Annotated in this window: 99 protein-coding genes, 1 other RNA gene and 4 pseudogenes (1 of these 104 only partly in view); 64 read left to right on the top strand and 40 right to left on the bottom strand. The window is 65.4% G+C overall.

The genetic code is table 11. The annotated features are described in order from the left end of the window. Positions 1–336 precede the first annotated feature (336 nt). Positions 337–717 carry a hydroxyisourate hydrolase gene (gene uraH / locus ACTJJX_RS20375; RefSeq protein WP_016851820.1) on the top strand — a complete coding sequence of 127 codons (381 nt, stop codon included), beginning with the start codon at positions 337–339 and terminating at the stop codon, positions 715–717. 240 nt (positions 718–957) lie between these two features. Here uraH and ACTJJX_RS20370 read toward each other — a convergent pair whose 3' ends face one another. Beyond that, a complete protein-coding gene (locus ACTJJX_RS20370; RefSeq protein WP_003087209.1) occupies positions 958–2,307 on the bottom strand; it encodes an NCS2 family permease in 1,350 nt (449 codons plus the stop codon). A 374-nt stretch (positions 2,308–2,681) separates the two neighbouring features. On the opposite strand from ACTJJX_RS20370, the gene ACTJJX_RS20365 reads away from it, so the two are divergent. Beyond that, positions 2,682–3,461: a GntR family transcriptional regulator gene (locus ACTJJX_RS20365; protein ID WP_003083340.1), complete on the top strand. Its 780-nt coding sequence runs from the start codon at positions 2,682–2,684 to the stop codon at positions 3,459–3,461. 147 nt (positions 3,462–3,608) lie between these two features. Here the strand turns inward: ACTJJX_RS20365 and ACTJJX_RS20360 are convergent, their stop codons facing one another. Beyond that, entirely contained in the window at positions 3,609–4,670 is a 1,062-nt protein-coding gene (locus ACTJJX_RS20360) for an SMP-30/gluconolactonase/LRE family protein (RefSeq protein WP_003082649.1), read from the bottom strand. A gap of 140 nt (positions 4,671–4,810) precedes the next feature. On the opposite strand from ACTJJX_RS20360, the gene rnd reads away from it, so the two are divergent. From rnd to ACTJJX_RS20345, 3 genes are all read left to right on the top strand, one after another. Beyond that, positions 4,811–5,935: a ribonuclease D gene (gene rnd, locus ACTJJX_RS20355; protein ID WP_003145300.1), complete on the top strand. Its 1,125-nt coding sequence runs from the start codon at positions 4,811–4,813 to the stop codon at positions 5,933–5,935. Continuing rightward, positions 5,932–6,225, top strand: coding sequence for a YcgL domain-containing protein (locus ACTJJX_RS20350; protein WP_003082651.1), 294 nt, complete (start codon positions 5,932–5,934; stop codon positions 6,223–6,225). Before rnd ends, ACTJJX_RS20350 begins: the two co-directional genes overlap by 4 nt. Before the next feature lie 254 nt (positions 6,226–6,479). Then, positions 6,480–7,412, top strand: a complete 933-nt coding sequence (locus tag ACTJJX_RS20345) for a D-2-hydroxyacid dehydrogenase (protein WP_003082652.1) — start codon at positions 6,480–6,482, stop codon at positions 7,410–7,412. Between the two features lie 11 nt (positions 7,413–7,423). Here ACTJJX_RS20345 and aitP read toward each other — a convergent pair whose 3' ends face one another. Beyond that, positions 7,424–8,380 (bottom strand): CDF family iron/cobalt efflux transporter AitP, encoded by a 957-nt coding sequence (aitP, locus tag ACTJJX_RS20340; protein ID WP_016851819.1) that lies wholly within the window; start codon positions 8,378–8,380, stop codon positions 7,424–7,426. A gap of 67 nt (positions 8,381–8,447) precedes the next feature. Between aitP and ACTJJX_RS20335 the strand changes: the two genes are divergently transcribed. The 5 genes from ACTJJX_RS20335 (at position 8,448) to hxuC (ending at position 13,589) form a co-directional block, all read left to right on the top strand. Further along, positions 8,448–8,723, top strand: a complete 276-nt coding sequence (locus ACTJJX_RS20335; protein WP_003082658.1) for a metal/formaldehyde-sensitive transcriptional repressor — start codon at positions 8,448–8,450, stop codon at positions 8,721–8,723. Between the two features lie 76 nt (positions 8,724–8,799). Then, on the top strand, positions 8,800–9,249 hold the full coding sequence (locus tag ACTJJX_RS20330) for a YcgN family cysteine cluster protein (protein WP_023082584.1): 450 nt from the start codon (positions 8,800–8,802) through the stop codon (positions 9,247–9,249). A gap of 148 nt (positions 9,250–9,397) precedes the next feature. Further along, positions 9,398–9,925, top strand: coding sequence for an RNA polymerase sigma factor (locus ACTJJX_RS20325; protein WP_003082669.1), 528 nt, complete (start codon positions 9,398–9,400; stop codon positions 9,923–9,925). Further along, complete coding sequence (locus ACTJJX_RS20320) at positions 9,922–10,905, top strand: FecR family protein (RefSeq protein WP_016851818.1); 984 nt, start codon at positions 9,922–9,924, stop codon at positions 10,903–10,905. The genes ACTJJX_RS20325 and ACTJJX_RS20320 overlap by 4 nt, the downstream gene beginning before the upstream one ends. A 128-nt stretch (positions 10,906–11,033) precedes the next feature. After that, a complete protein-coding gene (gene hxuC, locus ACTJJX_RS20315) occupies positions 11,034–13,589 on the top strand; it encodes a heme receptor HxuC (protein WP_003112363.1) in 2,556 nt (851 codons plus the stop codon). A 6-nt stretch (positions 13,590–13,595) separates the two neighbouring features. On the opposite strand, the gene lepB is transcribed toward hxuC, so the two are convergent. Both lepB and ACTJJX_RS20305 read right to left on the bottom strand, forming a co-directional pair. Next, positions 13,596–14,135 (bottom strand): signal peptidase I, encoded by a 540-nt coding sequence (gene lepB / locus ACTJJX_RS20310; RefSeq protein ID WP_003082673.1) that lies wholly within the window; start codon positions 14,133–14,135, stop codon positions 13,596–13,598. 76 nt (positions 14,136–14,211) lie between these two features. After that, on the bottom strand, positions 14,212–16,263 hold the full coding sequence (locus tag ACTJJX_RS20305; RefSeq protein WP_003112365.1) for a S9 family peptidase: 2,052 nt from the start codon (positions 16,261–16,263) through the stop codon (positions 14,212–14,214). A gap of 148 nt (positions 16,264–16,411) precedes the next feature. Here ACTJJX_RS20305 and ACTJJX_RS20300 point away from each other — a divergent pair, with 148 nt between their 5' ends. From ACTJJX_RS20300 to ACTJJX_RS20285, 4 genes are all read left to right on the top strand, one after another. After that, positions 16,412–16,885: a hypothetical protein gene (locus tag ACTJJX_RS20300; RefSeq protein ID WP_003086834.1), complete on the top strand. Its 474-nt coding sequence runs from the start codon at positions 16,412–16,414 to the stop codon at positions 16,883–16,885. A gap of 63 nt (positions 16,886–16,948) precedes the next feature. After that, entirely contained in the window at positions 16,949–17,410 is a 462-nt protein-coding gene (locus ACTJJX_RS20295; protein WP_003163458.1) for an HIT family protein, read from the top strand. A 3-nt stretch (positions 17,411–17,413) separates the two neighbouring features. Continuing rightward, entirely contained in the window at positions 17,414–18,187 is a 774-nt protein-coding gene (locus tag ACTJJX_RS20290; RefSeq protein WP_003082680.1) for a class II glutamine amidotransferase, read from the top strand. A gap of 26 nt (positions 18,188–18,213) precedes the next feature. Continuing rightward, entirely contained in the window at positions 18,214–18,738 is a 525-nt protein-coding gene (locus ACTJJX_RS20285; RefSeq protein WP_003082681.1) for a DUF2937 family protein, read from the top strand. A gap of 8 nt (positions 18,739–18,746) precedes the next feature. Here the strand turns inward: ACTJJX_RS20285 and ACTJJX_RS20280 are convergent, their stop codons facing one another. After that, positions 18,747–19,607: a LysR substrate-binding domain-containing protein gene (locus ACTJJX_RS20280; RefSeq protein ID WP_016561695.1), complete on the bottom strand. Its 861-nt coding sequence runs from the start codon at positions 19,605–19,607 to the stop codon at positions 18,747–18,749. 167 nt (positions 19,608–19,774) lie between these two features. On the opposite strand from ACTJJX_RS20280, the gene phnW reads away from it, so the two are divergent. Both phnW and phnX read left to right on the top strand, forming a co-directional pair. Further along, positions 19,775–20,890 carry a 2-aminoethylphosphonate--pyruvate transaminase gene (phnW, locus tag ACTJJX_RS20275; RefSeq protein ID WP_003086851.1) on the top strand — a complete coding sequence of 372 codons (1,116 nt, stop codon included), beginning with the start codon at positions 19,775–19,777 and terminating at the stop codon, positions 20,888–20,890. A 35-nt stretch (positions 20,891–20,925) separates the two neighbouring features. Then, positions 20,926–21,753: a phosphonoacetaldehyde hydrolase gene (phnX, locus tag ACTJJX_RS20270; RefSeq protein WP_003100114.1), complete on the top strand. Its 828-nt coding sequence runs from the start codon at positions 20,926–20,928 to the stop codon at positions 21,751–21,753. A 50-nt stretch (positions 21,754–21,803) separates the two neighbouring features. On the opposite strand, the gene ACTJJX_RS20265 is transcribed toward phnX, so the two are convergent. Beyond that, the gene (locus ACTJJX_RS20265; protein ID WP_016851817.1) at positions 21,804–22,715 is read right to left on the bottom strand and encodes a LysR family transcriptional regulator; all 912 of its coding nucleotides are present in this window, start codon (positions 22,713–22,715) and stop codon (positions 21,804–21,806) included. 107 nt (positions 22,716–22,822) lie between these two features. On the opposite strand from ACTJJX_RS20265, the gene ACTJJX_RS20260 reads away from it, so the two are divergent. Both ACTJJX_RS20260 and ACTJJX_RS20255 read left to right on the top strand, forming a co-directional pair. After that, positions 22,823–24,181: an MDR family MFS transporter gene (locus tag ACTJJX_RS20260; RefSeq protein WP_003082692.1), complete on the top strand. Its 1,359-nt coding sequence runs from the start codon at positions 22,823–22,825 to the stop codon at positions 24,179–24,181. 13 nt (positions 24,182–24,194) lie between these two features. Further along, complete coding sequence (locus ACTJJX_RS20255) at positions 24,195–24,581, top strand: DUF4440 domain-containing protein (RefSeq protein ID WP_016851816.1); 387 nt, start codon at positions 24,195–24,197, stop codon at positions 24,579–24,581. A gap of 7 nt (positions 24,582–24,588) precedes the next feature. Here the strand turns inward: ACTJJX_RS20255 and ACTJJX_RS20250 are convergent, their stop codons facing one another. Further along, positions 24,589–25,203: a TetR/AcrR family transcriptional regulator gene (locus ACTJJX_RS20250; protein ID WP_003082696.1), complete on the bottom strand. Its 615-nt coding sequence runs from the start codon at positions 25,201–25,203 to the stop codon at positions 24,589–24,591. A 157-nt stretch (positions 25,204–25,360) separates the two neighbouring features. Here ACTJJX_RS20250 and ACTJJX_RS20245 point away from each other — a divergent pair, with 157 nt between their 5' ends. From ACTJJX_RS20245 to ACTJJX_RS20190, 12 genes are all read left to right on the top strand, one after another. Further along, complete coding sequence (locus ACTJJX_RS20245; RefSeq protein ID WP_016851815.1) at positions 25,361–26,902, top strand: MFS transporter; 1,542 nt, start codon at positions 25,361–25,363, stop codon at positions 26,900–26,902. 626 nt (positions 26,903–27,528) lie between these two features. Then, positions 27,529–28,524, top strand: coding sequence for a ubiquinol oxidase subunit II (gene cyoA / locus ACTJJX_RS20240; protein ID WP_003086856.1), 996 nt, complete (start codon positions 27,529–27,531; stop codon positions 28,522–28,524). Between the two features lie 6 nt (positions 28,525–28,530). Then, the gene (cyoB, locus tag ACTJJX_RS20235) at positions 28,531–30,507 is read left to right on the top strand and encodes a cytochrome o ubiquinol oxidase subunit I (protein ID WP_003082705.1); all 1,977 of its coding nucleotides are present in this window, start codon (positions 28,531–28,533) and stop codon (positions 30,505–30,507) included. Positions 30,508–30,510: 3 nt separating this feature from the next. Further along, positions 30,511–31,140 carry a cytochrome o ubiquinol oxidase subunit III gene (gene cyoC, locus ACTJJX_RS20230; protein WP_003086858.1) on the top strand — a complete coding sequence of 210 codons (630 nt, stop codon included), beginning with the start codon at positions 30,511–30,513 and terminating at the stop codon, positions 31,138–31,140. Further along, positions 31,140–31,475: a cytochrome o ubiquinol oxidase subunit IV gene (cyoD, locus tag ACTJJX_RS20225; RefSeq protein WP_003109258.1), complete on the top strand. Its 336-nt coding sequence runs from the start codon at positions 31,140–31,142 to the stop codon at positions 31,473–31,475. The genes cyoC and cyoD overlap by 1 nt, the downstream gene beginning before the upstream one ends. A gap of 10 nt (positions 31,476–31,485) precedes the next feature. Continuing rightward, complete coding sequence (gene cyoE / locus ACTJJX_RS20220; RefSeq protein WP_016263743.1) at positions 31,486–32,376, top strand: heme o synthase; 891 nt, start codon at positions 31,486–31,488, stop codon at positions 32,374–32,376. A gap of 238 nt (positions 32,377–32,614) precedes the next feature. Further along, positions 32,615–34,813, top strand: coding sequence for a TonB-dependent receptor (locus tag ACTJJX_RS20215; RefSeq protein WP_016851814.1), 2,199 nt, complete (start codon positions 32,615–32,617; stop codon positions 34,811–34,813). Between the two features lie 128 nt (positions 34,814–34,941). After that, complete coding sequence (locus ACTJJX_RS20210) at positions 34,942–35,274, top strand: DUF883 family protein (protein WP_003082731.1); 333 nt, start codon at positions 34,942–34,944, stop codon at positions 35,272–35,274. 59 nt (positions 35,275–35,333) lie between these two features. After that, the gene (locus ACTJJX_RS20205; RefSeq protein ID WP_003123080.1) at positions 35,334–35,846 is read left to right on the top strand and encodes a hypothetical protein; all 513 of its coding nucleotides are present in this window, start codon (positions 35,334–35,336) and stop codon (positions 35,844–35,846) included. Between the two features lie 265 nt (positions 35,847–36,111). Continuing rightward, on the top strand, positions 36,112–36,519 hold the full coding sequence (locus ACTJJX_RS20200) for a YybH family protein (protein ID WP_003082737.1): 408 nt from the start codon (positions 36,112–36,114) through the stop codon (positions 36,517–36,519). Then, on the top strand, positions 36,516–38,063 hold the full coding sequence (gene ilvA, locus ACTJJX_RS20195; RefSeq protein WP_016851813.1) for a threonine ammonia-lyase, biosynthetic: 1,548 nt from the start codon (positions 36,516–36,518) through the stop codon (positions 38,061–38,063). The genes ACTJJX_RS20200 and ilvA overlap by 4 nt, the downstream gene beginning before the upstream one ends. Before the next feature lie 1,196 nt (positions 38,064–39,259). Further along, positions 39,260–40,060, top strand: a complete 801-nt coding sequence (locus ACTJJX_RS20190) for a DNA/RNA non-specific endonuclease (protein ID WP_316249854.1) — start codon at positions 39,260–39,262, stop codon at positions 40,058–40,060. Positions 40,061–40,063: 3 nt separating this feature from the next. On the opposite strand, the gene ACTJJX_RS20185 is transcribed toward ACTJJX_RS20190, so the two are convergent. Next, positions 40,064–40,972 carry a LysR family transcriptional regulator gene (locus tag ACTJJX_RS20185; RefSeq protein WP_016851812.1) on the bottom strand — a complete coding sequence of 303 codons (909 nt, stop codon included), beginning with the start codon at positions 40,970–40,972 and terminating at the stop codon, positions 40,064–40,066. 84 nt (positions 40,973–41,056) lie between these two features. On the opposite strand from ACTJJX_RS20185, the gene ACTJJX_RS20180 reads away from it, so the two are divergent. Both ACTJJX_RS20180 and ACTJJX_RS20175 read left to right on the top strand, forming a co-directional pair. Beyond that, entirely contained in the window at positions 41,057–41,488 is a 432-nt protein-coding gene (locus tag ACTJJX_RS20180) for a GlcG/HbpS family heme-binding protein (RefSeq protein ID WP_004348825.1), read from the top strand. Between the two features lie 5 nt (positions 41,489–41,493). Then, the gene (locus ACTJJX_RS20175) at positions 41,494–42,273 is read left to right on the top strand and encodes an SDR family oxidoreductase (RefSeq protein WP_003109252.1); all 780 of its coding nucleotides are present in this window, start codon (positions 41,494–41,496) and stop codon (positions 42,271–42,273) included. A gap of 55 nt (positions 42,274–42,328) precedes the next feature. Here ACTJJX_RS20175 and ACTJJX_RS20170 read toward each other — a convergent pair whose 3' ends face one another. After that, positions 42,329–43,876: a TerC family protein gene (locus ACTJJX_RS20170; RefSeq protein WP_003082751.1), complete on the bottom strand. Its 1,548-nt coding sequence runs from the start codon at positions 43,874–43,876 to the stop codon at positions 42,329–42,331. Between the two features lie 325 nt (positions 43,877–44,201). Between ACTJJX_RS20170 and ACTJJX_RS20165 the strand changes: the two genes are divergently transcribed. Continuing rightward, on the top strand, positions 44,202–44,825 hold the full coding sequence (locus ACTJJX_RS20165) for a class I SAM-dependent DNA methyltransferase (protein ID WP_015648442.1): 624 nt from the start codon (positions 44,202–44,204) through the stop codon (positions 44,823–44,825). A 5-nt stretch (positions 44,826–44,830) separates the two neighbouring features. Here the strand turns inward: ACTJJX_RS20165 and ACTJJX_RS20160 are convergent, their stop codons facing one another. From ACTJJX_RS20160 to ACTJJX_RS20115, 10 genes are all read right to left on the bottom strand, one after another. Then, a complete protein-coding gene (locus ACTJJX_RS20160) occupies positions 44,831–45,037 on the bottom strand; it encodes a hypothetical protein (RefSeq protein ID WP_003082754.1) in 207 nt (68 codons plus the stop codon). 194 nt (positions 45,038–45,231) lie between these two features. After that, positions 45,232–46,344 (bottom strand): alkene reductase, encoded by a 1,113-nt coding sequence (locus tag ACTJJX_RS20155; protein ID WP_014603102.1) that lies wholly within the window; start codon positions 46,342–46,344, stop codon positions 45,232–45,234. 307 nt (positions 46,345–46,651) lie between these two features. Next, a complete protein-coding gene (locus ACTJJX_RS20150) occupies positions 46,652–47,977 on the bottom strand; it encodes a sigma-54-dependent transcriptional regulator (protein ID WP_003086877.1) in 1,326 nt (441 codons plus the stop codon). After that, positions 47,974–49,875 carry a sensor histidine kinase gene (locus tag ACTJJX_RS20145; RefSeq protein WP_003115580.1) on the bottom strand — a complete coding sequence of 634 codons (1,902 nt, stop codon included), beginning with the start codon at positions 49,873–49,875 and terminating at the stop codon, positions 47,974–47,976. Before ACTJJX_RS20145 ends, ACTJJX_RS20150 begins: the two co-directional genes overlap by 4 nt. A 95-nt stretch (positions 49,876–49,970) precedes the next feature. Next, positions 49,971–51,059, bottom strand: a complete 1,089-nt coding sequence (locus ACTJJX_RS20140) for an asparaginase (protein WP_003104093.1) — start codon at positions 51,057–51,059, stop codon at positions 49,971–49,973. A gap of 85 nt (positions 51,060–51,144) precedes the next feature. Beyond that, positions 51,145–52,818, bottom strand: a complete 1,674-nt coding sequence (gene ggt / locus ACTJJX_RS20135; RefSeq protein ID WP_003086881.1) for a gamma-glutamyltransferase — start codon at positions 52,816–52,818, stop codon at positions 51,145–51,147. 77 nt (positions 52,819–52,895) lie between these two features. Beyond that, entirely contained in the window at positions 52,896–53,630 is a 735-nt protein-coding gene (locus tag ACTJJX_RS20130) for an amino acid ABC transporter ATP-binding protein (RefSeq protein WP_003082761.1), read from the bottom strand. Continuing rightward, on the bottom strand, positions 53,627–54,295 hold the full coding sequence (locus tag ACTJJX_RS20125; protein WP_003082765.1) for an amino acid ABC transporter permease: 669 nt from the start codon (positions 54,293–54,295) through the stop codon (positions 53,627–53,629). The genes ACTJJX_RS20130 and ACTJJX_RS20125 overlap by 4 nt, the downstream gene beginning before the upstream one ends. Continuing rightward, positions 54,292–55,038 carry an amino acid ABC transporter permease gene (locus ACTJJX_RS20120; protein ID WP_003082767.1) on the bottom strand — a complete coding sequence of 249 codons (747 nt, stop codon included), beginning with the start codon at positions 55,036–55,038 and terminating at the stop codon, positions 54,292–54,294. The genes ACTJJX_RS20125 and ACTJJX_RS20120 overlap by 4 nt, the downstream gene beginning before the upstream one ends. A gap of 202 nt (positions 55,039–55,240) precedes the next feature. Beyond that, a complete protein-coding gene (locus tag ACTJJX_RS20115; RefSeq protein WP_003082770.1) occupies positions 55,241–56,149 on the bottom strand; it encodes a glutamate/aspartate ABC transporter substrate-binding protein in 909 nt (302 codons plus the stop codon). Positions 56,150–56,600: 451 nt separating this feature from the next. Between ACTJJX_RS20115 and pagP the strand changes: the two genes are divergently transcribed. From pagP to ACTJJX_RS20100, 3 genes are all read left to right on the top strand, one after another. After that, positions 56,601–57,059, top strand: a complete 459-nt coding sequence (pagP, locus tag ACTJJX_RS20110; protein WP_003082771.1) for a palmitoyltransferase PagP — start codon at positions 56,601–56,603, stop codon at positions 57,057–57,059. 95 nt (positions 57,060–57,154) lie between these two features. Then, positions 57,155–57,949 (top strand): SDR family NAD(P)-dependent oxidoreductase, encoded by a 795-nt coding sequence (locus ACTJJX_RS20105; RefSeq protein ID WP_003082773.1) that lies wholly within the window; start codon positions 57,155–57,157, stop codon positions 57,947–57,949. Between the two features lie 183 nt (positions 57,950–58,132). Beyond that, positions 58,133–59,722 carry a RimK family alpha-L-glutamate ligase gene (locus ACTJJX_RS20100; RefSeq protein ID WP_016253675.1) on the top strand — a complete coding sequence of 530 codons (1,590 nt, stop codon included), beginning with the start codon at positions 58,133–58,135 and terminating at the stop codon, positions 59,720–59,722. Positions 59,723–59,732: 10 nt separating this feature from the next. On the opposite strand, the gene ACTJJX_RS20095 is transcribed toward ACTJJX_RS20100, so the two are convergent. Next, positions 59,733–61,298 (bottom strand): Orn/Lys/Arg decarboxylase N-terminal domain-containing protein, encoded by a 1,566-nt coding sequence (locus ACTJJX_RS20095; RefSeq protein ID WP_016851810.1) that lies wholly within the window; start codon positions 61,296–61,298, stop codon positions 59,733–59,735. Positions 61,299–61,363: 65 nt separating this feature from the next. Further along, complete coding sequence (locus tag ACTJJX_RS20090) at positions 61,364–62,056, bottom strand: helix-turn-helix transcriptional regulator (RefSeq protein ID WP_003082787.1); 693 nt, start codon at positions 62,054–62,056, stop codon at positions 61,364–61,366. Positions 62,057–62,490: 434 nt separating this feature from the next. Between ACTJJX_RS20090 and ACTJJX_RS20085 the strand changes: the two genes are divergently transcribed. From ACTJJX_RS20085 to ACTJJX_RS20070, 4 genes and pseudogenes are all read left to right on the top strand, one after another. Continuing rightward, entirely contained in the window at positions 62,491–62,829 is a 339-nt protein-coding gene (locus ACTJJX_RS20085) for a hypothetical protein (RefSeq protein WP_003112384.1), read from the top strand. Positions 62,830–63,011: 182 nt separating this feature from the next. Continuing rightward, positions 63,012–63,362: a YciI family protein gene (locus ACTJJX_RS20080; protein ID WP_003082795.1), complete on the top strand. Its 351-nt coding sequence runs from the start codon at positions 63,012–63,014 to the stop codon at positions 63,360–63,362. Positions 63,363–63,536: 174 nt separating this feature from the next. Beyond that, complete coding sequence (locus ACTJJX_RS20075) at positions 63,537–64,286, top strand: DUF899 domain-containing protein (protein WP_003107663.1); 750 nt, start codon at positions 63,537–63,539, stop codon at positions 64,284–64,286. A 17-nt stretch (positions 64,287–64,303) separates the two neighbouring features. After that, positions 64,304–65,565 (top strand): annotated as a pseudogene (locus ACTJJX_RS20070) (RNA polymerase sigma factor). Positions 65,566–65,572: 7 nt separating this feature from the next. Here ACTJJX_RS20070 and ACTJJX_RS20065 read toward each other — a convergent pair. The 3 genes from ACTJJX_RS20065 to ACTJJX_RS20055 form a co-directional block, all read right to left on the bottom strand. Then, complete coding sequence (locus tag ACTJJX_RS20065) at positions 65,573–66,784, bottom strand: MFS transporter (protein WP_003145238.1); 1,212 nt, start codon at positions 66,782–66,784, stop codon at positions 65,573–65,575. 169 nt (positions 66,785–66,953) lie between these two features. Further along, a complete protein-coding gene (locus ACTJJX_RS20060) occupies positions 66,954–67,367 on the bottom strand; it encodes a VOC family protein (RefSeq protein ID WP_016851809.1) in 414 nt (137 codons plus the stop codon). Positions 67,368–67,403: 36 nt separating this feature from the next. Next, positions 67,404–67,829: a YciI family protein gene (locus ACTJJX_RS20055; protein WP_003086910.1), complete on the bottom strand. Its 426-nt coding sequence runs from the start codon at positions 67,827–67,829 to the stop codon at positions 67,404–67,406. 257 nt (positions 67,830–68,086) lie between these two features. Here ACTJJX_RS20055 and ACTJJX_RS20050 point away from each other — a divergent pair, with 257 nt between their 5' ends. From ACTJJX_RS20050 to ACTJJX_RS20040, 3 genes are all read left to right on the top strand, one after another. After that, complete coding sequence (locus tag ACTJJX_RS20050) at positions 68,087–68,356, top strand: MoaD/ThiS family protein (protein WP_003086912.1); 270 nt, start codon at positions 68,087–68,089, stop codon at positions 68,354–68,356. 22 nt (positions 68,357–68,378) lie between these two features. Further along, positions 68,379–69,485 carry a WD40/YVTN/BNR-like repeat-containing protein gene (locus ACTJJX_RS20045; RefSeq protein WP_440782017.1) on the top strand — a complete coding sequence of 369 codons (1,107 nt, stop codon included), beginning with the start codon at positions 68,379–68,381 and terminating at the stop codon, positions 69,483–69,485. Between the two features lie 68 nt (positions 69,486–69,553). Then, positions 69,554–70,030: a YbaK/EbsC family protein gene (locus ACTJJX_RS20040; protein WP_003086914.1), complete on the top strand. Its 477-nt coding sequence runs from the start codon at positions 69,554–69,556 to the stop codon at positions 70,028–70,030. A 15-nt stretch (positions 70,031–70,045) separates the two neighbouring features. Here the strand turns inward: ACTJJX_RS20040 and ACTJJX_RS20035 are convergent, their stop codons facing one another. Then, complete coding sequence (locus ACTJJX_RS20035; protein ID WP_016851806.1) at positions 70,046–70,444, bottom strand: VOC family protein; 399 nt, start codon at positions 70,442–70,444, stop codon at positions 70,046–70,048. 37 nt (positions 70,445–70,481) lie between these two features. After that, entirely contained in the window at positions 70,482–71,132 is a 651-nt protein-coding gene (locus ACTJJX_RS20030) for a helix-turn-helix domain-containing protein (protein WP_003133347.1), read from the bottom strand. Here ACTJJX_RS20030 and rhtA point away from each other — a divergent pair. Next, on the top strand, positions 71,131–72,024 hold the full coding sequence (rhtA, locus tag ACTJJX_RS20025; protein WP_003086919.1) for a threonine/homoserine exporter RhtA: 894 nt from the start codon (positions 71,131–71,133) through the stop codon (positions 72,022–72,024). The genes ACTJJX_RS20030 and rhtA overlap by 2 nt on opposite strands. Here the strand turns inward: rhtA and pmpM are convergent. Beyond that, a complete protein-coding gene (pmpM, locus tag ACTJJX_RS20020; RefSeq protein ID WP_003123004.1) occupies positions 72,007–73,440 on the bottom strand; it encodes a proton-coupled multidrug efflux MATE transporter PmpM in 1,434 nt (477 codons plus the stop codon). The two genes, rhtA and pmpM, sit on opposite strands and share 18 nt — an antisense overlap. 413 nt (positions 73,441–73,853) lie before the next feature. On the opposite strand from pmpM, the gene ACTJJX_RS20015 reads away from it, so the two are divergent. The 4 genes from ACTJJX_RS20015 (at position 73,854) to ACTJJX_RS20000 (ending at position 78,288) form a co-directional block, all read left to right on the top strand. Beyond that, on the top strand, positions 73,854–74,177 hold the full coding sequence (locus tag ACTJJX_RS20015; protein WP_012614325.1) for a hypothetical protein: 324 nt from the start codon (positions 73,854–73,856) through the stop codon (positions 74,175–74,177). Positions 74,178–74,405: 228 nt separating this feature from the next. Then, positions 74,406–74,930, top strand: coding sequence for an RNA polymerase sigma factor (locus tag ACTJJX_RS20010; protein WP_003086922.1), 525 nt, complete (start codon positions 74,406–74,408; stop codon positions 74,928–74,930). Continuing rightward, positions 74,927–75,769: a FecR family protein gene (locus tag ACTJJX_RS20005; RefSeq protein ID WP_003118651.1), complete on the top strand. Its 843-nt coding sequence runs from the start codon at positions 74,927–74,929 to the stop codon at positions 75,767–75,769. The genes ACTJJX_RS20010 and ACTJJX_RS20005 overlap by 4 nt, the downstream gene beginning before the upstream one ends. Positions 75,770–75,846: 77 nt before the next feature. After that, positions 75,847–78,288, top strand: a complete 2,442-nt coding sequence (locus tag ACTJJX_RS20000; RefSeq protein ID WP_016851805.1) for a TonB-dependent siderophore receptor — start codon at positions 75,847–75,849, stop codon at positions 78,286–78,288. A gap of 160 nt (positions 78,289–78,448) precedes the next feature. On the opposite strand, the gene ACTJJX_RS19995 is transcribed toward ACTJJX_RS20000, so the two are convergent. The 3 genes from ACTJJX_RS19995 to fabF form a co-directional block, all read right to left on the bottom strand. After that, positions 78,449–79,285: a PhzF family phenazine biosynthesis protein gene (locus ACTJJX_RS19995; protein WP_003140336.1), complete on the bottom strand. Its 837-nt coding sequence runs from the start codon at positions 79,283–79,285 to the stop codon at positions 78,449–78,451. Between the two features lie 183 nt (positions 79,286–79,468). Beyond that, entirely contained in the window at positions 79,469–80,758 is a 1,290-nt protein-coding gene (gene drt2, locus ACTJJX_RS19990; protein ID WP_016851804.1) for an antiviral reverse transcriptase Drt2, read from the bottom strand. A 555-nt stretch (positions 80,759–81,313) separates the two neighbouring features. Continuing rightward, on the bottom strand, positions 81,314–82,582 hold the full coding sequence (gene fabF / locus ACTJJX_RS19985; RefSeq protein WP_016851802.1) for a beta-ketoacyl-ACP synthase II: 1,269 nt from the start codon (positions 82,580–82,582) through the stop codon (positions 81,314–81,316). A 108-nt stretch (positions 82,583–82,690) separates the two neighbouring features. Here fabF and ACTJJX_RS19980 point away from each other — a divergent pair, with 108 nt between their 5' ends. The 8 genes and pseudogenes from ACTJJX_RS19980 to ACTJJX_RS19945 all read left to right on the top strand — a co-directional run bounded on the left by ACTJJX_RS19980 (position 82,691) and on the right by ACTJJX_RS19945 (position 88,887). Further along, a complete protein-coding gene (locus ACTJJX_RS19980) occupies positions 82,691–83,197 on the top strand; it encodes a winged helix-turn-helix transcriptional regulator (protein ID WP_003086962.1) in 507 nt (168 codons plus the stop codon). A 214-nt stretch (positions 83,198–83,411) separates the two neighbouring features. Then, complete coding sequence (gene pdxB / locus ACTJJX_RS19975) at positions 83,412–84,554, top strand: 4-phosphoerythronate dehydrogenase PdxB (RefSeq protein WP_003112396.1); 1,143 nt, start codon at positions 83,412–83,414, stop codon at positions 84,552–84,554. Positions 84,555–84,753: 199 nt separating this feature from the next. Further along, positions 84,754–85,104, top strand: a pseudogene (locus ACTJJX_RS19970) (Arm DNA-binding domain-containing protein); the annotation flags it as partial. A gap of 2 nt (positions 85,105–85,106) precedes the next feature. Beyond that, a pseudogene (locus ACTJJX_RS19965) lies at positions 85,107–85,301 on the top strand (integrase domain-containing protein); the annotation flags it as partial. Next, on the top strand, positions 85,294–85,569 hold the full coding sequence (locus tag ACTJJX_RS19960; RefSeq protein WP_071536978.1) for a hypothetical protein: 276 nt from the start codon (positions 85,294–85,296) through the stop codon (positions 85,567–85,569). The pseudogene ACTJJX_RS19965 and the gene ACTJJX_RS19960, both read left to right, overlap by 8 nt. A 296-nt stretch (positions 85,570–85,865) precedes the next feature. After that, on the top strand, positions 85,866–86,804 hold the full coding sequence (locus ACTJJX_RS19955) for a hypothetical protein (RefSeq protein WP_124073822.1): 939 nt from the start codon (positions 85,866–85,868) through the stop codon (positions 86,802–86,804). A 191-nt stretch (positions 86,805–86,995) separates the two neighbouring features. Then, complete coding sequence (locus ACTJJX_RS19950) at positions 86,996–88,036, top strand: ParA family protein (protein WP_157738544.1); 1,041 nt, start codon at positions 86,996–86,998, stop codon at positions 88,034–88,036. After that, positions 88,036–88,887, top strand: a complete 852-nt coding sequence (locus ACTJJX_RS19945; protein ID WP_023082577.1) for an SIR2 family protein — start codon at positions 88,036–88,038, stop codon at positions 88,885–88,887. Before ACTJJX_RS19950 ends, ACTJJX_RS19945 begins: the two co-directional genes overlap by 1 nt. A 168-nt stretch (positions 88,888–89,055) precedes the next feature. On the opposite strand, the gene ACTJJX_RS19940 is transcribed toward ACTJJX_RS19945, so the two are convergent. From ACTJJX_RS19940 to aceK, 3 genes are all read right to left on the bottom strand, one after another. Continuing rightward, positions 89,056–89,505 (bottom strand): hypothetical protein, encoded by a 450-nt coding sequence (locus tag ACTJJX_RS19940; RefSeq protein WP_124073820.1) that lies wholly within the window; start codon positions 89,503–89,505, stop codon positions 89,056–89,058. 221 nt (positions 89,506–89,726) lie between these two features. Continuing rightward, positions 89,727–91,421, bottom strand: coding sequence for a DUF262 domain-containing protein (locus ACTJJX_RS19935; protein WP_025986377.1), 1,695 nt, complete (start codon positions 91,419–91,421; stop codon positions 89,727–89,729). A gap of 330 nt (positions 91,422–91,751) precedes the next feature. Then, positions 91,752–93,485: a bifunctional isocitrate dehydrogenase kinase/phosphatase gene (gene aceK, locus ACTJJX_RS19930; protein ID WP_003082886.1), complete on the bottom strand. Its 1,734-nt coding sequence runs from the start codon at positions 93,483–93,485 to the stop codon at positions 91,752–91,754. Positions 93,486–93,620: 135 nt separating this feature from the next. Here aceK and ACTJJX_RS19925 point away from each other — a divergent pair, with 135 nt between their 5' ends. Beyond that, positions 93,621–94,154, top strand: a complete 534-nt coding sequence (locus ACTJJX_RS19925; RefSeq protein WP_003082887.1) for a GNAT family N-acetyltransferase — start codon at positions 93,621–93,623, stop codon at positions 94,152–94,154. A 158-nt stretch (positions 94,155–94,312) separates the two neighbouring features. Here the strand turns inward: ACTJJX_RS19925 and guaD are convergent, their stop codons facing one another. The 5 genes from guaD to alkB2 form a co-directional block, all read right to left on the bottom strand. Next, the gene (guaD, locus tag ACTJJX_RS19920; protein ID WP_003083342.1) at positions 94,313–95,617 is read right to left on the bottom strand and encodes a guanine deaminase; all 1,305 of its coding nucleotides are present in this window, start codon (positions 95,615–95,617) and stop codon (positions 94,313–94,315) included. Between the two features lie 69 nt (positions 95,618–95,686). Continuing rightward, positions 95,687–96,526: a xanthine dehydrogenase accessory protein XdhC gene (xdhC, locus tag ACTJJX_RS19915; RefSeq protein ID WP_003083344.1), complete on the bottom strand. Its 840-nt coding sequence runs from the start codon at positions 96,524–96,526 to the stop codon at positions 95,687–95,689. A gap of 26 nt (positions 96,527–96,552) precedes the next feature. Then, on the bottom strand, positions 96,553–98,952 hold the full coding sequence (xdhB, locus tag ACTJJX_RS19910) for a xanthine dehydrogenase molybdopterin binding subunit (protein ID WP_003122919.1): 2,400 nt from the start codon (positions 98,950–98,952) through the stop codon (positions 96,553–96,555). Next, positions 98,945–100,399, bottom strand: a complete 1,455-nt coding sequence (gene xdhA / locus ACTJJX_RS19905) for a xanthine dehydrogenase small subunit (RefSeq protein ID WP_003083347.1) — start codon at positions 100,397–100,399, stop codon at positions 98,945–98,947. The genes xdhB and xdhA overlap by 8 nt, the downstream gene beginning before the upstream one ends. Before the next feature lie 220 nt (positions 100,400–100,619). Next, entirely contained in the window at positions 100,620–101,753 is a 1,134-nt protein-coding gene (alkB2, locus tag ACTJJX_RS19900; RefSeq protein WP_003083349.1) for an alkane 1-monooxygenase AlkB2, read from the bottom strand. 180 nt (positions 101,754–101,933) lie between these two features. Here alkB2 and ACTJJX_RS19895 point away from each other — a divergent pair, with 180 nt between their 5' ends. The 6 genes from ACTJJX_RS19895 (at position 101,934) to ffs (ending at position 110,246) form a co-directional block, all read left to right on the top strand. Further along, positions 101,934–102,593: a GntR family transcriptional regulator gene (locus ACTJJX_RS19895; RefSeq protein ID WP_003083350.1), complete on the top strand. Its 660-nt coding sequence runs from the start codon at positions 101,934–101,936 to the stop codon at positions 102,591–102,593. A 25-nt stretch (positions 102,594–102,618) separates the two neighbouring features. Next, positions 102,619–106,107, top strand: coding sequence for a chromosome segregation protein SMC (gene smc, locus ACTJJX_RS19890; protein WP_016851797.1), 3,489 nt, complete (start codon positions 102,619–102,621; stop codon positions 106,105–106,107). Positions 106,108–106,271: 164 nt separating this feature from the next. Continuing rightward, on the top strand, positions 106,272–107,141 hold the full coding sequence (zipA, locus tag ACTJJX_RS19885; protein ID WP_003083352.1) for a cell division protein ZipA: 870 nt from the start codon (positions 106,272–106,274) through the stop codon (positions 107,139–107,141). Between the two features lie 90 nt (positions 107,142–107,231). Then, positions 107,232–109,616: an NAD-dependent DNA ligase LigA gene (gene ligA, locus ACTJJX_RS19880; RefSeq protein WP_003114675.1), complete on the top strand. Its 2,385-nt coding sequence runs from the start codon at positions 107,232–107,234 to the stop codon at positions 109,614–109,616. 45 nt (positions 109,617–109,661) lie between these two features. Beyond that, positions 109,662–110,039: a hypothetical protein gene (locus ACTJJX_RS19875; protein ID WP_003083354.1), complete on the top strand. Its 378-nt coding sequence runs from the start codon at positions 109,662–109,664 to the stop codon at positions 110,037–110,039. A gap of 110 nt (positions 110,040–110,149) precedes the next feature. After that, positions 110,150–110,246: signal recognition particle sRNA small type (ffs, locus tag ACTJJX_RS19870), an RNA gene on the top strand. Positions 110,247–110,292: 46 nt separating this feature from the next. On the opposite strand, the gene ACTJJX_RS19865 is transcribed toward ffs, so the two are convergent. Beyond that, on the bottom strand, positions 110,293–111,159 hold the full coding sequence (locus ACTJJX_RS19865; protein WP_003122917.1) for a substrate-binding periplasmic protein: 867 nt from the start codon (positions 111,157–111,159) through the stop codon (positions 110,293–110,295). A gap of 36 nt (positions 111,160–111,195) precedes the next feature. Here ACTJJX_RS19865 and dnaX point away from each other — a divergent pair. Next, positions 111,196–113,136: pseudogene (dnaX, locus tag ACTJJX_RS19860) on the top strand (DNA polymerase III subunit gamma/tau) (it continues 106 nt past the right edge of the window).

Genomic DNA, 113,136 nt, shown 5'->3' with positions numbered 1-113,136 from the left:
GACGGGCCGGGGATGCCGTGATGGATTTATTGTATACAAGTTTGCCTGCGGTCTGTAAATACAATCCTGTTTGCCGATCCCTGCCATTCATCCAGCAAAAAACCTGCCCGACTGGTCAGTTAGCGAAGAATGAGGCCCTGCGGGGTGGGGCTTGTGGAAGGAATGCCCGATTTCGGGGCGGCTGCCGCATTTTCGGTTGTGGCGGTGTTTTTTGTATACAATTCATCGAAAGATAACTTATATTGCTTCGCAAGCGGCTCCCTGGCGGGCTGCAAGCGAGCGGCGCCGGGCAGGTCCCGGAGCGATCCCCATCGAACGAAGGCAAGAGGAGGAGTGGTGTCCGCCAGCGGGCGCCCGCAACCCATGGGACGTTTGACCACGCATGTACTGGATTCCGCACACGGCTGCCCCGGCCATGGCATCAAGATCGAGCTGTACCGGGTAGAAGGCCAGCAACTGGAACTGATCGCCACCACCCTGACCAACTACGACGGCCGCTGCGACCAGCCGGTGCTGCAAGGCGAGGACTTCCGTCCCGGGGTCTATCAACTGGTGTTCAACGCCGGCGACTACTATCGCGCCCGCGGCGTGCAATTGCCGGAGCCGGCATTCCTCGACCAGGTGGTGCTGCGTTTCGGCATCGCCTCCGCCGACGATCACTACCACGTGCCGCTGCTGATCTCGCCCTACAGCTATTCGACCTATCGCGGCAGCTAGGTGCGTGCCACGAAACACTGACTCTCCGAGTCCTTTTCCCTGGCCCGCCATCGAGCGGGCTTTTTTTCGTTCGCGGGGAGTGCGCCGAGGGTTGCCGGTTATCCGCCACTCGTGGGCAGGAAGGGAAATGCGGCGCAGGGTACGAATGGGCGGGGGATGAAGCTGCGCGTCGCGAGCCCTGCGGGGCAACGACAGGTTCGAGGCGGATAGCCGCGTGCGGCCATCCGCCATCCGGGCGGGTCAGAGGAAGATGAACTTGGCGACGAAGATCACGAACAAGGCATAGAGGCTGGCCGAGACTTCGCGGTGCTTGCCGGTGAGGACCTTCATCGCGACGTAGGTGATGAAGCCCAGGGCGATACCGTCGGCCACCGAGAAGGTCAGCGGCATCATGATCACCGTGACGATCGCCGGGATGGTCTCGGTGTGCTCGTCCCAGTCGATGTGCGCCATTCCGCCCATCATCAGCATGGCCACGTAGATCAGCGCGCCGGCGGTGGCGAAGGCGGGGATCATCCCGGCCAGCGGGGCGAAGAACATCGCGGCGACGAACAGCACGCCGACCACCACCGCGGTGAGCCCGGTACGTCCGCCGGCGGCCACGCCCGCGGCGCTCTCCACGTAACTGGTCACCGGCGGGACACCGAGCATGCCGCCGAACACGCTGGAGGCGCTGTCGGCCTTCATCGCCTTCGACAGGTTCTCGATGCGCCCGTCCTCCTTCACCAGGTGCGCGCGCTGGGCGACGCCCATGAGAGTGCCGGCGGTATCGAACATGTGCACGAAGAGGAAGGCCAGGATCACGCTGATCATGGTGACGTTGAACGCGCCGGCGATGTCCATCGCCAGGAAGGTCGGCGCCAGGCTCGGCGGCGCCGAGAACACCCCGCCGTACTGCACCAGGCCGAGGGCCCAGCCGACCAGGGTGACGCTGAGGATGCTGATGAGGATGCCGCCGAACACCCGGCGGTACTCGAGCACGGCGATCATCAGGAAGCACAGTGCCGCCAGCAGCGGGCCGGGCGAGGTGAGGTGGCCGAGCTTGATCAGGGTCGCCGGGCTGGCCACCACGATGCCGGCGGTCTTCAGGCCGATCAGGCCGAGGAACAGGCCGACTCCCGCACCCATGGCGAACCTGAGGCTGCGGGGGATGCTGTTGAGCAGCCATTCGCGGACCCGGGAGAAGGTCAGCAGCATGAACATCACCCCGGAGATGAACACCGCGCCCAGGGCGATCTGCCAGCTGTAGCCCATGGTGCCGACCACGGTGTAGGTGAAGAAGGCGTTCAGCCCCATTCCCGGCGCCAGGCCCACCGGCCAGTTGGCGTACAGGCCCATCAGGAAGCAGCCGAGGGCGGCCGCCAGGCACGTGGCGACGAACGCCGCGCCGTGGTCGATGCCGGCGTCGGCCATGATGTTGGGATTGACGAAGATGATGTAGGCCATGGTGATGAAGGTGGTCAGCCCGGCCGCCAGCTCGGTCCTGACCGTCGTACCATGCTGGCGGAGCTTGAACAGGCGTTCGAGCAGGCCGGTGGCGGGCGGTGTCGCAGCGTAGATCCCTTGTTCTTCTTGTTTGGTGCTTTCCACAGCAGGTACTCCTCATCGCTCTTGTTGTTAGGTCCTGCGGGCCGGTTGGTTACCAGGTCCCTGACGCGGCTCGAAGGTGATGTGAGGGCACGATTTTCTGACCTCTGGGTCAAGAACTCGTGCGAGCGATTATGCCTTTGTATACAAAAAGGTCAAAGAATGTTTGAGGGTGTTTCGCCACATTTTTATCAGCTTTCCGTCACGCCCCCTTCCGGGCGGTGCCGCGCGCTCGGAACGAGGGGCGGAAAGGGGTGGTGCGTCGGATGCCGCTGCTTGTGTACACTATTTCGCTATCAGCCGCCGGCGTGCCTCACCCACGCCCGTGAGCGAGGATCAGCCCAGGCCACAAGCCGGACGCACAAGGTTCGAGACCGATGACCGATCAGTTGCAACACATCAGGAAGCCACCGCGCACCGGCAAGGCTGCCCGCAGCGGTACCCAGGACGAGATCGTCTACGCCCACATCTTCGACGCCATCCTCGAACAACGCCTGGCCCCCGGCACCAAGCTGAGCGAGGAGGCGCTCGGCGAGATATTCGGTGTCAGCCGCACCATCATTCGCCGCGCCCTCTCGCGCCTGGCCCACGAGCAGGTGGTGCTGTTACGGCCGAACCGCGGCGCGGTGGTCGCCAGCCCGAGCATCGACGAGGCCCGGCAGATCCTTTTCGCCCGCCGCACAGTCGAGCGCGCCATCACCGAACTGGCCACCGACAACGCCACCGCCGAGCGTCTGGCCGAGTTGCGCGAGATGGTGGTGCAGGAACAATCCAGCTTCGCCCGTGGCGACCGGGGCGCCGGCATCCGCCTGTCCGGCGAGTTCCACCTGAAGCTCGCCGAGATGGCGCGCAACGCTCCTCTGGTGAGTTTCCAGCGCAGCCTGGTGTCGCAGACCTCGCTGATCATCGCCCAGTACGAAAGCGGCGGTCGCTCGCACTGCTCGTTCGACGAGCACAACGAGATCCTCGACGCCATCGAGAAGGGCGACAAGGAGCGCGCGGTGACCCTGATGATGCACCACATGGAGCACATCGACAGCAAGCTCAACCTGGAGAGCGACAACGCTTCCGGCGACTTGCACGCGGTGTTCTCGCACCTCCTCGGCGGCAAGAAGAAGCCACGCCGGGCCAAGGCCGACAGCGATTCGGCGGCCTGATCCGAAGCATTGAAAAGCCCCGCGATGCGGGGCTTTTTCGTTTCCGCTGTCCCGTCCTGAATAAGGTTTACACCTCCCATGCCGATTTTCCGGAGAACTAGATGGAGCAAGGTGTAAACCTACTTCAGGACTAGACGCTCGGCTTTTTCAGGGGATCGCCAGGCGACCGATCCGGTCGTTTTCCAGGCTGCCGAAGTAGAGCTGGTCGCCCACCGGCTTCGCCGAGGTGATCATGCGCAGGTGGTGGCCGCTGGTGTCGTGCAGGCTGCGGACGATCCTGCCCTGTTCGTCGATGGCGATGACCAGCCCGTAGGCGGTCGGCTTGGGCAGGAACATGCGCGGCAGCTTGGCCAGCTGCGCCTTCAGCCAGGGATGCCGGTGGAGGAAGTCGGCGTCGGCCTTGCGCGGGGTCGGCAGGGCCACCCAGAAGGTACCCTTGCGGTCGCCCTGGAGGTTGTCCGGCAAGCCCGGCAGGTTGTCGATGAACACCTCGTGCTGGCCAGCCTTCTCGCCTTTCAGCCAGTAGCGGGTGATGCGATAGCGGTAGGTCTCGTTGACCAGTACGAAGTCCTCGTTTGCCGAGAGTGCCACGCCATTGGCGAAGTACAGGTCCTTGAGCAGCACCTCGGTCTTGCCGGTGGACGGGTCGTAGCGCAGCAGGCGGCCGTGCGGTCGGGCCTCGAGCAGGTCGAGGATGTAGTCGGGCTGGTGGAACTTGCTGGAAGCGTCGCTGAAGTAGATGCGGCCGTCGCTGGCGATGTCGAGGTCGTCGGTGAAGGCGAAGGGGACACCGTCGGCCTCGGTGGCGAGGGTTTCCACCTTGCCCTGCGGATCGATGCGCAGCAGGCCTTTCCAGGCGTCGGCGAGGATCAGGTTGCCGGCGGCATCGAAGTCCATGCCCAGCGGGCGGCCGCCGGTGTCGACGAAGGTCTCGACCTTGCCGCTGGCGTCCAGGCGTACCACGCGGCCGTCGGCGAGACCGGCATAGACGCGGCCCTGGCTGTCCACGGCGGTGTCCTCGGGGCCGTGCAACTGGCCCTGGCCAAGCAGCTCGGCCTTCATCAGGGTGTCGTTGGGTTCGAGGACCCCGGTCATCTGCGGAGCGGCCGGAGCATCCCAGGCGAGCGGGTCGATCGGGCTGGTCTTCAGGGCCAGGTAAAGAGCCGCGCCAGCCAGCAGGAGGACGATTATTCCGCTGAGCTTCTTCATGCAGTTCCCTTGTTCGGATTGTCGGACAAAGGGCGGAGTATGGACATTCGCTACGCTCATCGGCAAGCGCGGTGCCGAGCGGAATGCTCGCATGGCGCCAGGCTCTATATAATGCGCCGCACTTGACCAAGGAGATGTTCGTGACCGCGCCCGAAATCCAGTGGATCCGCGATGATGCCAGCCTGGCGCAGCAATGCCGGGAATGGCGCACACAGCCGTACCTCGCGCTCGATACCGAGTTCATGCGCGTCGATACCTTCTATCCCGCGGCCGGTCTGGTGCAGGTGGGCGATGGCCGGCAGGAGTGGCTGATCGATCCGCTGCTGATCCAGGACTGGAGCCCCTTCGCCGAGCTGCTCGAAGACGAGCGGGTGGTGAAGGTGCTGCATGCCTGCAGCGAAGACCTCGAGGTGTTCCTGCGCCTCACCGGCAGCCTGCCGGTGCCGCTGTTCGATACGCAGTTGGCCGCCGCCTATCTCGGCATGGCCCATTCGATGGGCTACTCGAAGCTGGTGAAGGAGGTGCTGGACATCGACCTGCCCAAGGACGAGACCCGTTCCGACTGGTTGCAACGGCCGCTCACCGAGATGCAGATGCGCTACGCCGCCGACGACGTCCAGCACCTCGCCCAGGTCTACCTGGCCCTGGATGCGCGGCTGAGCGAGGAGAAACGCGCCTGGCTGCTGGAGGACGGCGCCGAACTGGTCGCCAACCTCTGCCGCGAGAGTGATCCGCGCGAGGCCTACCGCGAGGTCAAGCTGGGTTGGCGGCTGCGTCCGCAGCAACTGGCGGTGCTCCGCGAACTCTGCGCCTGGCGCGAGGAGCAGGCACGCCTGCGCAACCGGCCGCGCAACCACGTGCTGCGCGAACGTACCCTGTGGCCGCTGGCGCGCCTGCTGCCGAAGAACAAGACCGACCTGGCGGCGATCGAAGACATGCATCCGCGCACCGTGCGCCAGGACGGCGACTTCCTCATCGAACTGATCGCCCAGGCTTCGCGCCTGCCGCAGAGCGAATGGCCCGAGGCGCTGCCCGAGCCGCTGCCGCCGGAGGTCACCCCGCTGCTCAAGAGCCTGCGCGCCATCGGCCAGCGCGAAGCGGAGACCCTGGGCATGGCGCCTGAGCTGATGCTGCGCAAGAAGATCCTCGAGGCACTGCTCAAGAGCGGCTATCCCGACGGTCCCTACGAACTGCCCGATTCCCTCCGCGGCTGGCGCCGCGAACGCATGGGCCAGGCCCTGCTGGACGCCCTGGAGAGCGCATGAAACGAATCTGTTCCGTCTACAAGAGCCCGCGCAAGAACGAGATGTACCTCTACGTCGACAAGCGCGAGGCGTTGAGCCGCGTACCCGAGGCCCTGCTGGTGCCGTTCGGCGCGCCGCAACATGTCTTCGACCTGCTGCTCACCCCCGAGCGCCAACTGGCCCGCGAGGATGTCGCCAAGGTCCTGGAGAACATCGAGAAGCAGGGCTTCCACTTGCAGATGCCGCCGGGCGAAGAAGAGTACATCGAGCATCTCCCGGAAGAGTTGCTGCGCATGAACGACCCGCTCTGACGCGAGCCGTACCCCGCTGGCGCCGGCTTCCCGGCGCCACTTTCACGACGTGAAACCCGCTCTGTGCAAGGCTGCGCCTTCGGTGCATGATGTCCGCAAGATGTCGCACGATAGCGGAACCCCTGGCAGCGACCGTGGTCTACCAGCGCCAAACCTGCTGCTCTCGAGGGCTTCCCTCCAGGAGCCGTGATGCATGAAAGAACAATATTCTCCGGCCTGATCGCCAGCCCTTGTCCGGCTTGGCAGTGTGACCCATGCGCTTGCTGATTCTCGAACGTGACCACGCTCTCTATGCCGCGCTGCTGATGGCGGCCGACCCCAGCCTGAAGGTGGTGGCGGGGGACGATCCCCTGCAGCTCATCGACGCCGCCAGCGAGTGCTCGATCTGGCTCGGCCAGCCCGACCTGGTGGCGCAGATGCTGCGCCAGGGCGTGCATCCGGTCTGGGTGCAGTCGACCTGGGCGGGCATCACGCCGCTGCTGGCCGCCGACCTGCCGAAGGACTACAGCCTGACACGCGCGGTAGGCATCTTCGGCCAGGTGATGAGCGAATACCTGCTGACCTACATGCTCGCCCACGAGCGCCAGTTCCTCGGTCGCCTGGCCAGCCAGGTCGGTTCGCAATGGGATAGCCGCACGCCTGGCGGGTTGCGTGGCCGGCAGGTGGTGATCGTGGGCACCGGGGAGATCGGCCAGGCGGTGGCGCATACCCTGTCCGGCTTCGGCATGGACCTGACCGGGGTGGCGAAGAATCCGCGTTCGCTGGTGCCGTTCAACCGCATGGGGTCGCTCGACGACCTCGGTCGCCTGGTGGAGACGGCCGACTACCTGATCAACCTGCTGCCCGACACCCCCGATACCCACGACATCTACGACCGTGCGCTGTTCGCCCGGCTCAAGCCCACGGCGCTGTTCATCAATGCCGGGCGTGGTGTCGCGGTGGTGGACGCCGACCTGGTGGCGGCACTGGAGAACAACCAACTGGCCGGCGCGGTGATCGACGTCTGCCGCGAAGAGCCGCTGCCGGCCAACCACCTGTTCTGGCATACCCCGCGCCTCTTGCTGACCGGGCACACCGCCGCGCCGACCCTGCCGGGGGCGATGGTCGAACTGTTCCGCGACAACCTCGCGCGCTTCTGGGCGGGTACCGCCATGCGCGGCGAGGTGGACTTCGCTCGCGGCTACTGAGCCGCGTTCCCTCAGGCGGCGAGCGGGAGCAGCGGGTTCACCTCGACGGTGATGTGCACCAGTTCCTCATGCTCGGCCAGGCGGCGCTTGAAATAGTCGGCGCTGCCTTCCTCGGTGGTCAGCAGACTCAGCAGGCAGGCGTACTTGCCCTGGCCGACCTGCCACAGGTGCAGGTCGAGCAGTTCCGCCGGCAGCGGGCTGCTGGCGATCGCCGCGCGGATTTCCGCAGCCACCGGCGCGTCCATCTGCGCATCCAGCAATACCCGGCTGCTCTGCCGGATCAGGCCGCATGCCCAGACACTGACCAGTACCGCGCCGACGATACCCATCAGCGGGTCCAGCCAGGCCGCGTTCCACAGCAGGCCGCCGGCCAGCGCGACGATCGCCAGCAGCGAGGTGGCGGCATCCGCCAGCACGTGCAGGTAGGCGGCGCGCAGATTCAGATCGTGCCGGTGGGCATGATGGTCGTGGTGGTGGTGGTGGTGCGAGTGGCCGTGCCCGTGGTGGGCATGGCCGTCGCGCAGCAGCCAGGCGCAGGCGAGATTGACCAGCAGGCCGAGCGCGGCGACCAGCATCGCCTGCTGGTAGTGGATCGGGCTGGGGTCGAGCAGGCGTTCGACCGATTGGTAGAGCATCAGCCCGGCCACCAGCAGAAGCAGCAGGGCGCTGGTGTAGCTGCCGAGCACCTCGATCTTCCACGTACCGAAGCTGAAGCGCGGGTCGTTGGCATAGCGCCGCGCGGCGCCGTAGGCGAGTACCGCAAGACCCAGGGCCAGGGCATGGGAGCTCATGTGCCAGCCGTCGGCGAGCAGGGCCATGGAGTTGAACAGCCAGCCGCCGGCGATTTCCGCGACCATCATGCAGGCGGTGAGCAATACCGCCCAGCGCGTGTTGCGCTCGGCCAGCGGGTTGCCCTGGTCGAACCGATGGGAATGGCGCAGGGGCTGGGTAGTCGGGGTGCCGGGCATTTGCTACTGTCCTGTCGAGACGTCGAAAATATACTATACCCCAGTATATTACCTTGAGGAGAGAGCGGTGGCCCATACCATCCATGGGAAGAAGAAGCTTCTGGCGCGGGTGCGCCGCATCGCCGGGCAGACCCGGGCGCTGGAGCAGGCGCTGGAAGAGGGCAGCGAATGCGCGGCGGTGCTGCAACAGATCGCGGCGATCCGCGGTGCGGTGAACGGCCTGATGAACGAAGTGCTGGAGGGGCACATCCGCGAACACCTCGGCGCCGAGCAGGCGAGCGCGGAGCAGCGTCGCGAAGACCTGGAACTGGTGGTGACCGCGCTGCGTTCCTACCTGAAGTAGCCATGTGCCGGCCGGTGCTTGGCCTGGAGGGGGCGGGGGACTAGACTATCGCGCCTTTTCACCAGCCCCTGATGCCATGGCCGCCAAAGTCGAACCCTTCTGGAAACGCAAGACCCTCGCCCAACTCGACCAGGACGAGTGGGAGTCGCTGTGCGACGGTTGCGGCCTGTGCTGCCTGCAGAAGCTCGAGGACGAGGACGACGGCAGCGTCTACTACACGCGTATCGCCTGCAAGCTGCTCGACCTGCAAAGCTGCCGCTGCACCAACTACGCCGAGCGCATCCGTTTCGTCCCCGACTGTATCCAGCTCACCCCGGCGCAGGCCGACGAGTTCCAGTGGTTGCCGCCGACCTGCGGCTATCGCCAGGTTGCCGAAGGCAAGGACCTGCCGCTCTGGCACCACCTGGTCTGCGGCGACCCGGAGCGGGTCCACAAGGAACGCATTTCCCAGTCCGGGCGCATGCTCAGCGAGACCCAGGTGGCCGAGGACGACTGGGAGGACTACCTGATCTTCCGCGCCGGCTGAGCTCGCGTCCGTCGCACTTCCTTACCTTGTGAAATGATATGTATTATCATTCGCATATTTGCAAGGGACTTCCGTATCCGACGGAAGCGGGGAGGCGAGGTGTTGCAGCGGGTCAACGGCGCGGGGGGCGCCGCCGGAGGATGCACGGATGGATGAGCGCTTCCGTGGTTCCGTCTCGCATGCCTATCAGGCGTTCCATGGCGAGTTGCTGCGCTTCCTGCGCAAGCACCTGGGCAGTTCGGCGGACGCCGCCGACCTCGCCCAGGATACTTTCGCCCAGTGGCTGAAATGGCCTGGCCGGCAATCGGTCGAGCAGCCGCGCGCATTTCTTTTCCAGATCGCCCGCAACCTGTTGCGCGACCATTGGCGCCGGCAGCAGAGCCGCGGCCAGGATCTCGACCGGCCGGCGGCGAACGACGAACCCGCCGCGCTGGAAGGCGAGGCGGCCGGGCCGGGCGAGCGTTTCGAACAGCAGCAGCGTCTCAGCCACCTGGCGGCCGCGCTGGCCGAGCTGCCGCCGCGGCGGCGCGAAGCGTTCGTCCTGCACAAGTTCGACGGCCTGTCCCAGGTCGAAGTGGCCGAGCGCATGGGAATCTCCCTGAGCATGGTGGAAAAGCACATCGCCAGCGCCTTGCTGCACTGCAAGCGGCGGCTTGGCCAGGGAGGCGAAGGATGAAGCCGCTGGAACGACTGGAACCGCTGTTCGCAGACGAAACCGAAGAGGACATCGATCACCGCGCCGCCTACTGGTTCAGCCGGCGTCGTTCCGGGCATTTCAGCGCTGCCTGCCGGGCCGAGCTGGAGGATTGGCTACGCGCCGATCCGCGCCATCGCGAAGCGCTCGAGGGCATGGAGCGGCTCTGGCGCGAATTCGACGGCCTGCCGCGCCCGGCGCTGGACGATATTCCCGAGCCGGTGCCGGCCTGGCGCCTGCCCCGGGCGCTGGCGGCGGCGTTCTTCGTGTTCTGCGCGCTGCTCGTCGCCACCCTGTTCTGGCGCTACCAGTCGCTCGGACCGAACCTCGCCTACGGCACGGCACCTGGCGAGCAGCGCGAGGTGGTCCTGGCGGACGGATCGAAGCTGTTCCTCGACGTCGATACCCAGGTGCAGGTGCGTTACGCCGAGCGCACCCGCGACGTGCTGTTGAAGAAAGGCGAGGTGTTCTTCGTGGTCAGCCACGATCCGGCCCGGCCTTTCCGGGTCGGCAGCGGCGACAGCCGGGTCACCGTACTCGGTACCCAGTTCAGCGTCCGGCGCAACGCGCAGGCCCTCGCCGTGGCGGTGAAACAGGGGCGCGTGGCGTTGCAGCCGTCCCTGGAGAAGGATGCCGAACATGTGCTGCTGGCTGGCGACAGCGCGCGCCTGGACCTCGCCGAGCAGCGCCTGGAACTCGGCCATGTGGCGCCGGAGCAGGTCGCCAGTTGGCGCGATGGGCAACTGGTGTTCCGCGACAAGCCGCTGGGCGAACTGGTGGAGGAACTGTCGCGCTATCGCGCCGCGCCGATCCGCCTGGGAGATCCCCGGCTTGCCGGCAAGCGGGTCTCCGGTACGGTGCGGATCGCCCGTCCCGACGATTTTCTCCTCGCCCTGCCGGCGCTATTGCCGGTGCGGGTGCAGCCGCAGGCTGGTGGCGAGGTGCTGATCCTGGCGCGCTGAGGCGCGTCGTCAGTGTTAATGAAAATATTTTTCATTCGTATATGTGGGTTTTTCTCCCTGCTGCGTCTTCTCTGCTGTCCGTCGCCGCTGCCGGCGACATCCAGCAGTCACTTGGGGAGAGTTCCAGCATGACCTTGCCTTTCACCCGCGCCGCCTGGCGCCCGCTGTGTTCCGCCGCCGTGCTCGGCGCCGCGTTGTGGGCCGCCGGCGCCAGCGCTGCCGAACGACGCTTCGACCTGCCGGCGCAGCCGCTGGCCGCCTCGCTGTCGCGCCTGGCGCAGCAGGCGCAGGTCCAGGTGCTGTTCGACGAGTCGCTCCTGCGGGGCCTGCGCGCTCCGGCGCTGAGCGGCAGCTACGGGGTGCGCGAGGCGCTGGAGCGGTTGCTGGTCGGTTCCGAGCTGGAGCTGGTGGAGGCGGGCGGCGGCTACGTGGTGCGCCGGCGCCAGGTCGACGCCTACAGCGACAACGCGCTGCAACTGGACGCGCAGACCATCGTCGGCAACGGTCGCGAAGTGGACGCCAGCAACGTCGGCCGTTCGACCCTGACCCGGCGGGATATCGAACGCCAGCAGGCGGACAACATCCCCAGCCTGCTGCAGACCCTGCCCGGAGTGACCATGGGCGGCTCGCCCAAGCCGGGCGGACAGACCACCAACATCTGGGGCCTGGGCGACGCCGAGGACGTGCCCTATACCCTGGACGGCGCGCAGAAGAGCGGCTTCGAGCGCTACCAGCAGGGCACCGTGTTCATCGAACCGGAAATGATCAAGCGCATCGAGGTGGAGAAGGGACCGCACTCGGTGTTCACCGGCAATGGCGGCTTCGGCGGCACCGTGCACATGGAGACCAAGGACGCGCCGGACCTGCTGCGCGAAGGCCGCGACGTCGGCGCCATGCTCAAGTACGGCTATCACTCCAACGACCAGCAGAAGATCTACTCCGGCGCTGTGTTCGGGCGCAGCGAAGACCGCCGCGTCGATGCCCTGCTCTATCTCAACGGTCGCGACGGCCGCGACATGAAGCTGGCCGACAACCTGCCGCTGTCGCCCACCGACTACCCGATCAACCCCAAGCGCCTGCCCAACAGCGCCCAGGACGAGAAGACCGGCCTGTTCAAGCTCAACCTGCACCCCACCGAGGAGCACGACCTGGGTTTCACCTACCTGCGCTCGAAAAGCTCGCGCTGGACGCCGTTCTCCGCCAGCAGCTACCCGACCCCGCCGAGCCAGTGGACCATCGACCGCTACGGCTACGAGCTGGGCCTGACCCGCCTGCTGGCCCACCGCGATACCACCGACACCACGTGGACCGGCAAGTACAACTACCATCCGCTGGACAACCCCTGGATCGACCTGCAACTGAGCTATTCCGACGCCCGCACCGAGCAACTCGACCGTCGCGAGGACACCGCCTTCTACCAGCTCGCCACCGGTGGCAAGCGGATGCGTACCGAGTACCAGGACAAGGTCCTGGAACTGCGCAACACCAGCCGTTTCGATACCGGAGCGCTACAGCACGAGCTGACCCTGGGCGCGGCGCTGCACAAGCACAAGCGCGACATCCTCATGCACATGCCGGGCAAGACCTACGAGACCCCGCGCTACAATTACGGCTGGCTGCAACCGGCATTCATGCCGGCCGGCAAGCAGGACACGCAGAGCTTCTACATCCAGGACGCGATCACCTACGGCAGCCTGACCGTCACCCCATCGATGCGCTTCGACAGCGTGCGCAACGACGGCCAGGCCAACCTGGCGCCGATCTACGACAATCCCAAGCTCGGCCATGACTATCGCGCCCAGACCTACTCCGGCTGGTCGCCGCGGCTGTCGGTGTTCTGGACCGCGACGCCGAACCTGGCGTTCTTCGCCGACTACACCGAGACCTGGCGAGCGCCGGTGATCGACGAGCAGTACGAAGTGCAGAACAGTTCGACCATCGGTGGCAGCAGCCGCGACCTGGACGCCGAGCGCATCCATGCGATCCGTGGCGGCAGCGTGATCAACCTGCCGGACCTGCTGGTCGCCGGCGACAGCCTGCAGATCCGCACCACGTTGTTCCAGAACCGCATCAAGGACGAGATATTCCGCACCCGCAGCGTCGGCTGCCGCCAGCAGTCGATCGACAACGGCAGTATCGGTGGTAGCTGCGGCGACATGCTGCCGCTGAGCAACTACCGCAACCTGCCGGGCCTGACCATCAAGGGCTTCGAGATCGAGAGCTTCTACGACAGCCAGCGGCTGTTCGGCAGCCTGTCCTACTCGTGGATGACCGGCAAGCACGATGGGGCCTACAGCAATCCCTGGGGACCGAACGTGTGGGCGCGCGACATCCCGCCGCCGAAGTGGGTGGCCATGCTCGGCCTGAAGGTTCCGGAATGGGATGCCAAGCTCGGCTGGCAGGGCGAGTTCGTGCGCAAGACCGACCGCCTGCCCAGCGATCGCTACAGCGGCGGGATGGGTACCGGTTCCGGCGATATCTACTGGGATCACGCGGCCAACGACAGCTACGACACTCATCGGCTGTTCGCCGAGTGGGTCCCGGCCAAGCTGGGCCTGAAGGACACCCGCATCGACTTCACCGTGGACAACCTGTTCAACCGCTCCTATCGCCAGCCGCTGGGCGGCGACCTGGTCTACAGCCAGGGACGCAACGCCAAGATCAGCGTCACCCAGTTCTTCTAAGGGGCGTCAGCGCACCGAACCGATGCGCCGGGTGTCCTCGGCATACCAGACGGCGAACACCCGGCCGACCAGGTCGGCGCGCGGTACGTAGCCCCAGTAGCGGCTGTCGTTGGAGTTGTCGCGGTTGTCGCCGAGCATGAAGTATTGGCCGGCGGGGACGGTCCGCTCGGCCATGCGCAGGGAGTCCGGCTGGCGCAGCGCCTGTTGCGCCAGGTAGGGCTCCGTCACCGGGCGCTCATTGACGTAGAGCCGGCCGCCATCGATCCGCACGCGATCGCCGGGTATCCCGGCGATGCGCTTCACATAGGCGATGCTGCGCTGCGGCGGGAAGCGGAACACCACCAGGTCGCCGACCTGCGGGTCGGCGAAGGCGTAGCGCGCGGCGTTGGCGAGGATGAAGTCGCCCTGTTGCAAGGTCGGTTCCATCGAGCGCGAAGGGATCTTGTACAGCGCCACGCCGAGGAGCCGTGCGCGCGGGTCGAGACTGGCGGTGCCGAACGGATTCGCCAGGTAGACGGCCAGCATGATCGCGGCGAGCAGGCCCATGGCGGGCCAGAAGCGTCGTTTCACGAAGGTTCCCTTTTTCGTGGCGGAAGGCCGGCGTCGCCGGCCCCCGCGGTGGTCATACCAGGCCGAGGACCTTGAGCAGGAAGGCGTATTCCAGCGCCACGTCCTTCAGCCCCTGGTAGCGGCCGCTCATGCCGCCGTGGCCGGCGCCGAGGTCGGTCTTGAGCAGCAGCAGGTTGGCGTCGGTCCTGGTCGCCCGCAGTTTCGCCACCCACTTGGCGGCTTCCCAGTACTGCACGCGGCTGTCGTTGTAGCCGGCGACCACCAGCAGGTGCGGGTAGTCCTGGGCCCTGACGTTCTCGTAGGGCGCGTAGGCGGCGATCCGCGCATGCACCTCGGGCTCCTGCGGGTTGCCCCACTCATCGTATTCGGTGACGGTCAGCGGCAGGTCCGGATTGAGCATGCTGTTCAGCACGTCGACGAACGGCACCTCGGCGATGGCCGCGCCGAACAGTTGCGGGCGCTGGTTGAGCACCGCGCCGATCAACAGCCCGCCGGCGCTGCCGCCGCTGATGGCGAGGCCCTCGGGACGGCAGTAGCCCTCGGCGAGCAGGTGCTCGGCGCAGGCGATGAAGTCGTCGAAGCTGTTCTGCTTGTGTTCCAGCTTGCCGGCCCGGTACCAGGCTTCGCCCAGTTCGCCGCCGCCACGGACATGGGCGATGGCGAAGACGAAGCCGCGTTCGAGCAGGCTCAGGCGGGCGTGGGAGAACCAGGGATCGAGGCTATGCCCGTAGGCGCCGTAGCCATAGAGATAGAGCGGCGCGGGGCGCCCGGCGGCGATGCCGTCGAGGACTTCCTTGCGCGCCACCAGGCTGACCGGCACCTGCGTGCCGTCGCCGCTGCTGGCCCAGATGCGCCGGCTGGCGTAGGCGTCGGCGTCGAATGGGCCTTCCACCGGGGTCTGCTTGAGGACGGTCTGCGTGCCATCGGCGAGGTTCAGCTGGCGTACCTGCGCCGGACGATTCAGGGCCTCGTAGCGCAGTCGCACGCAGGGGCTGTCGAATTCCAGGCTGTCCTGCACGTAGAGGCTGTAGGCGGCGTCCGGCAACTGCACGCGGTAGGCCGGCAGGCCCTGCGGTTGCACCTCGATCACCGGCAGGCCGCCGTCGCGCAGGCCGAGGATCACCGCCTCGGCGTTCAGGCTGACATCTTCCAGGGTCCGCTGCGGGTCGTGGGCCACGCGCAGTTGCCAGTGCTCGCGAGTCGGCCGCGACTCCTCGGCCTGGTAGAGGGCGAAGTTGATCCCCGCCTGGTTGCTGCGGATCAGCCACAGGCCCCGGCCGTCGAGGCGACCGTGGTCGGGGTAGTACTCGTGGCCTTCCTCGCGCGGCGCCAGGCAACGGAACGTTCCCTGCGGCTGGTCGGCGTCGAGCACCCAGGCCTCGCTGGTGGTCTTGCTGTTGAGCAGGAGGATCAGCTGGCGTTCCGAGCTGGAGCGGTAGCAGTGCAGGAAGAAGCGCCCGTCGCCTTCCTCGAACACCAGCTCGGCGCCGGCCTCGCCCAGGCGGTGGCGATAGAGCTTGTGCGGGCGGTGGGTGTCATCCAGTTCACCGAAGAACAGCGTGCGGTTGTCGTTGGCCCAGGTCAGGCTGCCGTCGCAGTCGTCGAAGGGCAGGGCCTGCACCGCGCCGCTGGCGAGGTCCTTGACGAACAGGCGGTAGATCTCGTCGCCGCTGGTGTCCAGGCTGTAGGCCAGCAGGCTCTGGTCGGGGCTGATGCTGAAGGCGCCGAGGGAGAGGAAGCCGCCGTCGGCCAACTGGTTGGGATCGAGCAACAGTTGCTCGGCGCCTTCGTCGACCGCCAGGCTGCCGTCCGCCGGACGCGGGCAGCGGTAGTGGCGCGGGTATTCGTCGCCGGCGGTGGTGCGCTGGTAGTACAGCCACGGACCCCACGGACTGGGCAACGACAGGTCGGTCTCGCGGATGCGTCCCCTGATCTCCTCGAACAGGGTCTCGCGCAACCCGGCCTGGTCGGCCAGTTCGCTATCCAGGTAGGCGTTCTCGGCCTTCAGGTAGTCGAGCACCTCCGGGGCGTCGCGCTCCTCCAGCCAGGCGTAGGGGTCGCTTCCGGCGTCGCGGCGGGCGATGGGGGGCTGCGGATGGGGCATCGGGAATCCTCGTCGATCCGGCCATGCGCGAGGCCGGGAAATCTGAATAAAACTGGCGGCGCGGCGCCCGCCATCGGTGGGTAGGCGCGTCGGCATGCAAAAGCGGCTATCATAAGCCCCCCATCACCGCTATCGCCACGCACGCCGCATGAATGAACAAGACTATCTGATCGCCTGGGGCGCCTACGCCATCGCCGGACTCGGCCTGATGCTGGTGTTCTGGCTGATGACCGGCTGGATGTGGCGCTGGCTGCGCGAACCCCTGCGGCTGATCGTCTTCATCCTGCTGTTCACGCCGACTCCGGTGGACCCGCAGAACGACCTCTACGCCCCGGCCATCGCCATCACCGCGCTGGATGTCGTGTTCAAGGTCGGCAACAACGCCTGGCGCGCGGTCTCTGACCTGGCCCTGGTGGCGCTGCTCGGTTTCGGCCTGTACCTGCTGATCGCCGCCATCCGCTGGCCGCTGGAGCGGGCCTGGAAGAATCGTCGGCATCCGTCGCAGGACGCCGAGGACGAGCCGACCCTGCGGCAGATGATGCAGCCCGAGTTGATGCCGGACGTCGACACCCGCACCGACGAGCACGGCGACCGGCGCATGCGCATCGAGCCGCGCCTGTAGCCTTTCGCGACGAAATCCATTCTTGCGCTACGCCCGGCAGGCGTTCAGCATGAGGCGAGGCCTATGTCGGGATTTCCCATGGATTGCGTGTTCTGCGCCATAGCGGGTGGCCGCGAGCCGGCGCACAGACTCTTCGAGGACGAGCATTTCATCGTCCTGCTGGACATCTTTCCGCTGCGACCGGCGCACGTGCTGATCGTAGCCCGCGAGCACGCCCCGCACCTGAGCGATCTTTCCGCCGCCGCCCGCGACGCCCTCCTGGCGCTCGCCGAGCGTATCGGTCGCGCATTGCGCCGGGCCGGTTTCGGCGTGGAAGGCATCAACCTGTTGCTCAACGATGGCGTGGCGGCCGACCAGCACGTGGCGCACCTGCATCTGCACCTGATTCCCCGGCGTCGCGGCGACCTGCCGCGACTGCTCTGGCGCGCCCTGACCCGTTTCCTGCCGGTCGGTCGCGCGAGCCTGCAGGCGCGTCTGCAGCGGGAACGAGAACTACTACGTACAGCCTTGCTCAGGGAGGTTTGAGCCATGTGTGAACTATTGGGCATGAGCGCCAACGTCCCGACGGACATCGTCTTCAGCTTCACCGGACTGATGCAGCGCGGCGGCGGTACCGGCCCGCACCGCGACGGTTGGGGCATCGCCTTCTACGAAGGACGCGGCGTGCGGCTGTTCCAGGACCCGCTGGCGAGCGTCGATTCGGAGGTGGCGCGGCTGGTGCAGCGCTTCCCGATCAAGAGCGAGACGGTCATCGGGCACATCCGCCAGGCCAACGTCGGCAAGGTCGGGCTGAGCAACACCCACCCCTTCATCCGCGAACTCGGTGGGCGCTACTGGACCTTCGCGCACAATGGCCAACTGGCCGACTTCCAGCCCAAGCCCGGTTTCTACCGCCCGGTCGGCGAGACCGACAGCGAGGCGGCCTTCTGCGACCTGCTGAACCGCGTGCGCCGGGCTTTCCCCGAGCCGGTGCCGGTGGAGGTGCTGTTGCCGGTGCTGATCTCGGCCTGTGACGAATATCGCAAGAAAGGTGTGTTCAATGCCCTGATCAGCGACGGCGACTGGCTGTTCACCTTCTGCTCCAGCAAACTCGCCTACATTACCCGCCGTGCGCCATTCGGCCCGGCGCGGTTGAAGGATGCCGACCTGACCGTGGACTTCCATGCGGAAACCACGCCGGACGATGTGGTCACGGTGATCGCCACCGAGCCGCTCACCGACAACGAGAACTGGACCTTGCAGCAGAGCGGCGAGTGGGTCCTCTGGTGGGGCGGCGAGGTGTTGGCCAAGGGGCGGGTCTGAATCGCCGCCGTGAACGAGGAGAGCGCATGTTCCGCAGTTACCTGAGACTGCTGCTGTTCACCCTGGGCCTGCTGCTCGGGGTGCAGGTGCCCGGTTTCATCGACGACTACGCCAAGCGCGTCGACGCCCATCGCCTGGAGGCCGCGCAGAACATCCAGGGCTTCCAGCAGACCGCCGGGCAGTTCTTCAACGGTAGCCTGGAGGAACTGGTCAGGCATTACCGCAGCAACAGCGATCCGGTGTTCCAGCGCGACGGCGAGAACCTCGACCGCCTGATGCGTCGCGCGCGCATGCTCGACGCCGAGTGGCAGGCCATGCAGGGTCCCTGGTACGCCCGCGCCTGGCACATGCTGCGCGCACCGAACCATGAGTTGCTGATGGAAACCTATGCCAGCTACAGCTACCAGGTCCTGCTCAAGCCCGAGGTGATCGCCTGGGGCCTGGGCTGCGCCTTGCTGGTCGCCTGGATCGCCGAGCTGATCGTGTATTCGCTGGCCTCGCTGTTCGGCTTCGGCGAAGACCGCCGCACCCGCGAGCGTCACTGGAGCTGAGGCGCGACTCAGGTCGCCGCCAGTTCCAGGAATGCCCTGATCACCCGTAGGCCGCGGCGCTTCTCCAGGCAGCCGATCAGGTGGCGGTTGGTCAGCTCGGGACCGACCAGCGGCACCGCGCGAACCCGCGGATCGTTGCCGACCTCCAGGGAAGACACCACGCCGACGCCCAGTTCGGCGGCCACCGCTTCGGTCACCGCTTCCCGGCTGTCCAGCTCCAGCAGCACCCGCGGCTGCACGCCCTGCTCGGCACAGGCGCGGTCGAAGGTGCGGCGGGTGATCGAACCGGGTTCGCGCAGCACCATGATCTGCTGGTCGAGCTCTTCCAGCGGTACGCCTTCGTTGCGTTCGCACCAGGGATGCTGGCGAGGCAACAGGGCGCAGATACGCGAATTCACCAACTCCTCCAGGAACAGCCCGGGACGCGCCTCGACCTCGGTCAGCACGGCGACGTCGACGTGTTCGCTGAGCAGCGCCGCGAGGGTTTCCTGGGCGTTGCCCAGGCGCAGGTTGACGGTGATTCCCGGATAGCTCGCGCGCAGCCGGGCGAGCATCGGCATCACCAGGTGCGGGCCGTCGGCGGCGACTTCGAGGCGGCCGGAGACCAATTGTCGATTGGCGTCGAGCAGGGCCTCGGCTTCTTCCTCCAGGGCGAACAGGGTGCGCGTGATCGCCACCAGGCGCGAGCCCTCCTCGGTCAGTTCGATGCGCCGGGCGGTGCGCCGGAACAGGGTGACCTGGTAGTGCTCCTCGAGTGCCTTGACGTGTCCGGTCACCGCCGGCTGGCTGATGCACAGGCGCTCGGCGGCGCGGGTGAAACTGCCTTCGCGGGCGACGGCGTCGAAGGCGCGGAGCTGGAAGAGATTCATGGTATCGGCCTGGCTTATGGCTGGCATCGGAACAAACAATTTGAACGATAGTAGCGCGGCGCTCACCTTATGTCTCCAGGCTTCCCTGGAACGCCGGCGCGGAACGACCGCCCGGACCGCGAAGCCCGATCCGGTTTCTTTGGCCGATTCCCGCAGAGGAAATGAGCATGAGCACTGCCGAACGCGCACCCATCCTGCTGACCCCCGGTCCGCTGACCACCTCCTACCGTACCCGTCGGGCGATGATGGTCGACTGGGGCTCCTGGGACAGCGATTTCAACGAACTCACCGCCAGCGTCTGCCAGCGCCTGCTGAAGATCGTAGGCGGCGAAGGCAGCCACACCTGCGTACCGTTGCAGGGCAGCGGCACCTTCGCCGTGGAAGCGGCGATCGGCACCCTGGTGCCGCGCGACGGCAAGGTCCTGGTGTTGATCAACGGTGCCTACGGCAAGCGCCTGGCGAAGATCTGCGAGGTCCTGCAACGGCCCTTCAGCACCTTCGAGACCGAAGAGAACGTGCCGACCACCGCCGCTGACGTCGAGCGTCTGCTGGCCGCCGATCCGGCGATCAGCCATGTGGCGCTGATCCACTGCGAGACCAGCACCGGCATCCTCAATCCGCTCGAGGCCATCGCCAAGGTCGTCGAGCGTCACGGCAAGCGCCTGATCGTCGATGCCATGAGCTCCTTCGGGGCGATCGGGATCGATGCCCGGAAAGTTCCGTTCGATGCCTTGATCGCCGCCTCCGGCAAGTGCCTGGAGGGCGTCCCCGGGATGGGCTTCGTCTTCGCCCGCAGCGCCGCCCTGGAAGCCAGCGCCGGCAACTGCCACTCCCTGGCCATGGACCTGCAGGACCAGCACGCCTATATGCGCAAGACCGGGCAGTGGCGCTTCACCCCGCCGACCCATGTGGTCGCCGCCCTGCACGAAGCGCTCAGCCAGTACGAAGAGGAGGGCGGCCTGCCGGCGCGTCAGCGGCGCTACGCGAGCAATTGCGAAACGCTGCTCGGCGAGATGGCCCGGCTCGGTTTCCGCAGCTTCCTGCCGGCGGAAATCCAGGCGCCGATCATCGTTACCTTCCACGCGCCGCGCGATCCGCGCTACCGCTTCGCCGACTTCTACCAACGCGTGCGGGAGAAGGGCTTCATCCTCTATCCGGGCAAGTTGACCCAGGTGGAAACCTTCCGCGTCGGCTGCATCGGCCACGTCGACGCCGCGGAGATGCGGCAGGCGGTCGCCGCCATCGGCGAGGCGCTGCGCGAACTGGAAGTCCTCGAGATCTGAACTGAACGACAACGAGCAGAAAAGGGTTCACGACAATGAATTACAACCAGCCAGCCACCCTCCAGGCCGCCATCCTCGACTGGGCGGGAACCGTGGTCGATTTCGGCTCCTTCGCGCCGACCCAGATCTTCGTCGAGGCTTTCGCCGAATTCGGCGTCCAGGTCAGCCTGGAGGAAGCGCGCGGTCCGATGGGAATGGGCAAGTGGGACCACATCCGCACCCTCTGCGACATCCCGGCGATCGCCGAGCGCTACCGCGCCGTCTTCGGCCGCCTGCCCAGCGACGACGATGTCACCGCCATCTACGAGCGCTTCATGCCGCTGCAGATCGAAAAGATCGCCGAACATTCGGCGCTGATCCCCGGCGCCCTGCAGGCGATCGCCGAACTCCGCGGGATGGGCCTGAAGATCGGTTCCTGTTCCGGTTATCCGGCGGTGGTGATGGAGAAGGTGGTAGCCCTGGCCGAGACCAACGGTTACGTCGCCGACCACGTGGTGGCCACCGACGAAGTGCCCAACGGCCGGCCATGGCCGGCCCAGGCGCTGGCCAACGTGATCGCCCTGGGGATCGACGATGTGGCGGCCTGCGTGAAGGTCGACGACACCTGGCCGGGTATCCTTGAAGGGCGCCGCGCCGGGATGTGGACGGTGGCGCTGACCTGCTCGGGCAATGCCCTGGGCCTCACCTACGAGCAGTACAAGGCGCTGCCGGCGGCCGAACTGGAGCGCGAGCGGACGCGTATCGAACAGATGTTCGAAGGTTCGCGTCCGCACTACCTGATCGAGACCATCGCCGAGCTGCCGGCGGTGGTCCGCGACATCAATGCGCGCCTGGCGCGCGGCGAGATGCCGCAGGGTAACTGAGCCACGTCTGTGCCGAGGCCGCCGCGGGCAATCGCGGCGGCCTCGGTTTTCTAACCGGCGTCCGGGTGCCCCAGGCGAGTCTTGAGGAAGTCGATGAACGCGCGGACCTTCGACGGCAAGTGGCGGGTCGGCGGATAAACGGCATGCACGCCCTGGAGCGGAAACCCGTGGTCCGCCAGCAGGCGTTGCAGCGCGCCGTAGCGCAAGTCGGCCTGCACCAGCCAGTCCGGCAGCACGGCGATACCCAGGCCGTCGAGGGCAAAGGCGCGCAGGGCCGCGGCGTTGTCGGCCAGCAGCATGGGATGGCGCGGTCCGCGGTAGCTGCGCAGGGCGCCGTCGGGGGCGCGTACTTGCCAGGGCAGGGAGTCCGCCAGCCGGCTGTGACCGAGATTCTGCAGGCGCTCCAGACTCTCCAGGTCGGTCGGCGGCGGTTCGCCGAGCGCCGCCAGGCAGGCCGGGCTGGCCACCGCCAGGACCTCGAAGCTGGCCAGTTGCACCGCATGGTGGGTGGAGTCCTCCAGGCGCCCCAGGCGGATGGCGACGTCGAAGCGTTCGCCAATCAGGTCGGCATGCAGCGATGAGGTCGACAATTGTACCTGCAACGCCGGGTGCAGCCGGGCGAATGCCTGCAGGGCCGGCACCAGTTGGCGCAGGCCGTATTCCTGGGTGGTGGTGACGCGCAAGCTGCCACGCAGTTCGCCATGCTCGGCGCGGGCGTCGTCGATGGCCAGGCGCGCCTCGTCGAGCACCTTCACGCAGCGCTGGTAGAAGCGTTCGCCAGCATCGGTCAGGGCCATCCGCCGGGTGCTGCGGCTGAGCAGAGAAACGCCCAGTTCGGCCTCCAGCCGCTTGAGGTTGAAGCTGACTACCGCACGCGTCTGGCCGAGGGTGTCGGCGGCGGCGCTGAGGGAACCGCAGTCGACCACGGCGCGAAAGGTTTCGAAGCGGTCGAGGCTGACCATGGAAGGCGTCCCTATTGTCAAATTCGATTTGACAGTCTATGCGCGATTAGCCTCTCCAGATAGCGCGAGCGCCTCGCTATGCTCCCCGGCAAACCTCCGGAGCGCCCATGAATCAACCGTCCCGCCTGGCCACTTTGTACCTGCTGGGGTTCGCCCTGGACCTGGTGAACATCTTCATCGCCAGCGTCGCCTACCCGGACATCGGGCGTTCCCTTGGCGCTTCGGTGGCGACCTTGGCGTGGATCGGCAACACCTACCTGCTCGGCTTGACCCTGGTGATTCCGTTGAGCGTCTGGCTCGCTTCGCGCCTGGGAGAACGGCGACTGATGCTGCTGGCACTGGCCGGTTTCGCCAGCGCTTCGCTGGGTTGCGGCCTGGCTGGATCGGCGGCGACGTTGATCGTCTGGCGCCTGTGCCAGGGGTTGGCCGGCGGGTTGCTGATCCCCCTCGGCCAGGCCATGGCCTATCGGAATGTCCCTGCGTCGGCACGGGCCGGCCTGACCGCACGGGTGATGCTGGTGGCGCTGATCGTTCCCGCCGTGGCGCCTGCCCTCGGCGGCTGGCTGGTGGACAGCCTGTCTTGGCGTGGGATCTTCTTCGCCAGCGTGGCGCCAGCGCTGCTGGTGCTGGCCCTGGCGATGCGCTGGCTGCCCAGGCACAAGCATGCGGCGCAGCGCCTGGACCTGCGCGGCCTGCTGCTCGGCTCGGCGGCGCTGGCCACGCTGCTGGTGGCGCTCGCCTGGCTGGGATCGCCCGGCGGCGGCGGGCGTGGCCTGCTCCTGGCGCTGCTGGCCTGCGTGCTGGGCTGCTGCTACTGGCGTGACGGGCGCGCTCGTACCGACGCGCTGCTCGACCTTGGCTTGCTGGAGGCGCCATTGCTGCGTACGGCGATGCTGGTCTATCTCTGCGTGCCGGGAGCCTTCATGGGCGCCAACCTGGTCGCCATGCTCTATCTGCAAGGCCCCCTCGGCCTCAGCGCGAGCCGTGCCGGTGCGCTGATGCTGCCCTGGGCGCTGGCGGCCGGCCTGGCCATCGGCCTGACCCGGCGACGCTTCAATCGCTGGGGGCCGAAATCCTTGCTGCTGGCGGGCATGGCGATACAGGCCGGCGGCCTGCTGTGGCTGGCTCGAAGCGGGGAGGGGAGCGGCTTCTGGCAACTGGCGGGGGCCTACGCGACCATGGGATTCGGCGGCAGCCTGTGTAGCAGCGCGGCACAGGGCATGGCCTTGCTCGACGTCCCGGCGGCGCGCATGGGCCATGCCAGCGCCTTGTGGAACATCAATCGGCAACTGGCGTTCTGCCTGGGCATGGCCGTGCTCGGTGGGTTGCTCAACCTGTTGCAGGCGCGGGCCGACCCCGCGGCCTTCGTCCACTGCTTCCTGTTCGCCGCCGCTTTCACGCTATTGCCTCTGCCGTGGGTGAGGCGTATCGATTCCGCCGGGGTTCGCGCCCTGGTCCAGACCTGAAAGGAGCTACACCATGACTTGTGCCTACCGCCGGGAAATCCACCATGCCCACGTGGCGATCCGCGACTGGCTGGCCGGCGACTCACGGGCTGACGCGCTGGATGCGTTGATGGCGCGTTTCGTCGAGGACTTCTCGATGGTCACGCCGCATGGCGTGGTCCTGGACAAGACTGCTCTGGGCGAGCTGTTCCGCAGCAAGGGCGGCACCCGTCCTGGGCTGCGCATCGAGATCGACGGCGAGAGTCTGCTGGCTTCAGGCGTGGATGGCGCGACCCTGGCCTATCGGGAAATCCAGTCCGACGCGGCGGGTCGCAGCGAGCGCCTGTCCACCGTAGTCCTGCACCGTGACGACGAAGGGCGGCTGTACTGGCGCCACCTGCAGGAAACCTTCTGCGGCTGAGCCTGCCTCAGTCGCTGGCACCGAGCAGGCGCAGGAAGGCATCGGCGAGTTCGCCGGCCAGCGGCTGGGTATCCAGGCGGCCGCCGGCGATGGCGTCGTCGGCGGCGCCATGCAGCCCGGAGTAGAGCAGCAGGGCGTTCAGCCGTGGGTTGCGCAGCGGCCAGGCGCCGGCCGCCGCGCCGTTCTCCAGTAGCTCCGCCAATTGCTCCAGCACGCGGTCGCGCTCCTGGTTGCCGCGCTGGTGGTGATGGTGCTCGCTGTAGACCACATCGTGCAGCCGGTAGCCCTCCAGGTAGCCCGCCAGGCCGCTCTCGGTCCAGGCGCGCAGGCGGCCGGGATGGTCGTTCGCCGGACAGGCCTCGACGGCATTCGCGATGCGCTGCTGGAAAGCCTGGGTGAAGCGCTCGCGCAGGGCCAGGAGGATGTCGGTCTTGGCTTGGAAGTAGTGATAGAAGGTACCCTTGGCGACCCCCGCGGCAGCGACGATGTCGCTGATGGTGGTGGCGTCCACACCCTTGTCTAGGAACAGTTGCTGCGCCGCTGCCATCAGTTCCTCGAGACGAACCTCCGCAGGCTTGGTGCGCGGTTGGCGGGCAGGCTGTTCGGCGTGGCGATCGGGCATGGAGCGCGGGTCCGGTGGTTGGGTTGGCCGCAGTGTAAAAGAGCGTGGAGGGGAAGACGAGGCATGACAGGAAGATGAGAATGTTTCGCGATATTTATTGACTGACCGTCGGTCAATGGATTATTCCTGGGCCAGCGCCCTCTCATCGGAGTACTCCATGAACCCTTCGCGTCGTGTCGCTCTGGTCGCCGCCATTTACCTGGGAACCTTCATCGCCTCGCTCGACATCAGCATCGTCTACCTCGCCCTGCCGACGCTGCAGTACGCCCTGGATACCGACCTGGCCGGCCTGCAGTGGGTGGTCGACGCCTATGCGCTGTGCCTGAGCGCCTTCATGCTGTCTTCCGGACCGCTGAGCGACCGCTACGGTCGCAAGCTGACCTGGCTGCTCGGGGTCGGCCTGTTCAGCTTCGGTTCGCTGCTCTGCGCGCTGGCCACCTCGCTGGCGCTGCTGCTGTTCGGACGCGCGGTCCAGGGCATCGCCGGGGCGCTGTTGATACCCGGCGCGCTGTCGATCCTTACCCAGGCTTTCCACGATCCCGGCCAGCGCGCCCAGGTGATCGGCGGCTGGACCTCCTTCAGCGCGCTGTCGCTGATCCTCGGCCCGCTGCTCGGCGGCCTGCTGGTGGAGCACGCCGGCTGGCAGAGCATCTTCCTGATCAACCTGCCGCTCGGCCTGCTGGCGCTCGCCCTGGGCCTGTGGGGCATCGAGGAAACCGCGCACCCCGAGCACGCCGCCTTCGATCCCCTGGGGCAGTTGCTCAGCGTGGTCTGGCTGGGAGCGTTGACCTACGCCCTGATCGCCGCGGGAGAGGGCGGCTGGTTGTCTCCCACGGCCTGGCCGGCGCTGCTCCTGGCCGGGGTCGGCCTGCTTGGCTTCCTCTTCGTCGAGCGGCGGACCGCCCGACCGCTGCTGCCCCTGGGGTTGTTCCGCCAGGCCGGGTTCGCCGTCTGCAACCTGGCCTCGTTCGTCCTCGGTTTTTCCGGCTACGCCAGCCTGTTCTTCCTCTCCCTGTTCTTCCAGCAGGTGCAGGGTGCCTCGGCGCAGCAGGCCGGCTTCTACCTAGCGCCGCAGTTCCTCGCCATGGGCGCACTGTCCATGCTGTTCGGCCGGTTGCAGCGGCACGTACCGCTGCGACGCCTGCTGGTGCTGGGCTACCTGGTGATCGGCCTGGCCATGCTGGCGCTGGCCGCTTGCGGTACGGGAACCGCGTATCCCTGGGTCGGCCTGTTGCTGGTGGCGCTCGGCCTGGGCATGGGCCTGGCCGTTCCCGGCACCGGTCTGGCGGTCATGGCGAGCGTGGCCCGCGAGCGTTCCGGGATGGCCTCGGCGACCATGAATACCCTGCGCCAGGCCGGCATGGCCGTCGGCATCGCGTTGCTGGGAGCGCTGCTGAGCGGGCGGGCGATCGTCGTCCTGGGCGATCGGCTGGAGGAGCTGGGGATTGCCGATGCGCAACGGCTCGCCACCCAGGCGATCACGGCCCATCGCTTGCCTGGTTCCCTGGCGGGGCTCGACGCCGAGCTGCCGGCCGCGCTGGCCGAGGGCTTCCGTCTGGCTATGCTGGTGGCCGGAGCCAGCGCCCTGCTGGCCGCCGCGCTGCTCTGGCGCCTGCGCGTTAGCGCCGGCCCGGCGGCGGATACAGTTGGCGCATCTGGACGAACGGCAGGGGTACAGTTGCAGGCCGATAGACGCTGACTCTCGGGTCACGATGTTGGCGCGGGGGCGATTTCCTTGCGTTATGCTGCTCGAAGCGAAGAATATTCGCGTATTCCAACTGTTGTGCTAGGGTATGGCCTGCGACAACCTGTCGCAGGCAGGTAAAAGCCCTACTTTATCTATGTTTGAGAAAGTCTATTGCAAGATGTGTCATAGGCTCCTCAGCTGAAATGAATTGTAATAACTGACGCTCAGTTTCGGTCCAACGAGCGTCGCGCGAGTCTCTGCTCCGCATCGCGATAAATGGGTTCCTGCCTTGCCTGTTGCACAACAAATAGCCGACCGATAACTGCGACCTGATCACCCGGCGGGAAGGGCAATCCTTCTCGCCCAGGCATGCACGTGCCTTGGCCGCCCTTGGCCTCTTCCGGCACAGCTTCGAAAACGCTGTTCATCAAGGAACGACTCAGCGCGTGGAACGAGTCCGCCACCGGAATCGGGAAAGGTATCCGCTTGCCTTCTCCCGTGGTCGGGCAATGGCCGTTCCGTACCCCGGCGGCGACTGCATGTCTGGAACTGGCTGAAGCCAGCGGTCTCCGCCACAAGCCTTGCAAGGAGACATCCATGAGCGACCACTCGCTCCTTCCATCGATTAAGGCCGGAAGATGACCAAAGCAAACCCGTTTGCCGCATTGAAATGGCTTTCCCTGGCGCCCGCGCTGCTGCTCGGCGGCTGCGACATGACCCTGTTCAACCCGAAAGGGCAGGTGGGCATGGACGAGCGCACCCTGATCATTACCGCGACCCTGCTGATGCTGATCGTGGTCATCCCGGTGATCGTGATGACCCTGGCGTTCGCCTGGAAGTACCGCGCCTCGAATACCCAGGCCGAGTACAAGCCGGACTGGCACCACTCCAACCGCATCGAGGCGGTGGTCTGGCTGGTGCCCTGCGTGATCATCGCGATCCTCGGCTGGATCACCTGGGAAAGCACCCACAAGCTCGACCCGTACCGTCCGCTGGACTCCGAGGTCAAGCCGGTCACCATCCAGGCCGTTTCGCTGGACTGGAAGTGGTTGTTCATCTACCCGGAGCAGGGTATCGCCACGGTCAACGAGATCGCCTTCCCGAAAGACACCCCGGTGAATTTCCAGATCACCTCGGATTCGGTGATGAACTCGTTCTTCATCCCGCAGCTGGGCAGCCAGATCTACTCGATGGCCGGGATGATGACCAAGCTGCACCTGATCGCCAACGAAGAAGGCGTGTTCGACGGTATCTCCGCGAACTACAGCGGCGGCGGTTTCTCCGGCATGCGCTTCAAGGCCATCGCCACCTCCGAGCAGGGCTTCCAGGACTGGGTCGCCAAGGTCAAGGCGGCACCGACCAGCCTGTCGATCGGCACCTATCCGGAGCTGGTCAAGCCGAGCGAGAACGTTCCGCCGACCTACTTCTCTTCGGTCAGCCCGGAACTGTTCGGCCACATCCTCACCAAGTACGAGCACCACGGCGACGCCAAGGGTGCCGCGCACGGCGAGCACGCCGGGGCTGAGCACGAAGCCGCCATGACCGGTCACGACATGCAGGACATGGACATGCAAGCCATGCAGGGCATGAAAGACATGAAGGACATGCACATGCAACCGAGTACCCAGGAGTAAGCGCAGATGTTCGGGAAACTGACACTCTCGGCCGTGCCTTACCACGAGCCCATCGTCATGGTCACACTGGCCGTCGTCGCCCTGCTGGGCCTCGGCGTGGTCGGTGCGATCACCTACTACCGCAAGTGGACCTACCTGTGGACCGAGTGGCTGACCTCGGTCGACCACAAGAAGATCGGCGTGATGTACATCGTCGTCGCCCTGGTCATGCTGGTCCGCGGCTTCGCCGACGCGATCATGATGCGCGGCCAGCTGGCCCTGGCCGAAGGCGCCAACCACGGCTACCTGCCGCCGGAGCACTACGACCAGATCTTCACCGCGCATGGCGTGATCATGATCATCTTCATGGCCATGCCGTTCATGACCGGCCTGATGAACCTGGCCGTGCCGCTGCAGATCGGCGCGCGCGACGTGGCGTTCCCCTTCCTCAACTCGCTGAGCTTCTGGCTGCTCGTGGTCAGCGCCATGCTGGTCAACGTGTCGCTGGGCCTGGGCGAATTCGCCCGTACCGGCTGGGTGGCCTATCCGCCGCTGTCGGAGCTGGCCTATAGCCCCGGGGTAGGGGTGGACTACTACATCTGGGCGCTACAGATATCCGGGATGGGCACGTTGCTCACGGGGATCAACTTCCTGGTCACCGTGTTCAAGATGCGTGCCCCGGGCATGAAGCTGATGCAGATGCCGATCTTCACCTGGACCTGCACCTTCGCCAACATCCTGATCGTCGCCTCGTTCCCGATCCTCACCGCTGCGCTGGGCCTGCTGTCGCTCGACCGCTACCTGGACATGCACTTCTTCACCAACGAGCTCGGCGGCAACGCCATGATGTACATCAACCTCTTCTGGGCCTGGGGCCATCCCGAGGTGTACATCCTGATCCTGCCGGCCTTCGGTATCTTCTCCGAGGTCACCGCGACCTTCGCCGGCAAGCGCATGTTCGGCTACAAGTCGATGGTCTGGGCCAGCGCCGCGATCACCTTCCTCGGCTTCACCGTGTGGCTGCACCACTTCTTCACCATGGGGTCGGGCGGTGACGTCAACGGCTTCTTCGGCGTGGCCACCATGCTGATCTCGATCCCCACCGGGGTGAAGCTGTTCAACTGGCTGTTCACCATCTACAAGGGCCGCCTGCGCTTCAGCACGCCGATCCTGTGGACCCTGGGCTTCATGGTGACCTTCACCATCGGTGGCATGACCGGCGTCCTGCTGGCCATCCCGGGCGCGGACTTCCTGCTGCACAACAGCCTGTTCCTGATCGCCCACTTCCACAACACCATCATCGGCGGCGCGGTGTTCGGCTACCTGGCCGGCTTCGCCTTCTGGTTCCCGAAAGCGTTCGGCTTCACCCTCGACGAGAAGTGGGGTAAGCGCTCCTTCTGGTGCTGGCTGGTGGGCTTCTACATGGCCTTCATGCCGCTCTACATCCTCGGCTTCATGGGCATGACCCGTCGCCTGAACCACTACGACAACCCGTTGTGGAAGCCCTACCTGGTGGTCGCGTTCTTCGGCGCCGTGCTGATCTTCTGCGGCATTGCCTGCCAGCTGATCCAGCTGTTCGTCTCGGTCCGCAACCGCAAGCAACTGGCCGACGTCAATGGCGACCCGTGGGAAGGCCGCACCCTGGAATGGGCCACTTCCTCGCCGCCGCCGTTCTACAACTTCGCCGAGCTGCCGAAGGTACAGGACGTGGATGCCTTCCACGACATGAAGAAGGCCGGCACCGCCTACCGCAAGCTGCCGGCCTACCAGCCGATCCACATGCCGAAGAACACCGCCGCGGGCTTCTCCATCGCCGTGTTCGCCTTCGTCTTCGGCTTCGCCGCCATCTGGCATATCTGGTGGCTCATGGCGGTCGGCTTCGTCGGCATGATCGGCTCCTTCATCGTGCGCAGCTACAACCAGGACGTCGACTACTACGTCCAGCCCGAAGAGATCGAGAAGATCGAAAGCGCCCGTTTCCAGCAACTCGCCAAGCAGGTCTGAACCATGTCGACGGCAGTATTGAACAAGCATCTGGCCGACGCCCACGAAGTGGGCCACGACCACGATCATGCACATGATAGCGGCGGCAACACCGTATTCGGTTTCTGGCTCTACCTGATGACCGACTGCGTGCTGTTCGCCAGCGTCTTCGCCACCTACGCGGTGCTGGTTCACCACACCGCCGGCGGCCCCAGCGGCAAGGACATCTTCGAGCTGCCCTACGTGCTGGTGGAAACCGCCATCCTGCTGGTTTCCAGCTGCACCTACGGCCTGGCCATGCTCTCTGCGCACAAGGGCGCCAAGGGCCAGGCGATCGCCTGGCTCGGGGTCACCTTCCTGCTCGGCGCCGCGTTCATCGGGATGGAGATCAACGAGTTCCACCACCTGATCGCCGAAGGTTTCGGCCCGAGCCGCAGCGCCTTCCTGTCGTCCTTCTTCACCCTGGTCGGCATGCACGGCCTGCACGTCAGCGCCGGTCTGCTGTGGATGCTGGTGCTGATGGCGCAGATCTGGACCCGCGGCCTCACCGCGCAGAACAACACCCGGATGATGTGCCTGAGCCTGTTCTGGCACTTCCTCGACATCGTCTGGATCTGCGTCTTCACCGTCGTCTACCTGATGGGGGCCCTGTAATGAGCAGCGCTGCACACGACAACCACGGCGCCGGCCACGGCAGCCTGGGTTCCTACGCGATCGGCTTCGTGCTCTCGGTGATCCTCACCGCGATCCCGTTCTACATGGTCATGGACGGCGGCTTCTCGCGCCACGCGACCATCCTCACCATGGTCGTCCTCGGCCTGGTGCAGGTGGTGGTGCACCTGATCTGCTTCCTGCACATGAACATGTCGTCGGAAGGGCGCTGGAACGTGATGGCGTTCATCTTCACGGTGATCGTCATCCTGCTGGTGGTCGGTCTCTCGCTGTGGATCATCTTCAGCGCCGACATGCTGATGATGCCGATGCCCTGAGGGCCATGACGTGAAGCTGAAACGCTATCTCCTGGTGGCCAAGCCGGGAATCATCTTCGGCAACCTGATCGCGGTGGCGGGGGGATACTTCCTCGCCGCCCGCGGCAGCGTCGAGCCGATGCTGTTGCTGGCCACGGTCATCGGCCTGTCGCTGGTGGTCGCCAGTGGGTGCGTGCTGAACAACTGCATCGACCGCGACATCGACCGGCACATGGAGCGGACCCGCGGGCGAGTCACCGTGACCGGGCAGATCTCGCTGAAGGCTGCCCTGGCCCACGGCCTGGTCCTCGGGGTCGCCGGCTTCGGCCTGCTGTGGTGGCGGACCAACCCGCTGACCACCGCGCTGGCCGGCTTCGGCTACTTCGTCTACGTCGGCCTGTACAGCCTGTGGTTCAAGCGTCGTTCGCAGTACGGCACGCTGGTCGGCAGCCTCTCCGGGGCGATGCCGCCGGTGGTCGGCTACTGCGCGGTGAGCGGCCAGTTCGACGCCGGCGCCGCCTCGCTGCTGGCGATCTTCTGCCTGTGGCAGATGCCGCACTCCTATGCCATCGCCATCTTCCGCCTGAAGGACTACGAGGCGGCTGGCATCCCGGTGCTGCCGGTGGCGCGCGGCATCGCGGTGACCAAGATCCACATCGTGCTCTACATCCTCGCCTTCATGGCGGCGACCCTCGCCTTGTGCCTGGGCGGCTACGCCGGCTACGGCTACCTGCTGGTGGCGGTGGCGGTGAGCCTGTGGTGGCTGGCCATCGCCCTGACCGGCTACTGGACCGCCGACGACCGGGTCTGGGCGCGCAAGCTGTTCGCCTTCTCCATCATCGCCATCACCGCGCTGAGCGTGATGATGTCCATCGACTTCCAGGTGGCGCCCGCCACCCATCTGGTCGCCTCGCTGTTCTGAGGCGACACGCTTTAGGGAAAGCCCCGCCGGTCGATTGGCGGGGCTTTTTTTTGTCTGCGCGATGGCAGGGATGCGGACGCCGCCTGGCAGAAGGGCCGCGCGGCGAGCCCTCTGTTCCGGGACTCTGCCGTTGGTTATCAGATTTTTCCGGGAGCTTTTTCGGAGCTGTCCGGCTTGTGAAAAAAACCCTCCATCAATCAAATGCCAATGATTCTCAATAACCAAGATGGAGTACTTCATGGATCGTCGCAACGAGCCGTCCCCCTTGCCCACCAAACGCCCGCTGGCGCCGCTGATGCTGTTGATGGCCGCCTGCTCCTCGCCGGCCCTGGCCGAGGACGCGGCGCGTAAGGACGATCCCCTGGAACTGGGAGCCGACACGGTCACCGGCGAGCAGGCCTCGTCCAGGGTCGAACGCTCGGCCTCGGCCAAGTACGCCGTGCCGCTGCTGGATACCCCGCAGACCGTCACGGTGGTGCCGCAAAAGGTGATCCAGGAGCAGAACGCCCTGAGCCTGCGCCAGGTGCTGTCCAACGTCTCCGGCATCACCTTCAACGCCGGCGAAGGCGGCGGCGGTTCCGGCGACAGCATCAACATCCGCGGCTTCAGCGCCAACGCCAACATGCAGGTGGACGGGCTGCGCGACAGCGCCCAGACCAGCCGCAGCGACCTGTTCAACCTGGAGGCGGTGGAAGTGATCAAGGGACCGAACTCGGTGTTCGGCGGCGCCGGCACCAGCGGCGGCAGCATCAACATGGTCAGCAAGCAGCCCAAGGCCGAAGCCTTCACCCACCTGGGCGCCGGGCTGGGCACGGACCGCTACCGGCGCCTGACCCTGGACACCAACCAGCCGCTGGAAGGGCTTGGCGAATCGACCGCCTTCCGCCTCAACCTCATGGCCCACCACAACGACGTCGCCGGGCGCGAACAGATCGACAAGCAGCGCTGGGGCATCGCGCCATCCCTGACCTTCGGCCTGGACACCCCGACCCGCCTGACCCTGAGCTACTTCCACCAGCGCGACGACAACCTTCCCGACTATGGCGTGCCGGCGCTGAACGGGCGCAAGCTGGACGGCGTCAGCCGCCACGATTATTTCGGCTGGCGCAACCTGGACGAGGAACGGATCGACAACGACGTCGCCACCCTCAAGCTCGAACACGATTTCAGCGACGACTTCCAGTTGCAGAACCTCATCCGCTATTCCCACCTGCATCGGGACACGGTGATCTCCGCCTCCCACGTCAACCAGAAGGGCCTGCCGCCGGGTCGCTACCTGCCGGCGGGACCGCAAGCCTACGGGCGCGATTCGAAGACGCGGATGTGGATCAACCAGACCAACCTCACCGGCCGCTTCGATACCTTCGGCCTGGCGCATACGCTGATCGGCGGCTTCGAGCTGTCCCGCGAGACCTACGACCGCACCACCTACTCCTACAACCTGGGCAAGTTCTACCCGGCCAACGGCTTCGACCTGCACAACCCGCCGGGCTACTGGAACGGCCCCACCGACAAGCGCGGCAGCGCGCGCAACCGGACCGAACTGGAGGTCAAGGCGCTGTACGCCTTCGACACCATCGCCCTGGACGAGCGCTGGGACCTCAGCCTGGGCCTGCGCTACGACTGGATCGACGGCACCTCGCGGAGCACGCCCTCAGGCAAGCCGACGGTGCGCGCCGACAGTTCCGACGGCAAGCTGAGCACACGGGCGGGGCTGGTATTCAAGCCGCTGGAGAACGGGCGGGTGTACTTCTCCTACGGCACCTCCTTCAACCCCTCGGCGGAACACCTGGTCACCACCGGCTCGGGCGTGACCGAGGCGACCGGAGGCCTGGCGCCGGAGAAGAACAGCACCTACGAGCTGGGCACCAAGTGGGAGTTCCTCGGACGGCGCCTGGAGCTGGACGCGGCGCTGTTCCAGGTGAAGAAGGAGGACGCTCGCGAACGCCTGGCCGACGGCAGCTACGTGCTTGCCGGCGAACAGCGCGTGCGTGGCCTGGAGCTGAGCGCCAGCGGCAAGCTGAACGAGCACTGGGACCTCTTCGCCACCTACACCTACCTCGACAGCGAAACCCTGAAATCCAGCAACCCGCAGCGTGAGGGACAGGCCCTGGGCAATACCCCGCCGCGCTCGTTGAGCCTCTGGAGCACCTACGAACTGCCCGAGGGCGTGACCCTGGGCTATGGCGCACGCTACGTCAGCCAGCGCAACGTCACCTCGGTGGACAACGGCAAGCTGGATGCCTACTGGGTGCACAACATGATGCTCGGCTACCAGGCGACGCGCGACCTGAAACTGCAACTCAACCTCGACAACCTGTTCGACAAGGCCTACGTCGAGCGGGTGCGCCAGGTGTACGGCAACCAGTCGCGCTCCTCGGCCATCGAGTATGGCGACGGTCGCACGGCGATTCTTTCGGCGATCTACGCGTTCTGACGGCAGGCAGGCCATGGAAGCCGGCGCCCACTGCCTGGGCGCCGGTTCTTCCCGGCGATTTCCTCTGAACTTTTTCACTGCGGCGCCTATCAACTCCTTTGCAAGTCATTTTTCAGGGAGCCTCTTCGATGGCACGCAAAAACGCAGTGAAAGACAACCTCGAGCAGATCCAGCACCAGAGCTACAGCGAGCTGCAGGAACTGCTCTCCGAAGCCAACAGCATGCTCGCCGACAGCGCCGCCTTCGCCGGCGACAAGGCCGATAGCGCCCGTGCGCGGATCGGCGCGCTGCTGGAGAAGGCCAACGATGCCCTCGGCAAGGGCGGTAGCGCCGTGGCCGAACGCAGCCGCCACGCGGTGGATGCGACGGAAAGCTATATCGGCGCCAATCCCTGGCAGACCGTGGCCATCACCACCGCGGTGGGCCTGCTCGCCGGCTTCCTGCTCGGGCGTCGCTCCTGAGCACGCGGTCGGTGCCGCACAACGGACTCGTTACCTTCGCTTGAAAAAAGGAATTGCCCATGCTTTCGATCAAGAAGAACCTCGGCCTCCTGGCCATGACCGCGGCCCTGGCGGCCTGCGCCTCCAATCCCAACGACCTGCCGGATTTCCCGGAGCATGAATACGCGGCGACCCAGCAGGTGGGAGAGGGCGTGATCAACGGCGACCTGTACCTGACCAGCGCGTCGGGTGCGATCCAGAAGGGGACCAACACCAAGGTCACCCTGGAGCCTGCGACCAGCTACATGAAGGCCTACTACGCGAAGTTCGGCAACCTCGATGCCGCCAAGCGCGATCCCGACGTGCAACCGCCGGTGCTCGACCCGCGACGCGCCACCTACGTGCGCGAGGCGACCACCGACCAGAACGGTCGCTTCGACTTCGACCACATCCCCAACGGCACCTACTACATTTCCAGCGAGCTGACCTGGAGCGCCCAGAGCGATGGCAAGACCATCACCGAGGGCGGCACCGTCACCAAGCTGGTCACCGTGAGCGGCTCGCAGCCGCAGAAGGTGCTGCTGACCCGCTGACCTCTGGCGGTGTTCGGCCAAAACGGCAAGCCCCTGCCATCGCGGCAGGGGCTTTTTCCTGCCGGCGCGGCCGGACCGCTTGACAGCCAACGGGCCTGCGCCGTAGTTTCGATACCCATGACCTTCGCGACCCTGCTTACCCGCCGCAGCATTATTACCGCCATTCCAGCTATGGCGGGTTAGCCAGCGTCCACTCCGAACCCGCCCTCGAGGCGGGTTCTTCGTTCTGTCTCCTGGGCCAAAACCACCGAACCGGGAGAACAGCATGCAGCACCAGACCCTCCAGAACCTCGTTGGCCGGGCCGACGCCCTGATCAATGCCGGGCAGTTCGATGCCCTGATGGATTTCTACTGCGACGACGCCACCCTGGTGGTCAAGCCGGGCCTCAACGCCTGCGGCAAGGCGCAGATCCGCCAGGCGTTCGACGCCATCGCCCGGCACTTCGAGCACAGCCTGCGAGTGCGCCAGCACGACCTGCGGGTGATCGAGGCGGGAGATACTGCGCTGGTCATGGCCGAGGCGGTGATCGAGTCGAAGGCCGGACGCCTGCAACGTCGGGCCACCTACGTGTTCCGCCAGGAGGCCGATGGCCAGTGGCGCTGCGCGGTGGACAACTCCTACGGCACCGACCTGCTGGCCTCGGTGGCGGCGAGCGCGGAGGCCAGCCGATGAGCGCCTCGACCCTCAGCGCAAGCAAACCCCTGCTGGCCGGCTACGTGGAAAGCATCCTGGCCGCGCCGGTGTACGACGTCGCCGTGGAAACCCCCTTGCAGGTCGCGCCGCAGTTGTCCCAGCGCCTGGGCAACCGGGTGCTGCTCAAGCGCGAGGACCTGCAGCCGGTGTTCTCCTTCAAGATCCGCGGCGCCTACACCCGTGTCGCGCGCCTGAGCGACGAGCAGAAGGCCCGCGGGGTGATCACCGCCTCCGCCGGCAACCATGCCCAGGGCCTGGCCCTGGCGGCGCAGCGCCTGGGCGTGCGGGCGGTGATCGTGATGCCGCGCACCACTCCCGAACTCAAGGTCAAGGGCGTGCTGGCACGCGGCGGCGAGGCGTTGCTGCACGGCGACGCCTTCCCCGATGCGCTGGCCCATGCCCTGCAACTGGCCGAGCGCGAAGGCATGACCTTCGTCCCACCCTACGACGATCCGGACGTGATCGCCGGACAGGGCACGGTGGCGATGGAGATCCTCCGCCAGCACAGCGGCCGCCTCGACGCGATCTTCGTGCCGGTCGGCGGCGGCAGCCTGATCGCCGGGATCGCCGCCTACGTCAAGCACCTGCGTCCGGATATTCGCGTGATCGGCGTCGAGCCGGAGGATTCCAACTGCCTGCAGGCGGCGCTGGCCGCCGGCGAACGGGTGGTGCTGGGCCAGGTCGGGCTGTTCGCCGACGGGGTGGCGGTGGCGCAGATCGGCGCTTGCAACTTCGAGGTCTGCAAGGACCATGTCGACGAGGTGATCACCGTCGGCAGCGACGAAATCTGCGCGGCGATCAAGGACATCTACGACGACACCCGTTCGATCACCGAGCCGGCCGGCGCCCTGGCCGTAGCGGGGATCAAGAAGTACGTGGCCCGCGAACGCACCGAGGGGCAGACCCTGGTGGCCATCGACTCCGGTGCCAACATCAACTTCGACCGCCTGCGCCACGTTGCCGAGCGCGCCGAACTGGGCGAACAGCGCGAAGCGATCATCGCCGTCACCGTGGCCGAGCGGCCGGGCAGCTTCAAGGCCTTCTGCGCGGCGCTGGGCCGGCGCCAGATCACCGAGTTCAACTACCGCTACCACAGCGACCGCCAGGCCCACCTGTTCGTCGGCGTGCAGACCCATCCGCTCACCGACAGCCGCGCCGACCTGCTCGCCGGCCTGCGCGAGCAGGGCTTCCCGGTACTCGACCTGACCGACAACGAGATGGCCAAGCTGCACATCCGCCACATGGTCGGCGGCCACGGTACCGAGGTGCGCCGCGAGCGGCTGTTCCGCTTCGAGTTTCCCGAACGCCCCGGGGCCTTGCTGAACTTCCTCGACAAGCTCGGCTCGCGCTGGAACATCAGCCTGTTCCACTACCGCAACCACGGCGCCGCCGACGGTCGGGTGCTGGCCGGATTGCAGGTGCCGGACGAGGAGCGCGGCGAGCTGGAGGCGGCGTTGCAAGTCATCGGCTATCCGTACTGGGAGGAAACCCACAACCCGGCCTACCGGCTGTTCGCCGGTTGAGCTGCGCGGCGGTGCGCCAGCGGGACATGGCCCTGTCATGTCCCTCGGCTAGACTCCTGCCAGGGATATCCGCCCAGCGAGGGACATGGCCATGCGCAAGCGCAACCCCCGGCGGGCCACGCCGGAAGAACTGCGGGTCTGCTCGGTACTGAAGGAAAAGGGCACCCGCGAGGAACTCGCCCACCTCGCCGCCCGCGGTGAGTGGAGCAACGTGCCGGCGTACAACGCCAGCCGCGAGCAGATCGCCGACCACCTGGGCAAGAGCGTGTCGCCGGAATCCGACGCCTCGTTCTTCGACTCGCGGCGCTTCAGCGAGGCGATCGTCCTGCTCAAGAGCCGGCCGGTGCTGCTGGTGAAGAACGGTATCTTCGACGAAGCGCCGCTGGCCGGCCTGGAGCAGCGCCTGAAGAAGCATCGCGCCGCGCTGGCCACGCCGATCCGCTCGGTCGGTCGGCTGGAACTGATCGACCACGACAGCATGGACTGGTGCGGTACCGGCTGGCGCATCGAGGACGACCTGATCGTCACCAACCGGCATGTCGCCAGCCTGTTCGCCGAACGCCAGGGCAGCCTGTTCCGCTTCCGTCTCAACCAGGCCGGCAAGCAGGTGCGCACCCGCGTGGACTTCCGCGAGGAATACCGCCAGCCGGAAAGCGACGAGCATGTGATCGCGCGGGTCCTGTGGATCGCCCCGGACGTCTCCGAGGCGCCGGACATGGCGATCCTCCAGGTAGTGAAGGGCGACTTGCTGCCGCCGCCGCTGGTCCTCGCGCGCCAGGATGCCGAGCCGCGCCAGGCGNCGGCTATCCGGCGCGCGACAGCCGCAACGACGCCGGGGCGATGGAAGATATCTTCGGCAACATCTACGACGTCAAGCGTTTTGCTCCCGGCGAAGTCGTGGGATTGCCCCATGACGCCTGGTACCTGACCCACGACTGCTCGACCCTGGGCGGCAATTCTGGCTCGGCGGTGCTTTCGATCGACGGCGGCGAGGTGGTCGGCCTGCACTTCGGCGGCCAGTTCCGCAAGACCAACTATGCGGTGAAGGCCAGCGTGATCCGCAGCCTGCTGGCGCGTCGCGCCTGGGTGCCGGTGGCCGGGGCGGAGCTGAAGCGNTCCAGGAAAAGCAGCGCAGCGTCGCCGACCTGGCCGAGCGCAAGGGCTTCGACGAGGCCTTCCTCGGGCCGAAGGCGGCCTTGCCCAAGCCGGGCAAGAGCCACCAGGTGCTGCCGGTGGGCAAGGGCATGCGCCTGGACTACCTGCATTTCTCGGTGGTGATGAGCGCCAGGCGGCGCTTGCCGATCCTCACCGCGGTGAATATCGACGGCGCGCTCAAGCGTTCGCTCAAGCGCAAGGATTCCTGGGGCTTCGACCCGCGCATCGAGGCGGCCGCGCAGGTCGGACACAAGGACTTCTACGGCCCGGCTTCGTTCGACAAGGGCCACATGGTGCGTCGCGAGGATCCCGGCTGGGGCGACAGCGATGCCGTCGCCCGGCAGGCTGAGGACGACACCTTCGTCTACACCAACGCGGTGCCCCAGGTGGCGCAGCTCAACCAGCGCAGCTGGCTGTCGCTGGAGGACTACGTGCTGCAGAACGCCAGGAGCGAGGGCTTCCGCATCTCGGTGTTCACCGGCCCGGTGTTCCGCGACGACGATCCGCTCTACCAGGGCGTGCAGGTGCCGCTGGAGTTCTGGAAGGTGGTGGCGATGATCGACGCCGACAGCGGCGAACTGGGAGTGTCCGCCTACCTGCTGGGGCAGGAAGGGATGATGCCCAGCGAAGGCTTCCGCTACGGTGCGTTCAAGACCTACCAGGTGCCGTTGGCGAAGGTCGAAGCCAGCGCCGACCTGCGTTTCTCCAGCGCCCTGCGCAAGGCCGACGTGCTCGCCGGCACGCCGCTGGAGGAGGCGCTGGAAAGCGGTCGCTTCATCGAGATCGACGGACCGGACGACCTCCTGCTGAGCCGGCCGGGGCCGGCCGGCAAGGGCCGCTGAGGTTCAGGCCGGCTGCCGCCACTCGCGTAGCAGTTCGATGAAGGCGCGCAGCTTGGCCGGTACGTGGCGGCGGTTCAGGTAATACAGCCACATCGGCGGCAGCGGCAGGCAACTGCCAGGCAGCACTTCCACCAGGCGCCCGGCAGCGAGGTCCGCGGCGACTCGCTCGCGGATGAATGCCTGGGCGATCCCTGCGCCGGCGCGGGCCGCCTCGATGATCGTCTCGGTGTCGGTGCTGACGAAGCGTGCCGGCAGGTCCACTTCCAGTTCCCGCCCGTCTTCCCGCAAGCGCCACTTGTGCAGGCGGCCGCTGCGCGGGAAACGGAAGCGCACGGCGGCATGCCCATCGAGGTCGGCGACGCTGGCCGGCGTACCGTACTCGGCGAGGTAGGTCGGAGTGGCCACCAGCAGGCACGCCAGCGGCGCTGTCAGTTGCACCCCGACCATGCCCGGCTGCAGGGCGTCGGCCAGGCGGATGCCGGCATCCAGTCGTTCCCTGACGATATCCACCAACTGGTCCTCGTAGCGGATCTCCAGTTGTACCTTCGGGTAGCGTCGCACGAACTCGTTGAGCATCGGTGCGATCACCAGGTTCTTCGCCAGGTGCAGGGCGCTGATGCGCAGCTGCCCGGAGGGTTCCGCGAGGCTTTCGCCGAGCGCTTCGCGGGCGCGCACCAGGTCGCGGTAGGGCTGTTCGGTCTGTTCGTGGTAGCGCTGCCCGGCCTCGCTCAGGCTGACCCCGCGGGTGGTGCGGTGGAACAGCTTGAGACGCAGCTCGGCTTCCAGTTGGTTGATCGCCTGGCTCACCGCTGCCGGCGTCACCCCGAGCAGGCCGGCGGCGCGGGTGAAGCTGCCGGTGTCGGCGACCTGCCTGAAGACATGCAGGCCGGCGAGGGGATCGCGTCGATTCATTGTTAGAAAAACTTGAAAGTCTACGTAGGAGAAGGCCGGTTCTGTTAAAGCTTCGACCTTTCTAGACTGGCCCGCAAGCACTCGATGAGGACGCCCGCCATGTCTACCCACCTGTCTCTGCAACATGCCCAACGCTGCATCGCGGCGGCCATTGCCGAAGCGCAGCGGCAGCGCCTGGCGGTCTGCGTCGCGGTGGTTGACGCCCACGCCAACCTGCTGGCGTTCGTACGGATGGACGACAGCGTTCCCGGCGCCATCGACCTGGCCCAGCGCAAGGCGCGCAGCGCCGCGCTGTTCCGCCTGCCCAGCGGCGAGCTGGGCCGACTCGCCGGGCCGGGCCAGCCGTTGTGGAGCATCGAGCAGAGCAACGGCGGGCTGGCCTGCTTCGCCGGCGGCATGCCGCTGGGCGATGCCGGCGTTTCCTGCCTGGGTGGCGTCGGCGTCTCCGGCGCCAGCGCGGCCCAGGACCAATCCATCGCCGAGGCCGCCGTGGCCATGGCAACAATCCAGAGGTAATCGAGATGAAACAGAAGCGAATCCTGGTGACCGGGGCCGGCAGCGGCTTCGGTCGGGAAGTGGCGTTGCGCCTGGCCGCCCGCGGCCATCGGACGATCGCCGGCGTGCGCGGCGCCGGGCAGGCCGCCGACCTGCGCGAAGAGGCCGGGCGGCGTGGCGTCCCGCTGCGGGTGGAAACCCTCGACATCACCGTCGCCGCCGATCGCGAACGCGCCTGGGAATGGGATATCGACGTGCTGCTGAACAACGCCGGCAGCGCCGAGGCCGGGGCCAGCGCGGAGATCCCGCTGGAACTGGTGCGCGCGCTGTTCGAGACCAACGTGTTCGCCAACCTGGAACTGACCCAGGGTTTCGTCCGGCGCATGGTCGAGCAGAAGCGTGGCGGCAAGGTGCTCTTCGTGTCGTCCATCGCCGGCTTGATCACCGGACCCTATACCGGCCCCTACTGCGCCTCCAAGCATGCCCTGGAGGCCTTCGCCGAGGCCCTGCATGCCGAACTGAAGCCGTTCGGCATCCAGGTTGGCACCATCAATCCCGGCCCGTACCAGACCGGCTTCAACGATCGCATGATGGAAACCTGGAAACGCTGGTACGACCCGCAGCGCCACTTCACCGACCACAGCGGCGTGCGCTTTCCCTTCGAGCAGTACGATCCGGAGGAAATGATCGCGCGGATGGTCGAGCTGGCCGAGGCTGACGAAGGCCCGTTCCGCACCCTGTTGCCGGAAGCTTTCGTCGAGGTGGTGAAGGACGAGCAGGCGCAGGCCTGGCAGCGCCGCCTGTAGCGGTCTGCCGCTGCGCCGGGGAGGACGGCGGCCGGATCGGCGGCCGCCGCTTCGCTCAGCCCCTGCGCAGCAGGACCCGGGTCACCCGGCGTTCTTCCACTTCCACCACCCGCAGTTCCCAGTCCTGCCACTGCAGGCGGTCGCCGATCACCGGCAGGCGGTCGAGCAGGCTCATCACTAGCCCGGCGAGGGTCTGGTAGTCCTCCGTGGCGCGCGCGTCGAACCCCACGCGTCGACGCACCTGGCTGAGGTTCATGGCACCGCTGACCAGATAGCCGTCGTTCTCCTCGACCACGTCCGGACCGTCGATCTCACTGGCGTCGGGCAGCTCGCCGGCGATGGATTCGAGAATGTCGGTCAGGGTCAGCAGGCCGATGAACTCGCCGAACTCGTTGACCACGAAGGCCACGTGGGTCGAGGCCTCGCGCATCTGCTCCAGGGCGTTGAGGATCGAGCAGTCCTGCAACAGGTTGAGCGGCTGGCGGGCCAGGCTTTCCAGGTCCGGCTGGGCGCCGGCGAGCAGCTCCTTGAGCAGTTCCTTCTTGTGCACGTAGCCCAGCGGCTCCTCGACGCGCCCGTCGCGCACCAGCGGCAGGCGCGAGTAGGACGATTCGAGCAGCGCCGCGCGGATCGCCTCGCGGCCGCTGTCGAGGTCGATGCAGTCGACCTCGGCGCGTACCGTCATCAGGCTGCGGATGGGCTTCTCGGCCAATTGCAGCACGCCGCTGATCATCACCCGCTCGCGGCGGTCGAAGACCACCTGGTCGTCGCCCTCCTCGAACAGGTCGGCGACTTCCTCGCCGACCTCGTCGGCCTCCAGGCGCTGGCCGCCGAGCAGGCGCAGCACCGCATGGGCGGTACGCGCGCGCAGCGGGCGGTGGCCCTGCAGGCTCTTCTTGCGGCGCTTGCGGGCGACCTGGTTGAACACCTCGATGAGGATCGAGAAGCCGATGGCCGCGTACAGGTAGCCTTTCGGGATATGGAAGCCCAGGCCCTCGGCGGTCAGGCTGAAGCCGATCATCATCAGGAAGCCCAGGCACAGCATGATCACCGTCGGGTGACGATTGACGAAGCGGGTCAGCGGCTTGCTGGCGACGATCATCAGGCCGATGGAGACGATCACCGCGATCATCATCACTTCCAGGTGCTCGACCATGCCCACCGCGGTGATCACCGCGTCGAGCGAGAACACCGCGTCGAGCACCACGATCTGCGCGACGATCGGCCAGAACAGCGCGTAGGTCTTGTTGCCGGCGTGCTGGGCGACATGGCCTTCGAGGCGTTCGTGCAGCTCCATGGTGGCCTTGAACAGCAGGAACACGCCACCGAACAGCATGATCAGGTCGCGGCCGGAGAAGCTCTTGCCGAATACCTCGAACAGCGGCTCGGTGAGGGTCACCATCCACGAGATGCTCGCCAGCAGGCCCAGGCGCATCAGCAGCGCCAGCGACAGGCCGAGGACCCGGGCGCGGTCGCGCAGGTGCGGCGGCAGCTTGTCGGCGAGGATCGCGATGAACACCAGGTTGTCGATGCCGAGGACGATCTCCAGCACGATCAGGGTCGCCAGGCCGAGCCAGGCAGTCGGGTCAGCTATCCATTCCATGTGCGCTTACCTCCCGGTCCGGCTGGCCGTCGCGCTGGCGCGACGCTGCACGGCGCGGCTGCGGCAGCCGGCGGTGACGGAGGGGGACGAGGCGAGGGATTCGGCGTCGAGGGGCGGACGCAGGTGGCGAAGGCGAAGCGGGGAGGGTTGTCCGGAAGGACGACTGGGGGGCTCCGAAAGGGTGGTCATGATGGCCATTGAGAGTCAAAGGGAAGTCGATCCTACTGTGTCGCGGGCCCTCGCCACAGCGGGAAACTATTACAAAACCTTAGGCGAAACCCGTGCCGGCGCTAGACTGGGCGGAACCCCGCCACTGCGAGCAGACATGAGCACCGAGGATTTCGACGCGATCACCGCCACCACCCTGGCCGACTACCAGCGCAACGCCGAAGGCTTCCGCGAGGGCACCCGCGGCCACGACGTGAGCCAGAACGTCGAGGCGCTGCTGCGCCAAATCGACGGGCCGCCGCCGTACCGGATCCTCGATTTCGGCTGCGGTCCCGGGCGCGACCTGGCCACCTTCCGCCGCCTCGGCCACCAACCGGTGGGACTCGAAGGCACGCCGCGCTTCGTCGAGATGGCCAGGGCCGACAGCGGTTGCGAGGTATGGCAACAGAATTTCCTGGCGCTGCGACTGCCGGCTGGGCACTTCGACGGCATCTTCGCCAACGCCAGCCTGTTCCATGTGCCCGGCAGCGCCTTGCCGCGGGTGCTCGGCGAACTCTTCGAAGCGCTGCGACCGGGCGGCGTGCTGTTCAGCTCTAACCCGCGCGGCGACAACCGCGAGGGCTGGAATGGCCAACGCTACGGTGCCTACCACGATTACCCGGCCTGGAAACGCCTGCTGGAGGAAGCCGGTTTCGTCGAGCTGGAGCACTACTACCGGCCGCCGGGCCTGCCGCGCGAGCAGCAGCCCTGGCTGGCGAGCGTCTGGCGGCGCCCCGTCTGAAGGCGCTACAGGGTCTGCCGGTGCGGCGTGCCGAGCACGCTGCGGTACTGGTCGAGGCGCTTCGGCGAGAGGTCGCTGCGTTCCAGGCTGTCGAGGGCGTAGGACTTGATTTCGGCGTCGCTGTAGGGGCGTTCGACGCTGCGCGGCGGGTTGGCGCAACCGGTCAGGACGACCAGGCTGGCGGCCAGGGAGACGATCAGGGACTTGCTCATGGCGGATTCCTCGAAATGTTCCTCGATGCTATCGGTGGTCCCCCCTGTCCAGGAAATCAGGCCTATTAATAATGAATATCTGGCGAATTGAGTCTAGGTCCCGCCAGCCGTGGGTTCTAGTCGACCAAAGGCGAGGTTGTGGCGGCATGTTTCGCCAACCGGCCGCGCGCTCGCGGTCCGGTCGGCTAGGGGTTTCAACCGGCCGCCTGCGGTAGGCTCGGGTAGTCGGTGTAGCCGGCGGCGCCGCCACCGAAGTAGGTCGAGCGGTCACCGTCGGCCAGCGCCAGGTCGTGCTCCAGGCGGTAGGGCAGGTCGGGGTTGGCGATGAACGGCCGGCCGAAGCCGATCAGGTCGGCCCAGCCCCTGGCCAGGGCTTCCTCGGCGCGCGCCTTGGTGTACATGCCGGAGTAGATCAGGCTGCCACGGTAGACGATGCGCAACGCTTCCTTGAACGCCGCCGGCATGGCCGGGGCGTCTTCCCAGTCGGCCTCGGCGATGTGGATGTAGGCCACGCCGATCTCGTCCAGTAGCCGCGCCGCGGCCAGGTAGGTGGCTTGCGGGGTGTCGTCGACCGCGCCCTGCAGGGTGGTCAGCGGCGCCAGGCGCACGCCGATGCGCTCCCTGCCGACCACCGCGGTGACCGCCTCGGCGACTTCGCGGAGGAAGCGCAGGCGGTTCTCCAGCGAGCCGCCGTATTGGTCGTTGCGCGCATTGGCCTGGGAGTCGATGAACTGGTTGATCAGGTAGCCGTTGGCGCCGTGCAGTTCGACCCCGTCGAAGCCGGCGTCGAGGGCGTTGCGTGCGGCCTGGGCATAGTCGGCGACGATCTCCCGGATTTCCTCCACTGCCAGTGCGCGCGGCGCCGAGTGCTGGACCATCTCGCCGCCGCCGGCCTGCGCTCCGCGGCCCTGGGGATCGACGAAGACCTTCACGCCTTCGGCCACCAGCGCCGAGGAGGACACCGGGGCGGCGTTGCCCGGTTGCAGCGAGGTGTGCGAGACCCTGCCGACGTGCCAGAGCTGGGCGAAGATGCGCCCGCCGGCGGCGTGCACCGCGTCGGTGACCTGGCGCCAGCCGGCGACCTGCTCGGCGCTGTGGATGCCCGGCGTCCAGGCGTAGCCCTGGCCCTGCCGGCTGATCTGGGTGCCTTCGGAAACAATCAGGCCGGCGCCGGCGCGCTGGCTGTAGTACTCGGCCATCAGCGCGGTGGCGACTTCGCCACTGGCGGCGCGGGAACGGGTCATCGGCGGCATGACGATGCGATTGGGGAGGGTCAGGTGGCCAAGGGTATAGGGGCTGAACAGCATGATGGCGATCTCGCTCGTGAGGCCGGCCGCGGCGCGGCGTACTGGAAGAAGGTGGGCGCATTATTGGCGGAACGATTCGTGCGAAAAACAGCTGCCGGGGAAAATGACACTTGAGTTCAATTCATGAATGCCCGGATAGCGCGGGCGCACCGAGGGAGGAGGAATGGCCTATGACGCGCTGCGTCAGGCGGGTAGGGCGGATAACGCCCCCGGCGTTATCCGCCGAGCGGAATCGCAGGCGGGTGAGAAATGTCGGATGAAGCATCGCGCCCTGCGCCAGGCGGGCAGGGCGAAGAGGGCCCCCGGCCTATTGCAGGCCGTACTTCTTCACCTTGTCGAACAGCGTGGTCTTGGCCATGCCCAGGTCCTGGCTGGCCTGGGTCAGGTTGCCGTGGTGGCGAGCCAGGGCGTCGCCGAGCAGGGCCTTCTCGAATGCCTCCACCGCTTCGGCGAAGCGCGGGCCGCCGGTCTGTACGGCCTGGCCGCCCTTGTTGAACACCGGCAGGCCGAGGGCGAAGCGTTCGGCGACGTTGCGCAGTTCGCGTACGTTGCCCGGCCAGTCGTGGGCCATCAGGCTGGCCACGGTGGCACGGTCGAGTTCCGGCGCGGGGCGGTCGAAGCGCAGCGAGGACTGCTGGAGGAAGTGTTCGAAGAGCAGCAGGATGTCCTCGCGGCGGTCGCGCAGCGCCGGCAGTTCCAGGCTCACCACGTTGAGCCGGTAGTAGAGGTCGCTGCGGAACTGGCCGCTCTTGCCCATGGCGGCGAGGTCTGCCTTGGTCGCCGCGATCACCCGGCAGTCCACCGGGATCGACTGGTTCGAGCCGAGGCGTTCCAGGGTGTGTTCCTGCAACACCCGCAGCAGCTTGATCTGCAGGTTGACCGGCATGCTCTCGATCTCGTCGAGGAACAGCGTGCCGCCGTTGGCATGCTCGATCTTGCCGATCCGCCGCTTGTTGGCACCGGTGAAGGCGTGCGCCTCGTGGCCGAATATCTCGCTGTCGAACAGGTTCTCCGGCAGGCCGCCGCAGTTCAGCGCGACGAAGGCATGCTGGTGGCGCCGGCTATAGTCGTGGAGGCAACGCGCCACCAGCTCCTTGCCGGTGCCGGTCTCGCCGAGGATCAGCACGTTGGCCGAGGTGTCGCCGACGTTGGCGATCAGCTCGCGCAACGCCTGGATCGCCGGCGAGCGGCCGATGATCCGTTGCGCCAGGTCCTGGCGGCCGGCCAACTGGCGACGCAGCGCGCTGACCTCGCGGGCCAGCCCGCGCTGCTCCAGGGCGCGGCGGGCGACCTCGACCAGGCGTTCCGGAGAGAAGGGCTTCTCCATGAAGTCGTAGGCGCCGGCGTGCATCGCCTGTACCGCCATGGAGATGTCGCCGTGACCGGTGATCAGCACCACCGGCAGGCTCGGGTCGAGGGCCTTGAGACGCTCCAGCAGGGTCAGGCCGTCGATGCCGGGCAGGCGGATGTCGCTGACGACGATGCCGGCGAAGTCGCGGTCGACCCGTTGCAGCGCCTCCTCGGCGCTGCCGACGCCGATGCAGGGGATGTCCTCCAGCTCCAGCGCCTGCTGGCAGCCGAGCAAGACATGCGGATCGTCTTCGACGATCAGGACGGAAAGCGGCTCGTTCATCGGGCGGGACTCGCAGTCGGGGAATCGGGAACCAGGGACAGGCTCAGCTCGAAGGCGGTTCCGCCGCTTTCGGGGTGCTGCACGCTGAGGCTGCCGCCGGCGGCGGTGGCCAGGCTGGCCGAGAGGGTCAGGCCGAGGCCCAGGCCATGTTCGCCGGGCTTGGTGGTGAAGAAGGGTTCGAACAGGTGGACGCGCGCCGCCGGCGGGATACCGGGGCCGTTGTCGCGCACGCGCAGGACGTAGCGCTCCTCCTCGCGCCGGCCTTCCAGCCAGAGCTGGCGGTCGGCCTGCCCGCTCATGGCGTCGAGGGCGTTGGCCAGCAGGTTGACCAGGATCTGTTCCAGGCGGGTCTGGTCGATGCCCAGGCGCACGTCGTCGAAATGCCGGTGCAGGGTCGGCGGGTCCTGCTCCAGGCGCCCGTGCAGGATCAGCAGCGCCGCGTCCACCGCCTTGGCCAGGCTGGCCTGGCCGGCGTCGTCGCTGCGCCGGGCGAAGGCACGCAGGCTGGCGGTGATGCGGCCCATGCGGTCGACCAGTTCGTTGATGGTGGCGAGGTTGGTGCTGGCGGTCTCCAGCTTGCCGCGCTGGAGGAAGCGCACGGTGTTGCCGGACAGCGTACGCAGCGCCGCCAGCGGTTGGTTGAGTTCGTGGGCGATGCTGGTGGACATCTGCCCGATCACCGCCAGCTTGCCGGCCTGGACCAGTTCGTCCTGGGCCTTGCGCAGGGTGTCCTCGGCCTGCTGGCGCTCGTGGATCTCGGCGGTCAGGCGTGCGTTGCTGGCCTGCAGGTCGGCGGTACGTTCGGCGATCTTCACTTCCAGCTCGCCGTTGGCCCGTTGCAGCGCCTCGCGCGCGGCGAGGCGGGTGGCGAGTACCTTGCGCCGCTCGTTCCAGGCGATCAGCAGGAATGCCAGGAGGGCGAAACCGATGGCGGCCAGCATGCCGTTGCGCACCGCGTCGCGGCGCAGGTCTTCCAGCGGGCTGAGCAGGGTCAGGTTCCACGGTGTGTCGTTCAGCGCGCGGGTCTGCGCCAGGTAGGTGACCGCTTCGCCGCGCGGATGCTGCTCATCGGCGGGGAAGCTGAGCTTCTCCACACCGGCGGCCAGCGGCTCGCGCTGCAGCGGTTGCCACTCGTTCAGCGCCCACCAGTAGTACTGCATGCTGCGCGCCAGGCGCTCCTTGTCGTCGGCGCTCAGGGAGCGCACCGCCTTCAGGCGCAGGGCGGGGTTGCTGGAGAGGATGATGATGCCGTTCTCGTCGCTGACGAAGGCTTCCAGGCGCGCCTTCTCCCAGCGTTCCTCGAGGGCGTCCATCTTCACCTTGACCACCGCCACGCCGATGATCCGGCCGCCGTGGACCAGGCCGTGGGCCAGGTAGTAGCCCGGCTCGCCGCGGGTGCTGCCGATGCCGTAGAAGCGGCCCGGCTTGCCCTTCATCGCGTCCTGCCAGTAGGCGCGGAACGACAGGTCCTCGCCGAGGTAGCTGTCCGGGTCGCTCCAGTTGCTGGTGGCCAGGACCCGGCCGTTGGTGTCCAGCAGGTACACCGCGCGGCTGCCGGCGCGGCGGTTGAGGCCTTCGAGGTAGGCGTTGACCTGGTTGCGCCGGTATGGCGTCGGGTCGGTGAGCAGGTGACTGACGCTGCGCTCCAGCTCCAGCAGGCTGGGCAGGTAGGTGTACTTGCTGATCTCGCTCTCGACCGTCCGTGCATGCAGCTCCAGCTGGCGTTCGCCATTCTCGGCGAGGGCACGGATGCCGGCGCTCTCGCTGATCCGGTAGCCGCCGTAGCCGAAGCCGAGCATCAGCAGGAGCAGGGGAATGGGGAGCAGCAACTGGCGGACGAGGCGGGGCTTCACGGTCAGTGACGGAGGTACGCTGCAGGGCGGGTCGGGGGATTCCATCACAGTCGTCGCGGCTAGGCCAGCCCGCCGCCACGATGGGCGGCGGAGCGGGCGGTTTTCCGGCACGGCCGGCAGGCGGCGCCGGAAGGGTTCACTCAGTATTCCCAGAAGATCCGTTGCAGCTCCTTGCTGTCCTGGGTCTTGGTCATCGCGACCGCGGCCAGGATGCGCGCCTTCTGCGGGTTCAGGTCGTGGGCGACGATCCAGTCGTTCTTGTCGTCCGGCTGCTCGGCGTTGCGCAGGACGAAGCCGCCGGCATTGACGTGCGAGGAGCGGATGATCTGCACGCCCTGCTTGCGCAGTTCCTGCAGGGTCGGCACCACGCGCGCGGGCACCGAGCCGTTGCCGGTGCCGGCATGGATGATCGCCTTGGCGCCCGCCTGGGCCAGGGCCTTGTAGGCGGTGTCGCTGACGTTGCCGTAGCTGTAGGCGATTTCCACCGGAGCCAGCGCGGAGATCTGCTTGATGTCGAACTCGGAGTTCACCGTGTGCCGCTTCACCGGTGCGCGGAACCAGTAGCTCTTGCCCTCGACCACCATGCCCAGCGGGCCCCACGGGCTCTTGAACGCTTCGGTCTTGATGTTGACCATCTTGCTCGCGTCGCGGCCGGAGAGGATCTCGTCGTTCATGGTGATCAGCACGCCCTTGCCGCGTGCCGACTTGTCGCCGGCCACCGCCACGGCGTTGTACAGGTTGAGCATGCCGTCGGCGGACATCGCGGTGCCCGGGCGCATCGAGCCGACCACCACGATAGGCTTCTCGGTGTGCTCGACCAGGGTCAGGAAGTAGGCGGTCTCTTCCAGGGTGTCGGTACCGTGGGTGATCACGATGCCGTCGACGTCGTCGCTATCGGCCAGCTTGGCGACGGTCTTGCCCAGTTCCAGCAGGTTCTCGTTGGTGAAGCTTTCCGAGGCGATCTGGAACACCTGTTCGCCGCGGACGTTGGCGATGTCCTTGAGCTGCGGCACGCTGGCCAGCAACTGGTCGACCGGCACCTTGGCGGCGGTGTAGGTGGCGCTGTTGGCGGCGCTGGCGCCGGCGCCGGCGATGGTGCCGCCGGTGGCCAGGATGACCACGTTGGACAGTTTCTGTTGCGGTGCGACTTCCTTGGCCTGGGCGGCCTGCGGCAGCAGGAGCATCAGGGCCATAACACCGGGGGCGAACGCGTGGAGCAATGGCTTCATGGCGATATCTCGTGTCGGTAGGTTGGTAGGGTTATCGTCGTTGCACGCAATCAGGCGCGGGCGGCGTCGGCCGCCCGCCGTCCTGTCAGGGTTTCACCACCAGGCCGACGCCGCGGCCACGGGGATCGGAGGCGGTCTCCAGGGCCTTGCCGTCGACGCGGATGGCCTGGATATCGCCCATGTTCCAGCCCTGGTCCTCCAGGGTGTAGCCCATCGCCTTCAGCTCCTCGGCGACCTTGCCGGCGAGCGGCGCGTAGGCGTCGTAGTAGATCGTGTCCTTGGGCAGCAACTGGTGGTGCACGCGCTGCGCGGCCACGGCCTTCTCCAGCGGCAGGTGGAAGTCGTAGATGTTGTTCAGCACCTGGAAGATCGAGGTGAAGATCCGCGAGCCGCCGGGAGTGCCGACCACCAGGCTGACCTTGCCGTCGCGGGTGACGATGCTCGGGCTCATCGAGGAGAGCATGCGCTTGCCCGGCTCGATGGCGTTGGCGTCGCTGCCGACCACGCCGAAGGCGTTGGCCACGCCCGGTTTGGCGCTGAAGTCGTCCATCTCGTCGTTGAGCAGGAAGCCGGCGCCCTTGACCACCACGCCGCTGCCGAAGTCCCAGTTGAGGGTGTAGGTGTTGCTCACCGCGTTGCCGTCGGCGTCGACGATGGAGAAGTGCGTTGTCTGGTGCGGCTCCAGGCCGGGACGGACCTTCTCGGTCGGCGAGATCGCCGTCGGATTGACCTCGGCGGCACGCTGCTTCAGGTATGCCGGATCGGTCAGGCGCGCCACCGGGACCTTGGAGAAGTCCGGGTCGCCGAGGTAGTCGGCGCGGTCGGCGAACACGCGTTTCTCGATCTCCGCCAGCAGGTGGATGTAGCGCGCGGAGTTCAGCTCGACGCCCTTGAAGTCGGCGGCACGGTTTTCCTTGATGCCCAGCAACTGGGCCAGGGCGATCCCGCCGGAGCTTGGCAGCGGCGCGGTATAGAGCGTGTTGCCCTGCCAGTCGACGCGCATCGGTTCGCGCCACCTGACCTTGTAGTCGGCGAGGTCCTGGTGGGTGATCAGTCCCTTGTCCTGCTGCATCTGTGCCACCAGCAGGTCGGCGGTATGGCCTTTGTAGAACTCGTCCGGGCCCTTGTCGGCGATACGCTCCAGGGTCTTCGCCAGGTCCGGCTGGAGGAACGCCTCGCCGGCCTTCATGTGGCCGAAGTAGTCGCCGAAGTTGGTCTTGCCGTTGAACAGGGCGACGGCGTCCTGGCGGTACTGGAACTGCTTGTCGGCGACCTTGAAGCCCTTTTGCGCGTAGCCGATGGCCGGGGTCAGCAGCTCGCTCCAGGGCAGCTTGCCGAACCGCTTGTGGGCTTCCCAGAGGCCCATCACGGTGCCCGGCACGCCGGCGGCCTTGGCGCCGACCAGGCTGAGGTTCTCGATCACCTCGCCCTTGTCGTCCAGGTACATGGTCTTGCTCGCGGCCTTCGGCGCCACCTCGCGGTAGTCGAGGAAGTACGGCTTGCCGTCCATGTACAGGGTCATGAAGCCGCCGCCGCCGATGTTGCCGGCCTCGGGGTAGGTGACCGCCAGGGTGAAGGCGGTGGCCACCGCGGCGTCCACCGCGTTGCCGCCGGCCTTGAGGATCTGCGCGGCGACCTTGGCGCCGTACTCGTCGGGCGCGGCGACGGCGCCGCCGTCGAGCGTGGCGGCGAAGGCCGAGGAGGATGCGGCGGCAATGGCGACGCCGAGGGACAGGGTTCTGAAGAGCACAGGTTGCATGGGCTTTCCCTATTTATTGTTATCGCAGGCGAGGGTGGAGCAGGCCCCCGCCGGGCGGGCCGGCGAGGGCGGGTACATCAGTGCGGGAGGATCTTGGCGAGGAACTGCTGGGCGCGTTCGGAGCGGGCGCTGACGTCGCCGAAGAACTCCTCCTTCTCGCAGTCTTCCACGATCTGCCCGCGGTCCATGAAGATCACCCGGTTGGCGACCTTGCGCGCGAAGCCCATCTCGTGGGTCACGCACATCATGGTCATGCCTTCGTGGGCCAGCTGGACCATCACGTCGAGCACTTCGTTGACCATTTCCGGGTCGAGCGCCGAGGTCGGCTCGTCGAACAGCATCACCACCGGGTCCATCGCCAGCGCGCGGGCGATCGCCACGCGCTGCTGCTGGCCGCCGGAGAGCTGGCCGGGGTGCTTGTGCGCGTGCTCCTTGAGACCGACGCGCTCGAGCAGGGCCAGGCCCTTCTTGGTGGCTTCTTCCTTGCTGCGGCCGAGTACCTTGATCTGCGCGATGGTCAGGTTCTCGGTGATGCTCAGGTGGGGAAACAGCTCGAAATGCTGGAACACCATGCCGACCCGCGAGCGCAGCTTGGGCAGGTTGGTCTTCGGATCGGCGATGGAGGTGCCGTCGACGACGATGTCGCCCTTCTGGAAGGGTTCCAGTGCGTTGACGCACTTGATCAGGGTCGACTTGCCCGAGCCCGACGGCCCGCAGACCACCACCACTTCGCCTTTCGCAACCTCGGTGGAGCAGTCGGTCAGGACCTGGAAGTCGCCATACCACTTGCTGACATTCTTGATGGAAATCATACGGTTAACCTTTTCTGCAGACGTTTGACGGCGAACGAGGCGGTGAAGCTTACGACGAAGTAGACCAGGCCGGCGAAAATCAGGAACTCGTTGGCCTGGCCGATGATGTCGCCGCGCGAACGGGCCGAATTGAGGAAGTCCATCAGGCCGACGGTATAGACCAGCGAGGTGTCCTGGAACAGGATGATGCTCTGTTGCAGCAGCAGCGGGGTCATCTTGCGGAACGCCTGCGGCAGGATCACCAGGCGCATGGTCTGCCCGTAGGTCATGCCCAGTGCCTGGGCGGCGCCCATCTGGCCTTTCGGGATGGCCTGGATGCCGGCGCGGACGATCTCGCAGTAGTAGGCCGCCTCGAACATCATGAAGGCCACCAGGCAGGAGGTGAACGCCCCCACCGGGGTGTCCTCGCCGGTGATCCAGCGCAGGATGAAGGGCACCGCGAAGTAGAACCAGGTGATCACCAGCAGCAGCGGGATCGAGCGGAAGTAGTTGACGTAGAAGCCGGCGATGTTCGACAGCAACTTGCTGTGCGACAGCCGCATCAGCGCCAGCACGGTACCCAGCGCGACGCCGCCGAGGACGCCGAGGACCATCAGCTTGAGGGTCATCAGCATGCCTTCCCAGAGGCTCGGCAGGGCGGGAACGATTCCACTGAAGTCCATCATTTACCTCCTACGGAGATCAGGCCCGGTACGGCGACCTTTCTCTCCACCAGGCGCATGATCAGCATCAGGCTCATGTTCAGCGTGAAGTAGATCAGCGTGGCCAGGGTGAAGGCCTCGAACAGGTTGGCGGAGAACTCGGCGGTCTGCTTGGTCTGCGCCAGCAGCTCCATCAGGCCGATCAGCGACGCCACCGAGGAGTTCTTGAAGATGTTGAGGAACTCCGAGGTCAGCGGCGGGATGATGATCCGGAAGGCCTGCGGCAGCAGCACGTGGCGGTAGATCTGCGGCAGGCGGAAGCCCATCGCGCGGGCCGCCGAGGTCTGCCCGTAGGGCAGCGCCTGGATGCCGGTGCGCACCTGCTCGCAGACCCGCGCGGCGGTGAACAGGCCGAGGCAGACGACCACGCTGAGGTAGGCCGAGGTGGTCGGGTTGAGGTCCTGCTTGAACCAGGTCTGCAGGCCCTCGGGCAGCAGGTCGGGTACCAGGAAGTACCAGATGAACAGCTGCACCAGCAGCGGCACGTTGCGGAAGATTTCCACGTAGGCGGTGGCGATCCCCGATACCAGGCGGTTCGGCACGGTGCGCATGACGCCGAGCAGCGAGCCCAGCGCCAGGGCGATGATCCAGCCGACCAGGGCGATGGCGATGGTCCAGCCCAGACCGGCGATGTACCAGTCGAGGTAGGTTTCGCTGCCGATCCCGGTGGACTTGAAGAACACGCCCCAGTCCCAGTTGTAATTCATGTTGGGGTTTCCCCTCGGTTCAATCGGTTGCAGACACTGGCGGGGAAGGCAGGCGCCGGCGCGGCCGTGCGGGCCGGCGGCGCTGCTCTTCCGGGGGAGACGGCTGGGGAGGGGCAGGCCCCTCCCGCGTCCCCGAGGCCCCGCTGCGAGGCGGGGGCGACGCGCGAAGCGCTGGCGCTCCGGGAGGAACGCCAGGCGCTCGTTACATCTGCTCGGCGGCCTTGTCGGTCGGGCTGGCGATCAGCTTCTTCAGCTCTTCGCTCATGGGGAAGTTGAGGTTCAGGCCCTTCGGCGGGATCGGCTGGGTGAACCACTTGTCGTAGATCTTGTTGACCTCGCCGGAGGCGTAGGTATCGGTGATGGCCTTGTCGACCACTTTCTTGAACGCCGCGTCGCCCTTGCGCACCATGCAGCCGTAGATCTCGAAGGACTGCGGGGTGCCGCCGACGACCCAGTCGTCCGGCTTCTTGGCCTTGGCCATTTCGCCGTAGAGCAGCGCGTCGTCCATCATGAAGGCCACCGCGCGGCCGGATTCGAGCATCATGAAGGACTCGCCGTGGTCCTTGGCGGAGATGATGTTCATGCCCATCTTCTTGTCCGCGTTCATGGCCTTGAGCAGGCGCTCGGAGGTGGTGCCGGCGGTGGTCACCACGTTCTTGCCCTTGAGGTCGTCGAAGTCCTTGATGTTGGCGGTCTTCTTCGACAGCAGGCGGGTGCCGACCTCGAAGATGCCGACGGAGAAGTCGACCTGCTTCTGGCGCTCTTCGTTGTTGGTGGTGGAGCCGCACTCGATGTCCACGGTGCCGTTCTGCACCAGCGGGATGCGGGTCTGCGAGGTGACCAGGTTATAGCGGACCTTCAGCTCGGGGAGGTTGAGTTCCTTCTTCACCGCCTCGACCACTTTCAGTTGCAGGTCGTGGGAGTAGCCGATCGGCTTGCCCGGCTCGGTGCCGAGGTAGGAGAAGGGAATCGAAGCGTCACGGTGACCGAGGGTGATGGTGCCGGTTTCCTTGATCTTCTTCAGCGTGCCGGTGAGCTCGTCAGCGACGACCGGAGCGGACAACAGAGCGGCCACGATGGCGGTGCTCAGCAGACTGGGAGCGATACGCATGAATTTCTTCCTCGACTTGTTTTGATTTTTATTGAGCCGCGAGCGCCTGGCCTCTCCGGGACAGGGTGTTTCGCGGTTTTCCCCGGCGGGGGAAGCCACGAGAGTATCGTGCTTGCCGAACAGTGTAGTGGCAGGATGCATGCCAGCTTATGAAATCCGGTTTTTTTTAGCCTAACCGTTTGAAAGTAAAAGAAATTAAATTTGGATGAAAATGCCCCGAAATGGCCTTTCGTCCGCTCTTCCGAATATTTTCGGGGCATGGCGTTCGGTTTTCCGAACGTTTCGCCGAGGTCCGTTCTTGAGCCATTCCGGGGTTTTCTGACGGTTCGTTCAGAAATTGTTCAGGCTTCGTTCAGGCCCGATTCAGGCCGGGTTCAGCAGAATTCACGCTGCGAGGCGCAAGCCGTCACGTCTTGCCTTCCTTCCCTGGCGACGGCCGCCTGGAGTCCACATGCGCTATCTCATCCTCAGCCTGCTGGCCGTGCTCGCCGCACCTGCCTGGGCTGCCGACGACGGCGACTTCTGGTACCTGCAGACCAGCGTCTACACCCGGCATTTCAACCCGGACCCTGAACACAACAATCACCAGGACCTGCTCGGCCTCGAATACAACCGCGCCGATGGCGTGCTGGCCGGCGGTGCGACCTTCCGCAACTCGTTCAGCCAGCGCTCCAACTACGCCTACCTGGGCAAGCGTTTCGACAGTGACAGCTACCCGGTCTACCTGAAGCTCACCGGCGGCCTGTTGCAGGGCTATCGCGGCGAATACCGCGACAAGATCCCGCTGAACCGCTTCGGCGTCGCGCCGGCGATCATCCCCTCGGTGGGCGTTCGCTTCGGCCCGCTGGGCAGCGAGCTGGTGCTGCTCGGCAATTCGGCGGCGATGATCAACCTCGGCCTGCGTCTCTGAGGCCAGGAACGAGCACGGAACGCTGGCTGGTCTAGGCTGTCGTCTGTTCCCCGAGCCGCGTTCCTGAGCGGTTCGTCACTCGACAGGAGACTCCCATGCAGATCGATCTGAGCGACAAACTGGCAATCGTCAGCGGTTCCACCGCCGGCATCGGCTTCGCCATCGCCAGCGGCCTCGCCGCCGCCGGCGCCACCGTGGTGGTCAACGGACGCAGCCAGGCGGCGGTGGACCGTGCGATCGCGGCGATCCGGAACGGCCAGCCGGATGCCAGGGTGCGCGGCGTCGCCGGCGACCTGGGCACGGCGGAAGGCTGCGCGGCTTTCGTTGCGGCCGAGCCGAAGGCGGACATCCTGGTCAACAACCTGGGCATCTTCGAGCTGAAGGACTTCTTCGACATCGAGGACGCCGAGTGGAGCCGCTTCTTCGAGGTCAACGTGATGTCCGGGGTGCGCCTGGCCCGCGCCTACGTCCCGGGAATGGTCGAGCGCGGTTGGGGGCGAGTGGTGTTCCTGTCTTCGGAATCGGCGTTGAACATCCCGGCGGACATGATCCACTACGGCTTCAGCAAGACCGCCAACCTCTCGGTGTCGCGCGGCCTGGCCAAGCGCCTGGCCGGCACCGGGGTGACGGTGAATGCGGTGCTGCCCGGACCGACCCTCACCGAAGGCGTCGCCGAGATGCTCCGCGAGGATGCGCAGAAGGCCGGGCAGAGCATAGAAGAGGCCGGCACCGCCTTTGTCCGGCAGCACCGTTCCAGTTCGATCATCCAGCGCCTGGCGACGCCCGAGGAAGTCGCCAACCTGGTGGTCTACACCTGCTCGACCCAGGCCTCGGCGACCACCGGCGCGGCCCTGCGGGTCGACGGCGGGGTGCTCGACAGCCTGGCCTGACGAGCGCGCAACGCCAGCGTAAAAATGCTCCTCGGCACTCGCGGCGCGGTGCCCGGCGGCCCTGGCCGGTTGCCGCGCCGGCGTCTGGCGGCGGCGCTCGTAAAGCTTGCGTAACGAGGCGCGACAGGAGGCGCCGGCAGGTCTAGAACGGCAGGTACCGTCATTCAGAGGATACCGCCACTCATGTCAGCAGCCTCGTTAGCCACCCTCGACGGGTCGCTCCGCATGACCCCCGTCGAGCAACCCCGACCGCCGGCTCTCGCCGACCTCGGCAGCCGCCTGATGATCGTCGTCGAGCGACGCGAGGACTGGGCCTCCTACCTGCCCAGCGAGGAAGTACTCACCGCCCAGGAATACCTCGAGCAATCGGCGCGCGACCACGGCGGCCGCCGCGTGCAGGTGATCAACCTGTGCCGCGGCTACAAGTACCTCGGCCTCGGCTACTACTGTTCGCTGCTGGCCGAGGCCCGTGGCCACCGGGTGATCCCGTCGCTGCGCTGCATCAGCGAACTGGCTCGCAAGTCGGTGTACGGGCTGGCCCTGGGTGGCCTCGACAAGGCCCTGGACAAGGCGCTGTGCCGTACGCCCTATGGCGCCACCGACGGCTTCACCCTGACCCTGTATTTCGGCCATACCGAGTTCGAGCCGCTGGCCGACCTCGCCCGCCAGTTGTTCGAAGCCTTTCCCTGTCCGATCCTGCTGGTGGAGTTCCGTCGCCAGCAGGGCTGGCATATCGAGGGCGTGCGCCCTGGCGTGCTGAACCGCCTGCGCAGCGACCAGGAGGACGTTTTCGCCGATGCTCTCGACGGTTTCAGCCGGCGCGCCTGGCGCATGCCGCGTTCGCGGCGGGTGGCGCGCTACGACATGGCGATCCTCCACGATCCCGACGAAGCGCTGCCGCCGTCCAACCCGCAGGCGCTGGCCAACTTCGTACGGGTCGGCGCCAGCCTCGGCATCGACGTCGAACTGATCGGACGCAAGGACTACGCGCGCCTGGCCGAGTTCGACGCCCTGCTGATCCGCGAGACCACCCGGGTCGACCACCATACCTATCGCTTCGCCGAGAAGGCCGAGCGCGAAGGCCTGGTGGTGATGGACGACCCGGCATCGATCCTGCGCTGCACCAACAAGGTCTACCTGGCCGACCTGCTTGGTTGCCGGCAACTGGGCATGCCGCTCACCGAGATCCTCTACAAGGAACGCCCGCAGGACTGGCAGCGGGTGGCCCGGCGCCTGGGCTTCCCGCTGGTGCTGAAGATTCCCGATGGCTGCTTCTCCCGTGGCGTGGTCAAGGTCAACGACGACAGCGAACTGCTGGCGGCGGCGAGCGAGCTGTTCGAGCGCTCGGTCCTGTTGCTGGCCCAGGAGTTCTTCTACACCGAGTACGACTGGCGCATCGGCGTGCTCGACCGCCAACCGCTGTACGCCTGCCAGTACTTCATGTCGCGCGGCCACTGGCAGATCTACAACCACAAGGCCGACGGCCAAGACGTCAACGGCGAGTGCCGCGCCGTGCCGCTGGAGCAGGTGCCGCCGGCGGTGCTGGAGCTGGCCCTGGAGGCCGCCGGGCGGATCGGCGACGGCCTCTACGGGGTGGACCTGAAGCAGGCCGGCGACAAGGTGCTGGTCATCGAGGTCAACGACAACCCGAATATCGATGCCGGCGTCGAGGACGGCCAGCTCGGCGACGAACTCTACCGGCGCATCCTCCAGGCCTTCGTCCAGCGCCTGGAACTCAAGCACCGTGGCCAGTTGAGCAAGGCGCTGCGCTGAACGGCGCGCCTCAGTCCGGCCGGCGCGTGGCCAGGCGCAGGCCGGAGCCGCGGGCGAGGGCGGCCGGCCTGACGCAACGGACCCGGTAGCGGCCGCGCTCATCGATCTCGATGCCCTGCAACTCGGGAGCGAAACCGGGAAAGTGCTCGCCGAAGGCCTGCAAGGCCAGCAGGTAGTCGATCAGCGCCGGCGATTCCTCGGCCACCCGTTCGCCGGGCAACAGCAGCGGCGTGGCCGCCGGATGGACGCCGACCAGGCTGGCGACCACACGGCCGCCGAGCCTGTCGATCGCCACCGCTTCGGTTTCGTCCCTGACCAGGTGCCCATAGACCGTGGCCGGCGCCAGCGCGGCGTGGCCGGCAGCCCTGGCGGCGGCGTCGGCGAGGGCGGTCAGGTGCAGCCGCAGGCTGGCTTCGTGGATCATCGCGCAGAGTTCGCGCAGGCCGATGTAGCGGTACAGCGGCGAGCTGTCGAGCAACTCCGGCAACACCTGCTTCAGCGGCGCATCGTCGTCGTGCCGGCGTTTGAATTCGCACAGCCTGTCCACCAGCGGCTGCGCGTGTTCCGCCCTGGCGCCCTGGGGAAACAGCAGCAGGAAGCGATAGTCGCCGGTGCGCAACGGGGCGATGCCGTGCCGGCGCAGGTAGCGGCAGACCACCGCGGCGGGTACTCCGAAGCTGGCCGGGCGACCGCGCGAATCGAGGCCGGGGGCGCTCAGGGCGACGCGCAGCGGGTCCAGCCGAGGACTGCTGTCGAGTGTCTCGGCGAGCCCGTGCCAGCGCTTCGCCGGCGTCTCCCGGCCGGCCTCGATGCCAGGCCCCGGGTTGCCCCGCAGTATCTCGAAGAACCACGTATCGCCATCCTCCCTGGCGAGCCGTGCGGCGGCTTCCCAGAGCGCCCGGCGAAAGGCCTCGGCGATGTCGCCGGCGTGCGCCGCCGGGGCTCCTGCGGACGTCTTGCGGTAGGCCGTGGAGAGGTCGTTCAGCGGCGTCGCCAGGTGCTCCGCGGTGTTCTCCGAGCCGATCCGCCACTGCTTGGCCGGCGCCAGATCGAGGCGTGCGCGGCCGTTGTAGCGGGCGCTCACCGGCGTGCGCGGGACCGGCGGGGCATAGTCGCGCAGCCGCCTGGGGCCCGCCGGGGCGCGCCATTCGCGCAGGTCGCTGTCGATGCGCTCGGCGATGAAGCGTGCGGGGCCGGCGGCCAGGTTGAAGCATCCCTGGACCTCGTCCAGTAGCTGGCTGGACAACTGCTCGATGCGCAGTTGACGAAACAACAGGAACAGCGGGATGGACGGCGCGACCTGGCGGAGTTCATCGAGGGCCGACAATTGTGCGGCCTCGTTCTCGCCTGTCGGCTCCGCGACGAGCAGGAGGATGCCGGCGGGGTGCGCGGCGTTGCCGAGAAAATCCAGGGCGACCTTGCGGCTTGGCGCCTGGAAGAGCCGATAGCCGCGTATTTCCAGTTGTCGACAAAGCTCGGAAAGACGATTCGCATCATTGGCCGCGTTTATGTTGGAAGTGACGAGTATTGAATGACGCGAAGGATTGTTTCGAGACATGCTGTTGTCCTTGTCCATTCGAACCGCTCGGTTTTGCCGGCAAAAGCGTCGCCCGGCACGCCGAAGGCTCTCGCGAGGCGCGACTAGTGATTGATGATGTACTTGGCGCTGGCGAAGGTCGGCGGGATATAGAAGTTCCACTTCTTTTGCCGGGCGAGTGCCTTGAAGGCGCCGATGCAACTGCAACCGACCTTCTGGAAGATGTTGCTCTTGTGGAACTTGACGGTACTCAAGGAGCGGCTGATCTGTTCGGCTATTTCTTTTTCCGAGAGGCCGGAAAGCAGCAGGTAGATCACGTCCCATTCGCGCGAGGTGAACAACTCCGAGGGGGGCGTGAAGGTGAAGGTACCGATGCCGTCGGTGGCGATGAAGCCGCGCGGGGCGACCGAGGTCAGGGTCTTGGCATGGGCGATCACCCCGGTGCGGTTGCCGCGCCGGTCATACAGCGGCATGCGTTCGAAATACAGGCAGCAGGGTGCCGGATGATCGTCCGGCCTGAGCAGCGCCAGGGCTTCGATGCGCTTGCCGGTCTGGATGACCAGCTTGTCGTGCTCTTCGATGCTGGCACTGAAGGGGGATAGCAGGGAGTTCTTCTGGCCGAACCGCGGGGTGATCAGTTCGGTATAGCGACGATTGACATAGACGAAGTTGAGACAGTTGTCTTTCACACTCCAGGCCTCTTCGCTCTGCTCCCAGGAAATGATCAGTTCGATGGGAATGTGCACCGACATGTGGTGAGTCATGTCCAGCAGCTTTTCGATATCCAATAGCGTCATTGGCTACTCCACTCATTTACATGTGGGCGGGTCTTTGAATGGAAGAAAGATGGCGAGGCGAGTGCGTGCCGGGATGTTCGTTGGGTCCTGCGGAAGTTTCTCTGGCAAGTGCTATCTTCTTTTCGGTGGCGTTCGACTCCTGCGTCTGCGAAGTGTTACCGGAGCAACTACGCCGGGGCGCAATTCGATTTCAGGTTATATCCGCGACCTCATGCTCAGGCTGTACTTTTGATCGAGTTTTTTTGCGCTGTTCTAATAGGGGGCGGGCGCGTTGTTCGAAAAGTCGATTGACAGTTGACGGAGGTGGCCAGGGTCCTATCGAACAATTCCAGGAATTCCCTTTTTCCAATGCGCGATGCCGCTGGTCCGTACTTTGCTCGCCGGGGCCGTTGCGCGGCTATGGTGGAAGTCCCGAGGCCTATCGAGGCTTTGTCATGTCGCGTGTGCTTTTCCTGCTCCTGGCCATGGTGCTCGCCGGCCTGGGCCAACCGACCCTCGCCGCGCCCCTGCCGGACGAGCTGCCGGCAGCCTTACCCGCCGCGCCGCCGGTCGCGCCGTTGCCCATGGGCAGCGCGCCACAGCCGCAACCGGAGGCCGCCGAGCCGGACCTGCCGGGCAGCGACGCGGCCAGCGCCGACGGGGAGGCGACGACCAAGGACGGCTTGAAGATCGGCAACGGCAGTCTCCGCCTGCGCCAGGACGATCCCGGGCCGACCCGGGAAAGCCCGCTGCGCGATCCCCGCCTGAATCCCTACGCACCGCGCCAGCCCTGACCGACGGCCCGCGCCCGGTGGCCGGGCGGGTCTAGGCTTGTGCTGCGGTCGGCGGCGTTCCACGGCGAGCGCCGACCGTTCGTCCGCGCCGCGGGCTTTTTTCCCCGCCGCTGTCGAAAGGCGCCCTCGCCGGGCGACTACCGAACGAACGGATCGTCGATCCGCACCAGGAGCCCACCGCCATGAAATACCTCTGCCTGATCTATTTCGACGAAGCGAAGCTGGCCGCCGTGCCGGCCGAGGAGCTTGCCGCCATCGTCGACGAGTGCATGACCTACTCCGACCAGTTGGGCAAGGCCGGCCACTACATCGCCTCGCACGCCCTGCAGTCGGTGCAGACCGCCACCACCCTGCGCCACCAGGGCGGGCGGCTGGCGATGACCGACGGGCCGTTCGCCGAGACCAAGGAGCAACTCGGCGGTTTCTACCTGATCGAGGCGCGCGACCTCAACCAGGCCCTGCAGATCGCCGCGAAGATTCCGCCGGGACGGCTCGGCTGCGTCGAAGTGCGACCGGTCAAGGAATGGGAGTGAGGGCGCCCGGCGCCGGAGGTGAAGCATGTGCCCCCTGTGCATCGCATCCCTGTCCCTGGTGTGCGCCGGCGGCGCTTCGCTGGCCGGCTTCGCCCTGGCGACCGGGCGCCGGCGCCGCTGGCGGAACGACCCCGGGCAGGCTGGAAAACCGAGAGTTTCCGTGGAGAATCGGCAATGAATCCTTCTTTGCAGGACCACCCGGTGAGCAACCGGGAACAATGGCTGGACGCCCGTCGCCGTCTGCTGGCGCGGGAAAAGCAACTCACCCGCCTGCGCGACCAGGTCGCCGCCGAACGACGCGAACTGCCCTGGGTCAGGGTGGACAAGGACTACCGCTTCCAGGGCGAGCGCGGCGAGCGTTCGCTGGCCGAGTTGTTCGGCGGCAATAGCCAGCTAATCGTCTACCACTTCATGTTCGCGCCGGGCTGGAGCGAAGGCTGCGTCGGCTGTTCGTTCCTCGCCGACCACATCGACGGCGCCAACCGGCACCTGGCGCACCACGACGTCAGCCTGGTGGCGGTATCGCGCGCGCCCCTGGAGGAGTTCCAGGCGTTCCGCCGGCGCATGGGCTGGCGTTTCGACTGGTACTCCTCGTACGGCAGCGATTTCAACCGTGACTTCGGGGTGTCCTTCGACAAGGCGCAACTGGCCGCCGGCAGCGTCGACTACAACTACCAGCCGACCCCCGACGCCGGCGAGGAAATGCCGGGTGCCAGCGTGTTCCTGCGCAATCCGGCGGGCGAGGTGTTCCACACCTATTCGGCCTATGCGCGCGGCCTCGACATCCTGCTCACCACCTACAACTTCCTCGACCTGACGCCCAAGGGGCGCAACGAGGACGCGATCATGGACTGGCTGCGTCACCACGACCGCTACGACGAGGCGCCGAAAAGCGCCTGCTGCCACGCGCAGGCCAGCCATTGAGGGAGCACGGCGAGCCGTTGCGCAGCCGCATCGAGGCGCTGTACCGCGAGGAGTCGCGGCGCGTGCTGGCGACCCTGATCCGCCTGCTCGGCGATTTCGAGCTGGCCGAGGAAGCCTTGCACGACGCCTTCATCGCCGCCGTCGAGCAGTGGCCGCGCGACGGTATCCCGCGCAACCCGCGCGCCTGGCTGGTTTCCGCCGGGCGCTTCAAGGCCATCGACAACCTGCGCCGGCGAGCGCGCTTCGACGCCTCGCAGCGACTGCTCGCCGAGCAACTGGAAGAGCAGGCCGAGGCGCCGGCGGAGGAGGGCGATGCGGTGGAAGACGACCGGCTACGCCTGATCTTCACCTGCTGCCACCCGGCGCTGACCCCCGAGGCACAGGTGGCGCTGACCCTGCGCGAGGTCTGCGACCTGCGCACCGAGGAGATCGCCCGCGCCTTCCTCGCCGCGCCCAGCGCCATCGCCCAACGCATCGTGCGGGCCAAGAACAAGATCCGCGAGGCCCGGATTCCCTACCAGGTACCGACCCTGGAGGAACTCCCCGAGCGGCTGGGCAACGTCCTGCAAGTGATCTACCTGGTGTTCAACGAGGGCTACTCGGCCTCCACCGGCACCAGCCTGACCCGCGCCGATCTCAGCGGCGAGGCGATCCGCGTCGGCCGCCTGCTGGTCGAGCTGCTGCCCGACCCCGAGGCCCTCGGCCTGCTCGCCCTGATGTTGCTGCACGACTCGCGGCGCCAGGCGCGGATCTCGGCCAGCGGCGAACTGGTGCGGCTCGACGAGCAGGACCGCACGCTATGGGATCGCGGACTGATCGTCGAGGGGCTCGGCCTGGTCGAGCGGGCCCTGGCCAGCCGCCGCGTCGGGCCCTACACCCTGCAGGCGGCGATCGTCGCGGTGCACGCCCAGGCGCCGCGCGCCGAGGACACCGACTGGGCACGGATCGTCGCCCTCTACGACGCGCTGCTGTACCTGGCGCCGTCGCCGGTGGTCGAACTCAACCGCGCCGTGGCCTTGGCCATGCGCGATGGCGTCGAGGTCGGGCTGGCCGTGGTCGATGCGTTGCTGGCGTCGAGGTCGGGCTGGCCGTGGTCGATGCGTTGCTGGCGCGAGGTGAACTGGCCGATTACCACCTGGCGCACTCGGCGCGTGCCGACTTCTGCCGCCGTCTCGGTCGCCGCCGCGAGGCCCGCGAGGCCTACCGCGCGGCGCTGGCCCTGGCGCGCCAGGAGCCGGAGCGGCGCTTCATCGAGCAGCGCCTGCGCGAACTCGATTGAAGCCGGCTCAGGCGCCGTTGGCGCAGGCCGTACGCGCTTCGCCGCCAACGCCACGGGTGAACCACCAGAACGCCAGGGCCGCCAGGCTGATCGCCGCGCCGAGCAGGCTCACCGCGTCCCAGCCGGCCCAGGCGTACATGGCGGTGCCGGCGCTGGCGCCGAGGCCGCTGCCGGCGGCGTAGAACAGCATGTAGCAACCCACCAGGCGGCTGTGGGCGCGCGGGTCGATGGCGAAGACCAGGCTCTGGTTGAGCACATGGATCGCCTGGCCGGCGAGATCGAGCAGCAGCACGCCGAGAATCAGCGCCGCCAGCGAATGCGCGCCGAGGGCGAGCGGCAGCCAGGACAGCAGCAACAGCAGCAGGGCGCCGCCGCTGAGCGCCTGGGCGTGGCCGCGATCGGCCAGGCTGCCGGCCCGCGCCGCGCCCAGCGCGCCGAGCGCGCCGACCAGGCCGAAGGCGCCGATGGCGCTGTGCGACAGCGAATACGGCGGCGCGCCGAGCAGCAATACCAGGCTGCTCCAGAACACCCCGAAGGCGGCGAACATCAACAGCCCGAGCAGGCCGCGCACCTGCAGCACGCGCTGGCTCGCCAGCAGGCCGAACATCGAGCCGAGCAGCTGCCGGTAGGACAGCCCCAGTTCGTTGCTCGGCGCCGCCGGCAGTACCCGCCAGAGCAGCAGGCCAAGCCCGCCCATGCTCGCTGCCGAGACCAGGTAGACGCTGCGCCAGCCGCCGAGGTCGGCGAGCAGCCCGGCCAGGCTGCGCGCCAGCAGCAGGCCGATCACCACGCCGCCCTGCGCCGCGCCGACCACCCGCCCGCGCTCGCCAGGCGCCGCCAGCGCCGCGGCGTAGGCCAGCAGTCCCTGGGTCATGGCGGTGCCGAGCAGGCCCAGTCCGAGCAGCCCCAGCGCCAGGCCGAGGGTATCGCCGGCGAAGCCCACCAGCAGCAGCGACAGCACCAGCAGCAGGAGCTGGACGAACATCAGCCGGCGCCGCTCCAGCAGGTCGCCCAGCGGCACCACCAGCAGCAGCGCCAGGGCGCAACCGGCCTGGGTCGCGCCGAACAGCAGGCCGACCCCGGCCTGGCCGATGGCGAACTCGGCACCGAGGACGTCCAGCAGCGGCTGGGCGTAATAGACGTTGGCCACGCTGAGACCGCAGGCGACGGCGAACAGCAGCACCAGCGCGGAGGGGAGGGAGGATGGCGAGGATGGCATGCGAAGCGCTCCGTAAGGTTTCAATATGAAACTAAGGCGGAGGCTAGGAATTTTGGTTTTAAAATGCAACTTAAATTATCGCGGCAGTGCGTCTATCGATCGCGACTCGCGCACAGCGGAACGCGGGCCCGCCGCCGATTCACCTGGCGGCGGGCCCGCGTAGCGGACGCTACCGGTCCTGCTCGCAGTTGACCATCCAGGCCACGCCGAAGCGGTCGGTGAACATGCCGAAGCTCGCCGCCCAGAAGGTCGGGCCCAGCGGCATCTGGACCGAGCCGCCCTCGGCGAGGGCGTTGAACAGGCGCTCGGCCTCGGCCTTGCTGTCGACGTTGAGGCTGATGGAACAGCCCTTGATGCCTTCGTAGGGATAGGCCGGGTGATTGTCCGAGGCCATCAGGGCGAAGCTGCCGACCACCAGCCGTGCGTGCATGATCTTGTTTTTCCAGTCGGCCGGGATGTCGCCGCACTCGGGGCTGTCGCCGAACGGCAGCATGGCCTCCAGGGTGCCGCCCAGGTGCTGGTGGTAGCAGCTGAAGGCCTCCCGGCAATTACCGTTGAAGATCAGGTAGGGGACGATTTGCATGGCGCTTTCCTCGTTCTTGGCGGAGTGCGGGGCGGTTCAGTTGCGTTTTTCCAGCTCGGCGCGCAGGCGCTCCTCGCGCTCGCGCAGTTCCGGGGTGAACTCCTCGCCGAAGTCCTCGGCCTCGAAGACCTGGCGGATCTCGATCTCGGATTCGCCGTCGAATGGGTTCGGGCATCGCTTGACCCACTCGATGGCCTCTTCCAGGGAGGCCACCTGGAACATCCAGAAACCGGCGATCAGCTCGCGGGTCTCGGCGAAGGGGCCGTCGATCACCGTCCGCGCGTTGCCGGAGAAACGCACCCGGGCGCCCTTGGCGCTGGGCTGTAGCCCTTCGCCGGCGAGCATCACCCCGGCCTTGACCAGTTCCTCGTTGTAGCGGCCCATCGCCGCGAGCAGTTCCTCGCTGGGCATCTCGCCGGCTTCGGAAGCCTGGGTGGCCTTGACGATCACCATGAATCTCATCTGCGTTCTCCTTGTTGTTCTGCGCAATGACGGCCCGTTCTGGCCCGCCTCCCGAACTGGTCGAACGGCGGGCCGGCGGATCGACAGGCGACGGCGGTTTTTTCGCTGGCCGGGGCAGTATAGGAGGCCCGCGCCGAGCGGCCGGGATGGCCGACGAGCGTCGCTGCGGAGTGTGCCGACCGCTGGGCGGGCCGCGCCAGCCGTGGCCTGCAGGGCTTCTACACTGTTCCAGCAGAACCATTTCCGCGAGCCTCGGCATGCCCCGTATCGTCTTCGCCCCGGCCATCCAGCGGCATGTCGCCATGCCCGCGCTGGATGTCGGCGCCGCCACCGTCGCCGCCGCCTTGCAGGCGGCCTTCGCCCGCGAGCCGCGCTTGCGCGGCTACCTGCTCGACGACCAGGGCAGCCTGCGCCGGCATGTGGCGCTGTTCGTCGATGGCGTGCAGGTCCGCGATCGCCGGGGATTGGGCGATCCGCTCCAAGACGATAGCGAGATCTACGTGGTGCAGGCGCTGAGCGGCGGTTGACCATGACAGAGGAGGACATCCGGTGAGCGAGCGACTCTATGTCGGCACCCGCAAGGGCCTGTTCGAGCTGCGGCGCAACGCGGCGGGCCAGTGGCTGCCGATGGCCAGCCACTTCCTCGGCGAGCCGTTGAGCATGCTCCTCGCCGACCCGCGCGACGGCGCGCTCTACGCGGCGCTGAACCTCGGCCATTTCGGCGTCAAGCTGTGGCGTCGCGACGCCGGCGCGACGGACTGGATGGAATGCGCGGTGCCGGTCTATCCGCCGCAGCCGCCAGCGGCCGAACCGCTGGAAGGCCAGGCGGCGGAGCCACCCTGGTCGCTACAGCAGTTGTGGATCCTCGAGCCAGGCGGCGCCGACCGGCCCGGCACGCTGTGGGCCGGGACCATCCCCGGCGGCCTGTTCCGCTCCGACGACCTTGGCGCCAGCTGGCGCCTCAACCGCGAACTCTGGGAACGACCCGAGCGCGCCCAGTGGTTCGGCGGCGGCTACGACCATCCCGGCATCCATTCCATCTGCGTCGACCCACGCGACAGTCGCCACCTCACCGTCGCGGTGTCCTGCGGCGGCGTCTGGCAGAGCCACGACGACGGCCGCAGCTGGACCTGCACCACCAAAGGCATGCGCGCCGACTACATGCCGCCGGAGCAGAGCGAGGAGGCGGCGATCCAGGACCCGCACCGCCTGGTGCAGTGCCAGGCGCGCCCGGAGTTCCTCTGGGTGCAGCACCACAACGGCATCTTCCGTTCCCGCGACGGCGGCCTGCATTGGCAGGGCGTGGTCGCCGAGCCGTCCAGCTTCGGTTTCGCCGTCGCCGTGCATCCGCGGCAGCCGGACACGGCCTGGTTCGTCCCGGCGACCAAGGACGAATGCCGCATTCCCAGGGACGCCCGTTTCGTGGTCACCCGCACCCGCGACGGTGGCCACAGCTTCGAGACCCTCGAGCGCGGCCTGCCCGATGGCCCGGCCTACGACCTGGTCTACCGCCACGGCCTGGACATCGACCCCAGCGGCGAGCGCCTGGCCATGGGCTCGACCACCGGCGGCCTGTGGCTCAGCGAGAACGGCGGGGAGGACTGGCAGCAGCTCTCCGCCAACCTGCCGCCTATCTACTGCGTGCGCTTCGCCTGAGCGCGCGGTGCTGGACAGCCTCGGCGCGCTTGCATAAGTTCGTGGGTTTTCGCCAAGGAGCCCACCCCATGAGCCTCGAATCCGTCCGGCGGTTCTTCGCCGAGAAAGCCCCGGACCTGCGCATCATCGAGCTGGAAACCAGCACCGCCACCGTCGCCCTGGCCGCCGAGGCCCATGGCGTGGAGCCGGGGCGCATCGCCAAGACCCTGTCGCTGCGGGTCGGCGAGCGCACCGTACTGGTAGTGGCGCGCGGCGACGCGCGGCTGGACAACCGCAAGATCAAGGCCGCCTTCGGCGGCAAGGCGAAGATGCTCGGCGCCGAGGACGTGGTCGAGCTGACCGGGCACCCGGTCGGCGGAGTCTGCCCGTTCGGCCTGGCGACGCCGCTGGCGGTGTACTGCGACGTCTCGCTGCAAGCCTTCGACGAAGTGCTTCCGGCCGCCGGGGCGGTGCACAGCGCGGTCCGCATCGCCCCGCAACGGATGGCCGAGCTGGTGGATGCGCAGTGGGTCGATGTGTGCCAGGAAGTCCTCCAGGAAGCCTGACGGCAACTGCCGGGCTCAGGCCAGATTGAGCTGCCAGGACACCCCGAAGCGGTCGGCCAGCCAGGCGAAACGCTGGCTGAAGCCGTAGTCGCCGAGCGGCATCAGGGCCTTGCCGCCGTCGCTCAGGGCCTCGGCCAGGCGCTCGATCTGCGCGTTGCTCTCGCACTCGACGAAGAAGGAGAACGCCGGGGTGAAATCGAAGGCGTGCCGCACATGGCTGTCGATGCAATGCACGCTCTGGTCGCCGAGGCGGAACAGCGCCTTCAGCACCGAGCCCTCCGGGCCCGGCCCCTCGGCGCCGTAGCGCTGGATCTGGAGGATCTCGGCGTCGTCGAACAGCGACAGGTAGAAGTTCATGGCCGCCTCGGCCTGGACCCCCTGGAACATCAGGAAGGGTCGTACGCGTGCGCTCATCGCGGTCTCCTCTGGAAGGCTGGCTCGAGGCTAGAGCCTAGCTCACCACGTTGCGGGTGAAACGCACCACCTCGTCGCCGTCGTTGACGTAGGCGTACGGCTGGTCGCTGGCGAAGGCATGGAAGTCGCCGGCCTCGATGCGCCGTTCGCCGTCGGCCAGTTCCAGGCGCAGGCGACCTTCGATGACCAGAACCATCTCCCGCCAGCCGGCGGCGTCGGGTTCCGATACGTAGCGCTCGCCCGGTCCCAGCGACCAGGCCCAGAGTTCCACCTCGCGCCGCGCCGGTGCGCTGGCGAGGAGGGTGGCGCGGCTCTCGGGGTGGTGGCCGACCCAGGCCACCGCATTGATCCGCGAGCGGTCGGTGGCCGGTGCCTGGACCAGGTCGGGGAACAGCACGCCGAGGGCGGCGGCGATACGGTCGAGGGTCGACAGGCTGACATTGACGTCGCCGCTCTCGATGCCCACCAGCATCCGCCGGCTGACACTGGCCGCGCGGGCCAGCGCTTCCTGGCTGAGGCCGGCTTGCAGGCGCAGGCGGCGGACGTTGCCGGAGACATGTTCGAGGACGCTGGGGCGTTCGGTAGGGCTGGGCAATATATTGCTCACTGTCGCGGTTTTGCGCATTATAGTGCACATCCCGTTTCCCGCAGTCCATCGGGCTGCTTCCCACTGCCGGACCTCTTCCATGACCTCCACCTCCCGCGGCCTCGCCGGAACGCTGTTGCCGGTCGGCCTGCTATTGATCGCCATGGCCTCGATCCAGAGCGGCGCCTCCCTGGCGAAAAGCATGTTCCCCCTGGTCGGCGCCCAGGGCACCACGGCCCTAAGGCTGTTCTTCGCCGCGCTGATCCTGCTGCTGCTCCTGCGTCCCTGGCGCAAGCGCCTGAGCCTGCAATCGCTGCGCTCGGTGGTGGTCTACGGCATCGCCCTGGGCGGCATGAACCTGCTGTTCTATCTCTCGGTGCGCACCGTGCCGCTGGGCATCGCGGTGGCTCTGGAGTTCACCGGGCCGCTGCTGGTGGCGATCCTCTCCTCGCGGCGCCTGCTGGACTTCCTCTGGATCGGCCTGGCGGTGTTCGGCATCTGGCTGTTGCTGCCGCTGGGCAACAGCGCCGAGCCGCTCGACCTGGTCGGCGCCGCCTATGCCCTCGGCGCCGGCGTGTGCTGGGCGCTGTACATCCTCTTCGGCCAGCGCGCCGGCGCCGACCATGGCGCCCAGGGCGCCGCGCTGGGGGTGCTGGTGGCGGCGATCCTGGTTGTGCCGATCGGCGTCGCCCACGCCGGCGCCGACCTCCTCGACCCGGCGCTGATCCCGTTGGCGCTGGGCGTCGCGGTGCTCTCCACGGCCTTGCCCTACACCCTGGAAATGGTCGCGCTGACCCGCCTGCCGGCGCGCACCTTCGGCACCCTGATGAGCATCGAGCCGGCCTTCGGCGCGCTCTCCGGGCTGCTGTTCCTCGGCGAGCGGCTGAGCCCGACCCAATGGCTGGCCATCGGCGCGATCATCCTCGCCTCGGTCGGCACTACCCTCAGCGTCAAGTCGCGTGGCGCCGCCCCGGCGCTACCGGCCAAGGACTGAGGCGGCCGCCGCGTCCTCCCGCTGCAGGCGCTCGTGCTGGCGGATGAAGCGCCGCGCGCTGCGCGCCAGGCGGATGCAGAGCATGATCGCCGCGCCGGTCAGGCCCACCACCAGGCCCTGCCACAGGCCGCGCGGTCCGGTGGGTTCCTGGAACCAGTCGGTGAGGCCGAGGCTGTAGCCCACCGGCAGGCCGATGCCCCAGTAGGCGAACAGGGTCATGATCATCGTCACCCGGGTGTCCTGGTAGCCGCGCAGGGCCCCGGCGGCGGTGACCTGCAGGGCGTCGGAGAACTGGAACAGCGCGGAGAACACGATCAGCGAGGCGGCGATGGCGATCACCGCCGGGTCCGGCGAATACATCGCGGCGATCTGCTCGCGCAGCAACAACATCAGGCTCGCCGAGACGCAGGCGTAGCCCAGCGCCGCGGCCATCCCCACGCCGGCGGCGAAGCGCGCGTCGCGCGGCAGGCCGGCGCCGAGGTTGTGGCCGACCCGCACGGTCACCGCCATCCCCAGCGAATAGGGAATCATGAACACCAGCGCGCTGAAGTTCAGGGCGATCTGGTGGCCGGCCACCACGTTCTCGTCGAGCCCGCCGATCAGCAGGGCGATCACCGAGAAGATGCTCGACTCGGCGAACACCGCGATGCCGATCGGCAGGCCGACCGCCACCAGCGGGCCGATGGTCGCGCGATCCGGCCACTCCCAGCGCGAGAACAACTGGCTGGCGCGGTAGATCGAGGCCTTGTTCACCCAGAACAGCATGCCGAGGAACATGAACCACATCACCGAGCCGGTGGCCCAGCCGCAGCCGGGGCCACCCATCTTCGGCATGCCGAAGTGGCCGTAGATCAGCGCGTAGTTGATCGGGATGTTCAGCAGCAGCCCGCCGATCCCCAGCACCATGCTCGGCCGGGTCCGTCCCAGGCCGTTGGTGTAGCAACGCAGTACGTGATACAGCGCCGCCGCCGGGAAGCCCAGGGCGATGCCCTTGAGGTACAGCAGGCTCGGCCCGATCAGTTCCGGGCGCACTTTCATCAAGCCGAGGATCGGCTCCGACAACCACCACAGCACCGCCCCCGACAGCGGTCCGATCAGCAGCGCCAGCCACAGCGCCTGGCGCACCAGCGGCCCGGTGCCGGGCTGGTCGCCGGCGCCATGGCGCTGGGCGACCTTGGCCGTGGTGGCGAGCAGGGTGCCGGTCATCAGCAGGAACATCGGGATCCAGATCGAGTTGCCCAGCGCCACCGCTGCCAGGTCGTGCGGACTGGCGCGCCCGGCCATCACCGCATCGACGAAGCCCATGGCGGTGGTCGCCAGTTGCGCGATCATGATCGGCGCGGCGAGGGTCAGCAGTTCCTTGAGTTCGGCGCGGATGCGCAAGCCACGGGAAAGGGGCAGGGCGGGGCTGTTCACGGCAGTCCTTGTCTGGGCAGGGGAACCGCGTAGTTTACGGGTTGACGGGGTGGTCAGGAAGGGTCAGCAGGGTCGTGCCGGTTGCCCAGCCCCCCACCGCGCTACGCGCAGACAAACGACCCTGCGCTGCCCGCTTGAGGCCCGACCCCGTAGGGCGAATAACCGCCTGGCGGTTATCCGCCGGATACCCGTGACAGCGGCGGATGACATGCCCTGGAAACGCCGGACATCTCCCCCAGACTTTTCCGCAGCCTCTCTCAGACGCCCAGGAATTGGATAAAAAACCAGTAGGAGGAAGATGGAGGGGTCGCCAAGTCCATCTGTTTTCTTGGGGGCAGAAAAGACGCGGGCCGCAGGTGCAGGAACACCTACGACCCGCTAACCAGAGACCAGCTTAACGAAGGAGCTGACCCATGGCTAAGGCCGATGATACGTCGAATCCCGCAATAACCGCAGAGTCCCCTTCCACCTTCATCCCCCTGCGACGCACCTCGCAATGCAACCAGCACCCCGGTTGCGCCACCCTCTACCTGGACAGCAGCGCAGCCAGCGAAGACCTGTTCGACACCGCCCGCCGCCGGCTGGAGTCGGCGATCGGAACGCTGAGCGTCCTCGACCTGCTCGACGAAACCGAAGAACCCGGTGAAAGCATCTGCCGCATCACCGGCTCCCTGCTGTCGTTGCTCAGCGACGCCCTGTCGCTGTTCGAGGCGGAATACGCACGCAGACACCGATAACCGGCGGAGGCGGTACCCCCCGGCAAGGCCGGGGGGTTGAGTACCGGGGCGAAAAGGGGATCCCTCTCCGCCCTGGCTCGGCAGTTGCGCGGGCGGGCGAAAGCTACCCGCCCGCTACGCACGCCAACCCAGGCAATCCCTGACGATGACCGGTCTTTCATCTGCGACTGTTTCTCATTTACACTCGGCCCCCATTCTTCGGAGCCAGGCTCCTTTCCTGGGTGCATCGTGCCGTTCGATCCCGCCAAGCCGACGCTGTTGTCCACACTGGTTCGTCACTACGAGGAACTGGTCGACCATGTTCGCCGGCGCTTCGGCGACCGGGGCATGGCGCGCGAAGTGGTGCACGACGTGTGCGTGCAGTTGCTCGAACGCGACGAGAAGGAGGACGTGCACACGCCCTTGGCCCTGCTGCGGAAAATCTCCCACGACGCCGCCGTGAGCCGCTATCGTAGCGACCGTCGTCGAACCGCCTGGGTGGAAGCCGTCGCCGAGCTTCCGGAAGTCGCCTGCATGGCGGCGACGCCCATGGGTCGCCATGAGGCCGAGCGCGAGTTCCAGGCACTGGTCGACGCCATCGCCACGCTTCCTCCTCGCTGCCAGGCAGTTTTCGTCATGCACAAGATCCACGAAGTTCCCCAGGCGCAAGTCGCCGACCGCCTCGGCATCTCCGTCAAGACCGTGGAAAAGCACCTGCGCCTCGGACTGGCGGCCTGCCGGGAACGGCTCGGCCGCGGCGAGGCACGGCCATGACCCAGCCCTCGAAACGGAATGGGCAGGTTCCGCTGGACGACGCTCTGGAGCGCCATCGCGACGCGCTGAAGGACCTGTTCCCGCTGCCGCCCTCCCGGCCGAAATCGCGCAAGGCAAGCAAGGCGGCCGGCGTCGCGCTATTGCTGGCGCTGGCCATCGGCGCCCTGGCCTGGCTGGACCCGGCCTACAAGCGCGAGCGCTTCGCCACCGCCATCGGTGAGCGGCGCGACGTGACCCTGGCCGACGGCAGCCAGCTCCTGCTCGACAGCGGCAGCCAGATCGAGGTCAGTTGGCACCCGCTCAGCCGCCGGGTCGCGTTGCGCGCGGGGCAGGTGCTTTTCGAGGTATCCCCGGCGCGCTATCGGCGCTTCGTGGTGTCCGTGGGTTCGACCGACATCCGCGTGCTCGGCACCCGGTTCAACGTGCGCCGCCTGGACGACGATGTCCGCGTGACCCTGGAGCGTGGCCGGGTGGAGGTCGGCACCTCGGCTACGGCGCAAGCGCCAGTCGTGCTCCTGCCGGGCCAGCAGGTCGATGCCATTGGCGGGCAACTGATGCCGCTGGCCAAGGTCGATGCCGCCACGGCGATGGCCTGGAAAGACGACCGCCTGGTCTTCGAGCGCACGCCCCTGGGCGAAGCCGTCGCGTTGCTGCGCCATTATCGCAAGGCGCCCATTCTCCTGGACGACCCCAGCCTGGCCTCCCTCCGGCTGACCGGCGTCTTCGCCGCGCACAACGCCGACCGGCTGCTCGACCTGCTGCCGAGCATCCTTCCCGTGGCCGTGTCGCGGCAGGAGGACGGCAGCGTCGAGATCCAACGCAAATCGACGCGAAAATAATTCTCGGACGCAGGTAGGGTTTCCCGCGCGCCGTGGCGGCTATCCAGGAAAAGCCAACCTGCATAGGAAATCGAGACGTGCATTTTTCCCTCCGCAGTCGCCACCTGCGTCCTTCATTGCTCGCCAGCAGCCTGCTCCTGGCGGTGTCGGCCCAGGGCCAGGAAAAGCTCGACGTGGATCTGCCCGCCGCGCCGCTCGGCCAGGCGATCAACGCCCTCGCGCAACAATCCTCGGTACAGATCCTTTTCGCTGGCGATCTCGGCGCCGGCCGCCAGGCGCCCGCGCTGAAGGGGCGTTTCACCCCCGAAGAGGCATTGCGCCAGTTGCTCAGGGATAGCGGCCTGAAGGCGCAGGCCAGGGACGAACATACCTTCATCGTCGTTCCGGCCAGCGAAGCCGCCGTGCCCGCTACGCAAGCCCGCAGCGAACCGCTGGACATGGAGCAGATGGAAATCACCGCCTCGCGCACCAGCAGCGACCTGGTCTCCGCCACGCGCCAGTCCACCGTCATCGAGCATGCCCAACTGGAGGAGCTGCGCCAGGGCTCCGACAGCCTGGCCACCGTGCTGGCCAAGGCGGTGCCGGGGATGTCCGATTCCAGCCGCACCATCACCGAATACGGCCAGACCCTGCGCGGGCGCAGCATGCTGGTGATGGTCGACGGCGTGCCGCTGAACACCAACCGCGACTCCTCGCGCAACCTGGCCAACATCGACCCGGCGCTGATCGAGCGGATCGAGGTCATCCGTGGCAGCAGCGCCATCTACGGCAGCGGCGCCACCGGCGGGATCATCTCCATCACCACCCGTCCGGCCGGCGGCGAGAACCGTGCGGAAACCCGCCTCAGCGCCACCTCGCCGCTGACCCGGCTGGGTAGCGATGGCCTCGGCGGCCAGTTCCAGCAATACTTCGCCGGCTCCCTGGGGGCGCTCGACTATTCGTTCGACTTCGGCACCCGTCACGTCGGCGCTTCCTACGACGCCCATGGCGACCGCATCGCCCCGGAACCCAGCCAGGGCGACCTGTTCGACTCGAACGTCTACAACATCGGCGGCAAGCTCGGCCTGCGCATCGACGAGAACCAGCGCGTGCAGCTCGCCCTCAGCCACTACGACGCCCGCCAGGACACCGACTACGCCACCGACCCGAGGGTCGCCAGGCTGCCGCCGGGCTCGGTCCCGGCCAACGCGATCAAGGGCCTGGAGCTGGACGAGCAGAACCGCATCCGCAACACCCTGGCGAACCTCGAGTACGAGAACCTCGACATCCTCGGCAGCCGGCTCTCCGCGCAGCTCTACTACCGCGACTATTTCACCCGCTTCACTCCGTTCGACGCCCGCGCCGTTTCCACCCGCGGCGGCAATGTCGACCAGATCATGCAGAACAGCGAAGTGTTCGGCAGCCGCCTGACCCTGCGCACGCCGCTGGGCGAAAGCGGCAATACCGAACTGGTCTGGGGCGGCGACTACAACCAGGAACGCAGCGACATGCCGCTCGACGTGTTCGACCCGGCGGCCTACGACGCCAGCGGCGGGCTGGTCTTCGACAAGATCGGCAAGCTCACCTACATGCCGCCGCTACGCACCCGCAGCGCCGGCGCGTTCGCCCAGTTGCAGCATCGCTTCGACGAACACTGGTCGATCGACGGCGGCCTGCGCTACGAATACTCCACCGCCGAATTCGACGACTTCATCCCGCTCTCCGAGTCCAAGGCCGCCTCGCCGGTGACCGTCAAGGGCGGCGACCTCGACTACGACGCGGTGCTGTCGAACCTCGGCATCGTCTATTCGCCGGTGGCTGGCCAGGAAATCTATGCCTCCTTCAGCCAGGGCTTCCAGCTGCCCGATGTCGGCATCCAGCTGCGCAACGCCCGCCGTGGCTTCGATATCGGCTCCTCGAACCTCGAACCGGTGAAGACCAACAACTACGAACTCGGCTGGCGTGGCGCCATCGGCGGCAACACCCTGGGCAGCCTGGCGCTGTTCTACACCACCTCCAAGCTGGGCGACGTGCAGAGCTTCAACAACGGCCTGATCCTCACCCGCACCAAGGAGCGCATCCACGGCGTCGAGGCCAGCGCCGACTGGCTCAGCGACGACGAAGTCTGGGGCGCGGGCGGCAGCGCCACCTGGATGCGCGGACGCGAGAAGCCGGACGGCAAGGACTGGCAGGACATGACCGGCTACCGCGTGCCGCCGCTGAAGCTGACCGCCTACCTGCAATACAAGCCGGATGCCGACTGGAACAACCGCCTGCAGGCCACCTTCTTCGACTCCAAGGACTACCGTCTCGACGGCGTGGAAAGCTTCGGCCGGCGCCAGGTCAGCACCTACACCACGGTCGACCTGGTCAGCCAGTACCGCATCACCCCCGACGACCAGTTGAGCCTGGGCATCCAGAACCTGTTCAACCGCGACTACTACCCGCTCTACAGCCAGTTGCTGCGCAACAACAACAACACCAGCCACCTGCCGGCGCCGGGCACGGTGCTGACGGCGAGCTATACACACAACTGGTGAGGGGAGGGCGGAGCCACCGGACCTGGGCGGGCCCGGTGGGCAGGGAGGGTGCTTCCAGAGGGAAGGCGGCCCCGTTGTCATGGGCAGGCATTTCCGTCCAATGCCGGACGCCGATCCAGGTCGGCCAGGTAATGGGGAAGGACAGGGTACGCCGTCCCGCTCAGAACACGACCTGCCCCGACATGCCCGGCTGCACCTCACCGCCGATCCAGATATCGCCGCCGATCTGCTCGACGCTTATCCGCCCCCGGCGACCCAAGGCCGTGCCCTGGCTCGCCGTGTAGCGCCCGGGCATGACTCCCGTGCCGATCAGCCATTGCGCCAGGCTCGCGTTGAGGCTGCCGGTGACGGGGTCTTCATTGAGTTCCTCGCCCATGAAGGCGCGCACTTCCACATCCGCCTCCGCCTGGGGACCTTGCCAGGGTGCGACCACCCCCACGTTGAGCCCGTCGAGCTGCGCGTAGTCCGGGCGAATGGCCAGGACCTCGTCACGCGTGGCCAGCCGAACGGCGACCCAGCCGGGTCCGTTGTCCACCCATTGGCTGCCGAGTACCTGCCCCGGGGACAGGCCAAGCCCGCTCTCGATCCGTCGCAACACCTCGTCTTCGACCGCTCCGCCACGAAGCAGGGGAGGCGCCGCGAACGACAGCAAGGCGCCCTTGCGGCGGATACGGATCAGGCCCGCCAGGCACTCCTGGACGATCTCGTCAGCAGCATTGCCGCCCCCCTGGTTCAGCCAGACCTGGCAGCTCCCCAGCGTCGGATGCCCGGCAAAGGGCAACTCCCGCAGCGGGGTGAAGATTCTTACGCGGTAGTCTGCTTCGGCAGTGGTCGGCCGCAGCAGGAAGGTCGTCTCGCTCAATTGGGTCCAGGCAGCGAACTCCAGCATCTGCTGGCTGCTCAGGCGGTCGGCGCCAATCACCACGGCAACGGCGTTGCCTTTGAAGGGCTGTTCGGAGAAGACATCGACTTGCTCGAAGGGTAACGAAACCGGCATGCGGCCTCCTGGAGTTATTGCGGGGGAGGATAGGGCAGGGGGCGGATGTCTGAACCGGGGGGAGGACTTTCGGGAGGCTTCGGGCTTCTCGTCAGGGGCAGCAATCGGCCAGAAGCAGTCATTAGCTGATAAGGCACACGCTCCTCCTCGCAAACCTTGCTTGAGGCCGGAAGCGTGGCTTATTCAATGTCGTTCGCCTTGCGCATCTGAAATGCGCTTGCGGAGCCTGTTCCAGTGTGGTTTGAGCTGCTTCTTGATCGATGGAGCGTTCATGATTCTGGCTGCCCGGTAGCCATAAGAAATGAAGTTCCTTCGGCCTAGGTAGGAGTACCGCTTGTACAGCTTCTTCAGGAACATCGAACGAGGCAACTGGCCTCTGGAAATTCGCTTGGCGTTGACCTTCTCCATGCATTGTTCCGCCATCCAGATGCCTTTCTTCACACGATCCCGGTAGCGAGCCAGTGACGATGAACGCAGGTAGATGTTGGCGCCGTCGAAGATAAAGCCCAGATATTGCAGAGGTCGGTCGGATCTCAAGCCCATAGCCGAGCGCTTAAATTTGCAGGTCTCCGTCTTGGAGGCCTGGATCTCCAGGCCAATCGCATTGACCCGTTGTTCGACTAGGGCTTTGGCCTCCGCTTCCTTCTCCAGCGGCACAATCAGCAGCACATCATCGCAATACCGGTAATAGGCACCCCCGCAGGTTTGGACATAGGTGTGGATCTGCTCATCGAATCCCATCATGTACACGTTGGACAGTAGGGCGCTGATAGGGGAGCCCTGAGGGATACCTTTTTTATCCTTGTTGGTTTTGATCAGGCCGCCATCACGCACCTTGGTTCGGAACTCGTGGGGCTCGCATATTCGCTTGCGGCCTGGTTTCGGATTGTTCTTGGAGAGCCCCAGCGTCTCGTAGACTTGGTCCCTGTAGACGAACGAGAACTTGGTGAGGGACCGATACACTGCGTAATGGTCGTCGGACAACTGGTTGGTGCCTAGTAGTGTCCGCCAGGCACTTTTGAGATGTGCATGATCTAAGTTGTCAAAGAAACCTTTGATGTCGATGGCGATGACGCAGCAAGAGTCTCGCGTCGCGATATCTAGAAACGCCTCGCGAGCAAAATTGATATTGCTTTTGCCAAGGGTCCGAAACGCCAGAATGGCGGGGGACCACTGCACCTTCGCCAGATGATCCTCGTAGGCCTGGTTCAGCAGTTCGCAGTAGTAGGAATAAATGTGGCTGTCGACATGCGCAGCGTAGGAAATGGGCCGTTCTTTGGGGGCTTTTTTGACTACCTTCCCTATGCTTTTGTCGAAAAACACTTTCTGTGTTTGTGCGACATAGCGAATAAACGGGTAAAAGGCATGCTTAGCAACAGTCTTAGGGCTTGATACTATCTCCAGTGCCGCAGCCTGGTTGATCGGGCGATCAAAGTGCAGATAGCCCCGAGATTTGTACCAATTTTCTGGCATCAGCGTACATCCATGTTCGAGCCAACCGGCCAGGCATAGGATGGCGGCAATCCTCAACCGCCTGGCCGGATAAACTCAAATGCTCCTCACATCATCCAATCGGTGTTGGTCACCCAGTCCGATTTCGCCGCGATTGCTAGGATCGACGTATAATGTCAGCGTCACACTTGGAGTACCTATGAAGATAAGTATCCGAGCGCTGCTAGCCGCACTGCTGGTCACCTTGGGTGGTTTCACCTGGGATGCCGCCTTGGGGCTTGACAGCTTGTGATGCACCTTCGGGTCTATACCCGAAGCGCTTGTAGACTAGCATAAGTCTGAGCTGAACACCCCCCTTTGCGCTAGGGCATGAACATGGTCTGTCCCGGAGATATCCGGGAAGTGCTAAAACTTCACACTGGCGAGATAGTGTCTGCTTTTGTTCGAAAGTGACCACTGAGCGCCCACTCCACAAGCAATTTCCCGCCCCCACGAATTCAGATCGTGGGGCATGCGACATGAGTGGCTTCCCCTCCGCCAGTGTGCTCAGGAGTGCCTGGCGGAGGGCCGGCCGCGCTACACCCAGCGCCGGAACAACAGGCTGGCATTCACCCCGCCGAAGCCGAAGCCATTGGACAGCGCGTGTTCCATCGGCCAGCGCCGGGCTTCGCCGCGAACCAGGTCGAGGCCCTCGGCGTCGGTGTCGGGCGTTTCCAGGTTGAGCGTGGCGGGGGCGAGCTGGTCGCGCAGTGCCAGGACCGTGAAGATCGCCTCGATGCCGCCGGCGGCGCCCAGGAGGTGGCCGGTGGCGGATTTGGTCGCGCTGATGGCGAGCCCGCTGCCGGTGCCGAACACGGCCTTGATGGCGGCCAGTTCGCCCTTGTCGCCTACTTGGGTGGAGGTGGCGTGGGCATTCAGGTGTTGCACCGCGGCCGCTTCCACGCCGGCCTGGCGCAGCGCCTGCTGCATGGCCCGGCGGGCACCGCTGCCATCTTCCGGCCCGGCGGTCATGTGGTAGGCGTCGGCGCTGGTGCCGTAGCCCACCAGCTCGGCGATGGGCCTGGCGCCGCGCGCCAGGGCGTGCTCCAGTTCCTCGATGACCAGTAGGCCGGCGCCTTCGCCCATGACGAAGCCGTCGCGGGCCTGGTCGAAGGGGCGCGAGGCGCGTTCGGGGCTGTCGTTGAAATCGCTGGACAGGGCGCGCGCGGCGGCGAAGCCGGCCAGGCTGACCCGGTGGATGGTCGCTTCCGCGCCGCCGCAGAGCGCCACGTCGACCTCTCCCGCGCGGATCATCCGCGCCGCGTCGCCGATGGCTTGCACGCCCGCCGCGCAGGCGGTCACCGGGGAGCCCAGCGGTCCCTTGAAGCCATGGCGGATCGACACATGGGCGGCCGCCATGTTGCAGAGAAAGGACGGGATGGTGAAGGGCGACAGGCGTCGCGGTCCCTTGCCGTCGGTGGTCCGCACCGCTTCGGCGATGGCATGGAAGCCGCCCACCCCGGAGGCGATGACGGTCGCTGTGCGCTCCTGCGCCTCGGTGCTCTGCGGCGCCCAGCCGGCCTGGGCCAGGGCCTCTTGCGCGGCGGCCAGGGCGAAAAGGATGAAGCGGTCCATCTTGCGTTGTTCCTTGGCGGCCAGCAGCAGGTCGGGATCGAAGCCGGCCTGCGGGTCCTGCACACGGTCGGGGACCTGGCCGCCGATGCTGATGGGCAGGTCGCCGATCAGCTCCGCTGGGAGCGTGGCGATGCCCGATTGCCCGGCCAGCAGGCGTTGCCATATGGGTTCGACTCCGCAGCCCAGCGGGCTGACCGCGCCCATGCCGGTGACGACGATACGTTTGCTCATGAGGGTCCGAGTCCTTCTGTTCCGTTGGAATAGCAGTCAGTGGACGTAACTATCATCATGAAAGTAACATGCGGACCAGCACTTTGTGAGCCTCGCCAAGGAAGAACCATGCAACGCAAGACCTTCGCCGATGCCGAATGCCCCATCGCCCGCAGCCTGGAACGGGTCGGCGAATGGTGGAGCATCCTGATCATGCGCGATGCGCTACAGGGCCTGCGCCGCTTCGACGAATTTTCCCGCAGCCTGGATATCGCGCCGAACATGCTCACCCGGCGCCTGAACGCGCTGGTGGAGGCGGGCCTGCTCGAACGCCAGCCCTACAGCCAGCGCCCGCTGCGCTATCAGTACGTGCCCACGGCCAAGGGCGAGGATTTTCGCGTCGTGCTCATGGCTTTCGTCGCTTGGGGCAATCGCCACTACGCAGAGGAAGGGCAGAGCGTGCAGCTCGTCGAGCGAACAAGCGGGCGGCCGGTGCGCTCGTTCATGGCGGCTCTCGCCGATGGCCGAACGGTACCGCTGGAGCAATGCACCGTGCAGGCCGGGCCTGCCGCCAGCGAGGAAATGCGCCAGCGCCTGGCGGCCATGCCGGAGCGGAGCGAGCTACCGGCTCGATGAACGGGCTCCCTGGCGTCCGCCGCCTGGTCGAGGAGACGGACGAGGCGTTCGCGGTTCTGTTCCTTGTAGCTGGCCATCGTTCGCGGTCGTGGTTGGGAAAAACGCGATCGTCGAGGCTTGCGCATGGCGCTGGCAGGTCCGCCTCGCGAGCCGTTCGGCAACACCGCGAGCCCTCGGCCTGCTAGAGTGTGCAGCCTCGTTCGCGGAGGTCTGCATGCGTATTCTCGCCGATGAAAACATTCCCGTGGTCGACGCCTTCTTCGCCGACCAGGGCTCCATTCGCCGCTTGCCCGGGCGCGCCATCGACCGCGCGGCGCTGGCCGAGGTCGACGTGCTGCTGGTGCGCTCGGTCACCGAGGTCAGCCGCGCCGCGCTGGCCGGCTCGCCGGTGCGCTTCGTCGGCACCTGCACCATCGGCACCGACCACCTCGACCTCGACTACTTCGCCGAGGCCGGCATCGCCTGGTCCAGCGCGCCCGGCTGCAACGCCCGCGGGGTGGTGGACTACGTGCTCGGCTGCCTGCTGGCGATGGCCGAGGTGCGCGGCGCCGACCTGGCCGAACGCACCTATGGCGTGGTCGGCGCCGGGCAGGTCGGCGGGCGGCTGGTGGAGGTGCTGCGCGGGCTGGGCTGGAAAGTGCTGGTCTGCGATCCGCCGCGCCAGGCACGCGAGCCGGACGGCGAATTCGTCTCGCTGGAACGGCTGCTGGCCGAGGCCGACGTGATCAGCCTGCACACTCCGCTGAACCGCGACGGCGAACACCCGACCCGCCACCTGCTGGATGAGCCCCGCCTGGCCGCCCTGCGTCCCGGCACCTGGCTGGTCAACGCCAGCCGTGGCGCGGTGGTCGACAACCAGGCCCTGCGCCGCCTGCTCGAAGGCGGCGCCGACCTGGAAGTGGCGCTGGACGTCTGGGAAGGCGAACCGCAGGCCGACCCCGAACTGGCCGCGCGCTGCCTGATCGCCACTCCGCACATCGCCGGCTACAGCCTGGAAGGCAAGCTGCGCGGCACCGCGCAGATCTACCAGGCCTACTGCGCCTGGCGCGGCATCGCCGAACGCGTGAGCCTGCAAGACGTGCTGCCGGAAACCTGGCTCGCCGGCCTGCAGCTCAACCCCGGCTGCGACCCGGCCTGGGCGCTGGCCACGCTGTGCCGCGCGGTGTACGACCCGCGCAGCGACGACGCCGCCTTCCGCCGCAGCCTGACCGGCGACAGCGCCACCCGCCGCGCCGCCTTCGACGCCCTGCGCAAACACTATCCGCCGCGGCGCGAGATTACCGGCCTGCGCGTCGCCACCGGTGGACAGGCGGAGTTGCAGCGGGTGGTGCGGGCGCTGGGGGCGCAGTTGGTCTAGGGGCGTGCGGCTGGGTCGATTCCTGTCTCCGCACCACGTCCAGCTCCACTGCATTCCGCCGAATGCTTTGGAAGCCCTCTAAACCGGCCTTCTGGCCGGTTTTTCGTTTCCACGTCCCTCCGTCGGGAACCAACAAAATCCCCAATAGCCGGGGGTATTTTTGGGGTAAAGCGTCTTTCCTGAATGGAGAACGTACCCTATGCCACGCCTAGCCATTCCGCTCAGCGACCTCAAATGCCGCACGGCCAAACCGCGTGATCGTGCTTATAAACTGTTCGACGGCGGGGGTATGTACCTGTACGTCGCGCCCAGTGGCTCGAAGACTTGGCGGCTGCGGTATTTCAAACTCAACGGCAAGGAAGGCACGCTGATCATTGGCAAGTACCCCATCGTTTCATTGGCCGTTGCGAGGACCAAGCGTGATGAGGCCAAGGCCTTGTTGCTCGATAACCTTGATCCAATGGAAGAAAAGCAGAAGGCCAAGATCGCTGCCCAGCGTGCGAGCCTTCTCTTTGAAACCGTTGCCCTGGAGTGGCACGTCGAAATGTCCGTGTTAACGGGGTAGAACCCCTTCGAACTACGTATGCATGCGAGCAAATCACCCAGCACCGCGCGCCAATCAACGACAGCCAACCTTGCTTGGTAGATAGGAACCTTGATCGTGAAGCCCGGAGGCAGCTTGGCTATGAGCTGGGGCACGGTCGGATCGACGTGGTCGCTGCCTACATTGGGGGCGCACGTGAGTAAGCAATTTGATATGGAGCTGTTTTTAGCTGGCGTATTGACCGGATCCTACGTGACGCGCCAACGTCATTTGCGGCAGGCGAGAATCATTCAGGCTGAAATCGCCAAGCGCTGGCATCGAGAGACGCTTTGGGGCTGGCAGAGAAAGCATGTGACTTGGTTTCTTGAGCATCATCTAGCACGGCGCAGTGAGACGATGCGATATTATTACGTGCTGACGATACGAATACTCGTTCGTCGTTTAGGAAAATCATGGACGTTTACCCTCTGAGCGAGGATCTGATTCTGATAGTCTCGGTCGACAGTAACCGACTGGGGGCTTGCTTCCGACGAAAGCAGCGAACGGAAATAAATGAATATTAGTGGCAAACCGCCGCTGCCAGGGGGTATTCTTGTCAAATTGGGCCAGGCCGCCTAAAGAATGCTAACCAGTATAAGGGATAGGTAGTTTATAGGTTCTGCGTTATTTATGGTTTAATTTAAGTATCATAAAGATGCTGATGGCAGTTGCATATTGTTTAAAATTAAGTCATTAATGAAATGTCGAAATATTACAGGGATGTGTTTGTGAGTGCCAAGAGAAATTCTATAAAGTCAATATACCTAGACTGGAATATTTTTCAGGATATCATTCAGAGCAGAAAAAGTTCTCGTTTAGTAGAGAATTTGAGTGCAGGGAGAAGGAAAGGTTACTCAACGCCTTACTCTCATGCGCATATTAGTGATCTGCTTAGGTGCTCTAGGGATGAGTACGTAAAGAACGATCTTGTACAGTTGGAGGTAATCACAGAAAAATGCTGTATAGGTCCGAACAAAGATGGGTCTGGGTTCTGCATAGATAGAATTCCTCCACGTTTAGTATATGAGGCAATGGCAGAAGATCAAAAAAACACACCATCGCCAGATGAATTTAAATTTTGGTTCCAGCCATATAAGGTCGACTCAAATAAAATTTCCGAAGGAAATGTCTTAGTTCCATTCCTAAAGCGTTTCAATGATGTGATGTCCCCCGAGTTGTTGGAATGCTTTGTGAGTCATCTTCTAGAAAATGGGCTAAAAGACCACAAGCTACAGAAAAATTTTAGGAACTCATTCGTAGAAATTGTCAAGTTGAATCAGCCGGCCGTTGAGCACATTAGAGAGTGGCCAATTTATAATTACTTGCTCTCTACGCCAGAAGAGATCGGGCAGAATTTCACATCAATTTTTCAATCTTTCCTTAATATTGACGGTCGATCTATAGATAGTATTAGTGAGGAAGATAAATTTACGATTGCGTATGGTGTTCTCGATTTTTTCCCTATATTCAAAGAAAAAATTGAAAAAAAGAACAATATAAATAATATGTTCACCGATGCGCTGCATGTCTATATAGCTTCTAAGTGTTCATACTTTATTTGTGGTGATAAAAAGTCAGTTGATAAGGCAAGAATCATTTATCGTGCCTTTGATGTAAAAACTAAGATCTACTACGTAGAAGATTTTATAAGTAAAGTCGAACTATAGCAGCATGCGGGCAATCCTCGGTGTCTTATGATGCTATGCTGGTTGCTTGGTAGGTTAATTTTACGATGAGAAGTGAGCTAAAGTGAGATGTTAATCTGATGGGCGGCGCCTATGATGATAAAGCGTAACTTTCTTGACAGGCTTGTATGCCGCTAATTATAAAGTATTGCGCTGGAATTATTCGAGTTTTGATGTTTGGAGAAGATATGAAAATAATTTCGTTTTTCAACAATAAGGGTGGTGTTGGTAAAACAACGCTGACTGGAAATATTGCCTCTTACTTCGCCTTTGAATTGAATAAGCGAGTTCTGGTTGTAGATTGTGATCCGCAGTGCAATATTACTCAGTATGTGCTGGGAGATGAGAGAACTATTGATTTGTATTGGCCGAAAGATGGTGCGAAAGGGAATGTAAGAGCTAAGACTATAATGGATGTGGTTCAGCCGATTGTTGATGGTGACGCCACAATAAATTCACATGTTAAACCTTTGCTGGCTCGTAATAATAGGTTTGGTGTAGACCTAGTGCCAGGCGACCCTCGGTTTTCTTTGTTTGAAGATCAATTGTCACAGGCTTGGAATGAGATTCCTAGCGGGAAAGCTGGCGGCTTTCGAGTTTCTAATTGGCTTAAATCATACCTGGAGTCTGTGTCAGATAAATATGATATAGCATTTGTGGATGTTAGCCCTTCCTTGGGGGCTATAAATCGTTCGGTTTTGCTGTCGTGCGATAATTTTCTGACTCCTTTGGGGGCGGACGCTTTTAGCCTATTGGGCGTTCGAAATATATCTCGATGGATTTCAACCTGGCTGGAATACTATGAGGTAGGACTCCAGCAAGCCGAAAGGTTCAATGCTGGGATGTTGGCTAAGTACGGAATTTCTAAGGATATTCCTATAAGGGAGGGATACATAGGTTATACTCTTCAGCAGTATATTGCGAAGTCCAAAGAGGGTGTGCGGCGACCAACTCGGGCTTATGAGAGAATTTTGAACGATGTGCCAGTTGAAGTTGGTCAGCATCTCTCTGCATTCGCCCCCCAAAATGCCGACCTCAGACTGGGGGATGTACCTAATTTATACAGTTTAATACCATTGGCTCAAACTGTTAATTCGCCAATTATTGCTCTAAAAAGTAAGGATGGGCTGATTGGTAGCCAGTTTAGCCAAGCTGAGAACTACAAGTCTATTATTGGTTTGCTCGCATCGTCAATTGCGAGTCGGGTGTTTTGATGATTACTTGGCCTCCCGCGCTCATTCGTGAAATAGCTGACCGACGGGCAATAGTTTTTGTCGGTGCTGGTATTTCTAAGGCAGCATCGCCAGGAATGCCAACGTGGCCAACTCTATTAGTTAAATTAAGTGAGCAGTTGTCCACTAAGGTGGATAAAAAGCTTGTTAAGGGTTTAGTCGCTAAGAATCGATTGTTGGATGCGGCTCAGATTGTAACTGATGGTGTGGAGCGGGCTGACTTAAATGCCGCTTTAAGGCAGACATTCCAGGTTCGTCCAGCACCTCATCATGAGGTGTATAACAGTCTTCTTCAACTTGACTTGAAGACAATTGTTACCACAAACTATGATGAGTTTCTTGAGAAGAATTTTGATCATTATAGTGGCGGAAATGCTGCATATAATGTTTGCAAGCACACCTCAAGAGATCTTTTGGATCAAGTTCGCTCTCCTCAACGTACAATTGCAAAAATACATGGCTGTATTACAGAGCCTAATGATTTAGTGCTGGATAGAATGTCTTATTTTAAGGCTAGGCAGCTAAATCATGGTTTCTTTCAAGTTATGTCTGCCTTGTTTACAACGCATACGGTTCTTTTCATAGGTTACTCTTTAGGTGATCCTGATCTTCAGATTATTCTTGAGAATACCCATGCAGTAACAGAGAGTCGACACGGCCACTACGCTCTGCTACCAAAGATGGAGCATAGATCAATGGTTAAAGCGGTAAAGCAAAGCTACAATATAACTTGCATAGAGTACCCGGCTGGCAATCATACGATAGTTCCGAATTGCATTTCTGCACTGCAAGATGCTGTGGTGACCGATCGAGCAGGCCGAGGGACTTCCTAGGCCCCATGCGTATGGGATGTTCATGAGAACTCGAAGGCACGCAGGGTTGCGAAACTAGCGATATATTTATGCGCCAACATTATAAAATGCGTGCCGACGTAAGCTGGATTGACCGTTGTATGCGCCTCTGTTTACATGCTAGCACGTGGCAAAGGCGCCGGCACCGGTTCAAAGTGAGCGGCTAGCTGTTTTCCATTTGTTCCTTAGGGATTTTATCGAGGAGCGCAAACTTGCCTTCTTGGAGTCAGGAGTTAGTAAACAAACGGAACCAGGAGGCAGGCCGAAAATCTTTTCAATATTTGATTGAATGGTTTTAACGGATGCATCACTTCGAGCTACCTTGAACCTCGTGCCTATAGGTTTTTTATCCACTCCAAGCACTGTATCGTTGTAGTCAACGCTTATTTCAAGCTTCCATTTGAATGGTTTGCTGCACAAAGTTTTGCTCGGTTTGCTGATGCGGTCAATTTTTACCTTGTAACCGTCAAATTCAAGGTCATAGACGATATGGTCTTCAATTCTTTTTACGTTAATTGAATTCCAGGTCGTCCAGTCTGTCGACTTGGTTAGAACCTCAATTTGGCAAGATAATGGTTTTTGGTGGTCACGGTTCAGCATTAGAGAGTCCGACAAATCTAGCCTGCTACGCACAGAGGTAGCAATAATTTTCTCGTTAGAATCTAAGCAGGTTATCTTTGAGTGTGCTGGCCATTGAATCATTTTCCCAACTCCATGTGTTTTTCCTTAGTCATTTAAATGCAATGTAGTATGTTTTTTGTATTCGCGCGATTAAGTGTCTCAGCCCCGGATATTTTGACCATAGCCGGTATGCAATTTACTTAAAGCACAGCCAAAAGTGCTGCGACGATTTTATCGTGCCGGACCTGGATTGCATCTTGATCCCAAATGATACCTGCGCTGACAAATTTTGCTATTTCCCGTTGTTGGAAATTGTGCTGGTATGTTTCCAGCTTTTCGGCGAATGGAATGTTTCCCACTGCACAGTTGTGGGATTTTGACACCAGTAGGTAATTGCCGAGGCAGTTTAGGTATTCGCTCTTGAAGGTTTCGTCGTAGGTGCCGTAGCCATGGGGGCTAGCTGTGGGCTCGGTAGTGGGAGCGATGTGTTCCAGTTCTGGACGCTTGATATCGTTACAACGCCGTGGCTGGTAACCGCGCTGACCTTGTCCTTCTAGGTGTACTTCATATTTCCATAGCAGGTGCCTAGCGGTGGAGTGTCTAACTTCCCATTCTAGAGCGTCTGCCAGTTTTTCATTGTTCCAATAAGCCCACCATCCACTGCCTACAGTTTTGAGATACTCGATATTCTCCAGGATAGGCTCTATCGCTGGCGCGTCGCTAGTAAAGGCCTCGTAAGCATCATTGATGCGGGACGTGATATCCGCCCGGGTGCCAATAAGGCGATGTCGGATGATCAGGCTTTCAAAGGCAACACAAAGCTGATTCTTGTCCGCTAGAGGAAGACCAAAGCGGTAGGCCTTGAGAATAAATGGCAGTACAACCGCGATTCCGCCCAAGCTCACCAGAGAGTGGATCGGAAAACTGTTTCGCTCGTCATCGCCGAAGAATACCGATAAATGCTCGAAACTGATGGCCAGTGAGCTAGTGAAATCTTTCACGAACTCAAGAGGCAACTCTGCGGTGAGCATTTTCTCAATCCGATCTAGCGCGCCGCTTTCCCACAGGGAATTGAAGTGAACGCGCAAGGTGTACTGCAGCACGTCGTCTTCATTGATGCGGTATTCCATTGCCGAGATCGATTTGTAGATGGTTTCGAAGCGATTCTGGATCTCTTCGATCAAGCTGTCCTTCGTTTCTTGGTCTTCGCCATGAAGATGGATGGCATACATGAACTGCGCCTTTACCACCTCAAGGTTGGATGGACGCTTGCCGCGGTTGTTCTGGAAGATGAACATCTGGATGGCTTCAGCTTCATCCCGCACTGGGTGCGTACTGCATGATGCCTGGGACACAATCCGCAGCATGTCGGTCAGGTAGGCTTCGGGCTGAGCACCCAGCTTCTTTTTGAAGAAGTCGAACGCATTGATGAGTCGCTGAGCAGATGTGGTTAACGAAGTCGGGGCGACGGTTCTGGACTGGTTGATCACATAATCGACGAAGGTTCGGTTGTCGTAGTCGACCGTCTTAAAGCGGATCTGACTTTCCTGCTTGATCATGTCTTTGTAGCAGTCCTGCTCATCTTCGGTGAGGGCGCGCTTGGCTTGTAAGCATGCGAACAACGCAGCTAGGAACAGCGTGATCGTAGTCAGGCGCTGCTGGCCGTCAATTACCCGATATTCTCCCTGTGTCTGCTCAAATAGGAAATGGCCAAAGTAATAAGGGCTGCGAGATTTGCTGTTGCGATAGGCTTCTAGGTCGGATAGAAATACCTGTGTCTGGCTGGCGCGGGTCGAACCTTCAACTGGCGTATCCCAAGCATAAGCGCGTTGATATGCTGGCACGACGATGCGGTTGTTGGCCAGCATGTGGCGAATGGTTGAAGAGGCTTCCACAAGCTAATTCCTTACGGTGGTGGCGTTTTGCCTCATCATCTCTTGAGTCGTGATTTTTTGCATGCCTGAGCACTACATTTATTTTGCTCGGCCCAGTCAGTGTCCCCATGGCTATCGTGGATAGAGCTCACTGACCAAGCGTTATGCAGTTCCTACTCTCGCTGGGTACCAATCTAAACAACCCAGAAATTCCCGATTCGATTCCACCGAAAGCCATAACTAGCTGATTTGTATGTAGACACCTTATGAGGTACATCAAAAAATCCACAAAATTCCAGCCCCGCGAAAACCGGGCCCTCACGGCCAACAACCGTCCGTCTGTCTCCGCACCTACCCGAGCAACTGCTCAGGCGTCTCCTGCCGCCGATAGGGAAACACGTCGATCACCTTGCCCTCGCGGATCTGCTCCTGGAGGCCCTGCCAGTATTTGGCGTCGTAGAGGTTGCCGTGCAGCTTGGCGAATAGCCGGCGCTGGTTGAGGTCGACGAACAGGAAGCGCGGGAATTCTTCCGGGAACACGTCATTGGGCCCCACCGAATACCAGGGCTCGGACGACATCTCGTCCTCGGGGAAGCGCGGCTCGGGGATGTAGCGGAAGTTCACCTCGGTGAGGTAGCAGATCTCGTCGTAGTCGTAGAACACCACCCGGCCATGGCGGGTCACGCCGAAGTTCTTCAGCAGCATGTCGCCGGGGAAGATGTTCGCCGCCGCCAGTTGCTTGATCGCCAGCCCGTAGTCGTTCAGCGCCTCGCGGGTCTGCGCCTCGCTGGCGTTCTCCAGGTAGATGTTCAGTGGGGTCATGCGCCGCTCCGTCCAGCAGTGGCGGATCAGCACCACGTCGCCTTCCATCACCACCGTCGACGGCGCCACTTCCAGCAGTTCGGCCAGGCACTCCGGCTCGAACTTGCTCACCGGGAAGCGGAAGTCGGCGAACTGCTGGGTGTCGGCCAGGCGTCCGACCCGGTCGTGGTTCTTCACCAACTGGTACTTCTGGATCACCGTGGCGTGGTCGACGCTCTTCGACGGGTTGAAGCGGTCCTTGATGATCTTGAACACCGTGTTGAAGCCGGGCAGGGTGAACACGCTCATCACCATGCCGCGCACGCCGGGGGCCATGACGAAGCGGTCGTCGGTGGTCGCCAGGTGGTTGATCAGGGCGCGGTAGAACTCGCTCTTGCCCTGCTTGTAGAAGCCGATCGAGGTGTACAGCTCGGCCAGGTGCTTGCCCGGCAGCAGACGCTTGAGGAAGGCCACCAGCTCGGCCGGCACCGGCACGTCGACCATGAAGTAGGAGCGGGTGAAGGAGAAGATGATCGAGACTTCCGCCTCGTCGGTGATCACCGTGTCGAACTGGATGCCGTGGCCCTCGCGGTGCAGCAGCGGGAACACCAGCGGCCACTGCTCGTCCGGGGTGAACAGGCGGCCCACCAGGTAGGCGCCCTTGTTGCGATAGAACACCGAGCCGATCAGCTCGATGGCCAGGTCCGGGTCCTTGCACACCCAGTCCGGCAGGTTGCTGTGCAGCAGTGCGTCGATCCGTTCGAGGTCGCGCTCGCGGTCGTCGTAGGGCACGTCGAAGCGGTAGTCGTCGAAGATCTTCTCCAGCGCCTGGCGCAGGTCGCCGCCCGGCCGGTAGGTGCGGGTGTAGGGCGCGCGGGCGTGGGCGCGCAGCGAGGGCCGGGTGGTGTGCACGAACATCGTGCCGTCGCTGATGTTGTCGTGGCTGAACAGCCCGCAGAAGATCGAGTTGAACCAGGTCTCGGCCAGCTCGTCGTCCAGCCGCAGGTCGATCTGCGCGATGTAGGCGCTCTTGATGATCGGCCAGCGCTCCACGTCCAGCAGCTCGCTGTCGGCCAGCCCCGCGCGCAGCCCGGCCACCGTTTCGGCGACCTTTTCCTCGTAGAGGTTGATCCGCTGCGCCGAGGCGCGCTGCGCTTCCTGCCACTGCGCCTGCTCGAAGCGGGCACGGGCGCCGTCGGTGATCTCGCGGAACTGCTCTCGGTAATCGTCGAAACCGCGCAGGATGAGGGCGGCGATTTCGCTGGCTGGGGCGCTCTGGACCATGCTGGCGTCCTTTCGTTGTTTGAAGGTCGAGCTTAGCCAGAGCCGCGCGGCAGGGAAAGCGCGATCTCCGACCGGCTGGTCGAGCCCGGCGCAGACGCTTATGCTGGGTGGCCAGACAGCCCAGGGATGACCGCAATGACCGCCGAATCGCCGACGATCCGCCTCGAACGCTACAGCGAACGCCACGTGGAAGGCCTCACCGCCCTGTACAACGACCCCGCCGTGGCCCGCCAGGTCCTGCAGATGCCCTACCAGTCGGTGGAGCAGCGCCGCAAGCGCCTGCACGACAGCGCGGACGACGACCGCCTGCTGATCCTCGTCGCCCTGCACCAGGGCGACGTCATCGGCAGCGCCAGCCTCGAACAGCACCCGCGCATCCGCCGCAGCCACAGCGGCAGCATCGGCATGGGCGTCGCCGTCGCCTGGCAGGGCAAGGGCGTCGGCAGCCGCCTGCTCGGCGAACTGCTGGACATCGCCGACAACTGGATGAACCTGCGCCGCGTCGAACTCACCGTCTACACCGACAACGCCCCGGCGCTGGCGCTGTATCGCAAGTTCGGCTTCGAGACCGAAGGAGAGATGCGCGACTACGCGGTGCGGGATGGGCGCTTCGTGGATGTGTACAGCATGGCGCGCTTGCGGAGGGTCGAGGGGCGGGTGGGGGAGTGAGGGTGGCCGGGAGACTGCCTCCGGCCAGCAGTGGCCTATTTAAGGACCGCTCCAGCCCACCGATACAGGTGACTCAGCCACGCGAAACTCAGCAGTGCAGAAGTGTGGCTCCCCCCAGCTAGAGTTCGGACACCTTCGGGGCTTTTTTCATGAGCGTGTCAGTCGCGGCGATGCACCGAGCGACCGGCGGCGAAGGTTTCCTTCACCGTGCGGTCGTCGCCGAGGATGGTCAGCGCGAACAGCCGTTCGGCCAGGCTGCCGGCCTGGCTCAGGCGGTAGGAGAGCAGCGGGGTGGCGTGGTAGTCGAGGACCACGAAGTCCGCCTCGTTGCCGGTGGCGAAGCTGCCGATCCGGTCGTCCAGCTCCAGCGCACGGGCGCCGCCGAGGGTGGCGAGGTAGAGCGACTTGAACGGATCGAGGCGGGCGCCCTGCAACTGCATGACCTTGTACGCCTCGTTCAGGGACTGCAGCTGGGAGAAGCTGGTGCCGGCGCCGACATCGGTGCCGAGGCCGACCTTGACCTTGTAGCGCTCCAGCTTCGGCAGGTCGAACAGACCGCTGCCGAGGAACAGGTTGGAGGTCGGGCAGAACGCCACCGCCGAGCCAGTCTCCGCCAGGCGCTGGCATTCGCCGTCGCACAGGTGCACGCCATGGGCGAACACCGAGCGCGGCCCGAGCAGGCCGTGGTGGTCGTAGACGTCCAGGTAGCCGCTGCGCTCGGGGAACAGCTCCTTCACCCACTCGATTTCCTTGAGGTTCTCCGACAGATGGGTGTGCAGGTATACGCCGGGATGCTCGCGCAGCAGCCGCGCCGCCATGTCCAGCTGTTCCGCGGTGCTGGTCGGGGCGAAGCGCGGGGTCACCGCGTAGAGCAGACGGCCCTGGCCGTGCCAGCGCTCGATCAGCGCCTTGCTGTCGCGGTAGCTGCTCTCGGCGGTGTCGGTCAGGTAGTCCGGCGCGTTGCGGTCCATCATCACCTTGCCGGCGATCAGGCGCAGGTCCAGGCGCCGGGCGGCCTCGAACAGCGATTCCACCGATTGCCGGTGCACGCTGCCGAAGACCAGCGCGGTGGTGGTGCCGTTGCGCAGCAGTTCCTGCAGGAAGATCTCGGCGACCTGGTCGGCATGGGCCTGGTCGCCGAATTGGCGCTCGGTGGGGAAGGTATAGGTGTTCAGCCAGTCCAGCAGTTGTTCGCCGTAGGAGGCGATCATCCCGGTCTGCGGGAAATGGATGTGGGTATCGATGAAGCCGGGGGTGATCAGCGCGTCGCGGTACTCGAAGACCTCGACCTCGCCGATCTCGCCGAGCAGGGTTTCGGCGTCACCGAGGCGAGCGACCTTGCCGTCCTCCACCAGCAACAGGCCGTCCTCGAAGTATTCGTAGGAGCGTTCGACGCCGACCTCCGCGGGGTCGGCGATGCTGTGCAGGATGGCGGCGCGGTAGGCTTTGGCGTTGCGGGTCATGGCAGTCTCGAAAAAAGGTTCGTGGGAGGTCCGCCGCCTGGCGGCGGACGCGGGGGAGCGGGGGGCCGCTCAGGATTCGTGGGCGCGGCGCGACTCCGGGGTCAGCCGGGTGACGCTCGACGGCCCCTGCTTGCGTTCCAGGCCGAAGGCGGCGTTGTAGGTGGCGATCACCTCGCCGGCGATGGAGATGGCGATCTCCGCCGGCAGCTTGCCTTTCACCTGCTCCAGGCCCATCGGGCAGCGCATCCGTTGCAGGCGTTCGGCGTCGACGCCACGTTCGCGCAGGCGGTGCTCGAACTTGACGCGCTTGGTCTTCGAGCCGATCAGGCCGAAGTAGGCGAAGTCGTTGCGCGCCAGGATCGCCGCGGTAAGCTCCAGGTCCAGCGGGTGATTGTGGGTCATGACGATGAAGTGGCTGCCGGGCGGCATCCGCTCGACCTCGTCGAGCACTTCGTCGTTCACCACTTTCTCCACGCCGTCGGGCAGGAGCGCGGGAAATTCGTGTTCCCGCGAATCGATCCAGCGCACCCGGCAGGGCAGGCTGGCGAGCAAGGGTACCAGGGCGCGACCGACGTGGCCCGCGCCGAACACGGCGATGTGTGCCTGCGGCTGGCCCATCGGCTCGAACAGCAGCACCGTGGCGCCGCCGCAGCACTGGCCGAGACTGGCGCCCAGGCTGAAGCGCTCCAGGCGGGTGTCCTGGGTCCGCGCGGCGAGCATTTCCCGGGCAATGGCCTGGGCCCTGTATTCCAGGTGGCCGCCGCCGATGGTGTCGTAGAGCCGCTCGGCGCTGACCACCATCTTCGAGCCGGCGTTGCGCGGGGTCGAGCCGCGTTCCTCGATGATGGTCACCAGGACGCAAGGTTCGCCGCTACGCTGCAACTCGGCCAGGGCGCTGATCCAGTTCATCTCGTCATCCTCCCGATCGCGGCGGTTCAGGCCGGTTCGACCGCGGCGTCCGCCGCTTGCGCCTGGGCGGCCTTCAGCCGGCGCATCTGTTCCACGCCCCAGAGCACCCGCTCGGGCGTCGCCGGCGCGTCGATGGCGGGTTGCGCGCGGTAGTCGGCGAGGCTGGCCACGGCGTCCTTGATCGCGCACCAGACCGAGATGCCGAGCATGAACGGCGGCTCGCCCACGGCCTTGGAATGGAACACGGTCTGCTCCGGATTCTTGCGGTTCTCCAGCAGTTTCACCCGCAGGTCCAGCGGCATGTCGGCGACGGCGGGAATCTTGTAGCTGGCCGGGCCGCTGGTCATCAGCTTGCCCTTGGCGTTCCAGACCAGTTCCTCCATGGTCAGCCAGCCCATGCCCTGGACGAAGCCGCCTTCGACCTGGCCGATGTCGATGGCCGGGTTCAGCGAGTCGCCGACGTCATGCAGGATGTCGGTGCGCAGCATGCGGTATTCGCCGGTGAGGGTATCGACTATCACCTCCGAGCAGGCGGCGCCGTAGGCAAAATAATAGAAGGGCCGGCCACGGGCCTGCTCGCGGTCGTAGAAGATCTTCGGCGTGCGGTAGAAGCCGGTGCTGGACAACGAAACCTGGCCGAAGTAGGCCTGCTGGACCAGTTCCTCGAACGGCAGGATCAGCTCGCGGATACGCACCTGGTTGTTGCGGAACTCGACGTCTTCCTCGCTGACCTTCCAGTGCCGTGCGGCGAACTCCACCAGGCGCCGCTTGATGGTTTCGGCGGCATTCTGCGCGGCCTTGCCGTTCAGGTCGGTGCCCGAGGAGGCGGCGGTGGGGGAGGTATTGGGTACCTTGTCGGTATTGGTGGCGGTGATCTGGATGCGCTCCACGTCGACCTGGAAGACCTCGGCGACCACCTGGGCGACCTTGGTATTGAGGCCCTGGCCCATCTCGGTGCCGCCATGGTTCAGGTGGATGCTGCCGTCGGTATAGATGTGGATCAGCGCACCTGCCTGGTTGAGGAAGGTCGCGGTGAACGAAATGCCGAACTTCACCGGGGTCAGCGCCAGGCCTTTCTTCAGGACCGGGCTGGCGGCATTGAAGGCACGGATTTCCTCGCGGCGGCGGGCGTACTCGCTGCTCGCTTCCAGCTCGGCGGTCATCTCCGCCAACAGGTTGTGCTCGACGGTCTGGTGGTAATGGGTGACGTTGCGCTCGTTCTTGCCGTAGTAGTTGAGCTTGCGCACCTCCAGCGGGTCCTTGCCCAGGCTGCGGGCCACGGCGTCCATGATCTCCTCGATGGCGACCATTCCCTGGGGCCCGCCGAAACCGCGGTAGGCGGTGTTCGAGGCGGTGTTGGTCTTGCAACGGTGGCCGTTGATGGTGGCGTTGCCGAGGAAGTAGGCGTTGTCCGAGTGGAACATGGCGCGGTCGACGATCGAGCCGGAGAGGTCCGGCGAATAGCCGCAATTGCCGGCCAGGTCGATCTGGATGCCGTGCAGGCGGCCATCGTCGTCGAAGCCGACGTCGTATTCGACGTAGAACGGGTGACGCTTGCCGGTGATCTGCATGTCCTCCATGCGCGGCAGGCGCATCTTCGCCGGACGCCCGGTGTGGTAGGCGACCACCGCGCACAGGCAGGCCGGCGCCGCGGCCTGGGTTTCCTTGCCGCCGAAGCCGCCGCCCATGCGGCGCATGTCGATGACGATGCGGTTGAAGGAAACCCCGAGGACCTCGGCCACCAGCTTCTGCACTTCGGTGGGGTTCTGGGTCGAGCAATAGACGATCATGCCGCCGTCTTCGCTGGGCATTACCGAGGAAATCTGCGTCTCCAGGTAGAAATGCTCCTGGCCGCCGATGTGCAGCGTGCCTTGCAGGCGATGCGGCGCGCCGGCCAGCGCGGCGGCGGAATCGCCGATGCGGTGCTGGTGGCTGTCGAGGACGAAATGGCGCTTGCGCAGGGCCTCGACCACGTCGAGCACCGGCTCCAGGTCTTCGTACTCGACGATCGCCGCCATGGCCGCCTTGCGCGCGGTTTCCAGGCTGTCGGCGGCGACCGCCAGGACCATCTGTCCGACATACTCCACCTTGCCATCGGCCAGCAGCGGGTCGCCGGCCACCACCGGGCCGATGTCGAGCTGGCCGGGAACGTCGGCGGCGGTGAGGGCGATGGCGACGCCGGGGAACTGGTAGCAGGGCGTCACGTCGAGGCGGGTGATGCGGGCGTGGGCGCGCTCGCTCAGGCGCGCATAGACGTGCAACTGGTTGGGAAACTCCAGGCGATCGTCGATGTAGATCGCCTCGCCGCTGACGTGCTTGGGGGCGCTTTCGTGCTTGACGCTGCGGCCGACTCCGGTGGTCAGCTCGGCGCGGAACAGGTCGGCCAGCTCTTCCTGGCTCTTGTGCGGCTTGCGATGGTTAGACATAGGCGGTCACCCGGGTTTCGACGGCGGGAGCGTGCAGCTCCAGGAAGCATTTGCGCAGCAGGTTCTGCGCGGTCAGCAGGCGATATTCCTTGCTCGCGCGGAAGTCGCTGAGCGGGGTGAAGTCGTTCGCCAGGGCGGCCGCGGCGCGTTCGAAGCTGGCGGCTTCCAGGCGCGCGCCTTGCAGCGCCGCTTCGCAGGCGGCGGCGCGCTTGGGAATCGCCGCCATGCCGCCGAAGGCGACCCTGGCGCGGGCGATCCGGCCATCTTCCAGGTCGAGGCTGATGGCGGCGCAGACCGCGGAAATATCGTCGTCGATGCGCTTGGAGACCTTGTAGGCCTTGAACGCCTGGCTGGGCCGGGCACGCGGGACCAGGATCTTCTCGATGAACTCGCCTTCTTCGCGGGCGGTGACCTTGTAGTCGAGGAAGTACTCCTCCAGCGGCAGCTCGCGGCGCCGTTCGCCGCGGCGCAGGACGATCTTCGCGCCGAGGGCGATCAGCAGCGGCGGGGCGTCGCCGATCGGCGAGGCGTTGCCGATATTGCCGCCGAGAGTGCCCTGGTTGCGGATCTGCAGGGACGCGAAACGCTGCAGCAACTCGCCGAAGTCCGGGTAGTCCGCGGCCAGCGCCTGGTAGCAGTCGGTCAGCGGGGTGGCGGCGCCGATTTCCAGGCAGTTGGCGCCCACTTCGATGCGTTTCATTTCGCGGATGTGGCCGACATAGATCATCACCGGCAGTTCGCGATGGAACTGGGTGACCTCCAGCGCCAGGTCGGTGCCGCCGGCCAGCAGGCGTGCCTGCGGATTAGCGCCGTAGAGGTCGGCCAGGTCGGCGACGGTGAGCGGCAGCAGGCAGCGCCGGTCACCGCTGTTCAGCTCGGCGGTTTCGCGCGGAGCGATGGCGCGCAATTGCTCGATGGTGGCGGCTTCCCGGGCGTCGAACTGGTCTGCGCGCTTGTGGCAGCAGGCCTGCTCGGCGGCGTCGAGGATCGGCCGGTAGCCGGTGCAGCGGCAGAGGTTGCCGGCGAGCGCCTCGTGGGCCTTGGCCGGATCGGCGCCGGCGCTGTTCTTCTGCAGGGCGAACAGCGACATGACGAAACCCGGCGTGCAGAACCCGCACTGCGAGCCATGGCAGTCGACCATCGCCTGCTGCACGTCGTGCAGGCGGTCCTGGTGCTTGAGGTCCTCGACGGTGATCAATTGCTTGCCGTGAAGGGCGGAAACGAAGGTCAGGCAGGAGTTCAGGCTGCGATAGCGGATGCGTTCGGCACCATCCTCGCCGGTGACCAGTTCGCCGACCACCACGGTGCAGGCGCCGCAATCGCCGGAGGCGCAGCCTTCCTTGGTGCCGGTCTTGCCGAGGTGCCGGCGCAGGTAGTCGAGGACGGTGAGGTTGGGGTCCAGGCGTTCTTCGACGCGGATCTCCCGGTTGAGCAGGAACCTGATCAAGGCGTGCCTCCAGGCGGGTTCTTGTTATTGAATTCTAGGCCTTGCAGGAGAACCGGCCGGAGTGGGGCGGTTTCCGCACAGGGCTCCACGGTAGGAGCTATGGAGGCGAATCTAGAAAAAACTGACTTTTGAGTCAAATAATTTTTTGACCTGTAGGTCAGTCAGTTTGCCCATAAACGAAAACGGCACCCGAAGGTGCCGTTTCCCAGGGGCGGGACGCTCAGATGCGCTGGGTGTCGGTAAGCTGGTATTCCTCGCCGGCATAGTAGGCGCGCACCTTCGGGTCCATCACCGCGCGCCAGAGCGGTGGGAACAGGGCGAGGACGATCATCCCGGCGTAGCCGTTGGGCAGTTGCGGGCTGCTGTCGTAGTGGCGCAGCACCTGGTAGCGGCGCTTGGCGTAGGCATGGTGGTCGGAATGGCGCTGCAGGTGGAAAAGGAACAGGTTGGTCAGGAGGAAATTGCTGTTCCACGAGTGTTCCGGCGTGGTGCGTTCGTAGCGGCCGTTGTCCAGGCGCCGCCGATGCAGGCCGTAGTGCTCGACGTAGTTGACGATCTCCAGCAGGGTGAAGGCCATCACCGACTGGCCGAGGAAGAAGATCGCTCCCAGCCAGCCGAAGGCCAGGCTGAAGCCGAGCAGGAAGAGGGCGCTGATGGCGTACCACCAGATCAGCTCGTTGCGCCAGTGCAGGGCCGGCAGGCCCTTGCGCTTCAGGCGCTCGGCCTCCAGGCGCCAGGCGTTGAGGAAGTTGTGCTTGTAGGCGTGCGGGAGGAACGAGTAGAGGCTCTGGCCGTAGCGCGAGGACGAGGCATCTTCCGGGGTCGAGACGTGTACATGGTGGCCGCGCACGTGTTCGACCTTGAAGCCGGCATAGCACACCGCTGCCAGCAGCAGGCCGCCGGCGTTCTGTTCCAGTTGCGGGTCCTTGTGGATCAGTTCGTGGGAGACGGTGATGCCGATGGCGCCCATCACGGTGCCCACCGACAGGATCCAGCCCAGTTGGCCGACCCAGTCCCAGCGGGTCTCGTGGGCGAGGATCCAGCCGGACCAGACGAGCATGCCCAGCAACAGCGGGACGGTGGCCAGGGACAGTACGCGGTAGTAGCCCTGTGCTTCCATCTCCGGCACTTCGCTGGCTTCCTCGGGGTTGGCCGGATCGCGGCCGACGATGGCATCGAGGATCGGGATCAGCCCGAACACCACGCTGATCACCAGCCAGGGCCAGGCGTTGGGGTAGTCGCTACCGAGCGACCACCAGTAGCTGAGCGGGATGCCGAGCACCGCGATCAGCCAGATCCAGTAGCCGTACTTTTTCAGACGCAGCATCCAGGCAGAGGAAAGCGAGGCAAACATGGGAAGTCCTCGTATTTATCTTGTTAGATTGTCTGACAATTGTCCTCCCTTGGCCGGCCTGCCCCATCCCAACCTTCGTTCTGTCCGCCGCTTCGCCGGGAAGCCGGCGGGGTAACGCCCTGTGTTACACTTCCCATCCATATACCCCCGGAAAACGCGCCCCTGGATAAAAGGATCACCATGACGTTCAAGGCCCCGGACAGCCTGGCAGAGCAGATCGCCCACCACCTCGCGGAACGCATCATCCGGGGAGAACTCAAGGAACGGGAACGTATCCAGGAGCAGAAGGTCACCCAGACCCTCAACGTCAGTCGCGGCTCGGTCCGCGAGGCGCTGCTGATTCTCGAACGCCGCCACCTGGTGAACATCCTGCCGCGCCGCGGCGCCCAGGTGTCCGAACTGTCCCCGCAACATGTGGAAAGCCTCTACGCGCTGATCGTGCAGCTCTACATCCTGCTGGCGGAAAGCGTCGCCCGGCGCTGGCGCAGCGAAGCCGAGCTGGCACCGTTCCTGGTCATCCAGCAGCGCCTGCTGAACAACCTGGCGCAAAGCGATATCGACGGCTTCGTCGAGGCCAGCTTCGACATCATGCGCGCGGCCTTTCCTTTCGCGAACAATCCCTACCTGCAGGAGACCGTCGAAAACCTGCTGCCGGCGGTGAGTCGCGCCTACCACCTGGCGCTGGAACGGCGCAAGGCGGAAATGAACCAGTTCCTCGGCAGTTTTGCTCAGCTCCTGCAAGCGGTGATCGCCCGTGACGAGGCGAGGATCCGCGAGGTCCTGCTGGAATACGGCCGCCACAACTGCCAGCTGGTGCTGGCCGCGCTCGCCGAACGCTGATGGCGACCCTGGCGGGAGCGCACGCATGCGCCTGAAGAGCATCAAGCTGGCGGGGTTCAAGTCCTTCGTCGATCCGACCACGGTGAACTTCCCCAGCAACATGGCGGCAGTGGTAGGGCCGAACGGCTGCGGCAAGTCGAACATCATCGACGCGGTGCGCTGGGTGATGGGCGAAAGCTCGGCGAAGAACCTGCGCGGCGAGTCGATGACCGATGTCATCTTCAACGGCTCGAATACCCGCAAGCCGGTGAGCCAGGCGAGCATCGAGCTGATCTTCGACAACGCCGAGACCACCCTGGTGGGCGAATACGCCCAGTACGCCGAGATATCCATTCGCCGGCGGGTCTCGCGGGACGGGCAGAACACCTATTTCCTCAACGGCACCAAGTGCCGGCGGCGCGACATCACCGACATCTTCCTCGGCACCGGCCTGGGGCCGCGCAGCTACTCGATCATCGAACAGGGCATGATCTCCAAGCTGATCGAGGCGCGTCCGGAAGACCTGCGCAACTTCATCGAGGAAGCCGCGGGTATTTCCAAGTACAAGGAGCGCCGCCGCGAAACCGAAAGCCGCATCCGTCGGACCCAGGAAAACCTGGCACGCCTCACCGACCTGCGCGAAGAGCTGGGGCGGCAACTGGAACGCCTGCACCGGCAGGCCCAGTCGGCGGAAAAATACCAGGAGCACAAGGCCGAGGAGCGCCAGCTCAAGGCCCAGCTGGGTGCCGTGCGCTGGCGCGACCTGAACGAGCAGGTCGGTCAGCGCGAGCGGGTCATCGGCGACCAGGAGGTCGCCTTCGAGGCCCTGGTAGCCGAGCAGCGCGGTGCCGATGCCGGCATCGAACGGCTGCGCGACGGCCATCACGAGTTGTCCGAACGCTTCAACCAGGTGCAGGCACGCTTCTATTCGGTCGGCGGCGACATCGCCCGGGTCGAGCAGAGCATCCAGCATGGCCAGCAGCGCCAGCGCCAGTTGCAGGACGACTTGCGCGAAGCCGAACGGACCCGCCAGGAAACCGAATCGCACCTCGGGCACGACCGTACCTTGCTCGCGACCCTGGCTGAGGAAATGGCCATGCTCGCACCGGAACAGGAACTCAGCGCGGCCGCCGCGGAAGAAGCGGGCATCGCCCTGGAACAGGCCGAGCAGGGCATGCAGGCCTGGCAGCAGCAGTGGGATGCCTTCAACCAGCAGAGCGCCGAACCCCGCCGCCAGGCCGAGGTGCAGCAGTCGCGCATCCAGCACCTGGAGCAGAGCCTGGAGCGCCTGCAGGATCGCGAGCGGCGCCTGCAGGAGGAGCGTGGCCAGTTGGCGGCCGACCCCGAGGACGCGGCGATCCTCGAACTCAACGAACAGGTGGCGATCGCCGAACTGGCCCTGGAAGAACTGCAATTGCAGGAGCAGGGCCAAGCCGAGCGACTCGAACAATTGCGCCAGGAATTGCAGCAACTGGCCGCCGAACAGCACCAGGCGCAGGGCGAGTTGCAGCGCCTGAACGGGCGCATCGCTTCGCTGGAGGCCCTGCAGCAGGCCGCTCTCGATCCCGGACAGGGCGCCTTGGAGTGGTTGCGCGAGCAGGGCCTGGAACAACGTCCGCGCCTCGCCGAAGGCTTGCGTGTCGAGCCGGGTTGGGAGCTGGCGGTGGAGACCGTGCTCGGCGCGGATCTGCAGGCGGTCTTGCTGGACGGCTTCGACGGGCTCGCCCTGGCCGGCTTCGGCAAGGGCGAGCTGCGCCTGCTCAGCCCCGCTCGCGGAGCCGCGACGGCGGCCGGTTCGCTGCTGGACAAGGTCCGCGCCGACGCCGACCTGAGTCCCTGGTTGGCCCGGGTGAAACCGGTGGAGACCCTGGAACAGGCGCTCGCCCAGCGCGGCGCCCTGGACGACGGCGAGAGCCTGATCAGTCGCGATGGCTACTGGGTCGGCCGGCACTTCCTGCGGGTCCGGCGCAGCGACGAGGCCCAAGGCGGCATGCTCGCCCGCGCCCAGGAACTGGAGGCGTTGCAGGAGCGGCGGGAGGCCCTGGAAACCCGTGTCGCCGAAGGCGAGGAGCGTCTGGCTGCGGCCCGCGACGAGCAGCGCGAGCTGGAAGGCGCGCGCGAGCAGGTGCGGCGCCAGGTCCAGGAGGAGGGGCGCCGGCACGGCGAGCTGAAGGCGCAGTTGTCCGCGCAGCAGGCCAAGGTCGAGCAACTGGTACTGCGTCGCCGCCGTCTCGACGAAGAAGTGGCGGAACTGGCCGAGCAGCGCGCGCTGGAACAGGAGCAACTGAGCGAGGCGCGCCTGACCCTGCAGGAAGCGCTGGATAGCATGGCGCTGGACACCGAGCGCCGGGAATCCCTGCTGGCGGAGCGTGACGCCCTGCGCGAACGGCTCGACCGGATTCGCCAGGATGCCCGCACCCACAAGGACCATGCGCACCAGTTGGCGGTGCGGGTCGGCTCGCTGAAGGCGCAGCACAATTCCACCCAGCAGGCCCTGGAGCGCCTCGACCAGCAGTCGGCGCGCCTCAACGAGCGTTGCGAACAGCTCAACCTCAATCTGGAGGAGGGGGCGGCACCGCTGGAAGAGCTGCGCATGAAGCTCGAGGAGTTGCTGGAGCGGCGGATGGCCGTCGAGGACGAACTCAAGCAGGCGCGGCTGGCCCTGGAAGACGCCGATCGCGAACTGCGCGAGGTGGAGAAGCGCCGCGGCCAGGCCGAGCAGCAATCGCAACTGCTGCGTGGCCAGCTGGAGCAGCAGCGCCTGGAGTGGCAGGGGCTGGTGGTGCGGCGCAAAGCCTTGCAGGAGCAGCTCGCCGAAGACGGCTACGACCTGCATACGGTACTGGCCAACCTGCCCCTGGATGCCAGCGAACGCGATTGGGAGGAGCGTCTCGAGAGTCTCGCGGCGCGCATCCAGCGTCTGGGGCCGATCAACCTGGCGGCGATCGAGGAGTACCAGCAGCAGTCCGAGCGCAAGCGCTACCTGGACTCGCAGAACGACGACCTGGCCGAAGCGCTGGAGACGCTGGAAAACGTCATCCGCAAGATCGACCGGGAAACCCGCAATCGTTTCAAGGAAACCTTCGACCAGATCAATGCTGGCCTTCAGGCATTGTTCCCGAAGGTATTCGGCGGCGGTACGGCATATCTGGAACTTACCGGCGAAGATCTACTCGATACCGGTGTGGCGATCATGGCGCGCCCGCCGGGCAAGAAGAACAGCACCATCCACTTGTTGTCCGGCGGGGAAAAGGCGCTGACCGCGCTGGCGCTGGTATTCGCCATCTTCCAGTTGAACCCGGCGCCGTTCTGCATGCTCGACGAAGTCGATGCGCCATTGGACGATGCCAACGTCGGACGTTATGCGCGATTGGTGAAGGAGATGTCGGAAAAGGTGCAGTTCATCTATATCACCCACAACAAGATCGCCATGGAAATGGCCGATCAGTTGATGGGCGTGACCATGCATGAGCCGGGCTGTTCACGGCTTGTTGCAGTTGACGTGGAAGAGGCGGTCGCATTGGCTGAAGCCTGAGTGTCAGGCAGTGTAAACTTGTGCATGGGCATGTTAGTTTAATGGCCACTTTTTGTATCGCGTGGGAAAGTTCTGTCAGAACAAGGTTGGCTCCACGTTTCAAGGGACAGGACGTCCTTTTTTCATTTTTTATTCACCATTTTCACTAGGGGCTACGGAATTACATGGATATCGGTCTGCGCGAATGGCTTATCGTTATCGGGCTTATCGTGATCGCCGGCATTCTCTTCGACGGTTGGCGGCGGATGCGGGGCGGCAAGGGCAAGTTGAAGTTCAAGCTCGACCGCAGTTTCGCCAATCTGCCGGACGACGACGGCGACTCGGCTGAACTGCTGGGGCCGGCGCGCGTGGTCGAGCATCGCGAGCCATCCTTCGACGAACAGGACCTGCCCAGCGTCAGCGCCCGCGAAGCCAAGGAACGCAAGGGCGGCAAGCGCCAGGAAGAGCCGCGCCAGGGCGATCTGGACCTCGACGAGGGGCTGGCCCTGGAGGCGGACCCGAGCGATGCCGCCGAGACGGTGGAGCCGCGCAAGGGCAAGTCGAAGGGCCGCAAGGAGAAAGAGCGGGAGAAAGCCCCTGCGGTTGCTGCCGAACCTGCCCCGGTCGACGAGGTGCTGATCATCAACGTCATCGCCCGCGACGAGAGCGGCTTCAAGGGGCCGGCATTGTTGCAGAACATCCTCGAGAGCGGCCTGCGCTTCGGCGACATGGACATCTTCCATCGCCACGAAAGCATGGCCGGCAATGGCGAGATCCTGTTCTCCATGGCCAATGCGGTGAAACCGGGCACTTTCGACCTGGACGACATCGACAACTTCAGCACCCGCGCCGTGAGCTTCTTCCTCGGCCTGCCGGGGCCGCGCCATCCGAAGCAGGCCTTCGACGTGATGGTTGCCGCCGCTCGCAAGCTGGCCCACGAGCTGAACGGCGAGCTGAAGGACGAGCAGCGCAGCGTGTTGACCGCCCAGACCATCGAGCACTACCGCCAGCGCATCATCGACCATGAGCGTCGCAGCCTGATGCAGAAGCGCTGATCCGGCCACAGCCCCTTTCTTCGTACGGGAGGGGGCGAACTACTCTATAGAGCAGCCGAGGCTGCTCTTTTCGTTTCACGGACTCCCACCATGACCGACACCCAGGCTGCCGCCGAACGCATCGCGCAACTGCGAACCGAACTGGACACCCACAATTACCGTTACTACGTGCTCGACGAACCGAGCATTCCCGACGCCGAATACGATCGCCTGTTCCGCGAGTTGCAGGCGCTGGAGGCCGAGTACCCGCAACTGCTGACGCCCGACTCGCCGACCCAGCGGGTCAGCGGCACGCCGGCCTCGGCGTTCGGCGAAGTGCGCCATGAGATCCCCATGCTCAGCCTTGGCAACGCCTTCGAGGAGCAGGACCTGCTGGACTTCGACCGCCGCGTACGCGAAGGACTGGCCGACCTGTTGCCTGGCGGCGACCTGCTCGGCGGTGGCGCGGAGGTCGAGTACAGTTGCGAGCCGAAGCTGGACGGCCTGGCCGTCAGCCTGCTCTACGAACGCGGCCAACTGGTGCGCGGCGCCACCCGCGGCGATGGCAGCACCGGCGAGGACATCACCAGCAACGTACGCACCATTCGCAACGTACCGCTGAAGCTGCACGGCGAAGGCTGGCCGGAGATCCTCGAAGTGCGCGGCGAGGTGTTCATGTCCAAGGCCGGTTTCGAGGCGCTCAACGCCAAGGCCGTGGAAACCGGCGGCAAGACCTTCGCCAACCCGCGCAACGCGGCGGCCGGCAGCCTGCGCCAGCTGGATTCAAAGATCACCGCCAGTCGCCCGCTGGAATTCTGTGCCTACGGCTTCGGCCAGGTCAGCGGGACGCTGCCGGACACCCAGGTGGGCATCCTCGAGGCGTTCCGCGGCTGGGGTATCCCCATCAGTCGCGAGCTGCGCCTGGTCAAGGGCGCCCAGGCCTGCCGCGACTACTACGACGACATCGGTCGCCGACGCGATGCGCTGGCCTACGAGATCGACGGCGTGGTGTTCAAGGTCAACCGCATCGCCTTCCAGCGCGAACTGGGCTTCCGCGCGCGCGAGCCGCGTTGGGCGATCGCCCACAAATTCCCCGCGCGCGAGGAGCTGACCGAGCTGCTGGGTGTCGAGTTCCAGGTCGGCCGCACCGGCGCCGTGACCCCGGTGGCACGCCTCAAGCCGGTGCAGGTGGCCGGCGTCACGGTGTCCAATGCGACCCTGCACAACATGGATGAAGTCGCCCGCCTGGGCCTGCGCATCGGCGATACGGTGGTGATCCGCCGTGCTGGCGATGTGATTCCGCAGGTCATGCAGGTGGTGCTCGAGCGCCGCCCGGCGGATGCGCAGGCTATCGAGGTGCCCGAGCATTGCCCGGTCTGCGGCTCGGCCGTGGAGCGGACCCAGTTGGTCAAGCGCAGCAAGGGCAAGGAGTCGATCAGCGAGGGCGCCATCTATCGCTGCGTCGGCCGCCTCTCCTGTCAGGCGCAGTTGAAGCAGGCGATCATCCATTTCGTATCGCGCCGGGCAATGGACATCGACGGTCTTGGCGACAAGATCGTCGAGCAACTGGTGGATCGCGGGCTGGTCGCCTCGCCGGCGGATCTCTATACCCTGACCTATGAACAGGTGTTCGAGCTGGAAGGGTTCGCCGAGCTGTCCACCAACAACCTGCTGACGGCCATCGCCGATAGCCGCAAGCCTTCGCTGGCGCGCTTCATCTTCGCTCTGGGGATTCCCGACGTCGGCGAGGAAACCGCCAAGCTGCTGGCGCGTTCGCTGGGTTCGCTCGAGCGGATCGGCAAGGCGCTCCCGGAAGTGTTGACCTACCTGCCGGACGTCGGCGCCGAGGTAGCCTACGAGATCCACAACTTCTTCGCCGACGAGCACAACCGCCAGGTGATCGCCCAGTTGCGCGATGCCGAACATGGCGTGCAGTTGCAGGAAGAGGGCGAGGTCGCCGCGGAGTTCGCCGCTTGTGCCTCGCTGGCCGGTTTCATCGACAAGCTGAACATTCCCTTCATCGCCGCCACCGGCGCGGAAAAGCTGGCCAGCCGCTTCGGTTCGCTCGACGGCATCATCCGCGCCGACTGGCTCGATCTACGCCAGGTGGAGCGTCTGCCCGAGCGAGCGGCGAAAAGCCTGCGCGATTTCTTCGACGAGCCGGCCAACGTGCAGCGTGCCCTGGCCATCGAGGCGCAGTTGCGTGAGTTCGGCATGCATTGGCAGAGCGAGCGCAAGGCGGTCGAAGGCCTGCCTCTGGCCGGGCAGACCTGGGTGCTGACCGGCACCCTGGAGGCGATGAGCCGGGACGTGGCCAAGGACAAGCTGGAAGGGCTCGGCGCCAAGGTGGCCGGCTCGGTGTCGGCCAAGACCCACTGCGTGGTCGCCGGGCCCGGCGCCGGCTCGAAGCTGGCCAAGGCCAACGAGCTGGGCGTGAAGGTGCTCGACGAAGACGGCCTGCTGAAACTGTTCGACGAGCACGGCGTCGCCCGCTGAAGCGGCGGCGCTGCTGCGAAAGATTTCCGAAGACTGGAGTTAACGATGGACAAGGCAAGAAAGCAGCGGTTGCTGGGCGTGCTCGCATTGGTGGTGCTGTTCGGCGCCTACGTGGGTTGGAGCGAGCGGCCGCGCATCCTGCTGCATTACAGTGGCCAGGCTTCGGCGCCGATCGCCTACAGCTACAAGGAGCAGGGCGTGGAAACCTTCTCCGGGGAGATCCGGCCCGGCCAGGTCCGCGAGTTTCCGGTGAAGCTGTTCGGCGGCAGCGATTACCGGATCGCCTTCTCCTTCCATCGCGGTGAGGAGAAGTATGCGTCGTTCAGCACCAAGCCGGGCTGGGGCACCCTGGACCTGTATGTCGATACCGAGCTGAGCGTATCGACCCAGCCGCCGCCGGAGGGTCTGATCCAGCAGCAATGAACCGCTTTCGCGAAATGGATTGCAAACGTAAGTGCTTGAAGTGGTTGTAACTTACGCGCAAGCCGGTAGAATGGCGCGGCCTACCCGAGGGTAGGCTGCAATGGTGGCCCTGTCGGTCCCCCCGCAACGATTACCCGTCAACCTGGTCAGGTCCGGAAGGAAGCAGCCACAGCGGGAACATCGTGTGCCGGGGTGTGGCTGGCGGGGCCGCCTCCATTTCAGGCCCGCCATTTTCCGCACGCCGCCGCCGCTCTTATCGGTAGCGCTGCAGTATCTCCTCGATCTCTCCGCTGCGCTTCATTTCCTCGAACGTCTTCAGTATCGCTTCCACCGGAACCTCTGCGGAGTCCCGCACCATGCAGCTCACCGCCGTCTCTTCGAGCTGCGCGGCTTCCTGGAGTGGCGGCTGCCCCGGCGCCTGGCGGTTGCTCCAGTGCAGCGACAGTTGATGGCTGACCGCGTAGCGGTAGCGGCCGGCGCGCAGCTTTTCCAGCACCAGATCCTGGGTGCGCGCATCGTCGCGGCGCAGTCGGCCGATGTCGAACAGCGCTTGCAAGCGGGGATAACTGTAGCCAAGGACGGTACCGATACGCTGGGCCGGCAGCGCCTCGGGAATCGGCGCGAAGCCTTCGCGGGCGACCAGGATGTCGCGTTGCACCAGCAGCGCGACGCTCCAGCGATAGCCGGGGAAGTCGTGGCTGAGCCAGGCGGGGCTGATGTAGCAGCGGACATCGATTTCGCCAGCGTTCATCGCCTGCTCGATGCGCCCGCGCGGGTAGGGGTGGTAGAGCGCCTTGCGGCCGACCTGCCGGGCAAGGGAGCGGGTGATGTCGTAGACGATGCCGTCGATCGGCTGGCCCCGTTGCAGGCGGACCAACGGCATGCTCCAGCTTTCCATCACCGAGAAGCGCAATGGCGTCGCGTCGGTCTCCACGGCCGTCGCTGGCAGGGCCGCGAGCAACTGCAGCAGGAGCAGCGCAGGTGCGCCGAAATGAGGCATGAACGATGTCAGGGAAGGTAGAGTCATTGCCACCGACGAGGGCTGCTGAAGGGCCAGGGGAATTCTTAGCACGCAGTTTGCCAAGTCGGCGAGCGCAGAAGGGGTAAATTGCGCTAGCATTGGCCGACTTGTGCTTCCCTTCTGCGACGGTTTTCGATGAGTTATCAAGTTCTTGCGCGTAAATGGCGTCCCCGTTCCTTCCGTGAAATGGTCGGCCAGACCCATGTGCTCAAGGCTCTGATCAACGCCCTGGACAACCAGCGGCTGCACCATGCCTACCTGTTCACCGGTACCCGCGGGGTCGGCAAGACCACCATCGCGCGGATCCTGGCCAAGTGCCTGAACTGCGAGACCGGGGTCAGCTCCACGCCGTGCGGCGAATGCTCGGTCTGTCGCGAAATCGACGAAGGCCGCTTCGTCGACCTGATCGAAGTGGACGCCGCGAGCCGGACCAAGGTCGAGGATACCCGCGAGCTGCTCGACAACGTGCAGTACTCGCCGACCCGCGGACGCTACAAGGTCTACCTGATCGACGAAGTGCACATGCTCTCGTCGCACAGTTTCAATGCGCTGCTCAAGACCCTCGAGGAGCCGCCGCCGCACGTCAAGTTCCTGCTGGCCACCACCGACCCGCAGAAGTTGCCGGTGACCATCCTCTCGCGCTGTCTGCAGTTCTCCCTGAAGAACATGCCGCCGGAGCGGGTGGTCGAGCACCTGACCCACGTGCTCGGAGCCGAGAACGTGCCCTTCGAGGATGACGCCCTGTGGTTGCTCGGGCGCGCCGCCGACGGCTCGATGCGTGACGCCATGAGCCTGACCGACCAGGCCATCGCCTTCGGCGAGGGCAAGGTGCTGGCCGCAGACGTGCGGGCGATGCTCGGTACCCTCGATCACGGCCAGGTCTATGGCGTGCTCCAGGCCTTGCTGGAGGGCGATGCGCGCGCCCTGCTCGAAGCGGTGCGCCACCTGGCCGAGCAGGGGCCGGACTGGGGCGGCGTGCTTGCCGAAATACTCAACGTGCTGCACCGCGTCGCGATCGCCCAGGCCCTGCCGGAAGCGATCGACAATGGCCAGGGCGACCGCGAGCGGGTGCTGGCCCTGGCCCAGGCGTTGCCGGCGGAAGACGTACAGTTCTATTACCAGATGGGCCTGATCGGCCGCCGCGACCTGCCGCTGGCGCCCGATCCGCGTAGCGGCTTCGAGATGGTGTTGCTGCGGATGCTCGCGTTCCGCCCGGCGGACGCCGACGGCGCGACGAGGACGCCGCTAAAGGACCTTGGGATCAGCAAGGCCACGACTGATCCCGCCAACTCCCCCGTGGCCGGCGCGGCCTCGCCTGCGCCGGTCGCTACCGTTGCTCCCGCGCCTGTCGTGGCTGCGCCCGTCGAAGCCCCGGCTGCCCCGCCGGCAGCGCCATCCGCGCCGCCGGCGGCGATCGAGGCGCGCGTCACGGAAGCGGTTGTCGAAGAGCCCGCCGCCGCGGCAGAGGTCGTCGACTTGCCCTGGGAAGAGCCGGCGCCGAGCCTCGCTGCCGAGCCCGAGCCCGAGCCCGAGCCCGAGCCCGAGCCCGAGCCCGAGCCCGAGCCCGAGCCGCTAGCCGTGGACGCTCCCTCGATCCCTCCGGCAGTGGCGGTCGAGGCGGTGGTGGAAACCGTTCTGGAAGCCCTGCCGGCTGCGTTGCCGGTAGCACCTGACGAGCAGGACGAGCAGGACGACGAGCCACCGCCCGCAGACGACTACTACGAAGTCGACATGGATACCCTGGCCTACCTGGATGCCGCGCCCGAGCCTGACGTGGTCGTGGTGGAGGAGCCGCTGCCGGCGGCGAAGCCGGCCACCGGCCTGGCCGCGGAGTGGCTGGAGCTGTTCCCGCGGCTCGGCCTCGGCGGCCTGACCGCCAGCATCGGTGCCAACTGTACGCTGGTAGCTGCCGACGGCGACCACTGGCATCTGCATCTCGATCCGGGCCAGAGCGCGCTGTTCAACGCCACCCAGCAGCGGCGGCTGAACGATGCGCTGAACCAGCACCTGGGGCGCACCCTCAAACTGGAGGTGACCCTGCAGAAGCCTGAGCAGGAGACCCCGGCCCAGGCAGCG

Source organism: Pseudomonas sp. 22490, assembly GCF_052044465.1.
Lineage (GTDB): Bacteria > Pseudomonadota > Gammaproteobacteria > Pseudomonadales > Pseudomonadaceae > Pseudomonas > Pseudomonas aeruginosa.
The sequence above is the reverse complement of the archived record's forward strand: the minus strand, read 5'-3'. Positions and strand labels throughout refer to the sequence as shown.

Bases quoted from the DNA above. Each gene is read 5' to 3' on its own strand.
- ACTJJX_RS19895 (WP_003083350.1), top strand. From the start codon at position 101,934: ATGACGTTCAAGGCCCCGGACAGCCTGGCAGAGCAGATCGCCCACCAC.
- ACTJJX_RS20345 (WP_003082652.1), top strand. From the start codon at position 6,480: ATGCGCTTGCTGATTCTCGAACGTGACCACGCTCTCTATGCCGCGCTG.
- ACTJJX_RS20365 (WP_003083340.1), top strand. From the start codon at position 2,682: ATGACCGATCAGTTGCAACACATCAGGAAGCCACCGCGCACCGGCAAG.
- ACTJJX_RS20290 (WP_003082680.1), top strand. From the start codon at position 17,414: ATGTGTGAACTATTGGGCATGAGCGCCAACGTCCCGACGGACATCGTC.
- ACTJJX_RS20100 (WP_016253675.1), top strand. From the start codon at position 58,133: ATGTCAGCAGCCTCGTTAGCCACCCTCGACGGGTCGCTCCGCATGACC.
- ACTJJX_RS20265 (WP_016851817.1), bottom strand. From the start codon at position 22,715: ATGGTCAGCCTCGACCGCTTCGAAACCTTTCGCGCCGTGGTCGACTGC.
- ACTJJX_RS20200 (WP_003082737.1), top strand. From the start codon at position 36,112: ATGCAGCACCAGACCCTCCAGAACCTCGTTGGCCGGGCCGACGCCCTG.
- ACTJJX_RS20055 (WP_003086910.1), bottom strand. From the start codon at position 67,829: ATGAGATTCATGGTGATCGTCAAGGCCACCCAGGCTTCCGAAGCCGGC.
- ACTJJX_RS20165 (WP_015648442.1), top strand. From the start codon at position 44,202: ATGAGCACCGAGGATTTCGACGCGATCACCGCCACCACCCTGGCCGAC.
- ACTJJX_RS20330 (WP_023082584.1), top strand. From the start codon at position 8,800: ATGGCCGCCAAAGTCGAACCCTTCTGGAAACGCAAGACCCTCGCCCAA.
- ACTJJX_RS19940 (WP_124073820.1), bottom strand. From the start codon at position 89,505: ATGCTGAACCGTGACCACCAAAAACCATTATCTTGCCAAATTGAGGTT.
- ACTJJX_RS20065 (WP_003145238.1), bottom strand. From the start codon at position 66,784: ATGCCATCCTCGCCATCCTCCCTCCCCTCCGCGCTGGTGCTGCTGTTC.
- ACTJJX_RS19980 (WP_003086962.1), top strand. From the start codon at position 82,691: ATGCAACGCAAGACCTTCGCCGATGCCGAATGCCCCATCGCCCGCAGC.
- ACTJJX_RS20255 (WP_016851816.1), top strand. From the start codon at position 24,195: ATGACTTGTGCCTACCGCCGGGAAATCCACCATGCCCACGTGGCGATC.
- ACTJJX_RS20205 (WP_003123080.1), top strand. From the start codon at position 35,334: ATGCTTTCGATCAAGAAGAACCTCGGCCTCCTGGCCATGACCGCGGCC.
- ACTJJX_RS20260 (WP_003082692.1), top strand. From the start codon at position 22,823: ATGAATCAACCGTCCCGCCTGGCCACTTTGTACCTGCTGGGGTTCGCC.
- ACTJJX_RS20325 (WP_003082669.1), top strand. From the start codon at position 9,398: ATGGATGAGCGCTTCCGTGGTTCCGTCTCGCATGCCTATCAGGCGTTC.
- cyoD (WP_003109258.1), top strand. From the start codon at position 31,140: ATGAGCAGCGCTGCACACGACAACCACGGCGCCGGCCACGGCAGCCTG.
- ACTJJX_RS20155 (WP_014603102.1), bottom strand. From the start codon at position 46,344: ATGCTGTTCAGCCCCTATACCCTTGGCCACCTGACCCTCCCCAATCGC.
- ACTJJX_RS19865 (WP_003122917.1), bottom strand. From the start codon at position 111,159: ATGCTAGCGCAATTTACCCCTTCTGCGCTCGCCGACTTGGCAAACTGC.
- alkB2 (WP_003083349.1), bottom strand. From the start codon at position 101,753: ATGTTTGCCTCGCTTTCCTCTGCCTGGATGCTGCGTCTGAAAAAGTAC.
- phnW (WP_003086851.1), top strand. From the start codon at position 19,775: ATGAGCACTGCCGAACGCGCACCCATCCTGCTGACCCCCGGTCCGCTG.
- ACTJJX_RS20140 (WP_003104093.1), bottom strand. From the start codon at position 51,059: ATGAAGCCATTGCTCCACGCGTTCGCCCCCGGTGTTATGGCCCTGATG.
- zipA (WP_003083352.1), top strand. From the start codon at position 106,272: ATGGATATCGGTCTGCGCGAATGGCTTATCGTTATCGGGCTTATCGTG.
- ACTJJX_RS19925 (WP_003082887.1), top strand. From the start codon at position 93,621: ATGACCGCCGAATCGCCGACGATCCGCCTCGAACGCTACAGCGAACGC.
- ACTJJX_RS20150 (WP_003086877.1), bottom strand. From the start codon at position 47,977: ATGAACGAGCCGCTTTCCGTCCTGATCGTCGAAGACGATCCGCATGTC.
- ACTJJX_RS20360 (WP_003082649.1), bottom strand. From the start codon at position 4,670: ATGAAGAAGCTCAGCGGAATAATCGTCCTCCTGCTGGCTGGCGCGGCT.
- aitP (WP_016851819.1), bottom strand. From the start codon at position 8,380: ATGCCCGGCACCCCGACTACCCAGCCCCTGCGCCATTCCCATCGGTTC.
- ACTJJX_RS20095 (WP_016851810.1), bottom strand. From the start codon at position 61,298: ATGGACAAGGACAACAGCATGTCTCGAAACAATCCTTCGCGTCATTCA.
- ACTJJX_RS19945 (WP_023082577.1), top strand. From the start codon at position 88,036: ATGATTACTTGGCCTCCCGCGCTCATTCGTGAAATAGCTGACCGACGG.
- cyoB (WP_003082705.1), top strand. From the start codon at position 28,531: ATGTTCGGGAAACTGACACTCTCGGCCGTGCCTTACCACGAGCCCATC.
- aceK (WP_003082886.1), bottom strand. From the start codon at position 93,485: ATGGTCCAGAGCGCCCCAGCCAGCGAAATCGCCGCCCTCATCCTGCGC.
- ACTJJX_RS20040 (WP_003086914.1), top strand. From the start codon at position 69,554: ATGAGCCTCGAATCCGTCCGGCGGTTCTTCGCCGAGAAAGCCCCGGAC.
- ilvA (WP_016851813.1), top strand. From the start codon at position 36,516: ATGAGCGCCTCGACCCTCAGCGCAAGCAAACCCCTGCTGGCCGGCTAC.
- ACTJJX_RS20215 (WP_016851814.1), top strand. From the start codon at position 32,615: ATGGATCGTCGCAACGAGCCGTCCCCCTTGCCCACCAAACGCCCGCTG.
- cyoC (WP_003086858.1), top strand. From the start codon at position 30,511: ATGTCGACGGCAGTATTGAACAAGCATCTGGCCGACGCCCACGAAGTG.
- ligA (WP_003114675.1), top strand. From the start codon at position 107,232: ATGACCGACACCCAGGCTGCCGCCGAACGCATCGCGCAACTGCGAACC.
- ACTJJX_RS20085 (WP_003112384.1), top strand. From the start codon at position 62,491: ATGTCGCGTGTGCTTTTCCTGCTCCTGGCCATGGTGCTCGCCGGCCTG.
- guaD (WP_003083342.1), bottom strand. From the start codon at position 95,617: ATGACCCGCAACGCCAAAGCCTACCGCGCCGCCATCCTGCACAGCATC.
- ACTJJX_RS20300 (WP_003086834.1), top strand. From the start codon at position 16,412: ATGAATGAACAAGACTATCTGATCGCCTGGGGCGCCTACGCCATCGCC.
- lepB (WP_003082673.1), bottom strand. From the start codon at position 14,135: ATGGGCCTGCTCGCCGCGATCATGCTGGCCGTCTACCTGGCGAATCCG.
- ACTJJX_RS20180 (WP_004348825.1), top strand. From the start codon at position 41,057: ATGAGGACGCCCGCCATGTCTACCCACCTGTCTCTGCAACATGCCCAA.
- ACTJJX_RS20305 (WP_003112365.1), bottom strand. From the start codon at position 16,263: ATGCCCCATCCGCAGCCCCCCATCGCCCGCCGCGACGCCGGAAGCGAC.
- ACTJJX_RS20050 (WP_003086912.1), top strand. From the start codon at position 68,087: ATGCCCCGTATCGTCTTCGCCCCGGCCATCCAGCGGCATGTCGCCATG.
- ACTJJX_RS20035 (WP_016851806.1), bottom strand. From the start codon at position 70,444: ATGAGCGCACGCGTACGACCCTTCCTGATGTTCCAGGGGGTCCAGGCC.
- ACTJJX_RS20075 (WP_003107663.1), top strand. From the start codon at position 63,537: ATGAATCCTTCTTTGCAGGACCACCCGGTGAGCAACCGGGAACAATGG.
- ACTJJX_RS20115 (WP_003082770.1), bottom strand. From the start codon at position 56,149: ATGCGTATCGCTCCCAGTCTGCTGAGCACCGCCATCGTGGCCGCTCTG.
- cyoA (WP_003086856.1), top strand. From the start codon at position 27,529: ATGACCAAAGCAAACCCGTTTGCCGCATTGAAATGGCTTTCCCTGGCG.
- ggt (WP_003086881.1), bottom strand. From the start codon at position 52,818: ATGCAACCTGTGCTCTTCAGAACCCTGTCCCTCGGCGTCGCCATTGCC.
- smc (WP_016851797.1), top strand. From the start codon at position 102,619: ATGCGCCTGAAGAGCATCAAGCTGGCGGGGTTCAAGTCCTTCGTCGAT.
- ACTJJX_RS20175 (WP_003109252.1), top strand. From the start codon at position 41,494: ATGAAACAGAAGCGAATCCTGGTGACCGGGGCCGGCAGCGGCTTCGGT.
- ACTJJX_RS20285 (WP_003082681.1), top strand. From the start codon at position 18,214: ATGTTCCGCAGTTACCTGAGACTGCTGCTGTTCACCCTGGGCCTGCTG.
- ACTJJX_RS20030 (WP_003133347.1), bottom strand. From the start codon at position 71,132: ATGGAAGAGGTCCGGCAGTGGGAAGCAGCCCGATGGACTGCGGGAAAC.
- ACTJJX_RS20090 (WP_003082787.1), bottom strand. From the start codon at position 62,056: ATGACGCTATTGGATATCGAAAAGCTGCTGGACATGACTCACCACATG.
- ACTJJX_RS20120 (WP_003082767.1), bottom strand. From the start codon at position 55,038: ATGAATTACAACTGGGACTGGGGCGTGTTCTTCAAGTCCACCGGGATC.
- ACTJJX_RS20350 (WP_003082651.1), top strand. From the start codon at position 5,932: ATGAAACGAATCTGTTCCGTCTACAAGAGCCCGCGCAAGAACGAGATG.
- ACTJJX_RS20015 (WP_012614325.1), top strand. From the start codon at position 73,854: ATGGCTAAGGCCGATGATACGTCGAATCCCGCAATAACCGCAGAGTCC.
- ACTJJX_RS20320 (WP_016851818.1), top strand. From the start codon at position 9,922: ATGAAGCCGCTGGAACGACTGGAACCGCTGTTCGCAGACGAAACCGAA.
- ACTJJX_RS20130 (WP_003082761.1), bottom strand. From the start codon at position 53,630: ATGATTTCCATCAAGAATGTCAGCAAGTGGTATGGCGACTTCCAGGTC.
- ACTJJX_RS20060 (WP_016851809.1), bottom strand. From the start codon at position 67,367: ATGCAAATCGTCCCCTACCTGATCTTCAACGGTAATTGCCGGGAGGCC.
- hxuC (WP_003112363.1), top strand. From the start codon at position 11,034: ATGACCTTGCCTTTCACCCGCGCCGCCTGGCGCCCGCTGTGTTCCGCC.
- ACTJJX_RS19950 (WP_157738544.1), top strand. From the start codon at position 86,996: ATGTTTGGAGAAGATATGAAAATAATTTCGTTTTTCAACAATAAGGGT.
- ACTJJX_RS20105 (WP_003082773.1), top strand. From the start codon at position 57,155: ATGCAGATCGATCTGAGCGACAAACTGGCAATCGTCAGCGGTTCCACC.
- ACTJJX_RS20005 (WP_003118651.1), top strand. From the start codon at position 74,927: ATGACCCAGCCCTCGAAACGGAATGGGCAGGTTCCGCTGGACGACGCT.
- ACTJJX_RS20295 (WP_003163458.1), top strand. From the start codon at position 16,949: ATGTCGGGATTTCCCATGGATTGCGTGTTCTGCGCCATAGCGGGTGGC.
- ACTJJX_RS20250 (WP_003082696.1), bottom strand. From the start codon at position 25,203: ATGCCCGATCGCCACGCCGAACAGCCTGCCCGCCAACCGCGCACCAAG.
- ACTJJX_RS20125 (WP_003082765.1), bottom strand. From the start codon at position 54,295: ATGATGGACTTCAGTGGAATCGTTCCCGCCCTGCCGAGCCTCTGGGAA.
- ACTJJX_RS20210 (WP_003082731.1), top strand. From the start codon at position 34,942: ATGGCACGCAAAAACGCAGTGAAAGACAACCTCGAGCAGATCCAGCAC.
- ACTJJX_RS20080 (WP_003082795.1), top strand. From the start codon at position 63,012: ATGAAATACCTCTGCCTGATCTATTTCGACGAAGCGAAGCTGGCCGCC.
- ACTJJX_RS20185 (WP_016851812.1), bottom strand. From the start codon at position 40,972: ATGAATCGACGCGATCCCCTCGCCGGCCTGCATGTCTTCAGGCAGGTC.
- pagP (WP_003082771.1), top strand. From the start codon at position 56,601: ATGCGCTATCTCATCCTCAGCCTGCTGGCCGTGCTCGCCGCACCTGCC.
- ACTJJX_RS20245 (WP_016851815.1), top strand. From the start codon at position 25,361: ATGAACCCTTCGCGTCGTGTCGCTCTGGTCGCCGCCATTTACCTGGGA.
- ACTJJX_RS19995 (WP_003140336.1), bottom strand. From the start codon at position 79,285: ATGCCGGTTTCGTTACCCTTCGAGCAAGTCGATGTCTTCTCCGAACAG.
- ACTJJX_RS20160 (WP_003082754.1), bottom strand. From the start codon at position 45,037: ATGAGCAAGTCCCTGATCGTCTCCCTGGCCGCCAGCCTGGTCGTCCTG.
- phnX (WP_003100114.1), top strand. From the start codon at position 20,926: ATGAATTACAACCAGCCAGCCACCCTCCAGGCCGCCATCCTCGACTGG.
- xdhC (WP_003083344.1), bottom strand. From the start codon at position 96,526: ATGAACTGGATCAGCGCCCTGGCCGAGTTGCAGCGTAGCGGCGAACCT.
- ACTJJX_RS20170 (WP_003082751.1), bottom strand. From the start codon at position 43,876: ATGGAATGGATAGCTGACCCGACTGCCTGGCTCGGCCTGGCGACCCTG.
- rhtA (WP_003086919.1), top strand. From the start codon at position 71,131: ATGACCTCCACCTCCCGCGGCCTCGCCGGAACGCTGTTGCCGGTCGGC.
- xdhB (WP_003122919.1), bottom strand. From the start codon at position 98,952: ATGTCTAACCATCGCAAGCCGCACAAGAGCCAGGAAGAGCTGGCCGAC.
- fabF (WP_016851802.1), bottom strand. From the start codon at position 82,582: ATGAGCAAACGTATCGTCGTCACCGGCATGGGCGCGGTCAGCCCGCTG.
- ACTJJX_RS19875 (WP_003083354.1), top strand. From the start codon at position 109,662: ATGGACAAGGCAAGAAAGCAGCGGTTGCTGGGCGTGCTCGCATTGGTG.
- drt2 (WP_016851804.1), bottom strand. From the start codon at position 80,758: ATGCCAGAAAATTGGTACAAATCTCGGGGCTATCTGCACTTTGATCGC.
- ACTJJX_RS20145 (WP_003115580.1), bottom strand. From the start codon at position 49,875: ATGGAATCCCCCGACCCGCCCTGCAGCGTACCTCCGTCACTGACCGTG.
- ACTJJX_RS20280 (WP_016561695.1), bottom strand. From the start codon at position 19,607: ATGAATCTCTTCCAGCTCCGCGCCTTCGACGCCGTCGCCCGCGAAGGC.
- pdxB (WP_003112396.1), top strand. From the start codon at position 83,412: ATGCGTATTCTCGCCGATGAAAACATTCCCGTGGTCGACGCCTTCTTC.